This window comes from Gordonia aurantiaca, from assembly GCF_039939235.1.
Classification (GTDB): Bacteria; Actinomycetota; Actinomycetes; order Mycobacteriales; family Mycobacteriaceae; genus Gordonia.
In genome coordinates, this window is the sequence record NZ_JBDUUF010000002.1 from 402,988 (window position 1) to 518,330 (window position 115,343).

Annotated in this window: 94 protein-coding genes and 4 tRNA genes (1 of these 98 running past the window's edge); 67 read left to right on the plus strand and 31 right to left on the minus strand. The window is 68.6% G+C overall.

Annotation, left to right across the window (positions count from 1 at the left end; genetic code table 11):
• Positions 1-40: 40 nt before the first annotated feature.
• Positions 41-559, plus strand: coding sequence for a hypothetical protein (locus ABFT43_RS06835; protein ID WP_347959755.1), 519 nt, complete (start codon positions 41-43; stop codon positions 557-559).
• Between the two features lie 38 nt (positions 560-597).
• Here ABFT43_RS06835 and ABFT43_RS06840 read toward each other — a convergent pair whose 3' ends face one another.
• On the minus strand, positions 598-1,539 hold the full coding sequence (locus tag ABFT43_RS06840; RefSeq protein ID WP_347959615.1) for a hypothetical protein: 942 nt from the start codon (positions 1,537-1,539) through the stop codon (positions 598-600).
• On the opposite strand from ABFT43_RS06840, the gene lspA reads away from it, so the two are divergent.
• From lspA to ABFT43_RS06865, 5 genes are all read left to right on the plus strand, one after another.
• A complete protein-coding gene (lspA, locus tag ABFT43_RS06845) occupies positions 1,505-2,332 on the plus strand; it encodes a signal peptidase II (RefSeq protein ID WP_457590106.1) in 828 nt (275 codons plus the stop codon). The genes ABFT43_RS06840 and lspA overlap by 35 nt on opposite strands.
• Entirely contained in the window at positions 2,325-3,251 is a 927-nt protein-coding gene (locus ABFT43_RS06850) for an RluA family pseudouridine synthase (protein ID WP_347959617.1), read from the plus strand. The genes lspA and ABFT43_RS06850 overlap by 8 nt, the downstream gene beginning before the upstream one ends.
• A gap of 99 nt (positions 3,252-3,350) precedes the next feature.
• Positions 3,351-4,940: a serine/threonine-protein kinase gene (locus ABFT43_RS06855; RefSeq protein ID WP_347959618.1), complete on the plus strand. Its 1,590-nt coding sequence runs from the start codon at positions 3,351-3,353 to the stop codon at positions 4,938-4,940.
• A 147-nt stretch (positions 4,941-5,087) separates the two neighbouring features.
• On the plus strand, positions 5,088-8,639 hold the full coding sequence (gene dnaE, locus ABFT43_RS06860; protein ID WP_347959619.1) for a DNA polymerase III subunit alpha: 3,552 nt from the start codon (positions 5,088-5,090) through the stop codon (positions 8,637-8,639).
• A gap of 111 nt (positions 8,640-8,750) precedes the next feature.
• Positions 8,751-9,020 (plus strand): hypothetical protein, encoded by a 270-nt coding sequence (locus tag ABFT43_RS06865; protein ID WP_347959620.1) that lies wholly within the window; start codon positions 8,751-8,753, stop codon positions 9,018-9,020.
• Here the strand turns inward: ABFT43_RS06865 and ABFT43_RS06870 are convergent.
• Positions 8,963-9,946, minus strand: coding sequence for an SMP-30/gluconolactonase/LRE family protein (locus ABFT43_RS06870; protein WP_457590107.1), 984 nt, complete (start codon positions 9,944-9,946; stop codon positions 8,963-8,965). The two genes, ABFT43_RS06865 and ABFT43_RS06870, sit on opposite strands and share 58 nt — an antisense overlap.
• Positions 9,947-10,122: 176 nt before the next feature.
• On the opposite strand from ABFT43_RS06870, the gene ilvA reads away from it, so the two are divergent.
• Complete coding sequence (ilvA, locus tag ABFT43_RS06875) at positions 10,123-11,502, plus strand: threonine ammonia-lyase IlvA (protein WP_347959621.1); 1,380 nt, start codon at positions 10,123-10,125, stop codon at positions 11,500-11,502.
• Positions 11,503-11,542: 40 nt separating this feature from the next.
• Here ilvA and treZ read toward each other — a convergent pair whose 3' ends face one another.
• On the minus strand, positions 11,543-13,279 hold the full coding sequence (gene treZ / locus ABFT43_RS06880; protein WP_347959622.1) for a malto-oligosyltrehalose trehalohydrolase: 1,737 nt from the start codon (positions 13,277-13,279) through the stop codon (positions 11,543-11,545).
• Positions 13,280-13,635: 356 nt separating this feature from the next.
• On the opposite strand from treZ, the gene ABFT43_RS06885 reads away from it, so the two are divergent.
• The 9 genes from ABFT43_RS06885 to ABFT43_RS06925 are packed head-to-tail and all read left to right on the plus strand — an operon-like array spanning position 13,636 to position 23,041.
• Positions 13,636-14,493, plus strand: coding sequence for an MlaE family ABC transporter permease (locus ABFT43_RS06885; RefSeq protein WP_347959623.1), 858 nt, complete (start codon positions 13,636-13,638; stop codon positions 14,491-14,493).
• Between the two features lies 1 nt (position 14,494).
• Positions 14,495-15,364: an ABC transporter permease gene (locus ABFT43_RS06890; RefSeq protein ID WP_347959624.1), complete on the plus strand. Its 870-nt coding sequence runs from the start codon at positions 14,495-14,497 to the stop codon at positions 15,362-15,364.
• Positions 15,365-15,374: 10 nt separating this feature from the next.
• A complete protein-coding gene (locus tag ABFT43_RS06895) occupies positions 15,375-16,694 on the plus strand; it encodes an MlaD family protein (protein ID WP_347959625.1) in 1,320 nt (439 codons plus the stop codon).
• Positions 16,691-17,731: an MCE family protein gene (locus ABFT43_RS06900; RefSeq protein WP_347959626.1), complete on the plus strand. Its 1,041-nt coding sequence runs from the start codon at positions 16,691-16,693 to the stop codon at positions 17,729-17,731. Before ABFT43_RS06895 ends, ABFT43_RS06900 begins: the two co-directional genes overlap by 4 nt.
• The gene (locus tag ABFT43_RS06905) at positions 17,728-18,717 is read left to right on the plus strand and encodes an MCE family protein (RefSeq protein WP_347959627.1); all 990 of its coding nucleotides are present in this window, start codon (positions 17,728-17,730) and stop codon (positions 18,715-18,717) included. The genes ABFT43_RS06900 and ABFT43_RS06905 overlap by 4 nt, the downstream gene beginning before the upstream one ends.
• On the plus strand, positions 18,711-19,817 hold the full coding sequence (locus tag ABFT43_RS06910; protein ID WP_347959628.1) for an MCE family protein: 1,107 nt from the start codon (positions 18,711-18,713) through the stop codon (positions 19,815-19,817). The genes ABFT43_RS06905 and ABFT43_RS06910 overlap by 7 nt, the downstream gene beginning before the upstream one ends.
• On the plus strand, positions 19,814-20,968 hold the full coding sequence (locus tag ABFT43_RS06915; RefSeq protein WP_347959629.1) for an MlaD family protein: 1,155 nt from the start codon (positions 19,814-19,816) through the stop codon (positions 20,966-20,968). The genes ABFT43_RS06910 and ABFT43_RS06915 overlap by 4 nt, the downstream gene beginning before the upstream one ends.
• Positions 20,965-22,137, plus strand: coding sequence for an MlaD family protein (locus ABFT43_RS06920; protein WP_347959630.1), 1,173 nt, complete (start codon positions 20,965-20,967; stop codon positions 22,135-22,137). The genes ABFT43_RS06915 and ABFT43_RS06920 overlap by 4 nt, the downstream gene beginning before the upstream one ends.
• Before the next feature lie 40 nt (positions 22,138-22,177).
• The gene (locus ABFT43_RS06925) at positions 22,178-23,041 is read left to right on the plus strand and encodes a hypothetical protein (protein ID WP_347959631.1); all 864 of its coding nucleotides are present in this window, start codon (positions 22,178-22,180) and stop codon (positions 23,039-23,041) included.
• A gap of 132 nt (positions 23,042-23,173) precedes the next feature.
• On the opposite strand, the gene treY is transcribed toward ABFT43_RS06925, so the two are convergent.
• The 4 genes from treY to ABFT43_RS06945 all read right to left on the minus strand — a co-directional run bounded on the left by treY (position 23,174) and on the right by ABFT43_RS06945 (position 31,020).
• Entirely contained in the window at positions 23,174-25,489 is a 2,316-nt protein-coding gene (gene treY / locus ABFT43_RS06930; RefSeq protein WP_347959632.1) for a malto-oligosyltrehalose synthase, read from the minus strand.
• Positions 25,490-25,494: 5 nt separating this feature from the next.
• Positions 25,495-27,993, minus strand: a complete 2,499-nt coding sequence (gene glgX, locus ABFT43_RS06935; protein WP_457590108.1) for a glycogen debranching protein GlgX — start codon at positions 27,991-27,993, stop codon at positions 25,495-25,497.
• A 132-nt stretch (positions 27,994-28,125) separates the two neighbouring features.
• The gene (locus ABFT43_RS06940; RefSeq protein ID WP_347959758.1) at positions 28,126-30,303 is read right to left on the minus strand and encodes an acyltransferase family protein; all 2,178 of its coding nucleotides are present in this window, start codon (positions 30,301-30,303) and stop codon (positions 28,126-28,128) included.
• Positions 30,304-30,462: 159 nt separating this feature from the next.
• Positions 30,463-31,020, minus strand: a complete 558-nt coding sequence (locus ABFT43_RS06945) for a TetR/AcrR family transcriptional regulator (RefSeq protein ID WP_347959633.1) — start codon at positions 31,018-31,020, stop codon at positions 30,463-30,465.
• Between the two features lie 162 nt (positions 31,021-31,182).
• Here ABFT43_RS06945 and ABFT43_RS06950 point away from each other — a divergent pair, with 162 nt between their 5' ends.
• From ABFT43_RS06950 to ABFT43_RS06975, 6 genes are read left to right on the plus strand one after another with little or no spacing between them, the layout of a single operon-like run.
• Positions 31,183-32,499, plus strand: a complete 1,317-nt coding sequence (locus tag ABFT43_RS06950) for an adenosylmethionine--8-amino-7-oxononanoate transaminase (protein WP_347959634.1) — start codon at positions 31,183-31,185, stop codon at positions 32,497-32,499.
• On the plus strand, positions 32,496-33,683 hold the full coding sequence (locus ABFT43_RS06955; RefSeq protein WP_347959635.1) for an 8-amino-7-oxononanoate synthase: 1,188 nt from the start codon (positions 32,496-32,498) through the stop codon (positions 33,681-33,683). The genes ABFT43_RS06950 and ABFT43_RS06955 overlap by 4 nt, the downstream gene beginning before the upstream one ends.
• The gene (gene bioD / locus ABFT43_RS06960) at positions 33,680-34,450 is read left to right on the plus strand and encodes a dethiobiotin synthase (RefSeq protein WP_347959636.1); all 771 of its coding nucleotides are present in this window, start codon (positions 33,680-33,682) and stop codon (positions 34,448-34,450) included. Before ABFT43_RS06955 ends, bioD begins: the two co-directional genes overlap by 4 nt.
• Before the next feature lie 52 nt (positions 34,451-34,502).
• Positions 34,503-35,540: a biotin synthase BioB gene (bioB, locus tag ABFT43_RS06965; RefSeq protein WP_347959637.1), complete on the plus strand. Its 1,038-nt coding sequence runs from the start codon at positions 34,503-34,505 to the stop codon at positions 35,538-35,540.
• Between the two features lie 36 nt (positions 35,541-35,576).
• Entirely contained in the window at positions 35,577-35,816 is a 240-nt protein-coding gene (gene bsaP, locus ABFT43_RS06970; RefSeq protein WP_347959638.1) for a biotin synthase auxiliary protein BsaP, read from the plus strand.
• Positions 35,817-35,821: 5 nt separating this feature from the next.
• Positions 35,822-36,460, plus strand: a complete 639-nt coding sequence (locus ABFT43_RS06975; protein WP_347959639.1) for a DUF2567 domain-containing protein — start codon at positions 35,822-35,824, stop codon at positions 36,458-36,460.
• Here the strand turns inward: ABFT43_RS06975 and ABFT43_RS06980 are convergent.
• Positions 36,423-37,175 (minus strand): NUDIX hydrolase, encoded by a 753-nt coding sequence (locus ABFT43_RS06980; protein ID WP_347959640.1) that lies wholly within the window; start codon positions 37,173-37,175, stop codon positions 36,423-36,425. The genes ABFT43_RS06975 and ABFT43_RS06980 overlap by 38 nt on opposite strands.
• 75 nt (positions 37,176-37,250) lie before the next feature.
• Entirely contained in the window at positions 37,251-38,021 is a 771-nt protein-coding gene (gene map, locus ABFT43_RS06985) for a type I methionyl aminopeptidase (RefSeq protein WP_347959641.1), read from the minus strand.
• A 107-nt stretch (positions 38,022-38,128) separates the two neighbouring features.
• On the opposite strand from map, the gene ABFT43_RS06990 reads away from it, so the two are divergent.
• The 3 genes from ABFT43_RS06990 to nadC all read left to right on the plus strand — a co-directional run bounded on the left by ABFT43_RS06990 (position 38,129) and on the right by nadC (position 40,614).
• Positions 38,129-38,389 carry a helix-turn-helix domain-containing protein gene (locus ABFT43_RS06990; RefSeq protein ID WP_347959642.1) on the plus strand — a complete coding sequence of 87 codons (261 nt, stop codon included), beginning with the start codon at positions 38,129-38,131 and terminating at the stop codon, positions 38,387-38,389.
• Between the two features lie 237 nt (positions 38,390-38,626).
• On the plus strand, positions 38,627-39,685 hold the full coding sequence (nadA, locus tag ABFT43_RS06995) for a quinolinate synthase NadA (RefSeq protein WP_347959643.1): 1,059 nt from the start codon (positions 38,627-38,629) through the stop codon (positions 39,683-39,685).
• A 20-nt stretch (positions 39,686-39,705) separates the two neighbouring features.
• Complete coding sequence (gene nadC, locus ABFT43_RS07000) at positions 39,706-40,614, plus strand: carboxylating nicotinate-nucleotide diphosphorylase (protein ID WP_347959644.1); 909 nt, start codon at positions 39,706-39,708, stop codon at positions 40,612-40,614.
• Positions 40,615-40,914: 300 nt separating this feature from the next.
• Here nadC and ABFT43_RS07005 read toward each other — a convergent pair whose 3' ends face one another.
• Positions 40,915-41,133 (minus strand): hypothetical protein, encoded by a 219-nt coding sequence (locus tag ABFT43_RS07005; protein ID WP_347959645.1) that lies wholly within the window; start codon positions 41,131-41,133, stop codon positions 40,915-40,917.
• Between the two features lie 30 nt (positions 41,134-41,163).
• On the opposite strand from ABFT43_RS07005, the gene ABFT43_RS07010 reads away from it, so the two are divergent.
• The 5 genes from ABFT43_RS07010 (at position 41,164) to ABFT43_RS07030 (ending at position 48,768) form a co-directional block, all read left to right on the plus strand.
• Complete coding sequence (locus ABFT43_RS07010) at positions 41,164-43,113, plus strand: heavy metal translocating P-type ATPase (protein WP_347959646.1); 1,950 nt, start codon at positions 41,164-41,166, stop codon at positions 43,111-43,113.
• 513 nt (positions 43,114-43,626) lie between these two features.
• A complete protein-coding gene (locus ABFT43_RS07015; protein WP_347959647.1) occupies positions 43,627-45,120 on the plus strand; it encodes a cutinase family protein in 1,494 nt (497 codons plus the stop codon).
• Positions 45,121-45,457: 337 nt separating this feature from the next.
• Positions 45,458-46,072 carry a SipW-dependent-type signal peptide-containing protein gene (locus ABFT43_RS07020; protein ID WP_347959648.1) on the plus strand — a complete coding sequence of 205 codons (615 nt, stop codon included), beginning with the start codon at positions 45,458-45,460 and terminating at the stop codon, positions 46,070-46,072.
• Between the two features lie 161 nt (positions 46,073-46,233).
• Positions 46,234-47,028: a signal peptidase I gene (locus tag ABFT43_RS07025; protein ID WP_347959649.1), complete on the plus strand. Its 795-nt coding sequence runs from the start codon at positions 46,234-46,236 to the stop codon at positions 47,026-47,028.
• A gap of 75 nt (positions 47,029-47,103) precedes the next feature.
• Positions 47,104-48,768 carry a hypothetical protein gene (locus tag ABFT43_RS07030; RefSeq protein WP_347959650.1) on the plus strand — a complete coding sequence of 555 codons (1,665 nt, stop codon included), beginning with the start codon at positions 47,104-47,106 and terminating at the stop codon, positions 48,766-48,768.
• 299 nt (positions 48,769-49,067) lie between these two features.
• Here the strand turns inward: ABFT43_RS07030 and ABFT43_RS07035 are convergent.
• Together ABFT43_RS07035 and orn are read right to left on the minus strand one after the other, a co-directional pair.
• Positions 49,068-49,140 (minus strand) — tRNA-His (locus tag ABFT43_RS07035).
• Between the two features lie 103 nt (positions 49,141-49,243).
• Complete coding sequence (gene orn / locus ABFT43_RS07040; protein WP_347959651.1) at positions 49,244-49,843, minus strand: oligoribonuclease; 600 nt, start codon at positions 49,841-49,843, stop codon at positions 49,244-49,246.
• A gap of 80 nt (positions 49,844-49,923) precedes the next feature.
• Between orn and ABFT43_RS07045 the strand changes: the two genes are divergently transcribed.
• Positions 49,924-51,498 (plus strand): helicase HerA-like domain-containing protein, encoded by a 1,575-nt coding sequence (locus tag ABFT43_RS07045; protein WP_347959652.1) that lies wholly within the window; start codon positions 49,924-49,926, stop codon positions 51,496-51,498.
• Positions 51,499-51,729: 231 nt separating this feature from the next.
• On the opposite strand, the gene cmrA is transcribed toward ABFT43_RS07045, so the two are convergent.
• From cmrA to ABFT43_RS07060, 3 genes are all read right to left on the minus strand, one after another.
• Positions 51,730-52,536, minus strand: coding sequence for a mycolate reductase (gene cmrA / locus ABFT43_RS07050; RefSeq protein ID WP_347959653.1), 807 nt, complete (start codon positions 52,534-52,536; stop codon positions 51,730-51,732).
• A 90-nt stretch (positions 52,537-52,626) separates the two neighbouring features.
• Positions 52,627-54,690, minus strand: coding sequence for an NADPH-dependent 2,4-dienoyl-CoA reductase (locus ABFT43_RS07055; RefSeq protein WP_347959654.1), 2,064 nt, complete (start codon positions 54,688-54,690; stop codon positions 52,627-52,629).
• A 78-nt stretch (positions 54,691-54,768) separates the two neighbouring features.
• The gene (locus ABFT43_RS07060) at positions 54,769-55,317 is read right to left on the minus strand and encodes a PadR family transcriptional regulator (RefSeq protein ID WP_347959655.1); all 549 of its coding nucleotides are present in this window, start codon (positions 55,315-55,317) and stop codon (positions 54,769-54,771) included.
• 141 nt (positions 55,318-55,458) lie between these two features.
• Between ABFT43_RS07060 and ABFT43_RS07065 the strand changes: the two genes are divergently transcribed.
• Positions 55,459-56,775 carry a uracil-xanthine permease family protein gene (locus ABFT43_RS07065; protein ID WP_347959656.1) on the plus strand — a complete coding sequence of 439 codons (1,317 nt, stop codon included), beginning with the start codon at positions 55,459-55,461 and terminating at the stop codon, positions 56,773-56,775.
• A 66-nt stretch (positions 56,776-56,841) separates the two neighbouring features.
• Here the strand turns inward: ABFT43_RS07065 and ABFT43_RS07070 are convergent, their stop codons facing one another.
• Together ABFT43_RS07070 and ABFT43_RS07075 are read right to left on the minus strand one after the other, a co-directional pair.
• Entirely contained in the window at positions 56,842-58,521 is a 1,680-nt protein-coding gene (locus ABFT43_RS07070) for a hypothetical protein (RefSeq protein ID WP_347959657.1), read from the minus strand.
• The gene (locus ABFT43_RS07075) at positions 58,521-58,796 is read right to left on the minus strand and encodes a hypothetical protein (RefSeq protein WP_347959658.1); all 276 of its coding nucleotides are present in this window, start codon (positions 58,794-58,796) and stop codon (positions 58,521-58,523) included. The genes ABFT43_RS07070 and ABFT43_RS07075 overlap by 1 nt, the downstream gene beginning before the upstream one ends.
• Before the next feature lie 238 nt (positions 58,797-59,034).
• Here ABFT43_RS07075 and ABFT43_RS07080 point away from each other — a divergent pair, with 238 nt between their 5' ends.
• On the plus strand, positions 59,035-59,592 hold the full coding sequence (locus ABFT43_RS07080; RefSeq protein WP_347959659.1) for a GNAT family N-acetyltransferase: 558 nt from the start codon (positions 59,035-59,037) through the stop codon (positions 59,590-59,592).
• 56 nt (positions 59,593-59,648) lie between these two features.
• Here the strand turns inward: ABFT43_RS07080 and ABFT43_RS07085 are convergent.
• A tRNA-Arg gene (locus tag ABFT43_RS07085) sits at positions 59,649-59,722 on the minus strand.
• Between the two features lie 131 nt (positions 59,723-59,853).
• Between ABFT43_RS07085 and ABFT43_RS07090 the strand changes: the two genes are divergently transcribed.
• From ABFT43_RS07090 to ABFT43_RS07120, 7 genes are all read left to right on the plus strand, one after another.
• Entirely contained in the window at positions 59,854-61,878 is a 2,025-nt protein-coding gene (locus ABFT43_RS07090) for a bifunctional copper resistance protein CopD/cytochrome c oxidase assembly protein (protein ID WP_347959660.1), read from the plus strand.
• Between the two features lie 117 nt (positions 61,879-61,995).
• Complete coding sequence (locus tag ABFT43_RS07095) at positions 61,996-62,406, plus strand: single-stranded DNA-binding protein (protein ID WP_347959661.1); 411 nt, start codon at positions 61,996-61,998, stop codon at positions 62,404-62,406.
• 188 nt (positions 62,407-62,594) lie between these two features.
• Positions 62,595-64,268 (plus strand): energy-dependent translational throttle protein EttA, encoded by a 1,674-nt coding sequence (gene ettA / locus ABFT43_RS07100; RefSeq protein WP_347959662.1) that lies wholly within the window; start codon positions 62,595-62,597, stop codon positions 64,266-64,268.
• 39 nt (positions 64,269-64,307) lie between these two features.
• On the plus strand, positions 64,308-69,089 hold the full coding sequence (locus ABFT43_RS07105; protein ID WP_347959663.1) for an NAD-glutamate dehydrogenase: 4,782 nt from the start codon (positions 64,308-64,310) through the stop codon (positions 69,087-69,089).
• Positions 69,090-69,135: 46 nt separating this feature from the next.
• Entirely contained in the window at positions 69,136-71,397 is a 2,262-nt protein-coding gene (locus ABFT43_RS07110) for a molybdopterin-dependent oxidoreductase (RefSeq protein WP_347959664.1), read from the plus strand.
• Between the two features lie 17 nt (positions 71,398-71,414).
• A complete protein-coding gene (locus ABFT43_RS07115) occupies positions 71,415-71,882 on the plus strand; it encodes an acyl-CoA thioesterase (RefSeq protein WP_347959759.1) in 468 nt (155 codons plus the stop codon).
• Entirely contained in the window at positions 71,882-72,568 is a 687-nt protein-coding gene (locus ABFT43_RS07120) for a hypothetical protein (RefSeq protein WP_347959665.1), read from the plus strand. Before ABFT43_RS07115 ends, ABFT43_RS07120 begins: the two co-directional genes overlap by 1 nt.
• Here the strand turns inward: ABFT43_RS07120 and ABFT43_RS07125 are convergent, their stop codons facing one another.
• Together ABFT43_RS07125 and ABFT43_RS07130 are read right to left on the minus strand one after the other, a co-directional pair.
• Positions 72,569-74,665 carry a glycoside hydrolase family 13 protein gene (locus tag ABFT43_RS07125; RefSeq protein WP_347959666.1) on the minus strand — a complete coding sequence of 699 codons (2,097 nt, stop codon included), beginning with the start codon at positions 74,663-74,665 and terminating at the stop codon, positions 72,569-72,571.
• Between the two features lie 118 nt (positions 74,666-74,783).
• Complete coding sequence (locus ABFT43_RS07130) at positions 74,784-75,221, minus strand: globin (protein ID WP_347959667.1); 438 nt, start codon at positions 75,219-75,221, stop codon at positions 74,784-74,786.
• Positions 75,222-75,359: 138 nt separating this feature from the next.
• Here ABFT43_RS07130 and ABFT43_RS07135 point away from each other — a divergent pair, with 138 nt between their 5' ends.
• The 3 genes from ABFT43_RS07135 to ABFT43_RS07145 all read left to right on the plus strand — a co-directional run bounded on the left by ABFT43_RS07135 (position 75,360) and on the right by ABFT43_RS07145 (position 76,886).
• Positions 75,360-76,013, plus strand: coding sequence for an HNH endonuclease (locus ABFT43_RS07135; protein ID WP_347959668.1), 654 nt, complete (start codon positions 75,360-75,362; stop codon positions 76,011-76,013).
• A 140-nt stretch (positions 76,014-76,153) separates the two neighbouring features.
• A complete protein-coding gene (gene ctaJ / locus ABFT43_RS07140) occupies positions 76,154-76,408 on the plus strand; it encodes an aa3-type cytochrome oxidase subunit CtaJ (RefSeq protein ID WP_347959669.1) in 255 nt (84 codons plus the stop codon).
• Positions 76,395-76,886: a DUF5130 domain-containing protein gene (locus tag ABFT43_RS07145; RefSeq protein WP_347959670.1), complete on the plus strand. Its 492-nt coding sequence runs from the start codon at positions 76,395-76,397 to the stop codon at positions 76,884-76,886. The genes ctaJ and ABFT43_RS07145 overlap by 14 nt, the downstream gene beginning before the upstream one ends.
• A gap of 79 nt (positions 76,887-76,965) precedes the next feature.
• Here ABFT43_RS07145 and ABFT43_RS07150 read toward each other — a convergent pair whose 3' ends face one another.
• Complete coding sequence (locus tag ABFT43_RS07150) at positions 76,966-78,042, minus strand: fatty acid desaturase family protein (RefSeq protein WP_347959671.1); 1,077 nt, start codon at positions 78,040-78,042, stop codon at positions 76,966-76,968.
• 185 nt (positions 78,043-78,227) lie between these two features.
• Entirely contained in the window at positions 78,228-79,664 is a 1,437-nt protein-coding gene (locus ABFT43_RS07155) for a cation:dicarboxylate symporter family transporter (RefSeq protein ID WP_347959672.1), read from the minus strand.
• Between the two features lie 172 nt (positions 79,665-79,836).
• On the opposite strand from ABFT43_RS07155, the gene ABFT43_RS07160 reads away from it, so the two are divergent.
• Together ABFT43_RS07160 and ABFT43_RS07165 are read left to right on the plus strand one after the other, a co-directional pair.
• Positions 79,837-81,438 carry a sensor histidine kinase gene (locus ABFT43_RS07160; protein ID WP_347959673.1) on the plus strand — a complete coding sequence of 534 codons (1,602 nt, stop codon included), beginning with the start codon at positions 79,837-79,839 and terminating at the stop codon, positions 81,436-81,438.
• Entirely contained in the window at positions 81,435-82,115 is a 681-nt protein-coding gene (locus ABFT43_RS07165) for a response regulator (RefSeq protein WP_347959674.1), read from the plus strand. Before ABFT43_RS07160 ends, ABFT43_RS07165 begins: the two co-directional genes overlap by 4 nt.
• Positions 82,116-82,146: 31 nt before the next feature.
• On the opposite strand, the gene pepN is transcribed toward ABFT43_RS07165, so the two are convergent.
• The gene (pepN, locus tag ABFT43_RS07170; RefSeq protein ID WP_347959675.1) at positions 82,147-84,732 is read right to left on the minus strand and encodes an aminopeptidase N; all 2,586 of its coding nucleotides are present in this window, start codon (positions 84,730-84,732) and stop codon (positions 82,147-82,149) included.
• A gap of 39 nt (positions 84,733-84,771) precedes the next feature.
• The gene (locus ABFT43_RS07175) at positions 84,772-85,965 is read right to left on the minus strand and encodes a TetR/AcrR family transcriptional regulator (protein ID WP_347959676.1); all 1,194 of its coding nucleotides are present in this window, start codon (positions 85,963-85,965) and stop codon (positions 84,772-84,774) included.
• 213 nt (positions 85,966-86,178) lie between these two features.
• Between ABFT43_RS07175 and ABFT43_RS07180 the strand changes: the two genes are divergently transcribed.
• The gene (locus ABFT43_RS07180; protein ID WP_347959677.1) at positions 86,179-86,799 is read left to right on the plus strand and encodes a DsbA family oxidoreductase; all 621 of its coding nucleotides are present in this window, start codon (positions 86,179-86,181) and stop codon (positions 86,797-86,799) included.
• Between the two features lie 45 nt (positions 86,800-86,844).
• Here ABFT43_RS07180 and ABFT43_RS07185 read toward each other — a convergent pair whose 3' ends face one another.
• Entirely contained in the window at positions 86,845-87,870 is a 1,026-nt protein-coding gene (locus ABFT43_RS07185; RefSeq protein ID WP_347959678.1) for a M48 family metallopeptidase, read from the minus strand.
• 22 nt (positions 87,871-87,892) lie between these two features.
• Here ABFT43_RS07185 and ABFT43_RS07190 point away from each other — a divergent pair, with 22 nt between their 5' ends.
• The 4 genes from ABFT43_RS07190 to ABFT43_RS07205 all read left to right on the plus strand — a co-directional run bounded on the left by ABFT43_RS07190 (position 87,893) and on the right by ABFT43_RS07205 (position 90,614).
• The gene (locus ABFT43_RS07190) at positions 87,893-88,372 is read left to right on the plus strand and encodes a ribose-5-phosphate isomerase (protein ID WP_347959679.1); all 480 of its coding nucleotides are present in this window, start codon (positions 87,893-87,895) and stop codon (positions 88,370-88,372) included.
• A gap of 3 nt (positions 88,373-88,375) precedes the next feature.
• The gene (locus ABFT43_RS07195; RefSeq protein WP_347959680.1) at positions 88,376-89,179 is read left to right on the plus strand and encodes an Fpg/Nei family DNA glycosylase; all 804 of its coding nucleotides are present in this window, start codon (positions 88,376-88,378) and stop codon (positions 89,177-89,179) included.
• Between the two features lie 139 nt (positions 89,180-89,318).
• A complete protein-coding gene (locus ABFT43_RS07200) occupies positions 89,319-89,492 on the plus strand; it encodes a hypothetical protein (RefSeq protein ID WP_347959681.1) in 174 nt (57 codons plus the stop codon).
• Between the two features lie 198 nt (positions 89,493-89,690).
• A complete protein-coding gene (locus ABFT43_RS07205; protein ID WP_347959682.1) occupies positions 89,691-90,614 on the plus strand; it encodes a PE-PPE domain-containing protein in 924 nt (307 codons plus the stop codon).
• A gap of 264 nt (positions 90,615-90,878) precedes the next feature.
• On the opposite strand, the gene ABFT43_RS07210 is transcribed toward ABFT43_RS07205, so the two are convergent.
• A complete protein-coding gene (locus ABFT43_RS07210; RefSeq protein ID WP_347959683.1) occupies positions 90,879-91,619 on the minus strand; it encodes a L,D-transpeptidase in 741 nt (246 codons plus the stop codon).
• A 255-nt stretch (positions 91,620-91,874) separates the two neighbouring features.
• The gene (locus ABFT43_RS07215) at positions 91,875-92,060 is read right to left on the minus strand and encodes a hypothetical protein (protein WP_347959684.1); all 186 of its coding nucleotides are present in this window, start codon (positions 92,058-92,060) and stop codon (positions 91,875-91,877) included.
• Positions 92,061-92,256: 196 nt separating this feature from the next.
• On the opposite strand from ABFT43_RS07215, the gene ABFT43_RS07220 reads away from it, so the two are divergent.
• Complete coding sequence (locus ABFT43_RS07220) at positions 92,257-92,529, plus strand: hypothetical protein (RefSeq protein ID WP_347959685.1); 273 nt, start codon at positions 92,257-92,259, stop codon at positions 92,527-92,529.
• Between the two features lie 89 nt (positions 92,530-92,618).
• Here ABFT43_RS07220 and ABFT43_RS07225 read toward each other — a convergent pair.
• Positions 92,619-92,692 (minus strand) — tRNA-Gly (locus ABFT43_RS07225).
• 226 nt (positions 92,693-92,918) lie between these two features.
• Between ABFT43_RS07225 and ABFT43_RS07230 the strand changes: the two genes are divergently transcribed.
• The 5 genes from ABFT43_RS07230 (at position 92,919) to clpX (ending at position 97,566) form a co-directional block, all read left to right on the plus strand.
• Positions 92,919-92,992, plus strand: a tRNA-Pro gene (locus ABFT43_RS07230).
• A gap of 87 nt (positions 92,993-93,079) precedes the next feature.
• Positions 93,080-94,435, plus strand: coding sequence for a trigger factor (gene tig / locus ABFT43_RS07235; protein ID WP_347959686.1), 1,356 nt, complete (start codon positions 93,080-93,082; stop codon positions 94,433-94,435).
• Positions 94,436-94,740: 305 nt separating this feature from the next.
• Positions 94,741-95,340, plus strand: a complete 600-nt coding sequence (locus ABFT43_RS07240) for an ATP-dependent Clp protease proteolytic subunit (RefSeq protein WP_347959687.1) — start codon at positions 94,741-94,743, stop codon at positions 95,338-95,340.
• A 50-nt stretch (positions 95,341-95,390) separates the two neighbouring features.
• Entirely contained in the window at positions 95,391-96,089 is a 699-nt protein-coding gene (locus ABFT43_RS07245; RefSeq protein WP_347959688.1) for an ATP-dependent Clp protease proteolytic subunit, read from the plus strand.
• A gap of 196 nt (positions 96,090-96,285) precedes the next feature.
• Positions 96,286-97,566 (plus strand): ATP-dependent Clp protease ATP-binding subunit ClpX, encoded by a 1,281-nt coding sequence (gene clpX / locus ABFT43_RS07250; RefSeq protein WP_347959689.1) that lies wholly within the window; start codon positions 96,286-96,288, stop codon positions 97,564-97,566.
• Positions 97,567-97,629: 63 nt separating this feature from the next.
• On the opposite strand, the gene ABFT43_RS07255 is transcribed toward clpX, so the two are convergent.
• A complete protein-coding gene (locus ABFT43_RS07255; RefSeq protein ID WP_347959690.1) occupies positions 97,630-99,969 on the minus strand; it encodes an FdhF/YdeP family oxidoreductase in 2,340 nt (779 codons plus the stop codon).
• Between the two features lie 49 nt (positions 99,970-100,018).
• On the opposite strand from ABFT43_RS07255, the gene mobA reads away from it, so the two are divergent.
• The 11 genes from mobA to proB all read left to right on the plus strand — a co-directional run bounded on the left by mobA (position 100,019) and on the right by proB (position 114,304).
• Positions 100,019-100,669 (plus strand): molybdenum cofactor guanylyltransferase, encoded by a 651-nt coding sequence (gene mobA, locus ABFT43_RS07260; RefSeq protein ID WP_347959691.1) that lies wholly within the window; start codon positions 100,019-100,021, stop codon positions 100,667-100,669.
• A gap of 45 nt (positions 100,670-100,714) precedes the next feature.
• Positions 100,715-103,387 carry a valine--tRNA ligase gene (locus tag ABFT43_RS07265; protein WP_347959692.1) on the plus strand — a complete coding sequence of 891 codons (2,673 nt, stop codon included), beginning with the start codon at positions 100,715-100,717 and terminating at the stop codon, positions 103,385-103,387.
• Complete coding sequence (gene folC, locus ABFT43_RS07270) at positions 103,384-104,898, plus strand: bifunctional tetrahydrofolate synthase/dihydrofolate synthase (protein WP_347959693.1); 1,515 nt, start codon at positions 103,384-103,386, stop codon at positions 104,896-104,898. The genes ABFT43_RS07265 and folC overlap by 4 nt, the downstream gene beginning before the upstream one ends.
• Positions 104,895-105,284 (plus strand): DUF4233 domain-containing protein, encoded by a 390-nt coding sequence (locus ABFT43_RS07275; RefSeq protein ID WP_347959694.1) that lies wholly within the window; start codon positions 104,895-104,897, stop codon positions 105,282-105,284. The genes folC and ABFT43_RS07275 overlap by 4 nt, the downstream gene beginning before the upstream one ends.
• Before the next feature lie 197 nt (positions 105,285-105,481).
• Positions 105,482-105,943, plus strand: coding sequence for a hypothetical protein (locus tag ABFT43_RS07280; RefSeq protein ID WP_347959695.1), 462 nt, complete (start codon positions 105,482-105,484; stop codon positions 105,941-105,943).
• Positions 105,944-105,994: 51 nt separating this feature from the next.
• A complete protein-coding gene (gene ndk / locus ABFT43_RS07285; protein ID WP_347959696.1) occupies positions 105,995-106,411 on the plus strand; it encodes a nucleoside-diphosphate kinase in 417 nt (138 codons plus the stop codon).
• A gap of 423 nt (positions 106,412-106,834) precedes the next feature.
• On the plus strand, positions 106,835-110,689 hold the full coding sequence (locus tag ABFT43_RS07290) for a translation initiation factor IF-2 N-terminal domain-containing protein (protein ID WP_347959697.1): 3,855 nt from the start codon (positions 106,835-106,837) through the stop codon (positions 110,687-110,689).
• A 290-nt stretch (positions 110,690-110,979) separates the two neighbouring features.
• On the plus strand, positions 110,980-111,291 hold the full coding sequence (gene rplU / locus ABFT43_RS07295; RefSeq protein WP_347959698.1) for a 50S ribosomal protein L21: 312 nt from the start codon (positions 110,980-110,982) through the stop codon (positions 111,289-111,291).
• Positions 111,292-111,329: 38 nt separating this feature from the next.
• Positions 111,330-111,593 (plus strand): 50S ribosomal protein L27, encoded by a 264-nt coding sequence (gene rpmA / locus ABFT43_RS07300; protein WP_347959699.1) that lies wholly within the window; start codon positions 111,330-111,332, stop codon positions 111,591-111,593.
• Between the two features lie 99 nt (positions 111,594-111,692).
• Positions 111,693-113,159 carry a GTPase ObgE gene (gene obgE, locus ABFT43_RS07305; RefSeq protein ID WP_347959700.1) on the plus strand — a complete coding sequence of 489 codons (1,467 nt, stop codon included), beginning with the start codon at positions 111,693-111,695 and terminating at the stop codon, positions 113,157-113,159.
• Complete coding sequence (proB, locus tag ABFT43_RS07310) at positions 113,156-114,304, plus strand: glutamate 5-kinase (protein ID WP_347959701.1); 1,149 nt, start codon at positions 113,156-113,158, stop codon at positions 114,302-114,304. The genes obgE and proB overlap by 4 nt, the downstream gene beginning before the upstream one ends.
• On the opposite strand, the gene ABFT43_RS07315 is transcribed toward proB, so the two are convergent.
• Positions 114,271-115,185: a Sir2 family NAD-dependent protein deacetylase gene (locus ABFT43_RS07315; RefSeq protein WP_347959702.1), complete on the minus strand. Its 915-nt coding sequence runs from the start codon at positions 115,183-115,185 to the stop codon at positions 114,271-114,273. The two genes, proB and ABFT43_RS07315, sit on opposite strands and share 34 nt — an antisense overlap.
• Positions 115,186-115,250: 65 nt before the next feature.
• On the minus strand, positions 115,251-115,343 hold the 3' end of the coding sequence (locus ABFT43_RS07320; protein ID WP_347959703.1) for an ectoine synthase. It continues 342 nt past the right edge of the window; the window shows 93 of its 435 coding nt (coding positions 343-435); its start codon lies beyond the right edge, outside the window — the gene reads right to left on this strand; its stop codon occupies positions 115,251-115,253.

Below are 115,343 nucleotides of genomic sequence, written 5' to 3' on the forward strand. Positions count from 1 at the left end.
TCGGAAGTTTCTCGGCGCGACCATGATCGCGGCAGCATTGATGACCGGCGTCGCCGCATGCGGCGGCGGTGACGATGACGCCCCGCCCGCCCCGACCCTGACCAGCACGGCCGCCGCCAGCGCGGGCAGCGGTTCCGGCGACAACGAATCCGAGATCACCAACGGCAGCAAGCCGCCGTCGATCGCCGCGCTCAACGAACTCGTGGACACTGCCGTCGACCCGAAGATCCCGAGCAAGGACAAGGTCGACCTGGTCCAGGGCTCGGAGAAGGACCCGGCGATCTTCGACCAGCTGGTCAAGGCCCGCGCGGAGAACTCCGACGTCGAGTGGATCCTGGTCAACCCGGTCATCAGCAGCGGCCCGAAGAAGGCCCGCGTGAAGGTCCGCATCGAGACCGCGGGCAACCCGCCGACCAATGCCGAGGCCACCATCGTCTACGACGACGGCCGCTGGAAGCTGTCGAACGAGACCGTCTGCAACCTGCTCGGTCTCTACCAGGTCGAGAGCGCGATGTGCACTCCGGCGGGTGCCGGCACCTCGAAGAAGGCCGGTAGCTGATCAGCTGATCCGCACAGCGGACGAAACCGGGTTGATCGTCACTTCCAGGTGACGGTCAACCCGGTTTTCTGTACCAGGGGGCGCGCCGGGTCGGCGCCCACGAGCTCACGGGCGCCGGAGTAGGTCAGCTCGCCGCCGACGGGCAGACCGCGGGTGAGGTCGACCTCGACGGTGCCGCCGCCCTCCGAGCTGAACCGGCTGATGGTGAGGGTGTCGGTGCTGCCCGGGATCGCGAACACCGAGTTCACCGGCGTCTCCTCGGCGGTGAACTCGATCGTCAGCCGGTCGCCGTCCCAGGCCGCCAGGCGTGCGTCGATCGTCTGGGTCACCGTCGCGGCGGCCGAGATCGTGCGCTCGGTCCGCCAGCGCGCGCCGACCCCGATGGGCTCGGTGGGCAGCGTGATCGAGGTGTTCAGCGCCGTCACCATCGACTGCTCGACGGCCAGTCGTGCCTGTTCGCCGGCCTCCTCGGGCGGTGCGAGCCGCACCGCGACGGGGGCGAGTCCGGCGCCGAGGGTGAGGCCGCCCCGGGTCCCGGACATGGCCTCCAGCGGTGCGTTGAGCTGGGCGTCCGGCGAGGTCACGGTACCGAGATCGAGCTCCACCTCGGCCTGCTTGTCACACACGAAGCGGGCCGTCAGCGGCGTCTCGACCGTCTGTGCCTCGGCCGATCCGGCGGAGGATGCCTGCGAGGTCGTCACGAGCGTGACCTGTTGGGCCGACCCCAGATCCGGACGCGCGGTCGGCACCCGTCGTTCCCCGGTGCCGGCGTCGACGACCGTGACCTTCGCCGGCGCGATCGGCAGCGGTGCGGCACCGGCGTCCCGCGACGGCGATCCGGTCACACACCCGCCGGCGGCGGCCGAACTCGGCGCCGCGCCGTCGGAGTCCGATGAACACCCCGCCACCAGCAGGGATGTCGCGGCGATCACGGCGCACGACGTGATGACAGAGCGGCGGAGACGACGATGCGTGGACACGGGTAGCCAGCGTATTCCACGGGTCGTGGACAATGACCCTGTGGCTGACCAACCCCTGACCGAGTCCGAGAACGGACGTCGGTTCGCCAAGGTGACGCTCGCGGTGCTCGGTGTCGCCCTCGTCGTGATGGGTCTCGACCTGCTCACCAAGACGATCGCGGTCGCGACCCTTGACCCGCAGCGGCCCGTCGAGATCATCGGCGACGTCGTCACCCTGCGGCTTGTCCGTAACAGTGGCGCCGCGTTCTCCCTGGCCTCGGGGTACACCTGGGTGCTGTCGGTCATCGCGCTGGTCGTCGTCGTGGTCATCATCCGATACAGCAGCCGCCTGAAGTCCTGGTGGTGGGCCGTCGGCCTCGCACTGGTGCTCGGCGGCGCCGTCGGCAACCTGATCGACCGGATCTTCCGTGCCCCGAAGCCGTTCCAGGGGCACGTCGTCGACTTCATCTCGGTCGGCTGGTGGCCGGTGTTCAACGTCGCCGACTCCGCGGTCGTGTGCGGCGCGATCCTGCTGGTGGTGCTCTCGGCGCTGGGTTTCGACTACGACGGCACGCGCAGCGGGTGGGCGGCCCGCCACGACCACGACGCCGCCGGCGGTGAGACCGCGGCCGCGAAGAGCGAGAAGGATTGCGATGACGCAGAACACGAGAACCCGAAGGGCGGGGGAGTGAACGACCACGCCCCGGTGACCCACAGGACCGACCCCGACATAACCGACCCCGACAGAACCGACCCCGACGGCCCGGCTCGGGAGCGGCCGGAGAACGCCACCGGAGGTGGCGCCGATGCGTGAGTCACGTGTCGTCCCGGTCCCGGACGGCCTCGACGGCATGCGCGTCGATGCCGGCGTCTCCCGGATGCTCGGCCTGTCCCGGACCGTCGTCGCCGCGCTCGCCGAGGACGGCGACGTCCTCGTCGACGGCGTGGCGGTGGGCAAGTCGCACAAGCTCAGCGCGGGCAGTCTGCTCCACGTGACGCTGCCCGAGCCCGAGGAGCCGTTGCGTATCGAGCCGACGCCGGTGGAGAACCTCGACGTCATCTACCACGACTCCGACATCGTGGTCGTCGACAAGCCGGTCGGCGTGGCCGCGCACCCGTCGCTCGGATGGAGCGGCCCCACGGTCATCGGTGCCCTCGCGGCCGCCGGGTTCCGCATCTCGACCTCGGGCGCCCACGAACGGCAGGGCATCGTGCACCGACTGGACGTCGGCACCTCCGGCGTGATGGTGGTGGCCGCCTCCGAACGCGCCTACACGCTGCTCAAGCGGGCGTTCAAGGAACGCACCGTCGACAAGCGCTATCACGCCCTGGTCCAGGGACACCTCGATCCGCCGTCGGGCACCATCGACGCCCCGATCGGCCGTCACCGCGGCGCGGACTGGAAGTTCGCGGTCACCGCCAACGGCAAGCCGAGCGTCACCCACTACGACACCCTCGAGATGTTCGCGGCCGCGTCGCTGCTCGACGTGCACCTCGAGACCGGGCGCACCCACCAGATCCGCGTCCACTTCTCGGCGCTGCACCATCCGTGCTGCGGCGACGCCACCTACGGAGCCGACCCCGTGCTCGCGAAGAAGCTCGGACTCGAGCGGCAGTGGCTGCACGCGCGGGCACTGCGGTTCGCGCACCCGGCCGACGGCCGTACGGTCGAGTTCACCTCGTCGTATCCCGCGGACCTGCAGCACGCGCTCGACGTCCTGCGCGACACGTAGGTCCCGGCGCGCGCTCACGCCCGGCCGACCGGTGATCCCGCCACCGTCTCTGCGCAGATCACCGGCGACACGGCCGGTGAAACCGCCTAGATTGAGAGAGTGTTCGAGCCTGGAACGCTGATCGCCGGGTACCGCGTGGAACGGCTTCTCGGCAGCGGAGGCATGGGCGCGGTCTTCCTGGCGCGCCATCCCGAACTGCCCAGGTACGACGCCTTGAAGGTCCTCAAGGAGTCGGCGGGCCTGACCGACAACAACTTCCGGCGTCGCTTCCTGCGCGAGGCCGAGGTGGCGTCGACGCTCGACCACCCGAACATCGTCGCCGTGCACAACCGCGGCCGGGCGACCGTGCCGTCGTCGGCCGCGGGGCGGTCCGACGTGCTCTGGATCGCGATGCAGTACGTGCCGGGCACGGACTGTGCCCGCGAACTCCACGCGACCGGGCGGTTCACGCCGGCCCGGGTCGCGCACGTCGTCTCCCAGGTCGCGCGCGGGATCGACCACGCCAACCGGCGCGGCCTCACCCACCGCGACGTCAAACCCGGCAACATCCTGCTCGCCGAGGTCGACGAGGACACGCCATTCGACGAGCAGCGGGTCCTGCTCACCGACTTCGGGGTCGCCAAGATCTCCGACGAGACCGAGGCCCTGACCTCGGTCGGCACCGTGCTGGCGACCCTGTCCTACGCCTCGCCCGAACAGCTCATGGGGCGCACCCTCGATGGCCGCAGCGACCAGTACTCACTCGCCGCCTCGGCATTCCACCTGCTCACCGGCCGCGTGCCGTTCGACGACCGGGAGACGGGCAAGGTCATCGGCGCCCACCTCAAGCAGCCGGTGCCGAGGGTCTCCGAGATGGCCTCCGGCATCCCGGCCGCGGCGGACGCGGTGATCGCCAGGGCGATGGCCAAGACCCCCGACGAGCGATTCGCGAACTGCCGCGAGTTCGCCGACGAGCTCGCGGCCGCACTGCGCGCGGACCAACCCGCGTCGGGGAAGGCGCCCGTGGACCTCGCCAGAACCCTGCCGGGAGTCGATCGCGGTGCCGGGGTGGACGCCGAGACGATGTCCGCTCGCGGTCACGCCGCCGCACCGGGCCGACCCCGCCGCGCGGTGCCCCCGCCACCATCGCCCCCGCCGCCGCCGCCACCGCCGCCGCGGGTTCCGGGAGCCCTGCGCCCGCCCCCGCCGACCCCGCACCCTCCGACCCCGAATCCTCCGACCCCGCACCGGCCGACCCCCTCCGCACCACCGTCCCGTGCGCCGGCGGCCTGGTACGAAACCCGGCCCGCGGACATGCCGCCCCGCGCCCCCGGAGGTGGTTCCGGGCGGTCCCAGGGAACACCGGCGACACCTCCGCGGCCCGGGCCGTATCCGACGCCCCCGACGCCCGGTCCGTCTCGACCGCCGGCACCGCAGACCCCGGCACCGCAGACCCAGACACCGCAGACCCAGACACCGCAGACCCCGGCACCGCAGACCCCGGCACCGCAGACGCCGCAGACCGGCGCCGACCCGTCGGTCTGGCAGCGTCCGCCCACCAACCTGCAGCGACAGACCAACGATCACCTGCGATCCGCCGGCCCGCACGGCACGTCGGAGAGCGGATCGAACGTCCTCCCGATCGGCCTCGCGGTCGCCGGCGTCGTGCTCCTGATCGGAGTGGTCGTGGTGTTCGCGATCGCCATCTGATCGCGTGCGATCGGCATCAGGTGAGGTCGCGCACCGTCACAGGTGTCCCATTCGTCACTGTCCGGAGTGCCTCCGAGTGGGTGTCGGGGTGCGCGCCTAGAGTGGACCGGAATCCACCGCAGACGGCAACGATCAAGAAGAGGCACAGTGACGGGCTCGTTCGTACACCTGCACAACCACACCGAGTACTCGATGCTCGACGGTGCGGCCAAGGTGTCACCGCTGTTCGCCGAGGCCAAACGGCTGGGGATGACGGCGATCGGCATGACCGACCACGGAAACATGTTCGGCGCCAGCGAGTTCTACAACACCGCCGTCAAGAACGACATCAAGCCGATCATCGGCATCGAGGCCTACATCGCGCCGGGCTCGCGCTTCGACACCAAGCGCGTCCAGTGGGGTACCCGCGAGCAGAAGTCCGACGACGTGTCGGGCTCGGGCGCCTACACCCACATGACGATGGTCGCCGAGAACGCGACCGGCCTGCGGAACCTGTTCAAGCTCTCCTCGCTCGCCTCCATCGAGGGTCAGCTCGGCAAGTGGGCGCGTATGGACGCCGAACTGATCGCCGAGTACGCCGAGGGCATCATCGCGACCACCGGCTGCCCGTCGGGCGAGGTGCAGACGCGCCTACGCCTCGGTCACGACCGCGAGGCCCTCGAGGCGGCGGCCAAGTGGCAGGACATCTTCGGCAAGGAGAACTTCTACCTCGAGCTGATGGAGCACGGCCTCGAGATCGAGCGCCGAGTCCGCGACGGCCTGCTCGAGATCGGCCGCAAGCTCGGCATCAAGCCGGTCGTCACGAACGACTGCCACTATGTGGTCAAGGAGGACGCCGCCGCGCACGAGGCGCTCCTGTGTGTCCAGACCGGCAAGACGCTCTCCGACCCGACCCGTTTCAAGTTCGACGGCGACGGCTACTACCTGAAGTCGGCCGAGGAGATGCGCCTGCAGTGGGATTCGGTGGTCCCCGGCGCCTGCGACACGACCCTCGAGATCGCCGAGCGCGTCCAGTCGTACAAGGACGTCTTCACCCACCGTGACCGGATGCCGATCTTCCCGGTGCCCGAGGGGGAGACGCAGGAGTCGTTCCTGCGCAAGGAGGTCCTCCGCGGTCTGCAGGAACGCCGCTTCCCCGGCCGGGAGGTCCCGCGGGAGTACCTCGAGCGTGCGCATTACGAGCTCGACGTCATCATCCAGATGGGCTTCCCGGCGTACTTCCTCGTCGTCGGCGACCTGATCCGCCATGCCCAGGAGGTCGGCATCCGCGTCGGCCCGGGCCGTGGTTCGGCGGCCGGTTCGCTGGTCGCCTGGGCGCTGGGCATCACCAACATCGATCCGATCCCGCACGGACTGCTGTTCGAGCGATTCCTCAACCCCGAACGTGTGTCGATGCCCGACATCGACATCGACTTCGACGATCGCCGGCGTGGTGAGATGGTCCGCTACGCCACCGAACGCTGGGGCAAGGACAAGGTCGCCCAGGTCATCACGTTCGGCACCATCAAGACGAAGGCGGCCATCAAGGACTCCGCCCGCGTCCAGTTCGGCCAGCCCGGTTTCGCGATCGCCGACCGCATCACCAAGGCGCTGCCGCCGCCCATCATGGCCAAGGACATCCCGGTCTGGGGCATCACCAACCCCGAGCACGAGCGCTACGGCGAGGCCGCCGAGGTCCGCACACTCATCGAGACCGACCCGGACGTCAAGAAAATCTACGACACCGCGCTCGGTCTCGAGGGCCTGATCCGCAACGCGGGCGTGCACGCGTGTGCGGTCATCATGTCGAGCGAGCCGCTCACCGACGCCATCCCGGTGTGGAAGCGCGCGCAGGACGGCGCGATCATCACCGGCTGGGACTACCCGTCGTGTGAGGCCATCGGCCTGCTGAAGATGGACTTCCTGGGCCTGCGCAACCTCACCGTCATCGGTGACGCCCTCGAGAACATCAAGAAGAACCGCGGCATCGACCTCAACCTCGAGGAGCTGCCGCTCGACGACCCGAAGACCTACGAACTGCTGGCGCGCGGTGACACGCTCGGCGTGTTCCAGCTCGACGGCGCGGCCATGCGCGAGCTGCTGAAGATGATGCAGCCCACCGGCTTCGAGGACATCGTGGCCGTCCTCGCGCTGTACCGGCCGGGTCCGATGGGTGTGAACGCCCACACCGACTACGCCAAGCGCAAGAACGGTCTGCAGGAGATCCGGCCGATCCATCCGGAGCTGGAGGAACCGCTCAAGGAGATCCTGTCGGAGACCTACGGCCTCATCGTCTATCAAGAGCAGATCATGCAGATCGCTCAGAAGGTCGCCGGCTACTCGCTCGGACAAGCAGACCTGCTCCGTCGAGCGATGGGCAAGAAGAAGAAGGAGATCCTCGACGAGGCCTACGACGGCTTCGCCGAGGGCATGCGCAAGAATGGCTTCTCGCAAGAGGCGATCACCGCCCTGTGGGACACCGTGTTGCCCTTCGCCGGCTACGCGTTCAACAAGTCGCACGCCGCGGGCTACGGCCTGGTGTCGTTCTGGACCGCCTACCTGAAGGCCAACTACCCGGCCGAGTACATGGCGGGCCTGCTCACCTCGGTCGGCGACGACAAGGACAAGGCCGCCATCTACCTGGCCGACTGTCGCAAGCTCGGCATCACGGTGCTCCCGCCGGACGTCAACGAGTCGCAGCCGAACTTCGCCGCGGTCGGGGCGGACATCCGCTTCGGCCTCGCCGCCATCCGCAACGTCGGTTCGGGTGTGGTCGACGCGATCATCCGGGCGCGTGAGGAGAAGGGAAAGTTCACCAGCTTCTCCGATTACCTCGGCAAGATCGACGTGACCGCCTGCAACAAGAAGGTGACGGAATCGCTGATCAAGGCCGGTGCTTTCGACTCGCTCGGTCATCCGCGCAAGGGCCTGTTCCTCGTCCACGGCGAGGCCGTCGAATCGGTGCTCGGCACCAAGAAGGCCGAGGCGATCGGCCAGTTCGACCTGTTCGGTGGGGGAGGCGACGACGAGGCCGCCGACCTGGGGCTCGACGAGGTCTTCGCGGTCAAGGTGCCCGACGAGGAGTGGGACACCAAGCACAAGCTCGCGATCGAGCGGGAGATGCTGGGCCTCTATGTCTCCGGGCATCCGCTGGCGGGCGTCGAGCACGCCATCGCCGCGCACACCGACACCTCGATCAGCCAGCTGCTCGAGGGCAACATCTCCGACGGCGCCCAGATCACCATCGGCGGCATCATCTCGTCGGTGACCCGCCGCGTGAACAAGAAGGGCGAGCCGTGGGCCGCGGTCACCCTCGAGGACATGGTCGGTGGCGTGGAGGTGTACTTCTTCCCGCGCGCCTACATGGCGTACGGGATGGACATCGTGGCCGACAACATCGTGCTCATCAAGGCGCGCGTGAACATGCGCGAGGACAGCATGATGATCAGCGCCAACGATCTCGCCGTCCCCGACCTCGAGACCGCGGGTGCCACCAAGCCGGTGTCGCTGACACTGTCGGCCCGGCTGTGCACCCCAGACCGGGTGCAGGCGCTCAAGCAGGTCCTCACCCGGCACCCGGGTATGGCCGATGTGCACGTCACGCTGGTCAGCGACAAGAAGCAGACCCAGCTCAAGCTGACCGAGTCGCTGCGCGTCGCCCCGAGCTCCGCGCTGATGGGCGACCTGAAGGCGCTGCTCGGACCGAGCTGCCTCGGCTGACAGGAGAGCCGACACCAGGGTTTCGGGGACCCGAACATTTTCCTTCGCTTAGCGCTATACTCATCGACACGTCCAGTTCCACGGCGTGATCGGCGAAGGGAGGGTCCGCTGATGACCGCGATGATCGGCATCAACGCGCACCGTCCGGTTCGACCCGTGCGCAGCACGGTCGAGGTCTTCGGCGTCCGCTGGCCCGCCCACAAGGCGCACGCGGTCGTGGCCGGTGTGGTCGCCGCGCTGGTGACCCTTGTGCTCTTCTCCTCAGCGCAGGCCGCGGCCTGGGTGTCGGCGGTCGTCGTGCTCGCCGTGTGGTGGGGCGAACGCTATCTGGCGGGAAAGGCGGCCGTGGCGTCCCGGTCGAATCCGCCCGGGATCTCGTAGATCCGGCCGTCGAAGCCGGCGCGGAACAGCCTTCCCGCCGAGAAGCCCTGTGTGCCACGGCCGTAGGAGACCACGCTCGACGTCGGCAGTCCGCTCGCGAGCACGCAATAGCGTCCCGGTGAGGTGATCCGCACGATCTCGCCGGTCGCGTTGAACGGCACGATCGGCCGGTTGCGCGAATCCAGGGTCAGGCCGTCCGGGGTCGACGGAGCTCCCGCCCCGAGCAGGCTCTGCACGACCCGCGGGTCGGTCGTCGAGATGCGGCTGACCCCGGGATTCACGAAGGTCCGCGACACGTACAGCCAGGCGTCGTCGCTGCCGAGGACCGCGCCGTTGGCGCTCGGCAGCCGACCCCAGGCCGCGTTCACCGCGCCGTTCGGCGTCACCCGCCCGATGAGATTTCCGAAGTCGTTGGTGGCGTATACATTTCCGCGTGCCGAGACGTCCATCCCGTTCGCCGCGGACAGCCCGGTGACCCACGGTCGGAACGTGCGGGAGTTCACGTCGAGCCGTCCGATCGACGCATGCCGCAGCACGTCGCCGACGACGACCCAGGGATCGGCGCCGTAACCGACGAGCAGCGTGCCGTCCGGTGTCCACGCGAGCGCACCCGCGCCGCTGCCGCCGGGCACCCGGGCGATCGGGACGGCGGGCGCGCCGGGGCGTGTCAGCCGGAACACCCGCCCGCTGACCAGGTCTGTCGTGTAGAGGCGTCCCGCGGCATCGACGGTGAGTCCCTCGAGTGCCGCGCCCGGCACGACTCCGACCGGTCGTGCAGGTGCCGCGCCCGGACACGGAGCCGCGGCGGCCGGTGCCGCGCCGCCCACCGACGTGAGGCCGGCGGCGACGCCGACCGCGGCCGCGACGGCGGTGACCCGGATGAGGCGCGGACGGCGCCGGTGGGTTCTCATGGGCCGGATACGCATGGCTGCTCCCTGGAGGTGGCGGGTCGTCGGCACACCTCGCCCGGTGTGGGCGCAGGGTCCGGCGTCGTGGCTTCGTCGGGATACCCATTCGCCGGGCATCGAACACGTGTGGAGCACACCCGCTACCGCCGGGTCGACGCACCCGGGCAGAAATCGGGTGCGCGTGCAGTGAGAACATGGAATCCGTGAGTACGCACGACGCCCAGGTCCATCATCACGGTCCGACGCTGTCCGTCGACAGCATCGAGGCGGCGTCGGCCCGAATCGCCCCGGCGGTGGCGCGCACCCCGCTCGACCACTGCCCGCGACTATCGGCCTCGGGCGCGGAGATCTACCTCAAGCGCGAGGACCTGCAGGCGGTCCGCTCGTACAAGCTGCGCGGGGCCTACAACGTGATGGCCCAGCTCTCCGAGGAGGAGCTCGCCCGGGGTGTCGTGGCCGCCAGCGCGGGCAACCACGCGCAGGGCGTCGCGTTCGCGTGCAAGTCCATGAAGGTGCATGGACGCATCTACGTCCCCACCACCACGCCCAAGCAGAAGCGGGACCGAATCCGCTGGCACGGCGGCGACTACGTCGAACTCCTGGCCATCGGTGAGACCTACGACGCCGCGGCCGCCGCCGCACAGGCCGACGTCATGCGCACCGGGGCCAGCTGGATCCACGCCTTCGACGACCCGCGCACCGCGGCCGGTCAGGGCACCATCGCCCGCGAGATCGTCGAGCAGCTCGGGCGGGTGCCCGACGTGGTGGTCGCGCCCGTCGGCGGTGGTGGCTGCCTCGCCGGCATGGCCACCTACCTGCGCGGCGTGTCCGAGGAGGTCGCGATCGTCGGCGTCGAACCGACCGGTGCGGTCTCGCTGACCGCGGCGCTGGTCAACGGCGGACCGGTGACCCTCGACGAGATCGACCCGTTCGTCGACGGCGCGGCGGTCAAGCGGATCGGTGCCATCGGGCACCGCGTGATGGCCGACCTCGGCGCCGGGGTCAGCGACCATCCGATCCTGTCCTCGATCACCGACACCCCGCAGGCGGTGATCGTGCCCGACGCCCCGGTTGCCCCGAAGCCCGGTTCGGCGCACATCATGCACGTCGACGAGGGCGCGATCTGCTCGGCGATGCTCGAGCTGTACCAGAACGAGGGCATCATCGCCGAACCCGCGGGCGCCCTCGCGGTCACCGCGCTCGACAAGCTCGACCTGCCGGCCGGCGCGACCGTGGTGTGCCTGGTCTCCGGTGGCAACAACGACGTGTCGCGATACGGCGAGATCATCGAACGCTCGCTGGTCCACCGCGGCCTCAAGCACTACTTCCTCGTCGACTTCCCTCAGGAGCCCGGCGCGCTGCGTCGATTCCTCGACGAGGTGCTCGGCCCGGACGACGACATCACGCTGTTCGAGTACGTCAAGCGCAACAACCGGGAGACCGGCGCCGCGCTCGTGGGCATCGAGCTCGGCCGACCCGACGACCTCGGCGCCCTCCTCGAACGGATGGCACACTCGAGGCTGCACTGTGAGCGGCTCGAGCCCGGATCGCCGGCCTACGAGTACCTGACCTGACCGCAGACCCACGGCCCGAGTCCCGCCGGGCGGCCTCGGGCTATGTCTTCTCCACCCCGACGATCACGTTGTGCCCGGGCGAGTCGCCTTCGGGCGTCAGGGATTCCCATGACAGCCGCACATCCAGCGGGCGGGGGAGCGGCACCGGGGTCTCGCCCGGCACGACGAGCACCCACCAGTCACCGCGGCGCATCGCGAACCAGCCGGCCTCCTCGTCGAACTCGGCGCCCACCGACGCGAACGACGGATCGTGCAGGGCGGGTTCGGCTTTCCTCAGTGCGATGAGCGACCGGTAGAAGCCGAGCAGCCGGGCGTGATCGGGTCGGGCGGGTTCGGACCAGTCCAGCTTCGACCGCTCGAACGTCTCCGGGTCCTGCGGGTCGGGGACGTCGTCTCGGTCCCAGCCGTGTTCGGCGAACTCCGACCTGCGGCCCTCGGCGGTGGCCCGGCCGAGCTCCGGCTCGGGATGGGAGGTGAAGTATCGGAACGGCGTTCGCGCACCCCATTCCTCACCCATGAACAGCATCGGCGTGAACGGCGACAGCAGCACGAGTGCGGCCTTGATCGCGAGCTGTCCGCCGTCGAGGTACTCGCTGGGCCGGTCACCCACGGCGCGGTTGCCGACCTGGTCGTGGTTGCAGGTGAATGCCAGCAGCGCCGACGCCGGCACCAGATCGGTGGGGATCGGCCGGCCGTGATGGCGGCGCCGGAACGATGAGTACGTCCCGTCGTGGAAGAAGCCGCCGGTCAACACTTTCGCGAGACATCCGGGGCTGCCGAAGTCGCCGTAGTAACCCTGCCGCTCGCCGGAGACGAAGGCGTGGATCGCGTGGTGGATGTCGTCGTCCCACTGCGCGGCGAGTCCATGACCACCGTCGGCGCGGGACAGGACCAGCCGCGGATCGTTCAGGTCGCTCTCGGCGATCAGCGAGAGCGACCGCCCGAGCTCGGCCGACAACGAGTCGGTGGCGGCGGCCAGCTCCTCGAGAATGTGAACCGCCCGTTCGTCGCGCAGAGCGTGCACGGCATCGAGTCGCAGGGCGTCGACGTGGAATTCGGTGAACCAGCGCAGCGCGGTCCCGGCGATGAACGCGCGCACCTCGTCGGAGTCGGGACCGTCGAGGTTCACCGACGACCCCCACGACGTCGTGCCGGCGCTCAGATACGGCCCGAACTCCGGCAGATGGTTGCCCGAGGGGCCGAGGTGGTTGTAGACGACGTCGAGCACGACGCCGAGTCCGCGCGCATGGCAGGCGTCGACGAACCGGGCGAGTGCGGCCGGTCCGCCGTAGGACTCCTGCACCGCATACCAACCCACCCCGTCGTAACCCCAGTTGTGGGTGCCGTTGAAGGCGTTGACCGGCATGAGTTCGACGAAGTCGACCCCCAGTTCGACGAGGTGGTCGAGACGTGCGACGGCGGAGTCGAGGGTGCCGTCCGGGGTGAAGGTGCCGAGGTGGAGCTCGTAGACGATCGCGCCGCGCACGTCGCGTCCGGTCCATCGGCTGTCGGTCCACACCGACTCGTCGACGGTGAAGAGGGCGGACAGGCCGTGGACGCCTTCGGGCTGCCGCACCGACCGCGGGTCGGGTCGCACGTCCGAGCCGTCCACCGAGAACCCGTAGCGCAGGTCGGCGGGGGTCGGGTCGAATCCCTCGGGCGCGGTGTCGAGTTGCCACCACCCGCCGTCCCGCCGCGACATCGGGTGCAGGGAGGTGGGGGAGTCCGGGCCGGTGGCCAGCGCCAGGGACACGCTCTCGGCGGCCGGCGCCCACACGCGGAGCTCGCCGACCGTCCGGGGCGGGACGAATGGCTCGACCGAGGAAATCAGGGGCAGTTTCGCCCTCCGTTGGTCGACCGTCCCGGTTACAGTTCTCCCGACACGGAGTGAGTCACGATTCTGTTCGCCCACCTCTGCACGGTATGTCGAAGGCGACTTCGGTGCAGACCGGCGATAATGTGACCCCACGCACAAACATATATCGAAAGCGGGGTATATTACGGCGACGCTCATGCCCAAGGGGGGGCACGTCGAGCAGTTCCGCCGAGCGGGGTGCGTGAGATCAGGAGAGCTCACGGACGCCGTGGCCTGACGGCCGGTGAACGGGGTAAGCCGAGACGCAAGGGTAGGGATTGAGCACAGACGCAGTCACCTCAGATCGCGAGGAGGTCGGCCGGAAGAGGCCGAATGCGGTTCGCGCGTGGTACGACAAGCACATCGTCGCCTCGTTCGACACCTTCGGACGCCAGTTGGGCATGTTCGTCGAGGTGTTCCGCACCCTCTTCGCCGACATCGCCAAGCGGCGATTCCCTTTCGGCGAGTTCGTCCGTCAGTGCGCTTTCATGGCGTCGACCTCGGTCTTCCCGACGCTGCTCGTCGCCATCCCGATCGGCGTCATCGTCTCGATCCAGGTGTCGAACATCGCCGGTCAGGTCGGTGCGACGTCGTTCTCCGGCGCGGCGACCGGCCTCGGCGTCATCCGCCAGGGCGCGCCGCTGGTCACCTCGCTGCTGCTGGCCGGCGCGGTCGGCTCGGCCATCGCCGCCGACCTCGGCTCCCGCACCATCCGTGACGAGATCGACGCGATGAAGGTCATGGGCGTCAACCCCATCGAGCGCCTCATCTCGCCGCGTCTGCTCGCCACCATGGTGGTCAGCTTCCTGCTCTGCGGCTTCGTGTGCTTCGTCGGCTTCATCACCGGCTACGTCTTCAACGTGTACTTCCAGGGCGGCACGCCCGGCAGTTACACGGGCACGTTCGCGTCTTTCGCGACGACATCCGACCTGATGTTCGCGTTGGCGAAAGCCGTCATATTCGGCGCGATCGTGGCGATCGTCGCCTGCGATCGCGGTCTGTCGACGAAGGGCGGCCCCGCGGGCGTGGCCAACTCGGTGAACGCGGCGGTGGTGAACTCGGTGCTCTTGCTGTTCACCGTGAACGTCATCCTGACTCAGCTGTTCGCGATCCTCTTCCCGGCGAAGGTGGTGTGAGATGACCGCGTCACGGTATGTGCCACCTGTACTCAAGCCGGTCGAGGCCGCGGCCAAGGTCGTCTACCACGCACCGCGCAACGGCCTCGCCGCGATGGGTCACCTCATCACGTTCCTGGTCAAGTCCATCGGCGCCGTCCCGCTGGCGTTCCGCCAGTACAGCGGTGAGGTCTGGCGGCTGCTGTCGGACGTCGCCTGGGGCAACGGCGCGATCGTCGTCGGCGGCGGCACCGTTGGCGTCATGGTGATCCTCGGCATCATGGGCGGCGCCACGGTCGGCATCGAGGGCTACACCGCGCTCAACCTGCTCGGCATGTCGCCGGTGACCGGTGGCCTGTCGGCGTTCGCCACGACCCGCGAGATCGCGCCGCTACTGGCCGCGACGGCGTTCACCGCCCAATCCGGTTGTCGGTTCACCGCGCAGCTGGGTTCGATGCGCATCGCCGAGGAGATCGACGCGCTCGAGTCGATCGCGATCCGGCCGCTGCCGTACCTGGTCACCACCCGCATGTGCGCCGCGGTGCTCGCGATCATCCCGCTGTACTCGGTGTCACTGGCGGCCAATTACCTGGCGTGCGAGTTCATGTTCATGATCCAGAGTGGTCAGGGCCCGGGCACCTATCTGTACTACTTCCACTCGTTCATCCTGTCGTGGGACGTGGTGTTCTCCTTCATCAAGGTGATCGTCTTCGTCCTGCTGACCACCTTCATCCAGTGCTACTACGGATACTTCGCCGCTGGGGGGCCAGAAGGTGTGGGAATCGCCGCCGGACATGCCATTCGACTCGCGATCATCGTCATCGTGTTCGCGAACCTGATCATGACCCTCGTGTTCTGGGGCACCTCGCCCGGAATCCAGATCTCGGGATGAGGGGGAGACGGTGAACATCGCAACCGACGGGCGCAATCCCTCGATGACGCAGTATGTCCTGCGGGGCATCGCGTTCGTGATCGTGCTGCTCGTGATCTTCGTCCTGCTGTTCATGCGCTACCAGGGCGACTTCACCAAGACGGTCGCCGTGACCGCGGACCTCGTCGACGTCGGCGACGGCCTGACACCGGGCGCCGACGTCCGCTACAACGGCCTGATCGTCGGCTCGGTCGAGTCCATCTCGGTCGATGAGAACAGCCGGGAGGACGCCGCCGACGTCATCAAGCAGGTCCACATCGACATCACCCCGCAGCAGGCCAAGGGCATCCCGGCCTCGGTGACCGCGCGGACGGTGCCGTCGAACCTGTTCGGCGTCAACAGTGTCGAGCTGGTGCGGCCCGCCGATCCGGGTGAGGAGCGGCTGTCGAACGGCGACGTGATCGAGGCCGACCGGTCCTTGGAGACCATCAAACTGCAGGACGCGCAGAACGAGCTGAACCGACTGCTCGACGCGGTTCCGCCGGAGGACCTCGCCGAGGTGCTCGGCACCATCGCCGGCGCGCTCAAGGGTGGCGGTTCGGTGTTCGGGTCCTTCGTGGGCGTGCTGCGCAACTACTTCGACTCGATCAACGCCCAGTTCCCGCCGGGTGCGCCCCCGGGCTTCGACAACTTCGACCGGTCGCTGACCGGCCTGGCCGAGTCCGCGCCGGAACTGCTGGATGCGCTGGGCCGCAGCGTGATCCCCTCGGTGACGCTCGCCGAGAAACAGCGCGACCTCGCGGCGTTGCTGTCGGGCAGCCAGGGACTGCTCGATCAGACCCAACTGATGTTCGCCCGTAACGGCAACGGCGGCCAGCGTCTGGTCTCCGACCTCAACCGCATGCTGGGCGCCACCGTGCTCGAGCCGAATTCGCTGCCGCAGGCGATCATCGCGCTCAACAACCTGGCCGCCCGCGTGCTGACGGTCTTCACCGGAACCAACGGTCACGTGCAGCTGAACATCGGTGTGAGCTTCGGTGCGTATGTCCGCTACACGCGGCAGAATTGCCCGGTGTACAACGGCGGTCCGTACGGGCAGCTGCGCGGACCGGGATGTGTCGGGCCGGGCACCGGCACGGGGCCGACGATGTCGGGTCCGCTGCAGATCTACCCGTCCGACGGCATGCGCCGGAACAAGCCGGTCGGCATGGTGACGAGCGGTTCGGACAACAAGACCCTCGGAACGGTGCTGCGCCGCAAGCCGTCGGCGGCCGACACGATCATGCTCGGGCCGCTGGTCCAGTCCATCGACGCACGAAACACCACGACGGGAGAGGGAGGGGGACGATGAGCGCGGCCTCGGGTTCGATTCGCAAGCCGCTGATCGGCTTCTCGATCTTCGCCGTGCTGGCGTTGCTCGTGACATACGTGATCTTCTCGACCCTGGAACGGTCGGTGCCGGGATCGACGAACGGCTACACCGCCTTCTTCGACGACGCGTCGGGCCTCGCGACCGGTGACGACGTCCGCATGGCCGGTGTCCGCGTCGGTCGCGTCGGCAAGATCGAACTCGACGGTGACCGGGCCCGGGTCGATTTCGAGGTGCAGACCGACCAGACGGTCTACACCAACACCCGTGCCGCCATCCGCTATCAGAACCTCATCGGTCAGCGGTATCTCAACCTGACCCTCGTGGACGGCAAGGAGAGCAAGCCGCTGAGGCCCGGTTCGACACTGGAGATGCCGTCGGAGAACTCCTACGACGTCACCAAGCTGCTCGCCGGTTTCCAGCCGGTGTTCGAGACCCTCGACGCCGACCAGGTGAACGCTCTGTCGCAGGGACTGATCGACGTGTTCAACGACCCGACCAACACGGTCGCGCTGACCAACACCGTCGCCGAGGTGGGCCGCCTCGCGGAGGACACCGCCAACCGCGACGCGGTCATCGGCGCGATCATCGACAACCTCAGCGTGACCATGCGCGACCTCGCGCGGCAGGGCGACCAGTTCGGCACGGTGATGCAGTCGATGAGCAACCTGATCGAGAACCTCAACTCGAACTCGGCGGCATTCGGTCGCGCGGTCACCGACATCGGCCGCACCGCAAGCGGTTTCGCCGATGTGCTGAGCCGCAGCCGCGACAGCCTGGCGGCCGCGGCGACCAACGGGCGCATCGCCACCAACACGCTCATCGCCAACGGCGCCAAGCTCGACCGGATGGCCGTCGACGCGCCGATCTTCCTCGGTCACTTCCCGCTGGTGCTGGGCGAGGGTGCCTATCTGAACATCTACGCCTGCGACCTCGACGTCGCGATCGGTGATGTCCTGCTGCCGCCGGGGATCTTCAACAAGATCGGCGGCACGAATCACTCGGTGGTGTGCCGATGAACTGGTTCCGCAGAAGCTTCCGGAAGAACAGTCGCGTCTGGACCGGCGTGATCGGGGCGATCGTCATCGTGGCGCTGCTGCTCGGCATCACCGCGATCGCCGAGGCGCACCTCGGCAAGCAGACGCTCACCGCCGACTTCGCACAGGCCGGGGGCATCCGCCCCGGCGACATGGTGCGCGTGGCCGGCATCGACGTCGGCGAGGTCACCGGCACCGAACTGGCCGGTGACCACGTGAAGGTGACGATGAAGGTCGACTCCGACATCAAGGTGAAGACCGACGGTTCGGCGGAGATCAAGATGTCGACGCTGCTGGGTCAGCGCTATGTCGATGTGTCCCTGGGCCGTTCGGACGAGGAGATCAAGGACGGGTACATCGAGAACACCGAGGTGCCCTACGACCTCAACCAGACCATCCAGGAGGGTGCGCCGATCCTGACCGGCATCGACGACAAGACCCTCGCGGAGAGTCTCGACGAACTCAACTCGCAGATGTCCGGCGTCCCGGCGATCACCAAGCCGACCTTCGACGCGCTGACCCAGATGTCGGAGGTCATCACCAGCCGCAAGGACCAGCTGAACCAGCTGATCAAGGACACCGAGACGATCACGAACATCGTCAACGACCACCAGGCGCAGCTGGCGGTGATCGTCGGCCAGGGCCGTGAACTGACCCAGAAGATCGTCGCCCGTGAGGAACTGGTGACCCGGCTGCTCGACGGCATCGCCGAGCTGACCGAGCAGGCCAGCGCGGTGGCCGGTGAGAACGCCAACCAGTTCGCGCCGATCATGGCCAACCTCAACACGATCACGCAGGGCCTGGAGAAGAACCGCAACAACCTGCGCAAGCTGCTGGAGATCCTGCCGGTGACAGCACGTCTCACCAACAACGTCATCGGTGACGGCCCCTACGCGAACGGTTATCTGCCGTGGGGCATCTTCCCGGACAACTGGCTGTGCCTGGCGAAGGTGGTGGACGGATGCTGAGCATGACCAGACTGCGTCGGTCGACGCTGCTCGTGTGCATCTCGCTACTCGGCGTCATCGGGTTGTCGGGATGCTCGATGATCCCCGGCAGCTGGAAGGCCGCCTTCGGTCAGGCGATCGAGGTGACCGCCTACTTCGACAACGTCGCCGGTCTGTACGTCACCAACGACGTCGCGGTGCTGGGCATGCCGGTCGGGCAGGTGACCGCCGTCGAGCCGCAAGGCGATCGGGTCAAGGTCACCATGACCATCGACTCCGACGTCCCGGTGCCGGCCGACGCGACCGCGGCGATCGTCAACACCTCGATCGTCACCACCCGCCACGTCGAGCTGAGCCCGGTCTACCAGGGCGGCCCGCGCCTCGAGGACGGCTCGATCATCAACGAGACCAAGGCCCCGGTCTCGGTGGGCGAACTGTTCGACGCCATCGACGGTCTCGTCGTCGCACTCAAGGGCCCGAAGGACGGTCCGGCGCCGCTGGCCGACATGATCGACATCACCTCGGGGATCGCCGACGGAAACGGCGAGGAGATCCGCGCCGCCCTGCGACAGCTGGGCGAGGCGTCGGAAGTGGTGTCCGGCAACAGCGATGCGCTCGTCGACGTCATCGAGACCATCGAAGGACTCACCACCACGCTGGTGAAGAACTACCCCAAGATGACGGCGTTCTCGAAGTCGGTCAACGAGGTGTCGGAACTGCTGGGACAGCAGTCGCCGGGTCTGGTCGCCACGCTGCGCAACCTGAACCAGACGCTGCAGAACACCTCGGAGTTCTTGCGTGACAACACCAACACGATCTCGGTGTCGTTCGACCGTCTCGCGGCGCTGACCGCCAACCTCAGCGACTACTCGCGGCAGGTCGTCGAGACCATCGACGTCGCACCGCTGCTGTTCCAGAACCTGAGCAACTCGATCTCCGCCGAACAAGGGGCGTGGCGTGCACAGGTGCTGCTGGACAAGTCGCTGGTCGACAACGAGCTGCTCGCCAAGTTCTGTGAGGCGATCAACCTGCAGAAGGACGGCTGCCGCACGGGCAAGCTGAAGGACTTCGGTCCCGACCTCGGCATCTACTCGGCCATGTGGGAGCTGACGAAGAAATGAGAGCGGCGACAAGGCAAGCCCTGCGCACCGGTGACCGGACGACGCTCCGGCGGTCCCGTATGCGCCGCGGAAGTGTGCTCGCGCTGCTGCTGAGCGTCCTGATGGGACTGACCGGCTGCGGCATGCTGCCGAGCCTGACGGTGGAGCAGATCCCGCTGCCCGCACCGGGTGGCATCGGTGAATCCATCGAGATCACCGCGAATTTCGACAACGCGCTCAACCTGCCGAGTCGCGCCAAGGTGAAGCTCAACGGCATGGACATCGGACAGGTCAACTCGATCGAGGCCAAGGACTACAAGGCGATCGTGAAGATGGCCGTCAGCAAGGACGCGCGGCTGCCGGTCGGCACGGGAGCCGAACTGCGCCAGGCGACCCCGCTCGGCGACGTGTTCGTCGCGCTGCTGCCGCCGCCCAATGCGCCCAACGGCTACATGCGCAACGGTGACACGCTGTCCGGCCCGACGTCCGCGGCCGCGACGGTCGAGGATCTGCTCATCAGCATGTCCGGTGTGGTCGACAGCGGTTCGCTGAACTCGCTGACGATCATCCTCACCGAGCTGAGCAAGGCCGTTGCCACCAACCCGTCGGATCTCAGCGGCGCGATCGTCGGCCTGACCACCGGTATCCGCAAGCTCAACCAGAACGCGGGCCGGGTGGACCGGTCGCTGGAGAACACGCGCATCCTCACCGGAGAGCTGGCCGAGGGGCGCGCCCAGATCATGGCGTCGATCAACAAGCTGGGTCCGGCGCTGAATTCGCTCAACTCGCAGATCGATTCGATCCTGACCACCCTCGACAAGACCCAGACGGTCACCAAGGCGACCAACGACTTCCTCAACACCGACCAGGACGATCTGGTCGAGATGCTCGAGCACCTGTCGACGGTCCTGGCCGGCCTGCGTCAGGCGGCGGGGCCGCTCGGATCGTTGGCCGACAACCTGCACCTGCTGGTGCCCAAGTGGGTCAAGTCGACCCCCGGCAGTGCGGCCGCGGTCTCGGCCAAGGTGTACTGGCTCAACCCGGGTGTCGGATTCGACTCGGCCAGCAGGCTTCCCGAGGCCTCCGACATCGACTCGGGGTCGGCGGCCCTGCAGCAGACGATAGCCCGGTTGATCGCCCGGCTCACCGGAACCAAGGGGTGCTGCGGATGAGCGGCGTGGTCGGTTTCCTGCGCAAGCACTCGGTGCTGTTCGGCAACATCGCGCTCGTCGTGGTGATGTTCGTCGGCCTTGCCTACCTGTCGATGGGGGCGCTGAGCTGGCGGCCGCTGGAGAGCAAGTACTCGGTGACCATCGACTTCCCGATCTCCGGCGGCCTGCAGGACACCTCGGGTGTCACGTTGCGCGGAGCCAAGATCGGCGACGTCGAGTCGCTGCAGGTGCAACCTGAGTCGGTGACCGTGAAGGTCTCCATCGACTCGCGGTACAAGATCAACCGTAATTCCAAGGTCGCGGCACTGGGGTTGTCCGCGGCGGGCGAGCAGTACGTCGACTTCCAGCCGACCACCAACGACGGGCCGTACCTGAAAGACGGCGATCGCATCGGTCCGGCGCAGACCGAGGTCACCACGCCGTTCCCGGATCTGCTCGAGTCCTCGCTGGAACTGATCCAGGAGATCGACGCCGAGCAGCTGCGGTCGGCCGTCGACAACCTGCGGATCGCGCTGAACACCGACGACGGCAACAACGACCTCAAGGTCCTGTTCGACTCGGGCGGAACGATCTTCGCCAAGCTCTACACCGCGCTGCCGGAGACCACGCGCCTGATCAAGAACGCCGGCACGATCTTCGAGACGACCTCGCAGATCCAGCCCGACTTCGGCGACACCGTCTCGTCGCTGAGTGACCTGATCAACGCCGCGGCCGCCGCGGACAAGGAACTGCGCACGCTCCTCGACCGCGGACCGTCGCAGATGACGAGCCTCGCCGGATCGATCAACCAACTCACCGATCCGGTGACCAACGTGATGAAGCAGTTCCTCGACATCGCCGAGCAGGGCGCACTGCGCGCCCCGGCGCTGGCGGTGCTGCTGCCGTCGATCCGCGACGCCAGCATCAAGAGCCTCGCCATGTTCCACGACGGCGCGTGGTGGGTCTTCGGTTCGGTGTACCCGCGCTCGGCCTGCAACTACCCGGTCACGCCGCGCCGGCCGACCCAGATCCTCGAATTGGCGGTCCCGGTCAATCTGTACTGTGTGACCGAGGATCCCAACCAGCAGATCCGCGGCTCGGCCAACGCACCACGACCGCCGGGCGACGACACCGCCGGACCGCCGCCGGGCTACGACCCGAACGCGCGCACGGTGCCGCTCGACAAATGACGACTCGACACCCGACGAAGACAAGTTGCGTGACCTGTAGATGACAGACCATGAAAACGACCGAGAGAACGCCGATCTCGAGACCCCGGACGTGACCACCGACAGCACCGTCGACGAGATCGACACCGCGCAGGCCGATCCCGGCAAGACGGGGAAGGTGAGCACGGGGAAGGTGCGCACCGAGAAGGTGAGCACCGAGAAGGCCGCCACGCCGCGGGGCAAGGGCGCGCGACGTGCCGCCTCGGGTGCCGCCGCGTCGTCGGAGACGACGGCCGAGACGCCGTCGGGCAGGTCCGGCAAGGAGTTCTCGCTGACCATCACCACGCGGGGCATCCTGCGCACCCTCGGTGCGCTCCTGGTGATCGCGCTGATCGTCGTCGTGGGCTTCCTCGGCTGGCGCACCTACACGTTGCAGCGGGAGGCCGACGCCTTCGCCGACGCCAAGACGGCCTCGGCCGATTTCGTCGCCAAATTGGTGACGACGCTCAACGCCGACAACGCAGGCAAGTCCAAGGAGCTGCTCGGCCCGCTGTCGACGGGGGAGTTGCGCGAGCGCCTCGAGCAGGAGCGTGACGACACCGAGCAGAACGTCGAGGCCCTCAAGATCGAGGTGACGTCGAAGATCAACGTCGTCGCGGTCGAGACCGTTTCCACCGACACCGCCAAGACCGTGGTCATGGCCGAGGTCACCGGCCGCAGCGTCAAGCTGCCGACCGGCGGCACCAGCCTGATGGTGTTCCGCCTCGACCTCGCCGAGGAAGACGGCAAGTGGCTGGTGTCCAAGGTCGACGGTCCGCCCGGGGCCCCGAGCGGCCAGATCGATCCGTCCCAGTCGCTGCCGGGCACCGGGGGCGGCGCGCCGCAGGAGGGTCAGCCGGCACCGGCGCCGCAGCCGGGCGGATAGTCGCTCCGAGGGGGTTCGATCGCACGTGCTCCCACGGGGAGCGGGTGCTCCCCGTGGTCGACCTGCTCACACGCGAAGGAGACGATCCCGCGCGTGGTGAATCTGCCGCGCGGGATGAGGTTCGCGTGATCCTCAGGCCCGCACCAGGATCGCGACCGGATGCGCCGTGCGTGCGGTGTGCAGGTCGACAGTGCCCTCGTACATGTCCCCGGTCCGCTCGTCGCGCCAGCGCACCCCGTCGGGCAGCTCGACGATCGTCGACGACGCGGATCCGGCGTCGAGGCTGTGGGTGAACCGCGCGGTGATCACCACGACCTCCGCGGACCCGGCGGTGCCGCGCGCGAACGCGAGCGCGTGGTCGTGGCCGGCGCCCTCGACCGGGAGGCCGACGTAGGTGCCGCGTTCTCCGAAGGCATCCGGGTGCTCGGCGCGCACGCGCAGCGCGGTCCGGACCAGTTCGGCCTTCGGGTGATCCATCGGCCGGCCGAAGTCGACGGGCCGCCGGTTGTCGGGGTCGACGAGCGAGTCCTCCCACCACTCGGTGCCCTGGTAGATGTCGGGGACACCGGGACCGAGGATCGCGATCGCCTTGCGCGCCAGGGCTTCCTGACGCCACGCGGGCGTGACGCGGCGCACGAGCTCGGTGATCGCGGACGCAATCGACGTGGTCGTGACCTCGTCGATCCAGCGTTCGACCGAGACCTCGAACTCCTCGTCGATCTCGGTCCACGAGGTGTGGAGGCCGGCCTCGCGGCACGCCTTGCGCGCGTACTCGATGAGGCGGGTGCGCAGCTCCTCGGTCACGTTCCCGTCGACCGGCCACACCCCGAAGATGTTCTGCAGCAGGAAGTATGCGGTCAGCCCGTCGGGGATCTCGGTGTTCAGCCACACCTTCTCGACGAGCAGTGACCAGCGCTCGGGCACCTGCGACAGCAGCGCGATGCGTGCGCGGACGTCCTCGCCGCGCTTGGTGTCGTGGGTCGACGTCGCGGTCATGGCCAGCGGCCACAACCTCGCCCGCTGTTCGTTGTGTTCGTGGAACCAGGCCAGGGCGATCGCGGGATTGGCGGGATCACCACCCACCTCCTGCGCGGAGACGAGGCGCGCGGTCCGGTAGAACAGGCTGTCCTCGACGCTCTTCGCGGTGACGGCGCCGCAGGTCTGCGCCAGCCGCGAGGCCGCGGCGCCGGGGGTGGCGGTCGCCCGGACGATGGTGTCGAGCGCCCGGGTGAGGGCGGGCTTCTCCGCGGCGACCCGCACCGCGGCTGCCTCCAGCCGGGGCCGCAGCGACGGATAGTCGGCCCGGTACACGCCGAGTCGGGCGATCAGCTCCGCACACGCCTCGCCCACCGCGTCGGCGTCGGCGGCGGGATCGGAATGGGTGATGGCCCGGACCAGCCGGCGTAGTTCGCTGGGGAAGGACTCGCGCAGGACCTCCGGCTTCCGGCGGCGTTCGACGTTCTCGACCCAGATCGAGTCGCCGGTCTCGCCGGTGAGGTGCTCGTGCAGTTCGGTGAGCTGTACGACGCCGGACGGTGCGACGAACACCCCGTCGATGACTCGCATCTGGTCGTAGCCGGTGGTGCCCTCGACCGGCAGCGTCGGCTCGAGCGGTTCGTCGGGGGCCAGGATCTTCTCGATGTAGATCACCCGCTCGTCGCCCATGTCGGCGCGCAACCGGCGCAGATACTGCTGCGGATCCCACAGTCCGTCCGGATGATCCACGCGCACACCGTCGATCAGGTCCTCGGCGACGAGCTTGCGCAGCCAGTCGTGCGTGGCCTCGTAGACCACCGGGTCCTCCTGGCGGAGGGCGGCGAGTTCGTTGACGGTGAAGAACCGGCGGTACCCGATCAGTCCGCTGTTCCACGGCACCAGCTTGTAGTACTGGCGCGCATGGACCTCCATCGGCGTGCCGTCCCCGGTCCCGGGGGCGATGGGGAAGGCGTGGTCGTGGTAGCGCAGGTTGCCGCGGTCGTCGATGGTGAGCGGGCCGAGGTCACCGTCGGCCGCGACGACCGGCAGTGCGATCTTGCCGCCGGCGCCGTTGTCCTCGGAGAAGTCGACGTCGAAGAACGACGCGTACCGCGAATGCGGGCCGTGACGCAACAGATCCGCGAACCACGGGTTGGCGAGCGCATCGGCGATGCCGGTGTGGTTGGGCACGATGTCGATGATCAGCCCGAGTCCGCGGTCGCGTGCGGCATTGCGCAACTCGCGCAGCCCCTCGAGGCCGCCGAGGGTCTCCGACACCGACGGCGGCGGCAGCCAGTCGTACCCGTGTGTCGATCCCGTCGCCGCGGTGCCGATGGGGGACAGGTAGACGTGGCTGACCCCCAGCTCGACGAGGTGGTCGAGGGTCGCGACCACGTCGGCGAAGGTGAAGTCGGCGTTCCCCTGGAGGCGGTACGTGGCACGCGGGTTCGGCCGCATCGTCTCGGTCCCCATGGGCGCTACGCGGTCTTCCGCAGTACCAGCACCGAACGGCCGCCGACGCCGACCGTCTGGCCGGCGGTGGCGGTCAGGTCGGTGTCCCCGGTCGGATGCATGGTGTCGAGTTCACCGACCCATTCCAGTCCGTAGGTCTCGGGCGGCAGGGTGAAGTCGATCGGTTCGTAGTGGGCGTTGAAGCAGATGAAGAACGAGTCGTCGACCACCCGCTCGCCGCGCTCGTCCTTCTCGCCCAGACCGTGGCCGTTGAGGAACACCGCCAGGCTCTTGCCGAAACCGCTGTCCCAGTCGGCGGTGGTCATCTCGACACCGGCCGGGGTGAGCCACGCGATGTCGAGCGCCTGCGTGCCCCACCGGATCGGCTTGCCCGCGAAGAAGCGCCGGCGCCGGAACACCGGGTGCGCGGTGCGCAGCGCGATCGCCTTGCGGGTGAACTCCAGGAGGTCGGCGTTCTCCTCCGCGAGTGACCAGTCCATCCAGGACAGTTCGTTGTCCTGGCAGTAGACGTTGTTGTTGCCCTGCTGGGTTCGCCCGATCTCGTCGCCGTGCAGCAGCATCGGCGTGCCCTGCGAGAGGAACAGCGTGGCCAGGATGTTGCGCTGCTGGCGCGCCCGCAGCCCGTTGATCTCCGGGTCGTCGGTCGGTCCCTCGACACCGCAGTTCCACGACCGGTTGTGGCTCTCGCCGTCGCGGTTGTCCTCGCCGTTGGCCTCGTTGTGTTTCTCGTTGTACGACACCAGGTCCCGCAGCGTGAAGCCGTCGTGTGCGGTGACGAAGTTGATGCTCGCCAGCGGACGGCGGCCGGTCGCCTCGTACAGGTCCGACGAGCCGGTGAGCCGGGACGCGAACTCGCCGAGCGTCGACGGCTCTCCCCTCCAGTAGTCGCGGACGGTGTCGCGGTACTTGCCGTTCCATTCCGTCCACAGGGGAGGGAAGTTGCCGACCTGGTAGCCGCCCTCGCCGACGTCCCACGGTTCGGCGATGAGCTTGACCTGGCTGACCACCGGATCCTGTTGCACCAGATCGAAGAACGCCGACAGCCGGTCCACGTCGTGCAACTCGCGCGCCAGGGTGGAGGCGAGGTCGAAGCGGAATCCGTCGACATGCATCTCCAGGATCCAGTAGCGCAGCGAGTCCATGATCAGCTGAAGCGTGTGCGGATGCCGCCCGTTGAGGCTGTTGCCGGTGCCGGTGTAGTCCATGTACATCGCCGGATCGCCGTCGACGAGCCGGTAGTACGCGGCGTTGTCGATCCCGCGGAAGCACACGGTCGGCCCGAGGTGATTGCCCTCGGCGGTGTGGTTGTAGACCACGTCGAGGATGACCTCGATGCCGGCGTTGTGGAACTCGCGGACCATCGCCTTGAATTCGGTCACCGCGCTGGCCGGCTGATCGGGGTTCGACGAGTACTCGATGTGCGGGGCGAAGAACCCGAAGGTGTTGTAGCCCCAGTAATTTCGCAGTCCCTGGTCCCGGAGCACGAAGTCCTGCATGAACTGGTGCACCGGCATCAGCTCGATCGTGGTGACGCCCAGCGACCTGAGGTGATCGATGACGACCGGATGGCACAGTCCGGCGTAGGTGCCCCGGAGATGTTCGGGCACACCGGGATGTGTCATGGTCATGCCCTTGACGTGGGCCTCGTAGATCACCGTCTTGTGGTACGGGAGGTTCGGCGACCGGTCGCTCTGCCAGTCGAAATACGGGTTGATGACCACCGACACCATGGTGTGCCCGAGCGAGTCGAGACCCGGGAGCTCGTTCGACGGCTCGTCGGGCCCGTCCTCCGGGGCGACCTCGATGTCGTCCTCCGAGACGGTCTGCATCGCGTTGTCTTCGGCGGAATCCCCGGACTCCGAGGGAGTTTCGGCGCCGGCACCCTCGTCGACGGACCCGGGGGCAGCGGTGGCGCGAGGCCCGGTGCCGGCACCGTCGGCGGCCCCGGTTTCCGCGCCGGCGTCGTCGTCGCCGGCCTCGTCGCCGGTCTCGTCGGCGCCGGCGTCGTCCTCCGGCCGGGGCAGGGGATAGGAGAACAGCGATGCGTCGCCGTCGAAGTCGCCGTAGAAGGCCTTGCCGTACGGGTCGAGCAGCAACTTGCTCGGGTCGCAGCGCAGACCGCGCGACGGGTCGTACGGACCGTGCACGCGGTAACCGTAGAACTGGCCGGGCCCGACATTGGGGAGGTAGCAGTGCCAGCAATAGCCGTCGACCTCTTCGAGTCGGATGCGGCGCTCCTTGCCGTCCCGGTCGATCAGGCACAGCTCGACCGCCTCGGCGACCTCGGAGAACAACGAGAAGTTGGTTCCGGCACCGTCATAGGTCGCGCCGAGCGGATACGGGGTGCCGGGCCACACCGGGATCGGCGCGGGCTCGGGTTCCACCAGGGCATCGGTGGAGATCGGGTCCTCCGGCATCGGGACCGGCGGTGCCGATGATTCGCCCGGGCCGGTGCCCCTGGTGCTGGGGCCCTGTTGCTCGCCCGTGGTTGGCGGTACGGTCATGCCCACCTTCCTAACGACATCATGTATCGACACTAGACGGGTTGGGGCAGACGGTCATCTCGGAGCGGGATTCGTCCGAGACCGACGCGGCGTTACGTCGGCAAGGATTGTGCGCGTTGGTGAATTGCCAGGTCAGGGCGCATCCGGGCCGGCCCACGGGATCGCAGCGGCCATCTGTCGTCCCAGCTCGTCGGTGAGGCTGCGGACGAACGTCGCACTTAGGTGGTGCGGGTCCTTGTAGACGGTGATGTTGCCGACGATCGCCGGGCAGAAGTCGTCGGTGCAGATGCCCCGCGACATGTCGAGGGCGTGGAAGTCCGGCCGGGTCGCGGCCAGTTCCAGGGCCGGGTCCGTGGGCGCCAGCACCGCCGCGCGCCGCGAGCCGCAACTCTCCGCATCACCGCCGTCGGCCAGGCAGATCGGGGTGTCGATGGTGCCCTTGGCGTTTTTCGGCCATGGGGTGTCGCGGATGCCGAACACCGGGATGCCGGCGTCGAGGAAGCGGTCGAAGATCGGGACGTAGTCCGGCGGAACCCAGTCGCCCGGCTGGTAGTCGCGCGGGCGGGTCGAGTTGGTGAACACCGCGTCGGGCTTCTCCGAGACGATCCGGTCGATGACGCGCTGACCCCAGTCGTAGCACTCGGGGTAGGGGACCCCGCGCTGCTTCGGGATGCGGTTGGTCGACAGCGGACAACCCATCTTCAGGTAGGTCTTGACCTTGAACCCGTTGCGCTTGCCGAGGGTGTCGAGCGCCGAGATCCACATCTCCGCATGCGAGCCGCCGGCCAACGCGAGGGTGCGCGTGGCGTTCGGGTCGCCGTAGACGCCGACGTGGATCTCGTTGTCGGTGAAGTCGCTCATGAAGCCGTCGGTCGACGTCTCCGGGTAGTCCTGGATCACCTCGAGCGCCGACGGCTGCGGGTCGACTGCGGGCACCGGCCATCCGTCGAGCAGCGCCCGTGCACCCGGATAGAGCCGCGGGTCCAGGTTCTTGGTGTCGACGACGATGTTGTCGACGTGGCGCTCCCACAGCTTGATCCCGACACCGGCCACGATCGTGCCGACGAGCAGGACCGACGTCAGCACCGACGTGTACGACAGCCAGCGCGCGCGGCCCGTGCGGTCACCTTGGGCCAGCGACGACCTGGTGCCCTCCCGCAGCGGGTCCTCGATGTAGTGCTTGGTCAGCCAGGCCAGCGCGATCGAGACCGCGAGGATGCCGACGCCCTCGATGAAGTTCGCGTGGTTCTTGTCGCGCCAGGACAGGTAGAAGATCAGCAGCGGCCAGTGCCACAGGTACAGGGCGTAGGCGATGGTGCCCAACCACACCGGCCAGGTGGAGGCCAGCATCCGGTTGGCCAGCGGCATCGCGTCCGGCGCGGCGTGCGCCCCGTGGGCAGGTTTCTGCAGCGCGGTCGCGCCCGCCCAGATGATCACCAGCGTCGCGCCGACCGGGAACAGCGCCATCGGGCCCGGGTACTCGTTGACGCCGTCGATCCACCAGCCGCAACTGACGATCAGCCCCAGGGCCCCGACCGTGGCGAGGTTGCGCACCCAGTTGGGCACCCTGAGGGACGGCAGCCAGATCGCGAGCAGCCCGCCGACGAGCGGCTCCCACAGCCGCGAGATCGTCGAGTAGTAGTTGTACGGCTGGTTGATCGCCATGCCGCGGTGCGCCCACCAGAACGACCCGAGGGCGACGACGAGGACCGCCGCGAAGACCAGGACCTTGATCACGCGCGGATCGGCGAACGGGCGGACGGCCTTCGCGAGCATCTTCAGAAGACCCGCGAAGAGCAGCGCGACGACCAGCGTCAAAACGAAGAACTGGCCCTGCATCGACATCGACCAGATGTGCTGCAGGGGGCTGTTCGCCGAGCTCGCGGCCAGGTAGTCCTGGGAGTTCTCGGCGAGGAACCAGTTCTGGTAGTACAGCGCGCTGGCCACGATCTCGTGGCCGATGTTGGCCCAGCGGGTGTCGGGCAGGATCAGCACCGTCAGCACCGTCACGGCGAGCAGCACGGTGATCAGCGCCGGCAGGAGGCGTCGGAGCAGTCGCTTGAGCCGCGGCCACGGGTTGAGGGTGTCGCGGAAGGTGACGTGCGGCTTCTGGGCGTAGATCGCATGCCGCAGGAGCGACCCGACGAAGAAGTAGCCCGACAGGGTCAGGAAGACGTCCACGCCGCCGGAGACCCTGCCGAACCACACGTGGAAGCAGGCCACGAGGGTGATGGCGATGCCGCGCAGACCGTCGAGGTCGGTGCGGTAGGCAGGCGTCGTCGGCGTCGAGGGGGCCGACTCCGGCGCCACAACTCGGGTCGTCGATGCCACGCGGAAGTCTTTCGGTCGGGGAACGGTCTCGGCGGGTAGCAATGTACCCGCAGAATCTGTGAATTCCCGATTCGGCGGGGCCCGACACCCGGGTGGGATCGCTCACCGCGCGGCGCCCTGCGGGCGATCTGCCGGAGTCTACTTGCGGCGCCGGGTGCGCGCCCCGTCGAGGATGATCTCGAGGCCGTCGGCGAACTCGCCGTCGAAGTCGCGGCCCGACGGCCCGATCACCCCGAGGCGCTCCATCTGGGCCCGGGTCTGCTCCTCGATGGTCAGGCCGATGACGAGCTGACAGATCGCGGTGCTCACCGCCTCGGCGTCGCGGAGGGAGAGTCCGCCCGCGTGGGCGGCCGCGGCGACGTCGGCGGCGATCGCCTTGGTGGACAGTCCGCTGGCCCAGCTCGACGACACCACCTCGGCGCTGTCCGGCACGTCGAGCAGCGCGGCGCGCATCCCGGTGGCCAGCAGGTTCAGCCGCTCGTCCCACGGCAGGTCGGCCGGCGGGATGGTCACCGCGCCCAGGATGTCGTCGGCGAGCGCGGCGAGCAGCGTCTGCTTGTTGGGAAAGTGCCAGTACAGGGCATTGGGGCTGACGCCGAGTTCGGACGCGAGCCGGCGCATCGACAGATCGGCCAGGCTGTGCTCGCGCAGGATGGCGCGGGCGGCGCGAAGGACGTCGGTGCGGCTGTTGCTCACCGGGGTCAGCGTAGTGACCGCCCGTTTCCTCCCTGCTGCGGCGGGGTCGACCGTGTCGCCTGTACACCGTCCAGGTGTTCCCTGTACGGTGTCCAGGACACCTGGACGGTGTCCAGGTGATGCCGTCCACACGCGCAGGGGGAGAGTGAGGAGACGTTCGTCGTGGACCACACGGAGATCAGCCGTGTCGACGCCGACCACATCTGGCACCCGTACGGCGCACTGCCCGCCGCGACCCGCCCGCTCGTCGTGACCTCCGCGTCGGGGGTCCGTCTCGAACTCGCCGACGGCCGGACGGTGGTCGACGGCATGAGCTCGTGGTGGGCGGCGATCCACGGGTACCGGCACCCACGGCTCGACGCCGCGGCCGCCGTCCAGCTCGGCCGGATGTCGCACGTGATGTTCGGCGGCCTGACCCACGAACCGGCCGCCCGGCTCGCGCGACTGCTCGTCGAGCTCACGCCGGAACCCCTGCAGAAGGTCTTCTTCTGCGACTCCGGCTCGGTCTCGGTGGAGGTCGCGGTCAAGATGGCGCTTCAGTATTGGCGCAGCCGCGGGCAGGAGCAGCGCACCCGGCTGCTGACCTGGCGCGGCGGATACCACGGCGACACCTTCACCCCGATGAGCGTCTGCGACCCCGACGGCGGCATGCACTCGATGTGGACCGGGGTGCTCGCCGAACAGGTCTTCGTCGATGCCCCGCCCGCCGACTTCGACGCCGGGTACGTGGCGTTGCTCGACGCCGCGGTCGCCGAGCATCGTGACGAGCTCGCCGCCGTCATCGTCGAGCCGGTGGTCCAGGGTGCCGGGGGCATGCGCTTCCACGACGCCGCATACCTGTCTGCGCTCCGCGACATCTGCGACCGTCACGACGTGCTGCTGATCTTCGACGAGATCGCCACCGGATTCGGCCGCACCGGAACGCTTTTCGCCGCAGACTCCGCACGGGTCGCACCCGACGTCATGTGCGTCGGCAAGGCCCTCACCGGCGGATACCTGACGCTCGCCGCGACGCTGTGCACAACGCGCGTCGCCGAGGTCATCAGTGCCGGGGAGGCCGGCGGCCTGGCACACGGACCGACCTTCATGGCCAATCCGCTGGCCTGCGCGGTCGCCGTCGCCGCCATCGAACTGCTCCTTGAGACGCCGTGGGCGTCGCGGGTCGCGGAGATAGAGGGGCGCCTCGCGCACGGCCTCGCGCCACTGCGGGACCTCGACGGCGTCGTGGACGTGCGGGTGAAGGGTGCGATCGGCGTCGTCGAACTCGACCGCCCGGTCGACATGTCGGCCGCCACCGGGGCCGCCGTCGACGCGGGCGCGTGGCTGCGTCCCTTCCGCAATCTCGTCTACACGATGCCGCCGTTCATCAGCACCCCCGAGGACGTGGACGTCATCGTCGGCGGCATCCACGCCGCGGTCCGGGCGACCCTAGGCGAGACGGCCACCACCGCAACCGAACTCGTGGGAGCACGATCATGACCCTCGCATCGGATCAACCGTCCCCCGCCGACACCGGTGCCGGCGGGGGAGAGGTGGGGCTCGCCTGGCTGGCCGGGGCGGCCCGTGATCGCGCCGACGCAGGACTCCATCGTGACCCGCACGTGCGGTGCGAGGGCGTCGAGGAGATCAACCTCGGGTCCAACGACTACCTCGGCCTGTCCACGCATCCCGACGTCATCGCGGGAGCGCGAGCCGCTGCCGGCGCCTGGGGTGGCGGCTCGACCGCCTCACGCCTGGTCGTCGGGACCACGCAGGCGCACATCGACCTCGAGAACGAACTCGCCGACTTCCTCGGATTCGATGCGGCGCTGGTCTTCTCGTCGGGGTTCCTGGCGAACGTCGGCGCGGTGACCGCGCTGGCCGGCCGCGGTGACCTCATCGTGAGCGACACCGGCAGCCACGCGTCGCTCATCGACGGATGCCGCCTGTCACGGGCGCGGGTGGTGGTCGTCGACCGCGGGGATCACGACGCCGTGCGCGCCGCGCTCGCCGGGCGCACCGAGCAGCGCGCGCTCGTCGTCACCGACTCGGTCTACAGCATCGACGGCGAGCCCGCACCGGTCGCCGACCTCTACGCCGCAGCCCGCGCCCACGGCGCGGCGCTGCTGGTCGACGAGGCGCACGCCGTCGGTGTCCGTGGTCCCGGCGGTCGCGGAATCGTTGCGGAACAGGGACTCTCCGGCGCCCCCGATCTCGTCGTCACCTCGGTGCTGTCCAAATCGCTCGGCGCCCAGGGCGGCGTCGTGTTGGGCACCGGCCTGCTGCGGTCGCACCTCATCGACTGCGCCCGCGCCTTCATCTTCGACACCGGCCTCAACCCGGCGGCGGTCGGCGCCGCCCGCGCCGCCCTCGGCATCCTGCGCGCCGACCCCGGCATGCCGGACAGGTTGCGCGCCAACGCCCGTCACCTGGCCCGGCGTCTGGGCGCGGAGGAACCGGCGGCCGCGGTCATCTCGATCGTCGTCGGCGACCCGCAGCGCGCCGTCGCTGCCGCGGCGGCCTGCCGTGAACGAGGCGTGCTCGTCGGCTGCTTCCGGCCACCGTCGGTGCCGGCGGGGACGTCCCGGCTGCGCATCACCGTGCGCGCCGACCTCGACACCGACACGCTCGATCACGTCGCCGAGGTGGTCGACGCCGCGCTGCGCGAGGTCGGGGCCCGATGAGCACACGCACCCGCGGCCGTGTGCTGGCCGTCACCGGCACGTCGACCGACGTCGGCAAGACCGTCGCGACCGCGGCGCTGGCCGCTGCGGCGATTCCCGCCGTCGCCGTCTGCAAACCCGTCCAGACCGGCGTCGCCCCCGGTGAACCCGGCGACCTCGCCGAGGTCGCGCGCCTCGCGGGCGCGGTCACCACTGCCGAGTGCTTCCGCTATCCCGATCCCCTCGCGCCCGACACCGCGGCCCGCCGGGCCGGGATGCCCTACGCCGAGCCGTCGGTGATCGTCCGCGAGATCGACCGACTCGCAACCACGCACGATCTGACCCTCGTCGAGGGCGCGGGAGGCGTGCTGGTGCGGCTCGGGGAGTCGGCGACCCTGCTCGACGTGGGGGCGTCGGTGTTGTCCCCCGGCACCGCCGACGGCGTCCTCGTCGTCGTGAACCCCGGACTCGGAGCGCTCAACCATGCGGAGCTGACCGTCGACGCCATCCGTGCCCGCGGCCTGCGGCCGGCCGGCCTCGTCATCGGGTCGTGGCCGACCGAGCCCGACCTCGCGATGCGCTGTAACCGAGACGACCTCCCGCGGGTGACCGGGGTGCCGGTCGTCGGCGTGCTCCCCGCCGGGGCAGCGACCCCCGGCCCCGCCGAGTTCCGCCGCCTCGCACCCACCTGGTTCGACCCAGAGTGGCTCGACGGTCTCCGCCCGGCAGCCGTCCGCCCCGAACCGGCCGCCCCCGCAGATCTGTCCGAACAGCTCATCCGGACCTGAAATCTCTACCGCACCGGCACTTTCGCCGGATCACCAGCAAGGAGTTCGACCAGTGACCCAGGCAACCGCAGACGCCGCCCGCGACACCCGGGCATCCGACGACATCCTCGCGACCGCCCGCGAGCAGGTGCTCGAACGCGGTGAGGCGCTCACCGAGGACCAGGTGCTCACCGTCCTGCGCCTGCCCGACGAGCGGCTGACCGAGCTGCTCCAGCTCGCCCACGACGTGCGTATGCGCTGGTGCGGCCCCGAGGTCGAGGTCGAGGGCATCATCTCGCTGAAGACCGGCGGCTGCCCCGAGGACTGCCACTTCTGTTCGCAGTCGGGCCTTTTCGCCTCGCCGGTGCGCAGCGCGTGGATCGACATCCCGTCGCTGGTCGAGGCCGCCAAGCAGACCGCGAAGACCGGCGCGACCGAGTTCTGCATCGTCGCCGCCGTCCGCGGTCCCGACGAGCGGCTGCTGAGCCAGGTCGCCGCCGGCATCGAGGCCATTCGCAACGAGGTGGACATCCAGATCGCCTGCAGCCTCGGCATGCTCACCCAGGAACAGGTCGACCAGCTGCGCGACATGGGCGTGCACCGCTACAACCACAACCTCGAGACCGCGCGCAGCCACTTCCCGAATGTCGTCACCACCCACACCTGGGAGGAACGCTGGGACACCCTGCGCATGGTCCGCGAGGCCGGCATGGAGGTGTGCTGCGGCGGCATCCTCGGCATGGGCGAAACCCTCGAGCAGCGCGCCGAGTTCGCCGCCGAACTCGCCGAACTCGAACCCGACGAGGTGCCGCTGAACTTCCTCAACCCGCGCCCGGGCACCCCGTTCGGCGACCTCGAGGTGCTGCCTGCCACCGAAGCGCTCAAGGCCGTTGCCGCGTTCCGGCTCGCCCTGCCGCGCACCATCCTCCGGTTCGCCGGCGGTCGCGAGATCACCCTCGGCGACCTCGGCGCCAAGCAGGGCATCCTCGGCGGCATCAACGCCGTCATCGTCGGCAACTACCTGACGACGCTGGGCCGTCCGGCCGAGGACGACCTCGACCTGCTGAACGACCTGTCGATGCCGATCAAGTCGTTGAACGACACGATCTGACGCCCACCCGTCCGACGATCGGTAGCGTGTTCTCTCATGATCGACACCGTCCCGGGCCCGCTCGCCGAACCGTGTAGGTACGGCGTCTACACGGGTCTCGAACTCCAACTGCAGTCGCCCGACGCGATCCCGCCCGCCGCGCGTCTGGGTCTCGAACCGCCGCGTTTCTGCGGACAATGCGGGCGGCGGATGGTGGTGCAGGTCCGTCCCGACGGCTGGAGCGCGCGGTGCTCCCGTCACGGGACGGTCGACTCCTCCGAACTGGGCCGCCGGTGACCGCGATGGTCCCCGCCACGCCGCCGGGCCCGGTGACGCCGAGTCGCGTCGAGCGACCGGCCTCGTTGCTGATCGCGGTGACCGTCGCGGTGGTGCTGCTCGGTGCCGTCGCGGGGATGCTCTGGGCGGTGCTGACCCCGCCGACGAGCGGTGTGGTCGTCCCGGGTCTCACACCGGACCTGGTGACCACCGACTTCGACAGCGTCGGAGTCTTCGCGCTGGCCATGTTCGGCTACGGCGCGCTGGCAGCACTCGTCGTGTGGATCGCGGTGCGCGCCTGGCGCGGAGTGATCGGGTTCCTGGTCCCGGTGCTCGGCACGGCGATCGGGTCGGTCGTCGCGGTGGAGACCGGGATGTGGCTGGCGGGTATGCGATTCGACGACGACGTGTCGGCGCTGCCGGTGTCCGCGACCTACGAGGTGGCGCCCGAACTGTGGCTCGAAGGCGGGACCCGCGCCGGGTACAGCTTTCCGTGGGCGCTGCTCATCTGCGCGCCGTTCGCGTTCGCAATCGTCTATCTGGTGTGCGTGTTGTCCGCGCGCACAGCCGATCTCGGCGTCGGAGACCTCCTCGACGAGGCGCCGGCGACACCGCCGGACCCTGACCTCACATCGGTGGACGCAGCGTCGCGAACTCATCCGTGACGCGCAGCTCGTCGTCGGCGAAGGCGTAGAGCGCGGGCGGCCGTCCCCCGGCACGGCCGGTCTTGCCGACGGTGCCGGTCGACACCACGACGGCGCGCCGGCTCAGGATGCGCAGCAGGTTGGTGGTGTCCACCGGGTAGCCGAGCGCCGCGCAGTAGATCTCGGACAGCTCCGACATCGGAAAACGCTTCGGCGCCAGAGCGAATGCGATGTTGGTGTAGGAGAGCTTGGCCGCGAGCCGGTGGCGGGCGGTGTCGATGATCTGCGCATGGTCGAAGACCACCTCGGGCAGGCTGTCGACCGCGAACCAGCCGGCGTCCTCGGGTAACGACGCCGACGCGTCGGACGGGACGAGCCCCATGTAGGTCGACGCGATCGTGCGGATGCCGGGCACACGATCGGGATCGGAGAACACCGACAGCTGCTCGAGATGCGCGATGTCACGCACGTCCATCGTCTCGGCGACGAGTCGGCGCGCACTCGTCGACAGGGTCTCGTCGTGGCCGACGTCCCCACCCGGGAGCGACCAGCGGCCGGGGGAGACCTCCGACAGCAGCACGCTCAGTTCCGCACGGCCGTCGTGTGCCGGCGACCTGCCGCCGGCGTCGCCCGCGGAGCCGGCGATGCGGACCCGGAAGACGACGGTCAGGACCTCGACCCGCAGGCCGGAACGGGGCTCGTCGGTGGAGGAGGCGTCGGTCCCGGCGGCTGGCATGCGGTGATTGTAGGGTCCGGACGCGGTCGCGTGACGCAGGAACTCCCCGGCGACGACCGTGTCAGGCCGGCGACGTCACGCCGGACGTGCGGTGAGCACGCGGGCGTCGCCCTCCGTGACGGCGATGGTGTGCTCGCTGTGCGCGCCGCGCGAACCGTCGAAGGACCGGATCGTCCAGCCGTCGGCATCGAACTTGATCCGTTCCTCACCGAGGGTGAACCAGGGCTCGAGCGCGAGCGTGAGGCCCGGTCGGAGTTTCATGCCGCGGCCGGGTTTGCCGATGTTCGCGATGTGCGGGTCCTCGTGCATGGTGCGTCCGAGGCCGTGTCCGCCGAACTCCGTGTTGACCCGATAGCCATAGGATTTGGCCACCGCACCGATCGCGGCGGAGATGTCACCGAGGTGCCCGCCCGGGCGCGCCGCGTCGATGGCCGCCTGAAGCGCCTCCTCGGTCGCGGTGACCAGGCGCTGATCCTCGGGACGGGGAGTGCCGACGATGACGCTGCGGGCGGCGTCGGCGACCCAGCCGTCGATCGAGACGGCGATGTCCATCGACAGCAGGTCCCCGTCGGCCAGGACGTAGTCGTGGGGGAGTCCGTGCAGCACCGCGTCGTTCACCGACAGGCAGATCACGTTGCGGAAAGGGCCGTTGCCGAACGAGGGGGCGTAGTCCCAGTAGCAGGACTCGGCTCCGCGCTCGGCGATCATGTCGCGGGCGCGTTGTTCGAGGTCGAGCAGGTTGACGCCGACGTCGGCGCGTGCGGCGAGGTCGGCGAGGAGCTCGCCGATGAACGCCCCGGTCGTCGCCATCGCCTCGACCTCGGACGGTGTCTTCGGTTCGACCATGTCGTCGGGTTCCCTTCGGTGTCCGGATTGATCTTCGGTATGGAAATCCTGGTATAGAAATACCGAAGGTGTCGGTATAGATATACCGCATCGGCTAGGCTTCGACCATGGTCCGCAACCCCCTGACTCCCGAACAGATCGCCGCCGGTCGTCGTCTGGGTGCCCGGTTGCGCGAACTCCGCGGCGATCGTCCGCTCGCCGAGGTCGCCCTGCGGGCCGGCATCTCGCCGGAGACCCTCCGCAAGATCGAGACCGGCCGCATGCCCACTCCGGCGTTCGCGACGATCGTGGCGCTGGCGCGGTCGCTGGGGGCGTCCCTCGACGAGCTCGCGGTGGTGCTCGACGGCGAGGTCACCCGCGCCGGATGACGCCGCTCCCGCCCGTTCGGGCGGCGCGGTCGTGGATCTCCGATCGGCATCTCGGCGCTGATGCGTGACATGGTGCTCAGGTCCTGCGCGGGGCGGTGGGAATAGGTCCGGTGTGGCGAATGTTACGATGCATAGCGTTTTCGACCATGAGTCGAAAACCTGCCTCGGACACACGGCCCGTGCTCCGGGGAACCGACGACCCGGCGGACACCACGCCGGGGAGCCAGAGGAGTGGCTATGAGCATCACCAGTGACCGTCCGGCGGCCGTGACCGCGACCGGGCTCCTCGATGCCGAGTGGCACGACGCACCCGGCGGTTACGCCGGTGTCGAGCCGACCCCGGAGTGGGCGGACGAGGTGCGTCGCCTCGCGCGCGCCCGCAACGCGACGCTGCTGGCGCACAACTATCAGCTTCCGGCCATCCAGGATGTCGCCGACCACGTGGGTGATTCGCTCGCGCTCTCACGCATCGCCGCCGAGGTCGACTCCGACGAGATCATCTTCTGCGGCGTCCACTTCATGGCCGAGACCGCCAAGATCCTCAGCCCGGACAAGCGCGTCCTGATCCCGGACGAGCGGGCCGGCTGCTCGCTCGCCGACTCGATCACCGCGGACGAACTGCGCGCCTGGAAGGCCGAGTTCCCCGATGCGATCGTCGTCTCCTACGTGAACACCACCGCCGAGGTGAAGGGACTCACCGACATCTGCTGCACGTCGTCGAACGCCGTCGACGTGGTCGCGTCGATCGATCCCGACCGTGACGTGTTGTTCCTCCCGGACCAGTTCCTCGGCGCACACGTCAAGCGCGAGACCGGTCGCGACAACATCCACATCTGGGCGGGCGAGTGCCACGTGCACGCCGGCATCAACGGCGACGAGCTCGCCGAGCAGGCCTCCTCGCACCCGGACGCCGACCTGTTCATCCACCCCGAATGCGGTTGCGCCACTTCGGCTCTCTACCTGGCAGGCGAGGGTGCAGTGCCCGAGGACCGGGTGAAGATCCTGTCGACCGGCGGCATGCTCGACGCCGCGCGCGAGACCGGCGCCAAACAGGTCCTGGTGGCGACCGAGATCGGCATGCTGCACCAGCTGCGCAAGGCCGCGCCGGGTGTCGACTTCCGGGCGGTCAACGACCGCGCGTCGTGCCCCTACATGAAGATGATCACCCCGGCCGCGCTGCTGCGTTGCCTGCGTGAGGGTCGCGACGAGGTGTTCGTCGACGCCGACGTCGCCGAGAAGGCGCGCAAGAGCGTCGAGCGCATGATCGCGATCGGCAACCCGGGCTCGGGCGAGTGACCCTCGGGAAAGCAGGCACCGTGAGCGACGGATTCGTCGGACAGGAGGCGGCCGGCGGGGCGCTCGAACTCGTCGTCGACGACGAGATCCGGGGGCTCATCCGGACCGCGCTCGACGAGGACCTGCGATACGGGCCCGACGTCACGACGGCCGCAACCGTTCCCGCCGGCGCCGTCGTCGACGCTGCGATCGTCAGCCGCGCGCATGGTGTCATCGCCGGTGTGCCGGTGGTGATCGCGGTGTTCGAGGAGGTCATCGGCGCCGGTGAGTTCGAGGTGTCCGAGGCGGTCGCCGACGGCACCGTCGTCGAACCGGGTGATGTGGTCCTGCGGGTTCACGCCCCGACCGCCGCGCTGCTGACCGCCGAGCGCACCGCACTCAATCTGATCTGTCATCTGTCGGGTATCGCGACGGCGACGCGCGCGTGGGTCGACGCGGTGGCCGGATACCCGGCGAGGATCCGCGATTCCCGCAAGACCCTTCCGGGCCTGCGGGTGCTGCAGAAGTACGCGGTCCGCGCAGGTGGGGGAGTCAACCATCGGATGGGTCTCGGCGACGCCGCGTTGATCAAGGACAACCACGTGGTCGCCGCCGGTTCGGCCGCGGCCGCGTTGCAGGCGGTCCGCGAGGCGGCTCCGGGCCTGCCCGTCGAGGTCGAGGTCGACTCGTTGGCCCAGCTCGACGAGGTGCTGCCGCTCGAACCGCAGCTCGTGCTGCTCGACAACTTCGCGCCGTGGGAGACCCAGGTCGCGGTTCAGCGCCGCAACGCGAAGTCGCCGGAGACCAAGCTCGAGAGCTCCGGTGGCCTGAGTCTGCAGGTGGCCGAGGACTATGCCCGTACCGGCGTCGACTACCTCGCCGTCGGCGCGCTGACCCACTCGGTCACGGTGCTCGACCTGGGACTGGACATCCCGGCGCCCGACGCCTGATCCGTACCGTACGAACGAGAGCCGCCCGCGACGCATCGTCGCGGGCGGCTTTGTCGTAGAACCCGGGCCGGCACAGAACCCGGGCCGGCACAGGACCCGGGCCGGCACAGGACCCGGGCCGGCGCAGAATCGCGCCTTCGCCGCAGAGTCGCGAGCTGGAGCGCGCGACTCTGCGGGGCCACCTGCGATTCCTCGGTTTCAGACCCTTCCGTGTATACCCCCATGGGGTATACACTCAGGCTCATGAGTGCTGCACCGACCCCCGGATCCGGGGCGAACCCGCACCGGACACACACGCATTCAGGTCACCGTCACCATGGTGGCGAGCACGGCGAAAACCGTGTGGCACAAACTGATTCCGGGAACGAATTCCGAGCCGCGCGTAGCAGGGGCGAGACGCACACCGCTCCCACCGAACACGCAGCCCATACCGATGCCGCGACCCATACCGAGCGTGGGGTCCATGCCGGCCACTCGGGCCACGCCGGACACGGCGACCACACGGGCCACGCCGGTCACGTCGCGCAGTTCCGGCGGCTCTTCTGGATCATGCTGGTCGTGGCGATCCCCACGGTCGCGTTCAGCGGTATGTTCGCGCACCTCGTCGGCTACGACCTCCCGCACGACGGGTGGATCACCTGGATCTCGCCGATCCTCGGTACGGTCCTCTACTTCTGGGGCGGCAGGCCCTTCCTCACCGGTGCCATCGGCGAGATCCGCTCGCGCGCACCGGGGATGATGCTGCTGATCGCGCTGGCGATCACGGTGGCCTTCGTCGCGTCCTGGGGTGCCACGCTGGACCTGCTGCCCGGTGACCTCGACTTCTGGTGGGAGCTGGCGCTGCTGGTCGTGATCATGCTCCTCGGCCACTGGATCGAGATGCGTGCACTCGCCATGACGACGTCGGCGCTCGACTCCATTGCCGCGCTGCTGCCCGACACCGCGGAGAAGGTCCTCGACGACGGTGCCACGGTCACCGTGACACCGGACCGGCTCGGCGTGGGCGACGTGGTCCTGGTCCGGCCCGGGGCATCGGTGCCCGCGGACGGTGAGATCATCTCCGGTGCAGCAGATTTCGACGAGTCGATGATCACCGGCGAGTCGCGTCCGGTGGCACGCGGGACCGGGGACAAGGTGGTTGCCGGGACCGTCGCCACCGACTCCGGCGTGCGCGTGCGGGTCCGTGCGGTCGGAGACGACACGGCCCTCGCCGGCATCGCGCGATTGGTCGCACAGGCGCAGGAATCGTCGTCGCGGGCCCAGCGTCTCGCCGACCGCGCGGCCGGATGGCTCTTCTGGTTCGCGCTCGGCTCGGCCGTCGTCACCGCGATCGTGTGGTCGACGATCGGGATGCCCGACGAGGCGGTCATCCGCGTGATCACCGTCCTCGTCATCGCGTGCCCGCATGCGCTCGGCCTGGCGATCCCACTCGTCGTGTCCATCGCGACCGAACGCGCGGCGCGTGGGGGAGTGCTGATCTCCGACCGCATGGCGCTCGAGTCGATGAGGTCGGTCGGCGCCGTCCTCTTCGACAAGACCGGCACCCTCACCCGCGGTAACCCGGTGCTGCACGCCGTCGAACCGACTGCCGGACGTACCGCCGACGAGGTCCTGGTGCTCGCGGCGTCGGCCGAATCCGACAGCGAGCACCCGCTCGCCGCCGCCGTCGTGGACGCCGCGCGGGGCCGTGCCCTACAGCTGTCACCCGTCGAGGACTTCACCTCGTCGCCGGCGACGGGCGTCTCTGCGACCGTCGACGGGGTCTCGGTCTCGGTCGGCGGGCCCCGGCTGCTCGCGGAACACGGCCTCGGGGAACTCCCGATCGCCGAGGACTGGCGCGCCGCCGGCGCGATCATCCTGCACGTGCTGGCAGACGACCAGGTCATCGGCGCGCTCGCGCTCAGCGACGAGATCCGTCCGGAGTCTCGGGAAGCGGTGGACGGGCTTCTGCAACTCGGCATCGAGCCGGTCATGGTCACCGGGGATGCCCCGGTGGTCGCCGACTCGGTGGCGCGGGAACTCGGCATCGAGCGGGTGTTCGCCGGCGTCCGCCCCGAGGACAAGGAACTCCGCGTCGCCGAACTGCAGGGCGAGGGCAAGCGGGTCGCGATGGTCGGTGACGGCGTCAACGACGCGCCCGCGCTGGCCCGCGCGGACGTGGGTCTCGCGATCGGCGCCGGGACCGACGTCGCCATATCCTCCGCCGGTGTCGTTCTCGCATCGTCGGATCCGCGGGCGGTGCTAAAGGTGATCGAGCTGTCGAAGGCGGCCTACCGGAAGATGGTGCAGAACCTCTGGTGGGCGGCCGGCTACAACCTCCTCGCCGTCCCGCTCGCCGCCGGGGTTCTCGCTCCGATCGGGTTCGTGCTCCCGATGGGCGTCGGAGCCGTGTTGATGTCGGTGTCGACGATCGTGGTGGCACTCAACGCACAGCTGCTGCGCCGCCTGGACCTGTCCGTCGAATCGGACGAATCGGAACGTCGCAAGCCGGTCGCCTGACCAGAACCACCGTTCGCGAAGGCCCGGAGCTGCTGCTCACGCGGTGGTTCCGGGCCTTCGTCGTCTCGCATAACGGTGCGTTACCGCGGCTTCGACATCGAGAACGGATGGGTTGATGTCGTGATTTCACTCACAGACGGTCAGGCGTCCAAGATGGGCAATCCTCGATTGCCATTGAAAAGCGTTGAGCTGCAATGTGTTTGGGTTTCGTATATGACATAGGAATTTCGGGCTGCCAAATCCTTTTATGAGAATTCGCAAAATCGTGTAACGCGGAGCAAGAATTCATATCTACTCGTCGGTAACTATGTCGAGGGAAAGGGGGGTGAATAGTCCGATCGCCTTCTCGCATGCCCGACCCCCCATCAACTATGCGAAAAATTGAGACACCCGCGACTCATGATTTATACGACCCCCACTCGAACTGCACGACACAACAACGACGCATGCACCGCTCGGCTGCGCCGGCGGCACCCCCGACGATTCCGGCTAACGGCCCGCGGTTTGACCGGAATGACCGTCGCCGCGAGCGTCGCGGCGACAGGCTTCATTGCGATCGGCGCCGGCGAGGCAACTGCCGATCCGACGATTTCCACCTTCAATCTCTTCATTCCCGGCACCTGGGAGACCGACGCCGAGGCGGACCCCACGCGGCCCACCGGGGCCCTTGCGGCCGTGGCCCGGGAGATCGAGCGCGAGCACGGCGACTCGGCCACGATCTTCTTCCTCCCGTACATGGCGCGGGCGTTCGACAACGGCCGCACCTACGCCGACAGCAAGGCGACCGCGATCGCGAACGCCTCGAAGGTGCTCGCCGATCGCGCCGAGGCCGATCCGGACCTGCGGTTCACGATCACCGGGTACAGCCAGGGCGCCGACGCCGCCGGTGACCTTGCCGCGGCGATCGGCAACGGCAAGGGCCCGATTCCACCCGATCGGGTCGTCGCCGTCGGCCTGCTCGCCGACCCCGGTAACGGGACCGAGGGGCAGAAGATCATCGGGCCGTCGGCCCGGGGGATCGGCATCGCCGATCCGCGCCCAGAGGGGATGGGCGAGCTGTCCGGTCGCGTTACCAGCATCTGTCACCCCGCGGATCTGTACTGCTCGATCGACAAGAGGCGTCATCCGGTGCTCGGGAAGATCGGCACCGTCTTGAGCGAGGGTGCCGAGGGGGTCGCCGACGCCGTCGAGAACGCCATAGATGTCATCGGCACCATCGCGAGGATCGACTATGCCTCGCTGGGAGCTGACATCACGCGATTGCCCCGGCTCATCGGGGTGGGCGACCTCAAGGCCGCACATCAGGTGGCCGGCGCGGTCAACGAGCAGCTGCATCCGTTCGTCAAGCTCGCCAATAAGGTCGACTACGGCAGGGTCGCCAAGGTTCTCGACCTGATCCCCGACGAGACCGGGTTGGCCAAGGTTGGTGCCGCGATGTGCCGCGTGCTGGACCGGATCGATCTCGAGCGGGCCGCGGACCTGGTGGGCCGGATCCAGGAGCTGACCTGGTCTGCCGCGGGAGCCGTCGGCACCCGGCTGGGTGCGGCATCGATGCCGGACGTCGAAGTCGATGTCGCCGACGTGGTGCAGATCGGCAGGGAACTGGTCTCGCTGACCGTCGACGTCGTCGAGGTCTCCGACGAGGGCGACGCGTCGCACACCGGCGTGCTGTCCGACCTCATCTCGCCGCGGTTCAAGGAGCTGGCCAAGGAGCTCGCGAAGATCGTCGCCGGGCAGGCGGTCACCGACCCCGCCGCGATCATCCGCGACGCCGTCACGGCCAAGGAGTTCTACTCCGGCAACGCCCACACCGACTACGCGCGGTTCGTCGTCGACAAGGTCGGTCGTACAGCGATCGCCTGGCTGGGGGACTGGCTCGCCGACAGCATCGACGAGGCTGCCGCCGTGCCGGACCCGACATCGGGTTCGGAGGCGGGGGACGACTCGGCATCGGAGTCCGAATCCTGTTCGTCAGACCACGCCGAAGAATGTGCCAATGACGATTGACAAAATAGCAACGACTGATGACATGAATGGTGATCCCAACATCCTCGATGTCAACGATCGTTGTCTTGAATATCAACAGTCATTGTCATTTAGCAATGCTTATTGACATAAATTCTGAGACATTTGTGACGTGGTCGGATGACCAGATTCAAATTGGGTCAGATCTGATCGTGTAATTGGGAACGGGCGTGTCCAGAAATTGTGATCAAACGACCAGGTAGGGGTGAGTCACTTCACACAAATAGCCTTGAAAATCCGATAACAAAAATCGACAATCAATCTAAATTACTGGTGAGTAGCAATGAGCTACGCCTCCTGAGAAAACGATGGACGGAAGATGACGAACCACACGACCCCCACCAACACCCCGCTGACCGACGAAGAACGTGCCCGTAAGGGTCGGAAGCGCAAGGCCATCCTTGCGTCCGGAGCGGTTCTCGGCGTCGGCGCCGTGGTCACCCTTGCTGCATGGAACGACACGGTGTTCAGCAACGGCACGTTCGGTATCGGCGACATCGCCTGGAACGTTCAGGGCAGCCACGACGGAACCGACTGGGCGGAGTACGACACCAGCCCGGGCCGCGACATCGTCTTCGTCGTCGACGGCGGTGGTTCTCCCACGGCGCTCCTGCCGGGGCAGACCGCCAAGGGTGACTTCTACCTGAAGGAGACCAAGGGCAAACTGGACGCCCAGATCACGATCGAGCCGAAGGCGACCGCCGCCAGCGCGCTGGCAAGCACGCTCCTGGTGACCATCAAGTCCGAGGGCGCGACCCTTGTTCCCAGCCAGCCCCTGAGCGGGACGGCCGGAACCACGTTCACGCTCCCCAAGGGCACCCAGAAGAAGCTCGAGTTCGAGGTCACCCTGCCTGCGACGGCGAGCCAGTCGCTCGACTCGAACATCAACGTCAACAAGATCTGGGAGATGAAGGCCCAGAGCGTCGGCGCCTAGTACGTGCCCCGGTCCGGCGGTGATGACACCCATCCCACCCCCTCCTCGCCGCCGGATCGGGGTCTGTTCGCGTCCTGCGCTTCCGACCCGACATGCCCGGTCCCGACCCCCCACATGCCCCCAGCCCGAATCCTCAGCACTCACACACAGAGAGACGCCACATGACCACGACCGCGAAGCCGGGTAGCGACCGGGCACTCGACATCCGGGATTCGTGGAATGTGACCGCGCCGCTCGATGTGACGCTTCGGGGACCCCGGCCGCGACGGACATCGACCCCGCGGATGTTCGTTCAGCCGTCGGATGCCCCCACCGAGCCCATCCCCGTGGTCTCGAATCGCTTGGTCTCGACCCCGGTTGCCTCGACCCCGGTTGCCTCGGAGTCGATTTCGGATGACGCCGACCGACTCGAGCCGCTCGCGACGCCCCTGACCACGTCAAAGCGCTCGTGGTCCGAGCTGCTCGGAGACTGGGTGCTGAACATCCTCGCGGTGTTCGGGGTCCTGTGCGTCGTCCTGACCGTGATGGCGTTCGTCGGCAACTACTCGATCATCTTGTTCAAGACGGGATCGATGGACCCGACCATCCCGCAGGGCTCCGCGGCCATCGTTCACGAGATACCCGCCACCCAGGTGAAGGTCGGCGACATCATCACAGTCGATCGCGGACCCGGCGAGAAGCCCATCACTCACCGCGCCATCTCGGTGAAGCCCACCGGCGGTGGCCGAGTGGAGATCGAGATGCAGGGTGACGCCAACCCGAACCCCGACCCCGAACCCTATCGGGTGTCGACGGTGAAGAAGGTGGTCTGGCATGTGCCTGGCATCGCAAAGCAGATCGTCTGGCTCTCGCATCCTTACGTACTCGCCGGCATCACTCTCGGCGCCGCGCTCCTCGTGCTCTGGGCCTTCTGGCCGAAGTCCCCGGCCGGTCGACGTGAACGAATCGACGTCTGATCCGGGCTTGGGCTCTGTGATCCTCTGCACCGCAACGCACTTGTGCTTGCAACCCCTACACATCGGCGTAGCCTCATGAACCTCAGCAAACGCAGTAAGATCCTGATCACCGTCGTCGGCTTCGTGGCCATCCTCGGCGTGCTCGCCCAGGCCACCGGCGTGCTCGCCGCCTGGAACGACAAGGTCTTCGGCGGCGCCACGTTCGGCAAGGCGCCCGCGACCGACGGGTATGCGCGGTCCGCCACGGCCAAGGTCTACACGAACCGTGTGCTCACGTCGGACTCATTCGAGGCCACGATCGCGACCCATACGTTCGCCAGTCCTGGTTCGTCGTTCGTCCCCGGCGTCGACGGTTGGACCACCAAGTCGAAGTCCGGACTCTTCGCCTCGGGCGTGGTGAGGGGGACAGGACGCTCGGCGGCAAGCTATACGCGAAACGCGGGGAACACCTCGGCGAGCGCGGTGAGTCTGGCAAAGGACCTCGAGATCATTCCCCGCTCCACCGCGTTCGACCCATCGGATCGGCTGTCCCTCATGGATACAACCGGTGAGTACCGTGCGGCGGTCACCTGCGAGACGGACGACTACGGCAGGACCGTGAACGCGCGAGCCGAGGCTCCATCGGGGTCTCCGATCGAGATCGGAATCGGTTCCAACCACTACTACTCCGTGCCGGGGAGAAATCAGCAGGTCGTCATCAACGACGACGCAGTCGGTTTGCACGTATCGGGAACGCTGACCAGCGTCGTGAGGGAAGAGCCGACATACGCTCTCTCCACGCTGGTCCTCGACATCGACATCCAGTCCGCCCTGTGGCCCTACACGACTCTCTGGACCGTGACCATGCAGTTCGTCCGGGCTGAGTGCGGCATCGGCAAGGCGCTGCCCGCGGTTGACTCCGATACCACGCTCACAGCTGCGCGGATGGCGATGGCTCGCCTCGCGCCCACCTCGGAGAGCACACCCTCCGAGTCCGCCGAGAGCTCTGCTTCGGAAAGCTCTGCGTCGTCGGGTTCCAGCGCGGACAGCTCTGCGGAGAAGGGTTCCGGCAAGTCCGAGAACTCCTCGTCGGCAAGCTCTTCGGACTCCGAAGTGGCTCCTGCCGCGAAGGTCGGACCGACGACCCCCACCGACGTGGATGTGGGCGCAGCCTTTCCGGTCACCGGGACCGACGGCACCGACCTCGGGTCGGCGACGATCCAGAAGGTCGAGTCCACCGCGGAGTCGGCGACCGGGCCGGCGACCGTCGCCGTGAAGATGTCGGTCACGACCTCCGACGCAACGGGCGCGTCGAGGCTCTCGACGGTCGACCGGAAGGACTTCCTTCCGATCGTCGGTGGAGCGGAGCAGGATCCCGGCACGGCATCGGACACCCCGACGCCGCGACTGCCCGACACGCTCGAACCCGGGCAGACCTACTCCGGATGGGTGACGTTCACCGCCCCGAGCGCGGCCGGTAAGGCGATGTGGAAACCCGCGGGCACAGCGGGATTCACCTTCGTGCTGCCGGACCCGCAGTTGCCGGCGACCTCGACGACCACACCCGCGCCGACCGTGACGGCGCCGGAGACGAGGGAACCCGACGCCGCGCCCGCGCCCGCGGAGGAGAAGCCGGCGGCGGACGCCGAGGTGAGCGAGGCTCCCGAGCCGGAGCCGACCGTGGAGAACAAGTCGCGGCCGAAGGCGGATTCCTCGTCGGCGGATTCTTCGTTGGCGGATTCCTCGTCGGGCGACGGGTAGAGCGGTACGCAGCCGATCCCGTTGCGTCGGTACCCGTGAACCGGCGCAACGGGATTCTGCTCATGAGGGTTCGACCCCGGCCTGCAGCGTCTTCGGCACGACCGGGGCCGGTGCCTGGGCGGCGAGGCCCGGGCCTTGCGGCGACAGAAGCCCACGACCGGTCGCTGGGCCCGAGCTGCTTGCCGTCGCCGACACACGCGGGGCGGGGCGCTCCAGAGGGCACCATTGACGAGTTCGGAAACCGACAAGGCCGGAAACCAGAAGTGGGAGGCCGCTCGCGCGACCTCCCACTTCTTCGGGGTGGATGACGGGACTCGAACCCGCGACAGCCAGGATCACAACCTGGTGCTCTACCAACTGAACTACATCCACCATCGGCGTCTTCGACCCGGGCTTTCGCTCCTGGCCTCAGAGCCATGAACACTCTAGCGGGTAGATGGCCCGGAATACCAATCGATATCCTGACCTGCGGTTTTCAGGCGGGCCCGAGATCCTCGACGATCTTGGCGAGCGCATCGGTGTCGGGGCCGGGGGCGGGCACGAACGCTGCGGCGCGGTAGTAGCGCAGCTCGCGGATCGACTCGCGGATGTCGGCGAGCGCGCGGTGGGCGAGGCCCTTCTCGGGCTGGCCGAAGTAGATGCGCGGGTACCAGCGTCGGCACAGCTCCTTGATCGAGCTGACGTCGACCATCCGGTAGTGGAGGTAGGCGTCGAGCTCGGGCATGTCGCGCGCGATGAAACCGCGGTCGGTGGCGATCGAATTGCCGGCCAGCGGCACCGCGCCCGGCGTGGTCACGTGTTTACGCACGTAGTCGAGCACCATTTTCTCGGCCTCGGCAAGGGTGACCGTCGACTTGCGGACCTCTTCGGTGAGTCCGGAGTCGGCGTGCATCTTCTTGACCACATCCGGCATCGACTCGAGGGCCTCGTCGTCGGCATGGATGACCACGTCCACGCCGTCACCCAGGATGTTGAGGTCACCGTCGGTGACCAGCGCCGCGATCTCGATCAATTTGTCCGATTCGAGGCGGAGTCCGGTCATCTCGCAATCGATCCACACCAGTTTGTCCTGCACCCGACAACCTTAGCCAACGTGCGCGACATGGCCGCCGCGGACGCAGAACTCTCCGGGCCTCCGCGGGATATCGTGTCCTCGTGACCGAAGCCCTCAGCCCTGCCCAGACCATCGCCGCCGGCTACGCCTTCACCTCGACCTCGCTCGAACTCGGGTCGGTCTCGGTGGACGGCCAGGTCGATCCCACGGCCGCTGTGCGCATTCCGCTGGCGATGATGAACCGGCACGGCCTCGTGGCTGGTGCCACCGGCACCGGCAAGACGAAGACGCTGCAGCTGCTCGCCGAGCAGCTCTCGGCGAACGGCGTTCCCGTCGTGATGGCCGACATCAAGGGCGACCTCTCGGGGTTGAGCCGGCCGGGCGCCGGTAACGACAAGATCGTCGAACGGGCGCAGCAGACCGGCGACGACTGGCAGCCCGCGTCGTACCCGGTGGAGTTCGTCTCGCTCGGCTCGACGGGCATCGGCGTGCCGATCCGCGCGACCATCACGTCGTTCGGCCCGATCCTCCTGTCCAAGGTGCTCGGCCTCAACGACACGCAGGAATCGACGCTCGGACTCATCTTCCACTGGGCCGACAAGAAGGGCCTGCCGCTGTTGGACCTGAAGGATCTGCGGTCGGTCATCGCGTTCCTCACCAGCGACGAGGGCAAGGATGAGCTGAAGAACATCGGCGGCGTCTCCCGCCAGACCGCCGGCGTCATCCTGCGTGCGCTGACCAACCTCGAGGCCGACGGCGGTGACACCTTCTTCGGCGAACCGGAGATCGAGCCCGCCGACCTCATCAGGGCGGCCCCGGACGGCCGCGGCGTCATCACGCTGTTCGAGCTGGGTGCGCAGTCGGCGCGCCCCGTGCTGTTCTCCACGTTCCTGATGTGGATCCTCGCCGACCTGTTCCAGTACCTGCCCGAGGTCGGCGACCTCGACAAGCCCAAGCTGGTCTTCATCTTCGACGAGTCACATCTGCTGTTCGACGACGCGTCCAAGGCGTTCGTCGACCAGGTCGAGCAGACGGTGAAACTGATCCGCTCGAAGGGCGTGGGCGTGTTCTTCTGCTCGCAGCTGCCCACCGACATCCCCAACGAGGTGCTCTCGCAGCTCGGCGCCCGCATCCAGCATGCGTTGCGCGCATTCACTCCCGACGACCAGAAGGCGCTGAAGAAGACGGTCAAGACCTACCCGGTCTCGGAGGTCTACAAGCTCGAGCAGGCGCTGACGTCGCTCGGTACCGGTGAGGCCGTCGTGACGGTGCTGTCGGAGAAGGGCGCCCCGACCCCGGTCGCGTGGACGGTCATCCGGCCGCCGCGGTCGTCGATGGAGGCGATCGGCGACCAGGCGATCACCGCGGCCGCCAAGGCGAGCCCGCTGTACGCGAAGTACGGTCAGTCCATCGACCGCGAGTCGGCCTACGAGAAGCTCGCCGCGAACACGCTGTCGCCGGGGGAGGCGCCTGACGCGCCCATTCCGGCACCGCTTCCCGCGCCGGCGCCCGCGCCGGCCCCCAAGGCGCCGAAGCCGGCGCCAGCGGAGCCCGGCATCCTCACCGAGGTGCTGACGAGCAAGCCGGTGCAGAGCTTCCTCCGCTCGGCGGCCAGCGCCGCAGGACGTGAGTTCAGCCGTGCGATCTTCGGGACGGGGCGGCGTCGACGCCGGTGACGTGCAGACCCTCTCGGTTGCGGCCGTCGCTGCCCGGAGTGTAGGGCGACATCGACCCGACACGACGGATCGCCCTTCGAACGCCAGCCGGCACAACAGAATCGAGGTCGCCCGCGACCACACTCCGGCACGGCGACCTCGACCGATGACGCCGACACGGATCGATGTCGCGGGCGACATCGATCCCGGCGCAGTCCCACTTCGTTCCCGCCGGGAGCGGGGGACATCGACCTATTCGGCGCTGAATTTCTTGTAGAAGCTGCCGACGATCGGCGCGACGATGGCGCGTGGCGAGTAACCGCCGGCCACCGACATCGCCTTCGACAGGGTGCCGGGTACGACGCGCATCTTGTTGTGCTCCAACGCATCCAGGCTCATCTCGGCGACCTTGGCCGAGTTGTGCCACAGGAAGTCGGGGACGACCTTGTCCACGATCGACGCCTCTTCCGGCGACGGGGTGTGGGTGCGCACGGGTCCGGGCGCGAGCAGCGTGACGTGCACGCCCTGCTCGGCGACCTCGCCGCGCAGGGATTCGCTGAAGGTGTTCACGAACGCCTTCGATGCCGCATAGGTGGCATTGTTGGGAATCGGCATGTTGCCCGCGGCCGAACCGACCATCAGGATGCCGCCCGAACCGCGCTTGACCATCTGCGGCAGCACCGCGAGGGTCAGGTCGTGAACGGCGTTGACGTTCAGCAGGACCTGGGCGCGTTCGTAGTCGGGATCGAGCTCGGCGACCGGGCCGAAGGTCGCGATGCCCGCGTTGTTGCAGAGGATCGAGATCTCGCGTCCGGCGAACTCGGCGGCGAGGACCTCGACCTTCGTCGGGTCCGAGAGGTCCACGGCGCGTACCTCGACGGCGACGGCATGGGCGCTCCGCAGTTCGCCGGCGAGCTCCTCGAGGAGCTCACCGCGGCGCGCGACGAGGATGACCGAGTGGCCCCGCGAGGCCAGCACACGGGCGAGCTCGCGGCCGATGCCGGAGGAGGCCCCGGTGACGACGGCGCGGGCGGATTCTGAAGGCGGCGGTACCGGCATGGTCGCAATCGTAGCCGCCGCTGCGTCCCGTCCCGTCGACGAGCCGGGACGCAGCGGCGTCACCCTGTGAGAGGGGTCTGATGTGGGCGGTCAGCCGATCCCGGCGGCCACCTCGGTGCCCTGCCGGATGGCGCGCTTGGCGTCGAGTTCGCCCGCGTGGTCGGCACCTCCGATGACATGTGTGGTGACCCCGGCGAGGGTCAGCGGATCGACGAGGTCGCGCACCGACTCCTGGCCGGCGCAGATCACCACGTTGTCGACCTCGAGGAGCCGGGTCTCCTTCACGTTTCCCTCGTCGTCGCGGAAGCTCAGGTGCAGACCCTGGTCGTCGATCTTTTCGTAGGTCGCGCCGCTGATCTGCTCGACGCCCTTCATCTTGATGGTGGCGCGGTGCACCCAGCCGGTGGTCTTGCCGAGCGACTTGCCCTGCTTACCGGGCTTGCGCTGCACCATGTAGACCTGGCGGGCCGGCGGCAGTGGCCGGGGCTTGGTGACGTAGCCGGGCTTCTCCGGATCGTCGGTCACGCCCCATTCCTGTTCCCATTCCTTGAGATTCAGCGTCGGCGACTCGTCGGTGACGAGGAACTCGCTGACGTCGAAGCCGATGCCGCCCGCGCCGATCACGGCGACGCGCTTGCCGATCTCACGGTGCCCGAGCACGGCGTCGGCGTAGGACATGACCATCGGGTGGTCGACGCCGGGGAAGTCCGGGATACGGGGCACCACACCCGTCGCGACGATCACATCGTCGAACTTCTCCGCGATGAGGGTGTCGGCGTCGACGCGCGTGTTGAGGCGCAGGTCGATGCCGAGGACCTCGATCTTGCGAGAGTAGTAGCGGATCGTCTCCTTGAACTCCTCCTTGCCCGGGATGCGGGAGGCGATGGAGAACTGTCCGCCGATCGAGTCGCCGCCTTCGAACAGGGTGACCTTGTGGCCGCGTTCGGCGGCCGAGACCGCGGCCGACAGGCCGGCAGGACCGGCGCCGACGACGGCGATGCGCTTGGCCTTGCGGGTCGGGCTGAGGACCAGGGTGGTTTCGCGGCCGGCGCGCGGATTGACCAGACACGACACCTTCTTGCCGACGAACGCGTGATCGAGGCAGGCCTGGTTGCAGCCGATGCAGGTGTTGATCTCGTCGGAGCGACCCTCACGGGCCTTGTTCGCAAGGTGCGGATCTGCGAGGAAGGGACGGGCCATCTGGATGGCGTCGACGCGGCCGTTGGCGAGGATCTCCTCGGCGAACTCCGGCGTGTTGATCCGGTTGGCCGCGATCAGCGGGATCGACACCTCGTCGCGCAGGCGCTCGGTGAACTTCACGAACGCGCCGCGGGGGACCGAGGTGACGATCGTCGGGACCTGCGCCTCGTGCCAGCCGATGTCGGTGTTGATCGCGTCGACACCGAATTCCTCTGCCTTGCGGGCCATCAGTGCGATCTCGTCCCAGGTCTGGCCCTTGCGGATCAGGTCGGCGACCGACTGGCGCAGGATGACCGGGAAGTCGCGCGGCACCTGTCGGCGGATCTCCTTGATGACCTCGACGAGGAAACGCTGCCGGTTCTCGGTGTTGCCGCCCCACTTGTCGGTGCGGTCATTGGTGTGAGGGCACAGGAACTGGTTGATCAGGTAGCCCTCGCCGCCCATGATCTCGATGGCGTCGTAGCCGGCCTTGCGGGCGAGCTTGGCCGAGTGCCCGAATGACTTGATGACGTGCCAGATGATCGGCTCGGTCATGCGCAGGTGCTTGAACGGATGGATGGGCGAGGGGTCCTTGCCCGGCGCGACCTTGAACGGCGTGTACCCGTAGCGGCCGGCGTGGATGAGCTGCATCGCGATCTTGCCGCCCTCGTCGTGCACGGCCTTGGTGACCCGCCGATGGCGCTTCCAGTCCAGCGCGTTGGTCATCTTGCCGCCGGCGACGGCGAGCAGGCCGGTGCGGCTGGTGCCGAAACCGCCGGTGATGATCAGTCCCGCACCGCCTTTCGCACGTTCGGCGAAGTACGCAGCGAGCTTGTCGGTGTCCCACAGGCGGTCTTCGAGGCCGGTGTGCATCGAGCCCATGATCAGACGGTTCTCGATGGTCATCCCGCCGATCTGCAGCGGCGTGAACAGGTGCGGGTAGTACGGGTTTGGTTGTGCCGTGTGGGCTGACATGGCGCGACCTTTCATCTGGTTGTCGTCGGAACGCTTGGTGAAACAGTCATCGAGGGGAAGTCAGGGATGGAATGGTGTTCAGCCACCGGCGAGTTCGCGCTCGAGGGCCGGGATGACCTCGTCGCACCATTCGACGTAGCTCTGCTCCTGGCGGATGCCGCCGCGCAACACCAGGTACTGGTGCAGCCTGCGGCCGGTGAGTGTCTCGGGCTCGGGGTAGTAGTCGGCCTGGAAACCCTCGTACAACCTCAGCTGTGCGAGGTGGGCGTCGCGGTGGGCCTTCAGTTCACCGATGATCGCGGCGAGGTCGCCGAACTCTGCGGCGCGCAGTTTGACGCCGATGTCGCTGCGCAGGGGCTGGATGGGGGTGGGACTCATCGCCCACTCGGCCAGGGCTTCTCGACCGGCGTCGGAGATCGTGTAGACCTTCTTGTCCGGCCGGCCGTCCTGGCTGATCGACTCGACGCTGACGAGTCCGTCGTCGAGGAGCTTCTTCAGCGTGCGATAGATCTGCTGGTGGGTGGCCGACCAGAAGTAGCCGATCGACCGGTCGAACTGCTGGCCGATCTCGTAACCCGTCCCCGGCCGCTCCGCCAGCGAGACCAGGATCGCGTGTTCGAGCGCCATGTGAGCACGCTAACACTGCAACGATGCGCTCTGCAACAAGGTGCATATGAGTCTTGTTGCATATGCACCTCGTGAGGTGGATGGGACGGAAGTGGGAGGTATGCGCGGCGCCACATCGGCCGGTGCCGCAGACTGTTGCGCATGACCGAACCGGAGAAGGGGACGCGGGGCCTGCTGTCCTGGACGCTCACCACCAATTCCGTCGTCGCGCCCGAGGAACGCCTGACCTGGCCGCGCACGGCGAGCATCGGACTGCAACACGTGATCGCGATGTTCGGCGCCACCTTCCTGGTGCCGGTGCTGACCGGGTTTCCGCCGTCGACGACGCTGTTCTTCTCCGGCATCGGCACGCTGCTGTTCCTGCTGATCACCCGCAACCGGCTGCCGAGCTATCTGGGATCGAGTTTCGCGATCATCGCGCCGGTGACCGCGGCGGTCGCCTCCGACGGTGCGTCGTCGGCGCTGGGTGGCCTGGTCGCGGTGGGTGCGTTGCTGGTGATCGTCGGCCTGGTCTGTCACTTCGCCGGGGTGAGGTGGATCGAGGTGCTGATGCCGCCGGTGGTGACCGGCACGATCGTCGCGCTGATCGGCCTCAACCTCGCGCCGGCCGCGAAGAACAACTTCGTGGCCGAGCCGGTGCTGGCGACCGTCGTGCTGGTGCTGCTGATCGCTTCGGCGGTGCTGTTCCGCGGTCTGCTGGGACGTCTTGCGATCTTCCTCAGCGTCGCCGTCGGCTATCTGCTCGCGTTGCTCCTCGACTGGATCGACTCCGACAACGACTACATCGACACCACCGGCATCGGTGACGCCGCGTGGATCGGTCTGCCCGACTTCCAGACGCCGACGTTCGAGCTCGGGGTGTTGCCGCTGTTCCTGCCCGTCGTGCTCGTGCTCGTCGTGGAGAACATCGGCCATGTGAAGTCGGTGGCGATGATGACGGGCAAGGACTATGACGACGTGATGGGCCGTGCCATTGCCGCCGACGGCCTCGCGACGATGCTCGCCGGCAGCGGAGGTGGCTCGGCGACGACCACATACGCAGAGAACATCGGCGTGATGTCGGCGACCAAGGTCTACTCGACCGCCGCCTACTGGGTGGCCGCCGCGACCGCCATCCTCCTGGGCCTCTCGCCGAAGGTCGGCGCGGTGATCGCCGCGGTTCCGCCGGGGGTGCTCGGTGGCGTCACCACCGCGCTCTACGGCCTCGTCGGTATCATCGGCGTGCAGATCTGGGTTGCCAACAAGGTCGACTTCTCCAAGCCGATCAACCAGTTCACCGCCGCCATCCCGCTCATCATCGGCATCGCCGACTTCACCTGGCAGGTCGGTGATCTCGTGTTCGCCGGCATCTCGCTCGGCTCGGTCGCGGCGTTGGTGATCTACCACTCGATGCGGGGGATCGGCGGGTGGCGCGGCACGGTGGTGGTCGACGCCGCCGAGGGCGCCGGCAAGCACTGAGGGTGTCGGCAAGCACTGAGGGTGTCGGCGACCGCTGAGGGTGTCGGCGAGCGCTGAGGGCGCCGGTCACCACGGCAACCTGAGCGGGATGTCCGGAATCGGTCCCGGTACGTCGATGTCGCCGTCCAGCGGGTCCAGCAGACGGTTCCACCACGGCAGTAGACCCGGCACCGGAGGACCGGGTGTGTCGGGTCTGCGCTCCACGTACCGGTCGGGTTCGGCTCCGGTGATGACCTTGACCATGTTCTGGAAGGCCGTGGAGTCCGGGTCGTTCCAGTAGGCGCCGTGCGTCCGGTATCCGCCGACCCGGGGCTGCCCGTCGATCTCGACGGCGCCGGTGTCCAGGCGCGTCACGCCGGGTGCGGTGTCTGGGTCGGCGCCATGCGGATTGCCGGGCAGCGACTGCACGAGGTGGATCGGGTCGCCCGGGAAGGTGAGCGAATACCGTTCGACGCCCGATGCTCGTGGCAGGTCGAGCGCGCCGGTGCCCGCCGACGACGCGTAGATGACGCGATCGGGGGTGAGTCCGAGTTGCTCGGCGGTGCCGACGACCGACCCGCCGTACGAGTGGCCGACGAACGTGGACTTGGCCGTGGGTGCGTGCCGGGCGAGTTCGGCGTCGAGTTCGTGCCCGAAGATCGCGAGGCGCCCGCCCATCTCGATGGCGGGACCGGGACTGGTGGCCGCCCTCAGGTCTCGAGGCAGCTCCCCGTCGAGGTAGAGGAATACCGGCCCGTTGGTCTGGTTCGCGAGTTCGGTTGCCGCGCGCCGGTTGTCGCCGTTGGCCGAGTCGAGGTCGGTGCCGGTGCCCGGCACGTACACCGCGACGTTTCGGGTGTTGGGCCGGAGTCGTCCGATCATCTCGACCGCGCGGCCGCGCGGTGTGTTCACAAAGCTGATGAACTGCCGCTCGGCGAGGCCGTCGTCGCCGGCGTGCGGATAGGGGTTCGACGGGTCGGGTGTCGGGGTGAGCATGTCCCGCAGCGTCTGTGCACGTCGGCCGAGGCCACGACCTGCCTGGACCTCGTCGGCGAGCGCGTTGCGGATGTTGATCTCGTTGGCGACGACGCGCCACTCGAACGGGATTCCCGGAAGATTGCCCATCACATGGGGATTCGCCTGGATCAGACGGCGTACGTCTCGCCGGCTCATCTTCTCGACGACGCCGCGGCGCCGGTCCGGGGCGAGGGACTCCAGCATGCGCACGGCGGCGTCGGCATCCATCGACGATCCGCCGGGCAATGTCACGTCGGGTGCGCCGTCGATCATCGACGCCAGGTCCGACGCGTAGCCGTCGAGTCGGGCGCCGTGCATCTCGTCGAGTTCGTCGATGGTGTCGAGTCCCGCGGCGATGGTGTAGGTGAGTTCGGCGGCCGACGAGGAGCGCGCGGGATCGGGGTGGGTGACCGTGCCGTTCTCGGCGACCCGGAATCCTTCGCCGTTCGCTGCCTCGACGAGACGTAGCACACGATCGCGGGCGTATGCGAGACCGGTTCCGGCATCCAGGGCTTCGTCGGCGATCATCTGCAGCACGTTGCGGACCTCGTCGGCGTGGTCGTGTTCCTGGTCGAGTCGACGACGCGCGGCGTCGTGGGTGCGACCGTGCCAGGAGGTCATCGAGTCGAGCGCCGACACGGCACGGCCGATGCCGGTGTCCAGTGCTTCGGCGGCGGTCGACGCGCATGTGCCCGACTCGGTGAACGACTCCGGATTCCACTGGCGCAGTTGACTGATGGTCGGACGCATCAACGCTCCCGCAGTGCGTCGAGCTCCGATGCCGCCCTGTCATCGGAGTCCTCCGCGGTGGCTTCGAAAGCCGTCAGCGCGGTGCCCATGGCGGTCAGTCGGGTGCCGATGGAATCGAGCGCGTGTCGTGCGGGTTCCGCGGTTGCGGTCAGCGCGCCGGCCACGCGGCTCGCCGGGCCGGATGCGCGGGCGAGGGGTTCGACGTCGGTCGCGTGGATGGCGAGAGCTGCGGCGCGCCACGATTGCACGACCGCGTCGACGTCGTCGCGGTTCACTCCGAAAATGCTCTTGCCCAAAGGGGGTTCGCCGCCGAGGAGATGATCCAGGGACAGGCGCTGGGATAGGGGGAGAGGGGGTGTCATGATCCTCCAGGTGTTGCCGGCCACCGAGCGGTGGCGCGCAATTTGGACGCGCCGAACGCGCTTGCGGTTCCGTCCGCTCGGAAAAGGCGTCGCCTCGCACGCGGCGGTGCGAGTAGGTTCGGGCCCGGCGTCGACGTGAAGGAGGGCGACCATGTCGCAGTCGCAGTCGCAGTCGCAGTCGCAGTCGCGGTCGGAGTCGCAGTGGCGCGCGCGGCCGGAACGTCCCGACGACATCGCCCGGGTGCGCGAGATCGTCCTCGATGCCTTCGATACCGCGGAGGAGGCGGAGCTGGTCGACGCGTTGCGTGCCGATCCGGCTTGGATCGACGGGCTGTCGATGGTCGCCGTCCCCGCCGACGACACCGCCGTCGACCGGCCGGTCGGGTTCGCATTGTCGACGCGGTGCCACATCGACGACGTGCCCGCGTTGTGCCTCGCGCCGTGTGCGGTGCTCGGCACCCATCAGCGGACGGGAGCAGGTTCGGTGGCGATCACCGCGGTCCTCGACGCCGCGCGGGCGATGGGGGAGAGCACCGTCGTGGTACTCGGGCACGCCGCCTACTATCCGCGATTCGGTTTCGAGCGCGCCGTCGACCACGGTGTGCGACTGAGCATCGAGGTGCCGGCGGAGTCGTTGATGGTGCTCGGCCTGGACAGCAGCCCGATCCCGTCCGGACTGGTCCGGTATGCGGCGCCATTCGGGATCTGAGATCGGATCGCGGCCCGTGGGGAGGGGTCCCGGCGTCGCCGCGCCATACGCCGAAGCGCCCCCGGCAGGACTCGAACCTGCGACCTAGGGATTAGAAGGCCCTTGCTCTATCCAGCTGAGCTACGGAGGCTGGCCGACGCGCCGTGGCGTCGAGCACAAGGAGTCTACGACATCACTCCGTCGCTTCCGCGGATGTGCGGCACACCACGACCACCACAGGTCGGAGGCGGTGCCGCGACCGGTCAGACCTACAGTTGAGGAATGAGCCGCACGTCGACGTCCGCCTCCGTGGAGCAGCAACGCGACGCGATGGAGGAACCCCGCGGCGTCGTCACCGCGATCCTGTGGGCATGCGGATGGCTGGCCGCAGTGGTGGCCGTCGCCGTCACCGCGATCTCGGCCGCCACGGCGCTGAGGCTGACCGGTGTCCCCGACCCCGGTCCGCTGACCACCTACGGTCTGCCCACGCTGACCGCGATCGGTGAGTTCGCCGCCGCGATCGCACTCGGGTCCGCCGTCTTCGCGGCGTTCTTCGTCCCGCCCCAGGCCGATCACGTGCTCGACGTGGGCGGCTACCGCGCGATCCGGATCGCCTCGACGGCGTCGCTGGCCTGGTCGGTGTGCGCGCTGCTGCTGATGCCGTTGTCGGCGTCGGAGGTGAGCGGCTCGTCGTTGTCGGAGGCGATCGCACCCAAGAACCTGATGACCGCCTACGGGCAGGTCGCCGAGGTCCGCTCCTGGTTCTGGACGGCGGTGTTCGCGCTCGTCGCGGCGATCGTCGCGAGGATGATCCTCAAGTGGGGGTTCACCACCATCGTCATCGCGCTGGTGATCCTGAGCCTCATGCCGACCGCATTGTCGGGCCACTCGTCGGCGGGCGGCAATCACGACCTCGCGACCAACAGCCTCATCCTGCACATCGTCGGCGCCACGCTGTGGCTCGGCGGTCTCGCCGCGGTGCTCGTCTACGCACTCTCCTCCGGCCGGTGGCGTGCCCTGGCCGTTCGACGGTTCTCCCGGGTTGCGTTCTGGTGCATCCTCGTGGTCGGTCTCAGCGGCGTCATCAACGCATTCATCCGTGTGCCGATCGGGGATCTGTTCACCGACACCTACGGCCGTCTCGTGGTCGCCAAGATCGCCGCGTTGGTCGTTCTCGGCGCGCTCGGCGCGTGGCATCGTCGCGTGACGATCGCGCAGCTCGAGTCCACGGAGCGGCCTTCGCTGTTCGTCCGGTTCGTCGTGGTCGAGCTGGCCGTGTTCGCCGCCACCTTCGGGCTGGCGGTCGGCCTGAGCCGCACCCCGCCGCCCCCGGTCGACACCGCCGAGATCTCGCCGGCCCAGAACGCCATCGGATACGATCTCGCCGGCCCTCCGACCTTCGTCCGGTTCCTCACCGACTGGCGCTTCGACCTCATCTTCGGCACCGCCGCGATCGTCCTGGCGGTGGTCTACCTGCGCGGCGTGATCCGTCTGAAGCGGCGCGGCGACGACTGGCCTGTCGGCCGCACGTTCGCGTTCCTGCTCGGCTGCCTGCTGCTCCTGCTGGCGACCTCGTCGGGTCTCGGCCGCTACGCGCCGGCGATGTTCAGCGTGCACATGATCTCGCACATGCTGATGTCGATGATGATCCCGGTGCTGCTGATCCTCGGCGGCCCCGTGACCCTCGCGCTGCGCGCGCTGCCGCCGGCCGGGCGCGGGAATCCGCCGGGGCCGCGTGAGTGGATCCAGACCGCGGTGCACTCGGGCTACTCGAAGTTCGTCACCCATCCGCTGTTCGCGTCGGTCATGTTCGTCGGCAGCTTCTACATCCTCTACCTCGGTGGGGTGTACGAGAAGGTCGTCGAGTACCACGCGGCGCACCTGCTGATGAACTTCCACTTCCTGCTCAGCGGATACCTGTTCTACTGGCTCGTCATCGGCATCGACCCGGCGCCGCGCCAGGTGACGCCGCCGGCGAAGCTCGGAATCGTGTTGGGCTCGTTGCCGTTCCACGCGTTCTTCGGCGTGGCCCTGATGATGACCTCGGCCGTCATCGCCGAGACCTATTTCCGCGGTCTGCAGCTGCCCTGGTCCTACGACCTGTTCGCCGACCAGCGCGTGGGTGGCGGAATCGCCTGGGCCGCAGGCGAGATCCCACTCGTCGTGATCATGCTCGCGTTGCTGGTCCAGTGGCAGCGCAGCGACACCCGCCAGGCACGGCGCTACGACCGCAACGCCGACCGGGACCACGACGCCGAGCTGGAGAGCTACAACGACATGCTCAAGGAGCTGAACAAGCGCGGCTGAGCTGTGCATTGCGCCGCATCGTTCTCCACAGAGTCTCCTCGTGGCCGTTTCCGACGCCCTCGGGGCGTGATGCTGGAGCGGCCACACCACGAAGTGGCCGACCAGGAGGAGACGAGAATGTACGAGACCTACACCACCGTCATCGGGACCGTCGTGTCCGATCCGCGCCGGCGTGAGACCACCACCGGGGAAGAGGTGATCTCGTTTCGCGTGGCGGCCAACACGCGACGATTCGACCGGCGGGTCGGGGACTGGGTCGACGGGCCGTCGCTGTACCTGACCGTCAGCTGCCGGCGGCGGTTGCTGGCCGGGGTGGGGCTCGCCGTCGCGAAGGGTCGCCCGGTCATCGCGCACGGTCAGATCAAGACCAACGAGTACCCGGCCGCCGACGGGTCGCGCCGCTCCGACCTCGAGATGACCGCCGTCGCCGTCGGCCTCGACCTGAGCCGCTGCATCGTCACCTACCGGGGAACACCGACCCCCGCTCGCGACGTTGAACCCCGCAAACCGGAGCAGCCCGCCGCCTGAGCGGCGTCGCGCCCGCGGCGCGGACCGGCCGGAGGACCGTGCATCTCGGTCCGGGGACTAGAGTGGTCGGGAACGAGTCGGATGGATGCACCCGTGGGTGCACGCCGTGCGCACGGCGAACGCCGTGTCGCGCCGGGTCCGGCGACATGCTCATGACCGTCATCAACGCAGGTACATAGGGGTTACGCGTGGGAGAATTCATCTACACCATGAAAAACGTGCGCAAGGCGCACGGCGACAAGGTGATCCTGGACAACGTCACCATGTCCTTCTTCCCGGGCGCCAAGATCGGCGTCGTGGGCCCCAACGGCGCCGGCAAGTCGTCGATCCTCAAGATCATGGCCGGTCTCGACCAGCCGTCGAACGGTGAGGCGTTCCTCGACCCCGAGGCCACCGTCGGCATCCTCCTGCAGGAACCGCCCCTCAACGAGGAGAAGACGGTCAAGGAGAACGTCGAGGAGGGCATGGGCGAGATCAAGGTGAAGCTCGACCGCTTCAATGAGATCGCCGAGAAGCTCGCCACCGACTACTCCGACGAGCTCATGGAGGAGATGGGCAAGCTCCAGGAGGACCTGGACAACGCCGACGCCTGGGATCTGGACTCGCAGCTCGAGCAGGCGATGGACGCGCTGCGTTGCCCGCCCGGCGACTCCCCGGTCACCCACCTCTCCGGCGGTGAGCGCCGCCGCGTCGCGCTGTGCAAGCTGCTGCTGAGCAAGCCGGACCTGCTGCTGCTCGACGAGCCGACCAACCACCTCGACGCCGAGTCGGTGTTGTGGCTGGAGCAGTTCCTCGCCGGTTACCCGGGCGCCGTCCTGGCCGTCACCCACGACCGGTACTTCCTCGACCACGTCGCCGAGTGGATCTGTGAGGTCGACCGCGGCAAGCTGCACCCGTACCAGGGCAATTACTCCACGTACCTGGAGAAGAAGGCCGAACGCCTCGAGGTCCAGGGCAAGAAGGACCAGAAGCTGCAGAAGCGCCTCAAGGAGGAGCTCGCCTGGGTCCGCTCGGGTGCCAAGGCCCGCCAGACCAAGAACAAGGCGCGTCTCGCCCGCTACGAGGAGATGGCCGCCGAGGCGGAGAAGACGCGCAAGCTCGACTTCGAGGAGATCCAGATCCCGACGCCGCCGCGCCTGGGCAACGTCGTCGTCGAGGTCGAGCACCTCGACAAGGGTTTCGACGGCCGCGTCCTGATCAAGGACTTGTCCTTCACGCTGCCGCGCAACGGCATCGTCGGCGTCATCGGCCCCAACGGCGTCGGCAAGACCACGCTGTTCAAGACCATCGTCGGCCTGGAGGAGCCCGACTCGGGCACCGTCAAGATCGGTGAGACGGTCAAGCTCAGCTACGTCGACCAGAACCGCGCCAACATCGATCCCAACAAGACGGTGTGGGAGGTCGTGTCCGACGGTCTCGACTACATCGAGGTCGGCCAGAACGAGATGCCGTCGCGCGCCTACGTCAGCGCCTTCGGCTTCAAGGGCCCGGACCAGCAGAAGCCTGCCGGGGTGCTCTCCGGCGGTGAACGCAACCGACTCAACCTGGCGCTCACCCTCAAGGAGGGCGGCAACCTGATCCTGCTCGACGAGCCGACCAACGACCTCGACGTCGAGACCCTCGGCTCGTTGGAGAACGCACTCGAGAAGTTCCCCGGCTGTGCCGTTGTGATCAGCCACGACCGCTGGTTCCTCGACCGCACCTGTACCCACATCCTGGCGTGGGAGGGCAACGTCGAAGAGGGCAAGTGGTTCTGGTTCGAGGGCAACTTCGAGGCCTACGAGGCCAACAAGGTCGAGCGCCTCGGCCCGGACGCCGCCCGTCCGCACCGGGTGACCCACCGCAAACTCACGCGCGATTAATCCCATCCCCGTCCGGCACGGGTGACTAGCATCGGCGATGTGACGTCACTCGTGCCGGACGCGGTGAACCACTACTTCAGGTCCCGGGCCGAAGGCTCGGCGGCCGAGAGCGTTGCCGGGCAGGTGGTGCGTCACCTCGAGACCGCGGGACGCAGACGTCCCGGACAGATCATCGTGGAGGTCACCGCCGGCGAGTCCGACGCCGTCGAGATCGTCGTGGTCAACGACGACATGCCGATGATGGTCGAGGCGGTCCTGGCGACCGTCGAAGCCCACGATCTCGCGGTCGAGCGGATGGATCATCCCGTGATACCGGTCCGCCGCGACGCGGAGGGGCGCCTCGAGACCGTCGACGACGTCGACGACGCCATCTGGGAATCCTGGATCTTCGTGGGCGCCCGCACGGGACTGCCCGGGGTCGACCCGGACCAGCTGCGCGCCGACCTCAACGAGGTGGTCGCCCGGGTTGCCGACGTGGACCGGGACGCCGAGCGCATGAAGACCCGGATGACCGAGGCCGCCGCCGAGATGTCCGTGGCGCCGGTGCGCGAGTCGACCGCGATCCGCAACACCGACCGCTACGAGTACGCCAAGCTGCTCGAATGGTTCGCCGGAAATCACTTCCACCTCCTCGGATACTGCCGCGTCGGTCCCGACGGGGAGTCGGAGACCGACGAACGTCTGGGCGTCTGGCGAGCCGACGGCATCAGCCGCGACTTTCCGCCGGTCACCGCGCCGCCACTGCTGCCGCGGGCCAGCAGGGTGTTCGTGGTCACCGGAATCCAGCGCTCCGATTTCCCTGTGCTGCTGCAGATCCCGACGTTCGACAGCCACGGCAACTACGACGGCGAACATCGCTTTCTGGGCACCCTGACCTCCGCCGGACTGCACCAGACCGTCCTCGACGTCCCGGTCCTGCGGACCAGGGTGCACGACGTGCTCGGCCGGGCAGGGGTCGACGAGAGCTCCTACGCCGGGCAGTCGATGATCGAACTCCTGCAGACCTATCCGCTGGTCGAGATGTTCGCCACCTCCACCGACGAGCTGTACCGGCGGATCAGCGAGATGCTCGACGCGGTATCGACCCGGTCGTTGCGACTGTTCCTGCGCACCACCGTCGACAATCGCACGGCGGTCGCGTTGATCTACCTGCCGCGGGACCGCTACAACACCCAGTCCCGCCTCGCGCTGCAGAAAGCGCTGCTCGAGGAACTGAACGGCACCGCGGTGGAGTTCACGGCGCGGGTCAGCGAGACACCCCTTGCGCTGCTGCAGGTCCTGGTGTGCGTCGACCCGGCCACCGTCGAACAGCTCGGTTCCCTCGACACCGGTTCGCCGACACATGCGCGGTTGCAGGCGGCGCTCACCTCCGCGATCCGCAGCTGGGACGAGCGGGTACGCGAGATCGTCACCACCGCCGCCGACCTGCCCGAGATCGACGGCGGACCGGATCTCATCCTGCGGCAGCTGTCCTCGCTGTCGGCCGACTACAAGGAGCTCCGCGAACCCCGGCAGGCCGTCGAGGACCTGACCCGGGTCTTCGCCCTCGAACCCGGTGACATCGAGGTGGCGCTCACCGCGGTCGACGAGGCGGCCGGCGACACCACAGACGGCCCTCCCGGTGACACCGGACAGATCGACGCCGCGGAGCCGTCGCGGTGGTGCTTCATCCTCTACCTGTGCGGCGAGGCGGCGACCCTCACCGACGTGCTGCCGGTGCTGCACAGCCTCGGTCTCGAGGTCCTCGACGAACACCCCTACGACATCCGGCGTGCCGACGGCACACCGTGCTGGGCGTACGAGTTCGGGGTGCAGCTCGCCGAGGGGATGTCGGTCGATCTCGACCACGCCGGCGACCTCTCCGAACGGTTCACGGACGCGTTCCGGCAGATCTGGCTGGGCGCGGCCGAGGTCGATGCCTACAACGAACTGATCATCCGGTGCGGCCTGGACTGGCGGTCGGCGGCGATGCTACGCGCGTACGGCCGATACCTCCGGCAGTGCGGATTCGCCTACAGCACAAGCCATGTCGCGAGCGTTCTGGGGCAACACCGGTCGATCACCCGCGGCTTGGTGGACCTGTTCGTCGCCTCCTTCGACCCGGAATCGGCGGATCCGCGACGACGCGAACGGATCCGGGAGCAGCTGCACGCCGACATCGGCACCGTGCTCAACCTGGACGCCGACCGCGTCGTGTCCGCGTTCGCCGCGGTCGTCGAGGCGACCTCCCGCACGAACTACTTCGTCGTCGACGAGGCGAGCGGGCAGGGTCGGCCCGTCATGTCGTTCAAGCTGCGCCCCCGCGAGATCCCGCAGACCCCGGAACCCCGTCCGTTGCACGAGATCTTCGTCTACTCGCCGCGCGTCGAGGGTGTGCACCTGCGGTTCGGCGCCGTCGCCCGTGGCGGCCTGCGCTGGTCGGATCGCAAGGAGGACTTCCGCACCGAGATCCTCGGACTGGTCAAGGCGCAAGCGGTCAAGAACGCGGTCATCGTGCCGCTCGGGGCCAAGGGCGGATTCGTCGTCAAGCGCCCACCGGCCCCGACCGGGGACCAGGCCCGCGACCGGGACGCCCAGCGGGCCGAGGGCATCGCCTGCTACCGGCAGTTCATCGCCGGCCTGCTCGACATCACCGACAACATCGACCGCGCGACCGGCCAGGTCATCCCGGCCCGCGACGTGGTGCGACGCGACGGTGACGACACGTACCTGGTGGTCGCCGCAGACAAGGGCACGGCGTCCTTCTCGGACATCGCCAACGAGGTCGCGTTGTCCTATGGCTTCTGGCTCGGCGACGCCTTCGCGTCCGGCGGTTCGGCCGGCTACGACCACAAGGCGATGGGCATCACCGCACGCGGCGCGTGGGAATCGGTGAAGCGCCACTTCCGCGAGATGGGCATCGACACACAATCCCAGGACTTCACCGTCGTCGGCATCGGCGACATGAGCGGCGACGTCTTCGGCAACGGCATGCTGCGCAGCGAACACATCCGGCTCGTCGCCGCCTTCGACCATCGCCACATCTTCGTCGACCCCGACCCGGACGCGGCCCGCTCCTACGTCGAACGCCGACGCCTGTTCGAGCTGCCGCGCTCGTCCTGGGCCGACTACGACCCCGACCTCATCAGCGCCGGCGGCGGGGTGTGGTCCCGGGATCGCAAGTCGATCCCGATCAGCCCCGAGATGGCCGCGGCTCTCGGCATCGAGGGCGGGGTGACGGAGATGTCGCCGCCGGAACTGATCCGGGCGATCCTGCTCGCCCCGGTGGACCTGTTGTGGAACGGCGGCATCGGCACGTATGTGAAGGCGTCGACCGAGTCGAACGCGAGCGTCGGCGACAAGTCGAACGATGCGATCCGCGTCGATGGAAACCAGTTGCGCGCCAAGGTGATCGGGGAGGGTGGCAACCTCGGCGTCACCGAACGCGGTCGTATCGAATTCGATCTGGCCGGCGGGCGCATCAACACCGACGCCCTCGACAACTCGGCCGGTGTCGACTGTTCCGACCACGAGGTCAACATCAAGATCGTGCTCGATTCGGCGGTCTCGACCGGGGATCTCGCACCCGAGGATCGTGACCCGCTGCTGGAGTCGATGACCGACGACGTCGCGGATCTCGTTCTCGCGGACAACATCTCACAGAACTCCGAACTCGGTTTCTGCCGCGCCTTCGAACTCGCGCGGGTCGAGGTGCACGCCAGCATGCTGCAGTTCCTCTCCCGCGAGCGCGGCGTGGATCTGCGACTCGAGGCGCTGCCGGAACCGCGCGAACTGCGCAAGCGCGTCGCCGGGGAACTGCATCGCGGGCTGACCTCACCCGAGTTCGCGACCCTGATGGCACATGTGAAGCTGCAGGCGAAGTCCGATCTGCTCGAGACCGACCTCCCGGACAACGACGTGTTCGCGCCGCGTGTCGCCCGCTATTTCCCGGAGGCGTTGCGAGAACGGTTCGCAGACCACATCGCCGGCCATCGCCTGCGCCGCCAGATCGTGGCGACCGGCCTGGTCAACGAGGTCGTCGACCGCGCCGGGATCACCCATCTGTTCCGGCTGCGCGAGGGGAGCGGGTGCACCACCGAGGAAGGGGTGCGCGCCTACGTCGTCGCCAGCGAGATCTTCGACACCACAGAGCTTTTGGAACGCATCCGACATGCGCCGGCGCCGGTCGGGGCGATCGACGAGATGATGCTCTATGCTAGGCGCCTGCTGTTCCGCGCGTCGAGGTGGTTGCTCGCGTTCCGTCCGCAGCCGCTCGCGCTGGCGGCCGAGATCACGCGCTACGCCGAACGGGTGCGGCGCCTCTCGACGATCGCGGAGGACTGGTACGGGGAGAGCTCGCTCCGCGACATCGCCGACCGCGCCAACGTCTACATCGACAAGGGCGTGCCGCAGGATCTCGCGCACGACGTCGCCGGCAGCCTGCACCGCTTCTGCCTGCTCGACATCATCGACGCCGCCGACATCGCCGAACGCGACCTCGAGGAGGTCGGCGAGCTGTACTTCGCGGTGATGGAGCACTTCGGCCTCGAGGACCTGCTCACCGCGGTGTCCAACCTCGAGTACGGCGACCGCTGGCACGCGCTGGCCCGCCTGGCCCTGCGCGACGACATGCACGGCGCACTGCGGTCGCTGACCCTCAAGATCCTCGAGGTCAGCGAACCCGACGAGCCGACCGCCGACAAGATCGCCGAATGGGAGTCGTCGCAGTCCAGCCGGCTCAGTCGCGTGCGCAGCATGCTGGAGGAGATCGAGGAGACCGGCACCCTCGACCTCGCGACGCTCTCCGTGGCCGCCCGCCAGTTGCGCAGCGTGATCCGCTGACCCATTTCGGCCCTGACCGCCGCCCGGTCGTCCTAGCCTGAGGGGCATGACCCGGCGCGCCGCTCTCAGGATCTGTCCGTTGTGCGAGGCGACCTGCGGGTTGAGCCTCGTCGTCGACCGCCGCCCGGACGGTTCGGGCGAGCAGGTGACCGGTGCCCGCGGGGACAGCGAGGACGTGTTCAGCCACGGCTACCTCTGCCCCAAGGGAGCCACCTTTCCACAGCTCGACAACGATCCCGACCGACTCGATACGCCACTGGTCAAACGCGATGGACGGTTCGTCGAGGCCGGCTGGGACGAGGCGTTGCACCTCGCGGTGGAACGGTTGCGCGCGGTCATCGACGCCCACGGCGGGTCGTCGGTGGGCTTCTACATCGGCAACCCGAACGCCCACACGATCGCGGGCGCCATGTACACGCCGGTGCTGGCCAAGGCGATCGGCACCTGCAGCGTGTTCAGCGCCAGCACTCTCGACCAGATGCCCAAGCAGGTCGCGAGCGGCTACCTGTACGGGCGCGCGGGCACCTTCGCAGTGCCCGACATCGACCGCACCGATCACCTCGTCGTCATCGGGGCCAACCCCGTCGTGTCCAACGGAAGTGTCACCACCGTCGCCGATTTCCCGGGAAGGCTCAACGCATTACGCCACCGCGGCGGCCGTCTCACGGTGATCGACCCGGTGCGCACGCGCACCGCCCGGCTCGCCGACACGCACATCGCGCCGCGACCCGGCACCGACGCCGCACTGCTCGCGGGCGTCGTGTCCTGCCTGTTCGACGAGGACCTCGTCGCCGAGGACCTGGGCGGGATCGCCGAACTCGTCCTCGGCGTCGAGGAACTGCGAAGGGAGATCGCCGATCTCACGCCGGAGAAGGTCGCGGCGTACTGCGATGTGCCCGCTGCCGACATCCGGCGGTTGGCCCGTGACATCGCGGCGTCGCCCACCGCGGCGGTCTATGGACGACTGGGCACCAGCACGGTCGAGTTCGGCACCCTGGGCAGCTGGCTGATCGACGCGGTCAACATCCTCACCGGCAACCTGGACAGTCCCGGCGGGGTGATGTTCCCGACCGCGCCGACGGCTCCGGCACCCCGACCGGCCCGGCCGGGCAGGGGTTTTCGCACCGGGCGATGGCGCAGCCGGGTGTCCGGCCACCCGGAGGTGGCGGGCGAGTTGCCGGCGGTGGCGATGGCCGAGGAGTTCGAGACCCCGGGCGAGGGCCAACTGCGGGCACTGGTCACCGTCGCGGGCAATCCGGTGCTCTCCGCCCCGGACGGCGCACGTCTGGCGAAGGCCCTCGACGACGTCGCGGAGTTCGTCGTCAGCATCGACCCGTATCTCAACGAGACCACCAGACACGCGGACGTCATCCTGCCGCCGCCGCGGCCGTCACAGAGCCCGCACTTCGACGCGATCCTCGACAACCTCGCGGTGCGCGCCACCGTCCGGTACTCGCCCCCGGTGCTGCCGCGCGAGAACGGCCGGCCCGACGAGATCGAGATCATCGAGCGCCTGGTGCTGGGCCTGTCGGGGATGGGGGTCGACGCCGATCCGGGACTGGTGGACGAGCAGATCATCGCCGCGACCCTCGCCAAGGAGGTGCGTGACCCGCATTCGCCGGTCGCGGGGCGCGACGTCGACACGCTCGTCGCGATGCTGCCGGACGCACCCGGCCATCTGCGGCGACTGGACATGATGCTGCGGCTCGGTGCCTACGGCGACGCGTTCGGCGCCCGTGACGGCCTCACGTTCGCCGACGTCCTCGCCGCCCCGCACGGCATCGACCTCGGGCCCATGCGTCCACGGTTGCCCGGCATCCTGCGGACCGAGTCCGGCAAGGTCGAGCTGGCGCCTGGCCCGCTCGTCGGCGACCTCGCCCGCCTGCGGGCCGCACTGGACGCCGGCGCGACGCAGGCCGAAGCGGGGACGCTGCTGCTCGTCGGGCGGCGCCATCTGCGATCGAACAACTCGTGGATGCACAACCTGCCGGGACTTCTCGGCGGCACCAACAGGTGCACCCTGCAGATCCATCCCGACGACGCCGCGCGACTCGGTGTCGACGGCATGGCGGTGGTCCGCGGACCGGCGGGCACGCTCACGGTGCCGGTGGAGATCACCGACGACGTCCGGCCCGGGGTGGTGTCGTTGCCGCACGGCTGGGGGCACGACGACTCCGCGACGCGCCTGCACGTCGCCGCCACCGACCCGGGCGTCAACGTGAACGCGCTCAACGACGGCAGCCGCCTCGACCCGCTGTCCGGGACCGCGGTGCTCAACGGGCTGCGCGTGGAGGTCGCACCCGCCTGATGCGTAGGGTTGTCATCGTGCTCAACGAGGATTCCGGAATCGCCACCGCCGACGGATACGTGGTCGAGGTCCCGGTGCGCTGGTCGGACATGGACGTCTATCAGCACATCAACCACGCACGCATGGTCACGCTGCTCGAAGAGGCGCGGATCCCGTGGCTGTTCGTCGACGGACGGCCGACGGCGCCGCTGCGTGAGGGGTGTCTGGTCGCCGACCTGCACGTGAAGTACCAGGCCCAGCTGCGGCACTCCGAAGGCCCGCTCCGGGTCACCATGTACGTCCAGCGGTTGCGCGCCGTCGACTTCACGGTCGGCTACGAGGTGCGTCCGGCCGGGGTCGCGCAGTCGTCGAGGCCTGCGGTCGTCGCCAGCACCCAACTGGTGGCCTTCGACGTGGAGAACCAGCGCATCGCCCGACTCACCCCGGAGCAGAAGGAGTACCTCGCCGGGTTCCGCAGGGACGACGCGACCGGCGCGGCGCACTGATGGAGCGGTTTGTCGAGATCGCAGCATCCGACCGGGGCAACGCCTCGGCGTTCCTCGCTCACGCCCTGCGCCTGGAAGATGCGGCTGTGGTCCGCGTCGTCACCCGCCCGGACGGGCTGCTGGCGCTGTGGACGCACACCGGCTTCGAGGTGCTCGCCACTCGCGCGGTGACCGGCCGCGTCGCGCCGAACGATCTCGTCTGCGACGCGACTCATCTGCGCAGCGCGCTCAACGCGGCCGAGCCGGGAGCGCCCGTCGACCCGGGCTTCTCCCTCGACTCCGCCTGGCGCGGAGCGCTTCCCGCGGCCGTCGGCTACCGGCACGTCGACGACGTGCCGGCCCGCAGCGTCGTCGAACTCGCCCGGGAGGGTGCCCGCGTCGCCCGGCAGGAGGGGAGTGCGCACGGTCCCGCCACCGGACTCCTCGACCAGGACGTCCTCGCGGTGGCCTCTGACGACGGCGCGTTGCGGGCCGGCATCACCATGCGGTCGGTCTTCGCGCTCACCGGCATGGGTTTCATCCGCGACCGCGACGGCAGGGCGGTCACCGAGACGTCGTCGACCGATCTCGTCGACGAGACAGAGCCGGTGCGAATCCGCCTGTCCGCGGCGTGGATTCGCATCGACGCGCGCTACGGATCGATCTACCAGCGGCGCCACCGCGACCTGTCGGTCACGGTGCTCTAGTCACACCAGCCAGGCCGCCGAATCCGGCGCCAGCATCCCGTCGACGAGCGGCGAGGAGATCAGCAGCAGTTCGCCCGGCGGCAGCGGCACCGGATCCTCACCGGCGTTCAGCGCGCACACCAGGTGGCCCTCGTCGCGCCGGAATGCGAGGCATCCTTCCGGCGCGCCGTACCACTCGACCGCGTCGCCGGCGAATTCCGGCCGCTGCACCCGCAATTCGATCGCGGCGCGGTACAGCGAGAGCATCGAGCCCACATCCTCGAGTTGTGCCTCGACCGTCAGCGACCGCCAGGACTCGGGGATGGGCAGCCACGTCCGCTGCGACGAGCTGAACCCGAACGGCGGCTCGGTGCCCTCCCAGGGGAGCGGAATCCGGCAGCCGTCACGGCCGCGCTCGGTGTGACCCGACCGCTCCCAGACCGGATCCTGCAGCACCTCGTCGGGCAGGTCGTCGACGTTGGGCAGGCCGAGCTCGGCGCCGTTGTAGATGAACACGGAACCGGGCAGCGCCATCTCGACGACGATCATCGCCCGCGCCCGGCGGGTGCCGCGCACGAGATCGAGCTCGCCGGTCTCCGGATCGACGGGCGCGTACCGCGTGACCTCTCGTGTCACATCGTGATTCGAGAGCGTCCAGGTCGGGGTGCCGGCCACCGACAGCACCGCGTCGAGCGAGTTCTCGATCGCCTCGCGGATCGCGCCGGCCTCGAACGGCGCCTTGGCCAGACGGAAGTTGAAGCCCAGGTGCAGTTCGTCGGGACGCAGGTACTCGGCGAACCGCTCGTTGTCGTTGACCCAGATCTCGCCGACGTTCGCCGCGCCCGGGTACTCGTCGAGGACCGAGCGGATCTTGCGGTGGATGTCGTGCACCGCATAGTTGTTGAACCGCGGATCGTCGTCGTCGTTGCTGAGCAGCGACGCCCTGGACAGGTCCATGTCCGGCAGGTCGGCGGGCTTGGCCATGCCGTGGGCGACGTCGATGCGGAAACCGTCCACCCCGCGGTCGAGCCAGAACCGCAGCGTCCTCTCGAGATCCGCCCAGACGTCGGGGTGCTCCCAGTTCAGGTCCGGCTGCTCGGCGGCGAAGATGTGCAGGTACCACTGGCCGGGGGAGCCGTCGGGTTCGGTCACCCGGGTCCATGCCGGACCGCCGAAGATGCTGTGCCAGTTGTTGGGCGGCTCGTCGCCGTTGTCGCCGCGGCCGTCGCGGAAGATGTAGCGTTCGCGCTCCGGGCTTCCCGGACCTGCCGCGAGTGCCGCCCGGAACCACTCGTGCTGGTCGCTCGTGTGGTTGGGGACGAGGTCCATCGTGACGCGGATGTCGCGGTCGTGGGCCTCGGCGATGAGGATGTCGAAGGTCTCCAGATCGCCGAAGAGCGGGTCGATGTCGCGTGGATTGGAGACGTCGTAGCCGTGATCGGCCATCGGCGAGCGCATGATCGGGCTCAGCCAGATGGCGTCGATGCCGAGGAGTTCGAGATAGCCGAGACGCTGGATGACGCCGGTGAGGTCGCCCACGCCGTCGCCGTCGGAGTCGGCGAACGACCGCGGGTAGATCTGGTAGAACACCGCGGACTTCCACCAGGTGTCGTCGCGCGGGTCGAGTTGGTACGCGATGCGGGGGCCGGGCGCTACCTCGGTCCCGCTTGTGTCGTCGGCGTTTTCGGACGGCGCCCCGGCCGCTGCGTCGGCCGCTGCGTCGGCCTCTGTGTCGAGATCCGGTTCGGCGGCCGTCACGCCGGGATCGAGGGTCTCGTCGAGATCGGCCTCGATGGCCTCGTCATCGAGGGTGTCATCGAGGGTGTCGGCTTCGGCTGCCTCACCGGCGATCTCGGGGGTCTTTCCCGACTGCTCGGTCACGGCGTCCCCGACTTCCGAGACGTCCGTTCCCTGTTCGGCGACCGCACGATCGCCTTCGGCCGAAACGTCTTCGGCCTCCGACGGTTCTGCCGCCTCGAGGTTCGTGTCCTCGTCGATGTCCGAGACGTGCTCAGAGACCGGCGTGTCGGGAACGTCGGTGTGTGCGCCGTCGGGCTGACCCCCGTCAGAAGGCTCGGCGGGGACAACATCTCGTGTCTCATCGCTCACCGTGGTCATTCTGCCCTAACGGTGTTCGGGTGCGGACACACAGGTCATCGGCGCGTCGTCGGCGTGTCGACACCAGGAGGCGCGGAAAACCTGCCCGATTTGCGAATTCCGTGGGCGGTGAGCGGCGTCAGATGGGGGAGTTCATCATCGACTGCGCGGCCATCTCCATGTAGTCGATGAGCGCCTGACGGTGCGGCGGGTCGAGGGTCTCGTCGTCGATCGAGGCGATCGCGGTGTGCATGCAGCGAAGCCACGCGTCGCGTTCGATCGGTCCGATGCGGAACGGATGATGCCGCATCCGCAGGCGCGGGTGACCGCGCTCCTCGGAATAGGTCCGGGGTCCGCCCCAGTACTGCTCGAGGAACATCCGCAGCCGGCGCTCGGCCGGGCCGAGATCCTCCTCCGGGTACAGCGGTCGCAGCACCTCGTCCTTGGCCACCTCGGCATAGAACACCTCGGTGAGGCGTCGGAAGGTCTCCGCCCCGCCGACCTCCTCGTAGAAGCTGCGGGTCGGTTGGGTCTGGGTGTCGCGGGGGCTGTTGCCGGGTCCAGTCACAGCCGCCATTGTCCTCACCCGATGGGCGGCCCTCAACGTGGCCTTCGCCGGGTGTGGCGGCGGTGTCGCATTTCTGCTGCACGAAATCGGAGTCCGTGGTGAACTGTGCAGGTCAACCTGTTCACGGCAGGCATGTCGGGAGGTCGGATGACACACCGATCACACGAGAAGACACATCCTGTGACCTCGCTTCGCAGGGAGGGGCCGCGCAGGGAGGGGCCGCTCAGGGAGGGGCTGCACGGGGAGGACGAGTCCTCGCCGGAGGCCGAACGCACCTCACATCCGTGGACACGCCGCCGGGTCCTGCTCCTCAACGCCACCTATGAGCCGCTAAGTGCGGTCAGCATCCGCCGCGCGGTGGTGCTGATGCTGCGGGGTCGCGCAGACATGGTCCACGCCGACGAGTCCGGCGTCGCGTTGCACTCGGCGGCGCGGGCCGTTCCGGTGCCCACCGTCATCCGGTTGCGCCAGTACGTCCGGGTTCCGTACCGCGGGGCCGTGCCGTTGACCCGCGCCGCGCTGATGCACCGCGACCGCTTCCGCTGCGGCTATTGCGGCAGGCCCGCCACCACCATCGACCACGTCGTCCCGCGCAGCCGCGGCGGCGCGCACACCTGGGAGAACTGCGTTGCCAGCTGCGCATCGTGCAATCACCGCAAGGCCGACCGCCTGCTCAGCGAACTGGGGTGGACGCTGCGGACCCGGCCGACGGCGCCCAAGGGGCGCCACTGGAGCCTGCTGGCCGCGGTCAAGGACATCGACCCGGCCTGGATGCAGTACATCGACGCGGGGGCCGCGTGAGGCCCGGCAAACGGGGTACCGCACGATCTACGACGTGCTGTAGGGGTCGGTGCACCGGGCGTGGTGTTGTGGGCTAGATTGATCAACGATGACCTGCGCCGACAACCGGGCGGGTCCGGCGCGACCATCGAAAGGGTGACATGGACATCGACAGCCTGATCGTCCCCATCGGAGTGCCAGTCACGATCGTGACGGTGCTCTTCGTCGTGCTCTGCATCGTCTCGATGGTGTTCTCCGGCGGGGTCAAGTACCCGGAGGTCAAGGAGTACACCCTCGACCAGCGGTGGGAGCGCGAACCGCTTCTCTTCAGTGCCACCGACATCGAGCCGATGGCACTTCCGCGACATGTGGAACCCGGCGATCTGGATGGGAGCTCGGCAAGTGGCAAGTGGTGAGGTTTCGCAGAAGACTGCAGAGGTCGCGGCCCGGTCGGCCGCCGAGCTGCCCGAGGGCACGGTGATCACCAACAGCGGTCGCATCTCCGCGGCCCGCTTCCCGGGTGACGCCCCGACCACGCCGCCGTTCAGCAAGAAGGAGCTCATCGCTCTCGACGACACGCTGAAGGCCGCCAGCGAGAAGGCGCTCGTGCGCTTCTCGGTCTACATCGGCGACCTGGCCGGTGACGATCTCGAGGCGAGCGCCCGTGCGATCCTCGCGAAGGCGCCGGAACCGGCGTACGGCACCCTGATCGCCGTCTCGCCGAACACGCGCGACATCGTCATCGTCTCCGGCAAGGAGGTGTCGGGCCGCGTCAACGATCGCGTCGCCGCGCTGGGCGTGACCGCAGCGGTCAGCGCCTTCCGTCAGGGCAACCTGATCGACGGCCTGATCGCCGCGCTGCGCGTGATGGCCACCGCCGCCGCAGCGAACTGAGGCCGGTCCACAGAGTCTCGAAAAGGGGCCGCCCACCATCGGTGGGCGGCCCCTTTCGTGTGCCGCGGGGTGCGCGGGTCTAGCGGTACATCTGCACCAGCGGACAGGTGAACGGGTCACGCTCGCCGAGGCCGACCTGGTTCAGATAGCGGATGACGATGCCGTAGGAGCCCAGCAACGAGGTCTCGGTGTAGGCGACGCCGTGGCGGGCGCAGTGCGCGCGCACCAGCGGCTGCACCTTCGCAAGGTTCGGGCGCGGCATGCTCGGGAAGAGGTGGTGCTCGATCTGGTAGTTGAGCCCGCCCATCATGAAGTCGGTGACCCGTCCGCCGCGGATGTTGCGGGACATCAGCACCTGGCGGCGCAGGAAGTCGACGCGCATCGACTTCGGGACGAGCGGCATGCCCTTGTGGTTCGGCGCGAACGAGCCGCCGAGCAGCAGCCCGAACACGCCCAATTGCACGGCGATGAACACCACGGCCTGCGCCGGGGACATCACCAGGAACGGGATGACGAACCCGGCCGCCAGCCGGGCCACGATCAAGGACAGCTCGAGCGCACGGTGAGGCACCGGGGTACGGGACGTCAGGCCCTGGATGCTCGCGACGTGGAGTGCGGCGCCCTCGAGCGTCAGCAGCGGGATGAAGAACCAGCCCTGTCGGCGGGTGAACCAGCCGTACAGACCCGATCGTTGCGCCGCGTTCTCCGGGGTGAACGCGATGGGGCCGTCGGCGATGTCGGGATCGACGTCGATCTGGTTCGGGCCCTTGTGGTGACGGTTGTGCTTGTTGCGCCACCAGTGCAGCGAGAGCCCCGCGCCCGCGGCGGCGACGAGGCGTGCCGTCCACTCGTTGGCGCCGGCGGAGGTGAACATCTGCCGATGTGCCCCGTCGTGCCCGAGGAATCCGAACTGGGTGCTGATCACGGCGAGCGCGGCGCCGAACACCAGTTGCCACCAACTCGCGCCGACGACGATCACCGACGCCCACACGCCGACGAAGGCGAGGACGGTCAGCGCGATGCGCGCGATGTAGAAGCCGCGGCGGCGGTCGAGGAGACCGGACGACCGGACCTCGGCGGCCAGCTCGGTGTACGAGCTCGTGAACTTCTGGGTGGTCGTCGCACGGGGCGCGTGCGTCAGCTCTGCAAGGGTCAAGGGGGCGTACCTCTGGCCTTCTGGTCGGTGCCTGGTACGCCGGGGAATCGGCCGTTTCGTCAGACCGGGCGCGTCACGAGAGACATGAGCCGGGACTGCGATGCATCAAGGGGCGGTACCCACTATGCCAGAGATCCGCCGCCACCGGGCCGCGAGCCGATCTGCGCGGCGCCCCGGCCGGCCCGTCAACGGCCGGCAGGCACCTTCTCGGGCGTCGCGTCCGGAGTGCCCGAGCCCGTCGGACGGTGCTCGCCGTCGACCATGTTGGCCTCGTCGAACGGGTCGCGGCCCGACAGCACGGCGTCGATCTGCTGCTTGTCCATGGTCTTGGTCCACGAGCCGACAAGCAGGGTCGCGACGGCGTTGCCGGAGAAGTTCGTGACGGCGCGCGCCTCGGACATGAACCGGTCGATGCCCACGATGACGCCGACGCCGTCGAGCATCTCGGGGCGGTGCGCCTGCAGGCCGGCGGCGAGGGTGGCCAGTCCGGCGCCGCTGACCCCGGCCGCACCCTTCGACGCGATGATCATGAAGACCAGCAGGCCGATCTGCTCGCCGATGGAGAGCGGATCGCCCATCGCGTCGGCGATGAAGATCGAGGCCATCGTCAGGTAGATCGCGGTGCCGTCGAGGTTGAACGAATAACCGGTCGGGACGACCACGCCGACGGTGGTCTTCTCCACCCCGAGGTGCTCCATCTTGGCGATGAGGCGGGGGAGCGCCGACTCCGACGACGAGGTCGCGAAGATCAGCAGGTACTCGCGGGCGAGATAGCGGACCAGGCGGAAGATCGACACGCCGGCGAACGCCCGCAGCATCACACCGAGGACGCCGAAGACGAAGACCAGACAGGTCAGGTAGAAGGCGAGCATCAGGGTGACCAGCTGACCCACCGCGGCCCAGCCGGTCTGGCCGACGACGTTGGCGATCGCGCCGAACGCGCCGATCGGCGCGATCCACAGCACCATGGTCAGGATCTTGAAGACCAGCTTCTGGAAGTACCCGACCGCGACCAGGATCGGCTCACCGGTGCGACCCAGCGCCTGGATCGCGAAGCCCACCAGCAGCGCCACGAACAGAGCCTGCAGCACGCTGCCGTCGGTCAGCGCCGAGACCAGCGACGTGGGGATGATGCCCTGGATGAACTCGATGGTGCCGCCGGCCTCGTGGGCCTTGTCGGCGAGCTTCGCGCCTTCCCCTGACGTGGCCGAGATGTTGAGTCCCTCACCGGGATTGATGACGTTACCGACGACCAGCCCGATCGCCAGGGCGACGGTGGACATGATGAGGAAGTAGACGAAGGCGAGACCGCCGACCTTGCCGACCGTCGCTGCCTTGCGGACCGAACCGATCCCGAGCACGATCGTGCAGAAGATGATCGGGGCGATCATCATCTTGATCAGCCCGACGAATGTGGTGCCGAGCCAGCCGATGTCCTTCCCGAAGCCCGGCGCGACGAGACCCACGACGACACCGGCGATCACCGCGACGATGACGGCGATGTAGAGCCAGTGCGTGCGGTCGCGCCTGGGCCTCGGGGCGCCGGTCCGGTCTGCCGAGCCGTCATGCTGCGGCTCGAGCGCGTCGGCCGGGAGGTCACCGGCCTTCGGGTCGAAGTTCATCGGCTGCTTCACTCCTCGTCTGCCCGGACACCGATGTCCGGGCGTCGTCGGTGACTAGGATTGTGGACCGGCTCGGTGACGACGGTCACGGTTCTGTTCATTTCGTTCACCGACACCGGGGAATAGCCCGAGACGGGGCACTTCGAAACACGACGAAGCGGGGGCCGAGGGCATGCGGTGGTATCCGCGGACGCTTGCCGGTCAGGTGGCGGCGCTGGCGCTGGTCGTCGTCGCCATCGTCGTCCTGGCGGGCAGTGCCCTCGCCGCGATCGACGCCCGCGTCGACGGCGACCACGCCGCGCGCGCCGAGGTCACCGGGATCGCGGTCGCCCTCGCCGAGGCGCCGTCGACTGCGGAGGCGCTCACCTCACCCGATCCGAGCGCACTCCTCCAACCCGTCACCGAACGCATCCGCCTCGACACCGGCCTCGCCTTCATCACCGTCCTGGCCCCCGACCGGACGCGGTACACCCACACCGACCCGGCGCGCATCGGGGAGCCCTATCTCGGCACCATCGATGCGGCGCTGCACGGCGAGATTATGACCGAGACCCACACCGGGACGCTCGGCCCGTCGATCCGGACGATCGCGCCGGTCCGCGGTCCCGACGGCCGCGTCATCGGCATGGTCGCCGCCGGCATCACCCAGGAGACGCTCAGCTCGGCCTGGCGCGGCGAGCTGCCCCGCATCGTTCTCGTCGGCGCGGCGGCCCTGCTCGCCGCAGCGATCGGCGTGTGGTGGATCCGGCGTCGGTTGCTGCGACAGACCGGCGGGCTCGCCCCCGACGAGCTGCGCCTCATGTACGACCACCACGACGCGGTGCTGCACTCTGTCCGGGAGGGGCTGATCGTCGTCGAGGACGGCCGGCCGGCGCTCGTCAACGACGAGGCGAAACGTCTGCTGGACATCGACACCGACACTCCCGCAACAGATCTGCCGCATTTCCTCACCGGCGGGCCGGTGGCCGACGAACTGTACGCGGAGGGCGACCGCGTGCTGCTGGTCTCGCGGTCGGCGGTGCGTGACCGGCGCGGCTCGACGGTCGTCACCGTGCGCGACCGGACCGAACTGGCCGAGACCATGGGCGAACTCGACTCGATGACCCGCTTCGCCGAGGCCCTGCGCTCCCAGGCGCACGAGGCCGCGAACCGGCTGCACACCCTGGTGGCGTTGGTCGAGATGGGGCGGGGCGAGGATGCGGTGCGGCTCGCCACCACGGAACTCGAACTGTCCCAACACCTCATCGACCGGATGACGCAGGCGGTCGCCGAACCCGCACTGGTGGCGCTGCTCCTCGGCAAGAGCGCGCAGGCGTCCGAGCGTGGAATAGCGTTCTCGCTCACCGAGGACTCGAAGGTCGGCGATCAGGCCATACAGATCCTGACCCCCGGTGAGATGGTCACGGTCGTGGGTAATCTCGTCGACAACGCCATGGACGCCTGTGATCCGGCGGATCCCTGGGTCGAGGTGAGCGTGGTCGGGGACGAGAAGACTCTCGAGATCGTCGTCGCCGACAGCGGGCCGGGCATGGACCCGGAACTGTTCGCCCGGGCGACCACCCGCGGCTATTCCACCAAGACCGGCGGCGACGAGGCCGGTCGCGGCCTGGGGCTGGCGCTGGTCTCGCAGGTGGTCGCGCGCCATAACGGGACACTCACCGCGGAGAACACCTACGGCTCGGTGGTGACGGTGCGCCTGCGGTCCGGGGCCGAATCGAACGGGGCCGAATCGAACGGGGCCGAGCCGAGCGGGGAACGAGGAGCGGAGCGGTGATCCGCGTGCTGATCGTCGAAGACGAGCCGGTCATCGCCGAGGCCCACCGTGAATACCTCGGCCGCATGGGCGGATTCGAGGTCGTCGACGCCGTCGGCACCGCTCAGGAGGCGTTGCGCGCCGCCCGGAGCGGGCGGGTCGACCTGGTGCTGCTCGACCTCGGTCTGCCCGACGCCCGCGGGATCGACCTCGCGGGTGCGTTGTCCGGGGTGCGTCCTGCACCGGACGTCATCGCGATCACCGCCCAGCGGGACCTGCAGAGCGTGCGTGACGCCATGTCCCGGGGCGTCCTGCTCTACCTGCTGAAGCCGTTCACGTACGCGGCGTTCCGGGAGAAGATCGAGCAGTACCTGCGCTACCGGGAGGCGCTCACCGCCGGCACCGACGCGGTCAGCCAGCGCGATGTCGACCGCGCGCTCGCCGAACTGCGCGCCGGCGAATCCCGCCGGACGACGAAGAAGGGGGCGGCCGCCGACACCGAGGACGCGGTGGCCCGGGCGGTCCGCGACAGCGTGGACGGACTCAGCGCGTCGGAGGTCGCGCGTGCCGTCGGCACGTCCCGGGTCACGGCCTGGCGGTACCTGGAGCGACTGGCCGACGACGGCGTCGTCGAACGCGCCACCCGGTACGGAACGGCGGGTCGGCCACAGGTGCGGTACCGGTGGCGACGTCGCTGACGACCCACCGGTACCGACCGAGAGTGAAAACCTAACCGCGCGCGTCGAATTCGCGTGCCCGCAGCGAGCGCGCCACGCCGTCGCGTCCCTCGGAGATCAGGCGCTTGAGGGCCGGCGGGTGGTCGGCTGCGAGGAACTCGTCGGCGAGGTCGAGGGCACGCTGCGACATCGCCCAGCTCGGGTAGAGCCCGACGACGACGGTCTGTGCGACCTCGCTCGAACGGCGTGCCCACACCTGCGGGACGGCCTCGAAGTACTTCGCCACATACGGTTCGAGCAGCTCGTCCTGGCCGGGTCGGGCGAAGCCCTCGATCATCGTGCGGGTGAAGATGTTCGACAGCGAGTCGTCCTCCACGGCCTGACGCCATGCCTCCGCCTTGGCCTCGGGCAGCGGGCGTGCGGTCCGCGCGGCGGCCGCCTGCCGCGCGCCGGTGGCGGTCTTGTCGCGCTCGGCCTCGGCGTCGATGACCGGGGTCGACGACGGGTCCGGGTCGATCGCACCGGCGGTGGCCAGCGCGCGCACCAGCTTCCAGCGCAGGTCGGTGTCGACGGACAGTCCGTCGAGGCCGACGTCGGCGGGATCGGAACCGGACAGCAGCGCCCGCGCGACGTCGACCTGGTCGTCGTTGAGGCGACCGGCCAGCCAGGTGTTCACGAACGCGAGCTGATGGTCGGAACCGGCCTCGGCACCGCGCGCCAACTCCAGCAGACGCGAGCTGAATCCGGGGCGCCCGACCCTCGCGGCCCACTCCGGATCGGCATACGACTCGATCGCCGTGGTCGCCTGTAGCAGGACGCGCTGCACGACGCCGATCTCGGTCTCCGCGGCGATGCCGCGCTGCACGAGCTCGACGAAGTCGCGGGCCCGCATCTCGGCCTGGCGGGTCATCTCCCAGGCCGCCGACCACACGAGAGTGCGTGGCATGGAATCGGTGATGTCGGCGATGCGGGCGGTCGCGGTGGCCAGCGACTGCGGGTCGAGGCGGATCGACGCATAGGTGAGGTCGCCGTCGTTGAGCAGGACCAGATCACCGCGGTTGACCCCGACGAGGTCGGCGACGTCGGTGCGCTCGCCCTCGACGTCGAGTTCGACGCTGTGGGTCTGCTCGATGCGGCCGGAACCGTTGTCGGCGTAGATGCCGACCCGCAGCCGGTGCACACGGGTCTCGCCGGCACCCGGCGCGGCGCCGTCCTGGACGATGGTGAAGCGGGTGAACGCGCCGGACTCGTCGACCTCGAAGTCGGGGCGCATCACGTTGATCCCGGTGGTGCGCAGCCACTGGTCGCCCCAGTCCGACAGGTCGCGTCCCGACGAGCGCTCCAGTGCGCCGAGCAGATCCGAGAACGTCGCGTTGCCGAATTCGTGCAACTTGAAGTAGTCACGCAGACCGGCGAGGAAGTCCTCGAGGCCGACATAGGCGACGAGCTGCTTGAGCACCGACGCGCCCTTGGCGTAGGTGATGCCGTCGAAGTTGACCTCCACCGCGGCGATGTCGGGGATGTCGGCGGCCACCGGGTGGGTCGAGGGCAGTTGGTCCTGCCGATAGGCCCATGACTTCTCGACGTTGGCGAAGGTCGTCCACGCGTTGGTGTACTCGGTGGCCTCCGACTGGCAGAGCACCGACGCGAACGTGGCGAAGGACTCGTTGAGCCACAGGTCATCCCACCACTGCATGGTGACCAGGTCGCCGAACCACATGTGCGCCATCTCGTGCAGCACGGTCTCGGCGCGACGCTCGTAGAGGTACTTGGTGACGCGCGAACGGAAGACGTAGTCCTCCAGGAAGGTCACCGCGCCGGCGTTCTCCATCGCGCCCGCGTTGAACTCCGGCACGAACAGCTGGTCGTACTTGCCGAAGGCGTAGGGGATGCCGAAGTTCTTGTGGTAGAACGCGAATCCCTGCTTGGTCTCGGTGAACAGGCGCTCGGCGTCCATGAACTCGGCCAGTGACGCGCGGCAGTAGATGCCCAGCGGGATGTCGCCGTGCTCGTCGGAGTAGACGTCGGTCCACTCGGCGTACGGGCCGGCGATCAGCGCGACGAGGTAGGTGGACATCGGTGCCGTCTCATGGAACCGGTGGATGCCGGGTTCGGCGGCGACGTTCTCCACGTGTGCCGCGTTCGAGATGACCTTCCAGTCCTCGGGCGCCTTCACCGTCAGGGTGTAGGTGGCCTTCAGGTCGGGCTGATCGAAGCACGCGAACATCCGCTTGGCGTCGGCGGTCTCGAACTGCGAGTACAGGTACACCGCGTCGTCGGTCGGGTCGACGAAACGGTGAAGGCCCTCACCGGTGTTCGAGTAGGCACAGTCGGCGACCACGGTGAGCGTGTTCTCCACGGCCAACCCGGGCAGCTTGATGCCCACCGACTCGTCGAAGTCGGAGACGTCGAGCTCGACGCCGTTGAGGGTCGCCGAGTGCAGTTTCGGGGCGACGAGATCGATGAAGGTCTCGGCCCCCTCGGTCGCGGTGAACGTGACCGTCGTGACCGAGCGGAACGTCTCGGTGCCGGGAGCGCCGTTCCCGTCGGTGAGGTCGAGCTCGATCTGGTAGTTCGACACGTCGATGGTTGCGGCGCGTTCGCGGGCCTGGTCTCTGGTGAGGTTCGGAGCAGTCACGCAGGCCAGCTTATCGGCGACTCGCGAACGCGGCCCGTCTCAAGGACGGCCCACCACGTCGGCGGGCAACAGGATGGCGTTGGCGAGGGCGGTCAGATCGGCCCCGATCAGCGGACGCGCCCGCAGGTCGGGCGCGCTGACGATGTCTCCGATGACCCCGATGAACAGGTTGGCCAGGGTGTCCGCCTCGTCGTGGGTCAGCGACGCGACCCGCGCGCGCAGGGCCGCGATCCACTCGGCGAGGTGCTCGCGGCTGCTCGCCGTGAGTTCGGCGCGGGCCTCTTCGGGCAGATACACGCTGTCACGGGTGTAGATCGGCACGATCCGGCCGTGGACGCTCAGCATCTGGCCGATGAACGTGGCGACGAGAGTGTCGAGCTCCTCACCCGGCGCGCACCTAGCCAGTGCTCTCGTTGCGTCGTACAGCATGCCCTCGGTGCCGCGGACCAGGATCGCGTGCAGTACCTCGGTCTTGCCGGGCACCAGCTGGTAGAAGGTGGCGACCGAGACGTCGGCGGCGTGGGCGATGTCGTCGATGCGCACATCGTGGAAACCGCGCTGCGCGAACAGATCCGCGGCGGCGTCGAGAATGCGCTCACGACGGCCGGCGGGACTCCATGTCCGCGTCCGGGACGCGGCGGCGGCCCCGGGTGCCGCGTCGTCGCGGGGGAGGGCGCAGTCGATGACCGACCGCACGACCGCCCGCTGGACCTGCATCAGCCGGTTCGGGGTCATCCGTCCGCGCGTGCCGTTGGTGTTCGAGTACAGCGACAGCACGGTGAAACCGAGGAGTCGTGCGTCATCGGAGGAGAGGTCCGGCCGCAACGCCGCGATCTTGCCCGCGATGTAGTCGCCGTAACCGGTGAAGATGCCGCGCATCTCCTCGAACTGCTTGCGGTGCAGGTGGCGTTGCTCGCGGCGCCACAGGATCGACACGTGGTGGTTGGCCGTCAGGTCGCCGAGCCCGTCGAGGAACAGACGCAGCGCCTCCTCCGGTGTGCGCCCGCGCATCTCGGCCTCCCGGTGGAGGCGGGCGACGAGATCGATCTGTGCGCGCAGTGCCTGGACCAGGATCTCGTGCTTGTCCGTGAAATGGCGGTACACGGCAGGACCGGTCAGTCCCACCGCCGCCCCGATCTGTTCGATGCTCACGTTCCGATAGCCGGACTCGGTGAACAATTCGGTTGCGGCGCGGATGATCTGCTCGGCTCGTTGACTCCTCGTTGCGGGCATGGCACCCTCCCGGCGCGTCGTGGTACGAGACTCGGCACAATCTTCGTGCTCGACGTTAACCGGAATTCTGCCCTGTGTTCGACGCACGGCCGAAGTGGCCCACGAAATGACGACATCCGTCCCGAATCGTGCACCCGGGGGAACAGACCGGGGCGCCGGCGTGTTGTGCCGCACATGCGGCCGCGAGGCCGCACCGACGACGAGAGGACGACGATGTCAGATCAGACCCAGGCAAGAGACCGTGTCGACTTCTGGTTCGATCCGCTGTGTCCGTGGTGCTGGATCACGTCCCGATGGATTCTGGAGGCCGAGAAGGTCCGTCCCATCGACGTGAACTTCCACATCATGAGCCTCGCGGTGCTCAACGAGGGCAAGGACGTCCCGGAGGAGTACCGAGAGGCGCTCGCCGGCGCGTGGCGCCCGGTCCGCGTCATCGCGGCCGCCGCGGCACAGAAAGGTGACGAGATCCTCGCGCCGCTCTACACCGCGATGGGTACCCGCATCCACAACCAGGGGATCAAGGACTTCGACGAGGTCATCGCCGGCGCACTCGGCGAGGTCGGTCTCGATCCGGAGCTCGCGAAGGCCGCCGACGCCGAGGAATTCGACGAGGCGATCCGCAAGAGCCACCACGAGGGCATGGACAAGGTCGGCGATGACGTCGGCACCCCGACCATCCACGTCAACGGCGTCGCGTTCTTCGGTCCGGTCCTGTCCCGCATCCCGCGCGGCGAGGACGCCGGCAAGGTGTGGGACGGCGCGCTCGCACTCGCGTCGTACCCGCACTTCTACGAACTGAAGCGCACCCGCACCGAGGGACCGCAGTTCGACTGACCCCGTCCGACCGGACCCGGAAGCCCATCGGACCCGAGGCCTCGCTCAGAACCTGGGCGGGGCCTCGAGTCCGTTCGGCAGGGAACCGGGCGTCACCGCTGCCGGATGCGGCGGCGGGGGAATCTCCACCACGTTGCCGCTGCCGACGCCGCGCACGATCCGGCGCGGTCGGAGCCACAACGCCCCGGCCCGCGTACGGTCCCGCAGCGCCGCCGCGCGCCACGTCAGCACCGGATGTGTGGACAGCAGATTCACCAGGTGGACGAAGAGCCCGCGTTCGTGGGTGGCGCGATCGGCGAACTGGTCGAAATCGACGGCGGACAGCATGTACTTGCCCGCCGCCAGCACCCCGATGGCGCCCGGGGCGCCCGCCGGGCGGGCGTAGTAGCCGTAGTTGTCGGCCGTGTACTCCTGCGCCCGCGACAGCGCGCTCCCCAGAACGGGGATGTTCATCCCGATCACGGTCGCGAGCTGGCGCCAATACGAGGTGTGACCGGCGGCGATGTGACCGACCTCGTGCCCGATGATGAACTCCAGGGCCGCGGGATCGCGTGCTGCCCCGCCGACCTCGAACAGGTCGGAGTAGACCACCACGTACCTGCGGAAGCCGTGGCCGTTGGCGAACGCGTTGATCTGCCCGTTGCCGAGGATGACGTAGGCGTCGGGCACGTACTCCAGGCCGAAGCGCGCGGCGGCCTCGACGACCATCCGATAGCCCTCGGGGAACTGGGTCGGTGTCATCTGCACTCCGTTCACCCGCGGCTGCGCGTAGGTGACGCCGCGGATCAGGAAGAGCAGCAACGGGAATGCCAGCGCTCCGAGCAGGTACTGGTTAACCATGCCGAGCGCGACGAGGGCGATGATCGCCGCATAGCCCACCAACGTGACGAAGATGAGCAACACCAGCGTGGGGATCTCCCACGGATGCAGCTGTGGCCGTGCCGCATAGCGCGCCGCCTGCAGCCACCGGCGGGTCGGGTCCGGCGGAGGCGAGGGGAGTGGATCGGCGACGCCGGGGACGTTCGGGATCGGGTTCGTCTCGGCTCGGGGGATGGGCGCAGGCGTGTCCACGTCCCCAATCTATAGTCGAGCCATGCGTGTCTACCTCGGTGCCGACCATGCCGGATTCGAACTCAAGAACCAGATCGCCGACCACCTGAGGGCGAACGGCCACGAGGTGGTGGACTGCGGCGCCCACGTGTACGACGCCCTCGACGACTACCCGGCGTTCTGCATCGACGCCGCGACGAAGACCGTCGCCGATCCCGGCAGCCTCGGCATCGTGCTCGGCGGCAGTGGCAACGGCGAGCAGATCGCGGCCAACAAGGTCCCCGGCGCCCGGTGCGCGCTGGCCTGGAGCGTCGAGACCGCGAAACTCGCCCGCCAGCACAACAACGCACAGCTCATCGGCATCGGCGGCCGCATGCACTCCACCGAGGAGGCGCTCGCGATCGTCGACGCGTTCATCTCCACCCCGTGGTCGGAGGAGGAGCGCCACCAGCGTCGCATCGACATCCTCGCCGAGTACGAACGCACCGGCGTGGCGCCTGAGGTCCCGCAGCCGCCGGCCTGATCGGTGCCCGAGGGCCACACGCTGCACCGGCTCGCACGTCGGCAGCAGCGACTCTTCGGCGGGCAACGCGTCCGGGTGAGCAGTCCCCAGGGGCGGTTCGCCGACGGTGCGTCCCTCGTCGACGGGATGACCTTCCACGCCGCGGAGGCATGGGGTAAACACCTCGTCCACCGGTACCGCGACGGTGACGCCGAACGCATGGTGCATGTCCACCTCGGTCTGTACGGCGCGTTCACCGAGCTCACCGCCCCATTCGGCGAGCCGGTCGGGGCGGTGCGGATGCGGATCGCCACCGACGAGGTGGCCACCGACCTGCGCGGCCCGACCGCGTGCGAGCTGTACGAGCCCGGTGACCTCGAGGCCCTGATCGCGCGGCTCGGACCGGACCCGCTGCGCCGCGACGCCGACCCCGACCGCGCCTGGGCCGCGATCTCCCGCTCGGCGCGTCCCATCGGTGCGCTGCTGATGGACCAGAAGGTGGTCGCCGGGGTCGGCAACGTCTACCGCGCAGAGATCCTGTTCCGCGCCGGCATCGACCCCATGCGTCCGGGCCGCAAGCTCGACCGCGCCGAGTTCGACGCACTCTGGGACGACCTGGTCGCGCTGATGAAGATCGGCGTCCGCCGCGGACGTATCCACGTGGTACGCCCCGAGGACGACCGCGGCGCTCCCTCGTACGCGCCGAACCGTCCACGCACCTACGTCTATCGGCGTGCCGGAGAGAGGTGCCGCATCTGTGGCACGCCGGTGATGATGACCGAACTCGAGGCCCGCAAACTCTACTGGTGCCCCTCCTGTCAGGCCTGAACTCCAAGATCGGACTCACCGCCCGAGGTGTGTGGACAGGCAGCCTCGGCAGGCTCTGTCGCAGTCGGTGCATCCAGCACTCTCGGGAGGACACGGGACTGGAAGCGGGGGGCGTGACGATCGGCCAGGATTCTCGAATGTGCACGACTGTCCGGAGATCGACATCCTGCTGTCGCTCGACCGGCTGGTCCACGACATCAGGCTCGGCGACGGGTCGTTCGTGGTCGAGGCGCCGGCGAGCATCTACATCCCGGCCGGACTGGTGCACAGTGCGAACGTGATCGAGGGCGAACGTGATCGAGGGCGAACGTGATCGAGGGCGAACGTGATCGAGGGCGAACGTGATCTAGGGCGAACGTGATCTAGGGCAGCGGCTTCTTCATCGCGATCACCGCGACCGAGGGGTACTTCGCGAAACCTCCGCCGGACGGCGGTCTCGCCGACGGGGGGACGCCGATCTCAGCGAACCCACAGCGTGGGCACGGGTGATCTCTCAACCCGGCAGTGGATCATGGACGGGGTGAGCCGACCTCAGAACGAATCGCCCACGGTCACCGTGTTCGTCGTCGGCGGAACCGGGGAGTCCCACCTCGGCGACCGCCGCACCGAGGTGACGGGTCTGCTCGCCGGGGTCGCCGGCGAACTCGACGATCGCTTCATCTGCCGTTGGGTGGGCTACCCGGCGAGCTATGGTCCCGCGCCCAGGCCCGGTGGGATGAGCTTCGCCGACAGCGTCGCAAGCGGCGCCGCACGACTCGTCGGATTGCTCGGCGACGCACCGGGACCCGTTGCGCTGGTGGGGTATTCGCAGGGAGCCGTGGTGATCCGCTCCGCCCTCGCGCAGCTCGCCGAGCGTGACCATCCCGTCGTCGGCCGAATTCTCGGTGTCGGCTTCGTCGCCGATCCGCATCAGCCGCCCGGGGTGATCCCGGGGTGCGACGGCTGGGGTGTCGCCGGTCCCGGCGAGCCGTTGCCGCCCGGCGTGCCCGCGACCTGGGTCGGGGTCCCGGACGACATGATCTGCAACGCGCGCGAGGACTCGCTGGTCCGCGACATCGCCGACCTCACCCGCACGATGACCTTCCGCGCGGTCGGTCGCTGGTTGCGAGCGACGTGGGAAACAATGCGCCGTAATGCATTCCAGAACGCGGAACGGACCTCGGTGCGGCCCGCACAGTGGCGCCGCGACCTGCGCCGGCTGGCCGCGGCCTGGTGGGAGGTCCGCTGCTACCTGCCCGCGATGCCGGGGGTCGCGGGATGGCGGTGGACCAACGCACCCGGCGGTCGTCACACGTCGTACCTGTCCGAGCCCTACCGCCGCGACTCCGCCACCGACCCGGCGTCGACCGGGTGCCAGGTGATCGCCCGGTGGCTGCAGGTGCAGGTGACCTTCGCGGGTATCGGCCCCGGGCGGACCCACTTCCCGGCTGCCTGATCCGCGCTCGAGTGGTGAAGCCACGTGTTCGAGGGGAGAGGTGCGTCGACATGTCGACGTGGTGGTCATCGGGTCGCCGACCGGCGTCGAACAAGATACGGGAGATCGCCCGCGTGCGGGAGACCGGCCACCGACTGCCGGCTCGACACCGATGCCCTCGACACGGATGCGCTTGTCGCCGCCCGCCCCGACATGCCTCACGGACAGACCGAGGGCCGGCCACCTGCGCGGTGACCGGCCCTCGGTCTGTTGTTCGTGTGGCGACTAGTCGCCGGTGTACTGCCCGCCGATGGTGTTGCGCACCACGATCGGGGTACCGCTCGGGATGTTGTCGTACACCCACTTGCCGTTCTCGGTCGAGACGTTGATGCAGCCGTGGCTCACGTTGCTGTTGCCCTGCTGGGCGACCGACCACGGTGCCGCGTGGATGAAGATGCCGTCCCACGACATGCGGGTCGCGTACTCGACGTAGGTGCGGTAACCCTCCGGGGAGTCGACCGGGACGCCGTACGTGGACGAGTCCATGTACATGTCGCGGTACTTCTCCTTGGTGTGGTACACGCCATTCGGGGTCGGGTGCTTGTCCGAGCCCATCGAGATCGGCATCTTCTTCACGATCTCGCCGTTCTTCCACCAGGTGATGGTGTGGGTCTTGTCGTCGGCGAGAGCGATGTAGCCGGTCTTGGTCTTCACGTTCGGCATCGCCGGGTCGGCCGGCTTCTCCGGGGTGGTGCTCGTCGGCGGCTCCGGCGTTGTCTTCTCGGGAGTCGACGGAGCAGGAGGAGTCGGCAGGCCCGGGATCTCCGGGATCTCGACGGGCGGGAGGCCCGGGATCACCGTGACCGGGGCGGCGTTCGCAACGCCGGGGAGGGCGAGAGCCATGGTCAGGACGCCCACGACGACGCCGGCGAGGCGTCGGGTCGAGCGTCGACCTGCAGCCCGCGAGGAGTGAACTTTTCTGGTCAGCACAGGACGTACCTTCGGTTCGATGAATATCTCGCGCATCACCCTGAAGCGCGACCCCATCGTTACACAACCGTTGCCTGGCGGCCAAGGATTCCGGCGCTCACCGACCCGGCAGGATCGCGAACGGCGGGTGCGCGGTGGCAAAAACCTCAGGTGAGCGCGCCGCCCGAAAGTGCTGTGGTGGTCGTCACATGGGGTGGGCGGACTCGGGTCATCATCCCGATGGCGTACATCTTCGCCCTCGGGCTGCGGCGGTTCAACAGGATCGATTGACCCAGTCCGGGCGGGTCCGGCCTAGACCGGTTGCGGGTGTTCGGTGCGGAGATGGCGTGCCGGTTCGGGGCACGCCTCGTCACGGCACACGAGCATGACGTCGATGCGGGGCACCCCGGCCTCGGATTCGACGACATCGCGGCGGATGTAGAGCGGTGCGCCGCAGGACTGGCACTTTCGCTGGGTCTTGCTGTGTGTAGAGGACATGCCCCCAGACTACGCCGGATGTGGGTGCCGTCACAGGGTTGTTGCAGCTCGAAAACGCAGGTCGCAGGCGGTCGGAAGAAGGCGCACAGTAGAAGATGCGCCGGACTCCGAGTGGTGGGGCACGCGCGCGAGGGGTCGGGGGTCGCCTCCCGGGGTCGGCGGCATCCACAACCGGCTACGGATCGGACAAGAGGCGATGAACAGGATCGCAGCAACAGCGACGTTGACCCTGGCGATTCTCATGGGCGGGGCCGGGATCGCCACTGCGGAGAAACCGTGCATGATGCCGATCGGGGACGGGCAATGGGCCCCGTGTCCGCCGCCGGTCATCTCGACCGGACCCGGGGACGACGGCCCGGACAACTCCTCCCCGCCGCCGTCGGCGCCGAGGATCTACTACATCTACGAGACCCCGTACGGGTATCCGTTCTGGGGTGATCCGTACGAGGACGGCTGGTTCCCGTACTGAGGCCCCTGCGTGGAATCCGGGGCGGCTCAGCGGGGGCGGCTGCGGAAACGGTGAGAGGCGAGGGCCTGTGCAGACCCTCGCCTCTCGTGTGGAGCGGGTGACGGGAATCGAACCCGCGTAGCTAGTTTGGAAGACTAGGGCTCTACCATTGAGCTACACCCGCGTGCTCACGACCGGCGGGAATCCCGCACGGCGCTTGCGTTGAGAAACCATACATAAAGTCGCGCCGGATTTCTAAATCGGGGTGGGTGTTTCGGGGGTGTGTCGGGGTGCCCCTCCTGACCGCCGGGGCACCCGTGCGTCACGTCGCGACCGGGGCCACGTACTATCTTCTGTTGGCCCTGATGCGCGGGTCGGCCACCACCGGCCTCACCGCGACCTGAGGACCGCGGGATGTGGCGCAGCTTGGTAGCGCATCCGCTTTGGGAGCGGAGGGTCGCAGGTTCAAATCCTGTCATCCCGACTCGTCGGTTGTGACCGTCGCGGGTCACGGGAACGCATCCCCGACCGAACCGAACTTTTTTCATCACCGCAGATATAAGGAGCAGGCGTGAAGAGCACTGTCGAGCAACTCACCCCGACGCGAGTGAAGCTCAACGTCGAGGTCCCGTTCGAGGAGCTGTCGGCAGACTTCGACCGGGCCTACCGGTCGTTGGCCCAGCAGATCCGGATCCCCGGGTTCCGGCCGGGCAAGGCGCCCGCCAAGCTGATCGAGGCGCGCGTCGGTCGTGACGCGATCCTGGCGCAGGTCGTCAACGACGCCCTTCCCGCCAAGTACTCCGAGGCCGTCGCCGAGACCGAGACCAAGGCAATCGGCCAGCCGGAGATCGACCTCTCCGAGCTGAAGTACGGCGAGGCCATCAGCTTCACCGCCGAGGTCGACGTCCGTCCGGAGATCGAGCTGCCGGACTACTCGACCCTGGCGGTCACCGTCGACGCCATCGAGATCGACGAGTCCGAGGTCGACACCCAGCTGGAGAACCTGCGTGCCCGTTTCGGCACCCTCAAGGGCGTCGAGCGCGGCATCGAGAACGGCGACTTCGTGTCGATCGACCTCGAGGCCACCGTCGACGGCAAGCCGGTCGAGGAGGCAAGCACCGAGGGCCTGTCGCACGAGGTCGGCTCCGGTCAGCTCGTGGACGGCCTCGACGAGGCGCTCATCGGCCTGAGGGCCGGCGAGAGCAAGGAGTTCACCACCAAGCTCGTCGCCGGTGAGCACGCAGGCGAGGAGGCCGTGGTCAAGGTGACCGTGCAGTCGGTCAAGGAGCGCGAGCTGCCCGAGGTCGACGACGAGTTCGCCCAGATGGCCAGCGAGTTCGACACTGTCGAGGAGCTGCGCAACAGCCTCCGCGAGCGTGTCGAGCAGTCCAAGAAGCTCGAGCAGGCCAACAAGATCCGCGACGCCGTCCTCGACGAGTTGCTCGCGAAGGTCGAGATCCCGCTTCCGGAGAAGGTCGTCGAGGAGGAGATCGAGGGGCAGCAGCACCAGATCATCCACGCGCTCGGCCACGACGACGAGCAGGTTGCCAAGTTCCTCGAGGCGCAGGGCAAGACCCGCGAGGAGTGGGACGCCGAGACCCGCGAGGAGGCCGAGAAGTCGGTCCGCCAGCAGCTGCTCCTCGACGCCATCGCCGACCAGCAGGACACGCAGGTCAGCCAGGAAGAGCTGACCCAGCAGATCATCTTCACCGCGCAGCGGTACGGCATGCCGCCGCAGGAGTTCATCCAGCAGCTGACCCAGGCGAACCAGGTCGGCGCGGTCTACGCCGACGTCCGTCGCGGCAAGTCGCTTGCCTCGATCGTCGGCCAGGTGACCGTCACCGACAGCGCCGGCAACGCCGTCGACACCTCCGAGTTCTTCGGTGGCAACGACGACGAGGACGAGGCCGCCGAGTCCGAGGACTGAGGCCAGCGGGCCGTTGATCCGGCCCGCGAGAACACCGATACGATCGCCGGCTCCCGTCGCCACGGGGCCGGCGATCGGCGTCGATACCCGCGGTGACACGCCCGATACAGCGCACTGGATCAGATCTTCACCGACGTGATCCGTTCTGCTCTCAGCGAATCCACGTGTCCTCGGCGGTGGCGACGGGCGTCGATTGACTAGTGTCGGGGAGGACGTCATCAGACAGATCGGAACATGCGTGACGCCCGTCTGGCCCGCCGGCCGGGAGCGCGCAGGTCATGACAACAAGGCAAAGGTAGGAACCCGTGAGTGAGCCGACCATCCACACACCCTCGATGAGTTCGGGTGTGGCTGGGTTGAACCTGACCGACTCGGTGTTCGAGCGTCTGCTGCGCGAACGCATCATCTTCCTGGGCACCCAGGTCGACGACGAGATCGCGAACCGGCTGTGCGCCCAGATCCTGTTGCTCGCCGCCGAGGACCCGACCAAGGACATCCACCTCTACATCAACTCGCCCGGTGGCTCGGTCACCGCGGGCATGGCGATCTTCGACACCATGCAGCTCGCCGAGTGCGATGTCGCGACCTACGCGATGGGTATGGCGGCGTCGATGGGGCAGTTCCTCCTCGCCGCCGGCACCAAGGGCAAGCGCCACGCCCTGCCGCACGCGCGCATCATGATGCACCAGCCGTCCGCCGGCATCGGTGGTACCGCGGCCGACATCGCCATCCAGGCCGAGCAGTTCGCGCTCACCAAGAAGGAGATGAACCGGCTCAACGCCGAGTTCAGCGGTCAGCCGCTCGAGAAGATCGAGGCCGACGCCGATCGCGACAAGTGGTTCACCGCGCAGGAGGCCCTCGAGTACGGCTTCGTCGACAAGGTGATCACCCGCCCGGGGCAGTGACCCGGTAGATCAGCCCTCTTTCGAGCCACCCTCAATCATTGGAGCAACAGATGACCAACTCCTTCTCGCTCGACGGACTGCCCGCCGAGGTCGCCGCCGGTGTCCCCGCGTCGGCGTTGGCGCTCAAGAACATCGAGGCGCGCTACATCCTGCCGCAGTTCATCGAGCACACCCCGAACGGCCAGCGGCAGTACGACCCGTACGCCAAGCTGTTCGAGGAACGCATCGTCTTCGTCGGCACGCCGATCGACCAGGTGGTGGCCAACGACGTCATGGCCCAGCTGCTCGTCCTCGAGTCGCAGGACCCCGATCGCGACATCACCATGTACATCAACTCGCCCGGCGGCAGCGTGCCCGACATGCTCGCCATCTACGACACGATGCAGTACGTCCACTGCGACATCGTGACCGTCTGCCTGGGTGAGGCCGCGTCGGCCGCCGCGATCCTGCTCGCCGGCGGCACCCCGGGCAAGCGCGCCGCGCTGCCCAACGCGACCGTGCTGATCCACCAGCCGCGCACCGGTGGCGCCTACCAGGGTCAGGTCTCCGACCTGGAGATCCAGGCCGCCGAGATCGAGCGCATCCGCGATCGCCTCGACGAGATCCTGTCGAAGCACACGGGTCAGCCCAAGGAGAAGATCCGCAAGGACACCGACCGCGACAACATCCTGACCGCCGACGCGGCCAAGGAGTACGGCATCGTCGACGAGGTCTTTGCGTACCGCAAGAAGTCGATGAAGAACTCCTGACCCGTATCGAGCGGGTTCGGTCGCGAGAAATCTTGTCGCGACATTTGGCCTTATCGGTCGAAGTTCGAGCGGCACGCGGGTACCGTCGGGTTACCGGGCACATGGAATGTCGAGTGAATCGACCCGTGCCCGTCTGCGTGCGACGCGACGGACCAGACACATCAGTCCGGCAACGAGGAAGTAGGTACAACGCGAGATGGCACGAATCGGAGATGGCGGCGACCTGCTGAAGTGCTCTTTCTGCGGCAAGAGCCAGAAGCAGGTGAAGAAGCTCATCGCCGGGCCAGGCGTGTACATCTGCGATGAGTGCATCGACCTCTGCAACGAGATCATCGAGGAGGAACTCGCCGAGAACGGCGACGTCAAACTCGACGAGCTCCCGAAGCCCGCGGAGATCCGCGACTTCCTGGAGAAGTATGTCATCGGGCAGGACAAGGCCAAGCGCACTCTCGCGGTGGCGGTCTACAACCACTACAAGCGCATCCAGGCGGGGGAGAAGAAGGACTCCCGAACGGGTGAGAGCGTGGAGCTGGCCAAGTCGAACATCCTGATGCTCGGCCCGACCGGTTGCGGCAAGACCTACCTCGCGCAGACGCTCGCCAAGATGTTGAACGTGCCGTTCGCGATCGCCGACGCCACCGCGTTGACCGAGGCCGGTTATGTGGGCGAGGACGTCGAGAACATCCTGCTGAAGCTGATCCAGGCCGCCGACTACGACGTCAAGCGTGCCGAGACCGGCATCATCTACATCGACGAGGTCGACAAGATCGCCCGCAAGAGCGAGAACCCGTCGATCACCCGCGACGTGTCGGGTGAGGGTGTGCAGCAGGCCCTGCTCAAGATCCTCGAGGGCACGCAGGCATCGGTGCCGCCGCAGGGTGGTCGCAAGCATCCGCATCAGGAGTTCATCCAGATCGACACCACGAACGTGCTGTTCATCGTGGCGGGCGCGTTCGCGGGTCTGGAGAAGATCGTCTCCGAGCGCATCGGCAAGCGCGGCCTGGGTTTCGGCAACGAGGTCAAGGGCAAGGACGACATCGACACCACCGATCAGTTCGCCGACGTCATGCCGGAGGACCTGATCAAGTTCGGTCTGATCCCCGAGTTCATCGGCCGTCTCCCGGTCGTCGCCTCGGTGACCAACCTGGACAAGAAGTCCCTGGTGGCGATCCTGTCGGAGCCGAAGAACGCGCTGGTCAAGCAGTACACCCGCCTGTTCGAGATGGACGGTGTGGAACTCGAGTTCACCCAGGATGCACTGGAAGCGGTCGCCGATCAGGCGATCCACCGGGGCACGGGTGCCCGTGGTCTGCGCGCCATCATGGAAGAGGTCCTGCTCCCGGTGATGTACGACATCCCCAGCCGCGACGATGTCGCCAAGGTCGTGGTGACCGGGGAAACGGTGCGCGACAACGTGCTGCCGACCATCGTCCCGCGCAAGCCCTCGAGCGACGAGCGACGCGACAAGAGCGCCTGAGAAGACCTCCGCAAGAGAAGTGAGATCCCCGTCCGGGTCGCCCCGGGCGGGGATCTCAGCTTTCTACGAGACCGGCTCGAGCCGGATCACGACCGCCTTGGACACCGGGGTGTTGGATTCCTTGGCCACCGAGTCGAGCGGGACCAGCGGATTGGTCTCCGGGTAATAGGCGGCGGCGTTCCCGCGCGGGGTGTCGTAGGCGACGATCTCGAAGTCGCGCACCCGGCGCTCCTCGAGGCCGTCGGGGCCGTCGAACTCGGAGACGATGTCGACGTGCTGGCCGTCGCGCAGGCCGAGCGCCGCGATGTCGGCCGGGTTGACCATCACGACGTGCCGGTTGCCGGAGATCCCGCGGTAACGGTCGTCGTGCCCGTAGATCGTGGTGTTGTACTGGTCGTGGCTGCGTAACGTCTGCAGGATGAGCCGGCCGTCGGGGATCGGCACCCACTCGAGCGGGTACAGCCCGAAATGCGCCTTCCCGTCCGGGGTGTCGAACGAGCGACGGTCGCGCGGCGGGTGGGGGAGCACGAAACCGTCGCTGCGCCGGACCCGGATGTTGAAGTCCTCGAACCCGGGGATCACGTGCTCGATGTGATCGCGGATGGTGTCGTAGTCGTTCTCGAGCGCCGTCCACGGCACCGGATGATCGGGACCGAACACACGCGCGGCCAGTTCGCAGACGATGGCGATCTCGCTGCGCAGCTCATCGGAGACCGGCGGCAGCGAGCCCCGCGACAGGTGCACCGCAGACATCGAGTCCTCCACCGAAACCCGTTGCGGCACACCGTCTACGACATCGCGGTCGGTGCGGCCGAGGGTCGGCAGGATCAGCGCATGGCGTCCGGTCACCAGATGTGACTCGTTGAGCTTGGTCGAGACGTGCACCGTCAGCGCGCAGTTGCGCAGCGCGGCGGCGGTCGCCTCGGTGTCGGGGGTGGCCGACACGAAGTTGCCGCCCATCGCCATGAACACGCGGACCCTGCCCGCGGCCATCGCCTTGATCGCGGCGACCGTGTCGTAACCGTGCTTGCGGGGGCTGGTGATCCCGAACTCCGCGTCGAGGGCGGCGAGGAAGGATTCCGGCATCTTCTCGTAGATGCCCATCGTGCGGTCGCCTTGGACGTTGGAATGCCCTCGGACGGGGCACAATCCGGCGCCCGGCTTGCCGATCATGCCGCGCAGCAGCAGTACGTTGGTGCCCTCGGCGATCGTCGCGACGGCATGGCGATGCTGCGTGAGTCCCATCGCCCAGCACAGCACGATGCGCTGCGAGGTCCGCACCTTCTCGGCGAGATCCTCGATCTGCCTCCGCTCGAGCCCGGTGATTCCGGCGACCTGGTCGAGGTCGACGTCGTCGAGCATCGCGAGGTACTCGTCCACGCCGACACAGGATTCGTCGAGGAACTCGCGGTCGAACACGGTGCCCGGCGCGGCGCGCTCGGCGTCGCGCAGGAGGCGGGCGACCCCGCGGAACAGCGCCATGTCCGAGCCGAGCCGGACCTGCAGGAAGTCATCGGCCAGGGGCGTCCCGGCACCGAGGATTCCGCTGATCTTCTGCGGGTCCCTGAACCGCATCAGGCCGGCCTCGGGCAGTGGGTTGATGGCCACGATGCGTGCGCCGTTGTGTTTGGCCTTCTCCAGCGTGGCAAGCATCCGTGGGTGGTTGGTGCCCGGGTTCTGGCCGGCGATGAGGATCAGGTCGGCGGCCTCGATGTCGCCGACGGTGACCGATCCCTTGCCGATGCCGATCGAGGTGCCGAGCGCGGCGCCCGACGACTCGTGGCACATGTTGGAGCAGTCGGGCAGGTTGTTGGTACCGAGACTGCGGGCGAAGAGCTGGTAGACGAACGCGGCCTCGTTGCTGGTGCGGCCCGAGGTGTAGAACACCGCCTCGTCGGGGGAGCCCATGGCGGCGAGTTCGTCGGCGACGATTCCGTAGGCCTCGTCCCAGCCGACCGGGCGGTAGTGCGTGTCGCCCGGCGCGAGGTACATCGGGTGGGCGAGGCGACCCTGCTGGGACAGCCAGTACCCGCTGCGGGTCGCGAGATCCTCGACGGAGTGCCGTGCGAAGAACTCCGGGGTGACCGCGCGCCGGGTGGCCTCCTCGGCGACGGCCTTGGCCCCGTTCTCGCAGAACTCCGCGTGCTTGCGGTGGCCCGGGGTCTCGGGCCACGCGCATCCCGGGCAGTCGAAGCCGTTGCGCTGGTTGAGGTGGAACAGTGTCCGCGCGGTCCGCACCGGCCCCATCTGCTCCATCCCTCGCTTGAGGGCCACCGCGACTGCCGGCACCCCGGCGGCCCATGTCTTGGGATGCTTGCGGTGGACCTCGGTCGGCTCGGTGATGTCCGGGCCGGTGGCCGTCTGCTCGGTGATCCGGGGGTCACCCTGGGGGGAAGGGCTCATGATGTCCATCTTGCCCCGCAGTGACGACGTTTCGCGCAGACTGGGGGTTGTGACTCAAGACACGGGGAGTGCAGGGGCTGTAGGACTCGCGGGGATCGTCCTGGCCGGCGGCCGTTCGCGCCGCATGGGCAGTGACAAGGCCGCGCTCGACTGGGAGGGCGAGCCGATGCTCGCCCGGGTGGTCCGGATGGTGCAGCAGCGCTGCGACCCGGTGCTGGTGGTGGCGGGTGAGAGGTCCGCCGCCTATCAGGGCATCGACGACATCCGCAACCGCGCCGCGCCGGGCATCGACCGGGACCGGGTGCGCTGGGTGACCGACGAGCAGGAGGGCATCGGTCCGCTCGGCGGGCTGATCGCGGGTCTGCGCGCGGCCGCGGCTGCCGGGGCCGGGCTCGCCTTCGTGTGCGCGACGGACATGCCCCTCATCGCACCCGGACTGATCGACGAGCTGCTGCGCGGGATGACCGACTCCACCCAGGTGGTGATCGCGCGCGACGCCCAGCGTGATCACCCGATGGCCGGGATCTACCGCACCGACGCCGCGCCGGTGATCGCCGATCTCGTCACCGGCGGGGAACGCCGGATGCTGGGCGCGATCGAGGCCCTGCACACCCATCGAGTGGGGGTGTCCGACCCCGACTGGCTCGTCAACGTCAACGCCCCGGAGGACGTGCACCGGCTGCGGGCCGTCGCCAAGTAGGCGGGACGGGACCGGCGGCGAGGTCACACCCGGCGAAAACATAGAATGGCGCCCGTGACATCACTCGACCCGACATCCGCGCTGCCCGAGAACGACCTGCCGAAATCTTGGGACCCGGCCGAGCACGAGGCCGCCCTGTACCAGGGCTGGGTAGACGCCGGCTACTTCACCGCCGACGCGACGAGTGACAAGCCCCCGTTCTCGATCGTGATCCCGCCGCCCAATGTCAACGGGTCGTTGCACATGGGTCACGCCTACGAGCACGTCCTCATGGACGCGCTGTGCCGCCGCCGTCGTATGCAGGGCTACGAGGTGCTGTGGCTGCCGGGTATGGACCACGCGGCCATCGCGATGCAGACCATGGTCGAGCGCAAGCTCGCCGCCGAGGGCAAGACCCGCGACGACCTGGGCCGGGAGGCCTTCATCGAGCGGGTGTGGGCCGAGAAGGAGGAGATCGGCGGCAACATCGGCGAGCAGATGCGCCGCCTCGGCGACGGCGTCGACTGGTCGCGCGAGCGGTTCACGATGGACGAGGGTCTGTCGCGGGCCGTGCACACCGTCTTCAAGAAGATGTTCGACGACGGGCTGATCTACCAGGCCGAGCGTCTGGTCAACTGGTCGCCGGTCCTCAAGACCGCGGTCAGCGACATCGAGGTCAGCTACGCCGACGTCGAGGGCGAGCTGGTCAGCTTCCGCTACGGCTCGCTGAACGACGACGAGCCGCACATCGTCGTGGCCACCACCCGTCTGGAGACGATGCTCGGCGACACCGCGATCGCCGTGCACCCCGACGACGAGCGCTACAAGCACCTCGTCGGCACCGAGCTGCCGCACCCGTTTCTGGACCGCCGGATCCCGGTCATCGCCGACGACTACGTCGATCCCGAGTTCGGCAGCGGCGCGGTCAAGATCACCCCGGCGCACGATCCCAACGACTTCGCGATCGGTCAGCGGCACAACCTGCCGATGCCGACCATCATGGACGAGTCGGCCCGGATCGCCGGCACCGGAACGCAGTTCGACGGCATGGATCGCTTCGAGGCGCGCGTCAAGGTGCGCGAGGCGCTCGCCGAGCAGGGGCGCATCGTCAAGGAGGTGCGTCCGTACCTGCACAGCGTCGGCCACTCCGAGCGCACCGGTGAGCCGATCGAGCCGCGGCTGTCGATGCAGTGGTGGGTCAGAGTGTCCGAGCTGGCCAAGGCAGCCGGCGACGCGGTCCGCGACGGCTCGACGGTCATCCACCCGAAGTCGATGGAGCCGCGCTGGTTCGCGTGGGTCGACGACATGCACGACTGGTGCATCTCGCGCCAGCTGTGGTGGGGCCACCGCATCCCGATCTGGTATGGCCCCGACGGTGACGTCATCTGCGTCGGCCCGGACGAGCAGGCGCCGGAGGGCTACGTCCAGGAGACCGACGTCCTCGACACCTGGTTCTCCTCGGGCCTGTGGCCGTTCTCCACCATGGGCTGGCCCGATCAGACCGCGGATCTCGAGAAGTTCTACCCCACTTCGGTTCTCGTCACCGGTTACGACATCCTGTTCTTCTGGGTGGCCCGGATGATGATGTTCGGCACCTACGTCGGCAAGGAGCTGGGGCCGAACAAGAAGATCCCGTTCCACAACCTGTTCCTGCACGGCCTCGTCCGCGACGAGCACGGCCGCAAGATGTCGAAGTCGAAGGGCAACGGCATCGACCCGCTCGACTGGGTCGAGCGCTACGGCGCCGACGCCCTGCGGTTCACGCTGGCGCGCGGCGCGAACCCGGGCGCCGACATCTCGGTGGGCGAGGACCACGCTCAGTCGTCGCGCAACTTCGCGACCAAGCTGTACAACGCGACCAAGTTCGCCCTGATGAACGGTGCCAAGGTCGGCGAGCTGCCGGACACGGCGGAGCTCACCGACGCCGACCGTTGGATCCTGGGCCGCCTCGACGAGGTGCTCGCCGAGGTCGACGCCGGTTTCGAGGCGTTCGAGTTCTCGAAGGCGTGCGAGGCGCTCTACCACTTCGCGTGGGACGAGGTCTGCGACTGGTACCTGGAACTGGCCAAGGTCCAGTTCGCCGAGAACGACGAAAAGCGTTCGGAGAACACGCGAATCGTGCTCGGCGCGGTGCTCGAGCCGCTGTTGCGCGCGCTGAGCCCGGTGATGCCGTTCGTCACCGAGGTGCTGTGGAAGGCGCTCACCGGCGGTGAGTCGCTGGTCATCGCGCAGTGGCCGGCACCGTCGGGCCGGGACTGGTCGGCCGACTCGGCCGCCCGGATCGCCGACCTGCAGAAGCTGATCACCGAGGTGCGCCGGTTCCGCAGCGACCAGGGCCTGCGCCCGGGCCAGCGGGTCGCCGCGCAGTTCGAGGGCCTGGGGGAGTCGGGCATCGAACCGCTGCTGCCGTATGTGCAGTCGCTCGCGCGTCTCGACGCCGCGGGTCCCGATTTCGGGGCCACCGCGACCATCGAGGTGCGCCTGTCGGTCGGCACGGTCACCGTCGCCATCGACACCTCGGGCACGGTCGACGTCGAGGCCGAGCGCAAGCGCCTCACCAAGGACCTGGCGGCCGCGGAGAAGGAACTCGCGACCACCTCGGGCAAGCTGAGCAACGAGCAGTTCCTGGCCAAGGCGCCCGACCATGTCGTGAACAAGATCCGCGAGCGCCAGCGGATCGCCACCGAGGAGGTCGAGCGGCTGAAGGCCAAGCTGGCGAGTCTGGCCGGGCGAGCGTGAGCGACGAGAACGGTTTTCCCGAAGAGGATCCCGCAGTCGTCGGGGACGATCCGCTCGGGCTCGAGTCGCTGCTCGACGACGAGGAGCCGGCGCCCGCGCCCGAACCCCTGCGCGCGGGTGACAGCGCCGAGGATCTCGCCGAACTCGCCGAGGTCGAGGCCGAGCTCGACACCCGGTGGCCCGAGACGAAGATCGAGCCCTCGCTGACGCGGATCTCCGCCTTGATGGACCTGCTGGGGTCGCCACAGCGGGCCTACCCGTCGATCCACATCGCAGGCACCAACGGGAAGACGTCGGTGACCCGCATGATCGATGCGCTGCTGCTCGCGCTGCACCGGCGCACCGGACGCATCACGAGCCCACACCTGCAGCGCGTGACCGAGCGGATCTCGGTGGACGGCAAGCCGATTCCGGCGCGCACGTACATCGACACCTACCGCGAGCTCGAGCCGTACATCACGATGGTCGACGACAGCTCGACCGCATCGGGTGGACCGCGGATGAGCAAGTTCGAGGTGCTCACCGCGATGGCGTACGCCGTCTTCGCCGAGGCCCCGGTCGACGTAGCGGTCGTCGAGACCGGCATGGGCGGACGCTGGGATGCGACGAACGTCATCGATGGCACGGTGTCGGTGATCACCCCGATCGCCATGGACCATGCGGACTATCTGGGTGATTCGCTGACCGAGATCGCCGGGGAGAAGGCGGGGATCATCAAGCCCGGCGAGCCCGACCCGCTCGCGCCGGTCGATCCGGTCACCATCATCGCCGAGCAGTCGCCGGAGGTGATGGAGGTGCTGCTGCGGGCTGCCGTGGAGGCGGAGACCGTTGTGGCACGGCAGGGTTCGGAGTTCACAGTGCTCGACTCGGTGCTGGCCGTGGGCGGTCAGATGCTGACCATCCAGGGGCTCGGCGGCGTGTACGACGAGGTGTTCCTCCCGCTGCACGGGGCGCATCAGGCGGCCAACGCCGCGGTGGCGCTCGCCGCGGTCGAGGCGTTCTTCGGCGCAGGTCCCGACCGGCAGCTCGACGTCGAGGCGATCCGGGCCGGGTTCGCGTCCGTGGCGAGCCCGGGCCGCCTCGAGCGCCTGCGCAGCGCGCCGACGGTGTTCGCCGACGCCGCGCACAACCCGCACGGCGCCGCGGCCCTCGCCCGCGCGCTCGCCGAGGAGTTCGACTTCCGCCGGCTCGTGGGCGTCGTCGGCGTGCTCGGCAACAAGGACGCGCGCGGACTGCTCGAGGCACTCGAGCCGGTCCTCGACATGGTCGTCGTCACCGACAACGGTTCACCGCGCGCGCTCGACCCGCAGACCCTCGCCGAGTACGCGCACGAGGTGTTCGGCGAGGACCGTGTCGTGGTCAAGCCCTTCCTGCCGGACGCCGTCGAGGAGGCGATCGCCCTGGCCGAGGAGGCCGACGGCGAGCGCATCTCCGGCGCCGGGGTCGTCATCACCGGGTCCGTCGTCACCGCCGGGGCCGCACGCACACTCTTCAACAAGGAACCCTCATGACCCGCTACACCCCGCCCGCCAACGACCCGTGGAAGGGCCTGCGTGGCGTGATGGCCGGGACGATGGTCCTCGAGGTCATCGTCGTGCTGCTGGCGTTCCCGATAGTGTGGCGGCTCGGCGGCGGCCTGACCTGGGTGTCGGGCGGTTACCTCGCGCTGCTGATGATCGCGATGATCCTCGCGTGCGGTCTCCAGGGTCGTCCGTGGGCGCTGAATCTCGACCTCGCGTTACAGGCCGCGGTGATCGTCGGCGGGCTCTTCCACTGGTCGATCGCGGTGGTCGGCGTGGTCTTCGCGTCGGTGTGGCTCTACATCCGGCACGTGAAGCTCGACGTCGAGAAGCGCATCGAACAGGGACTGCTCCCAGGGCAGGAGCCCATCGAGTGACGCCGGCCGGTGCGCCGTCGGACGATCGGCGGTTCACCAGCTGCAAAACCTGTGTCCAGACCGTTACCGTCGAAGGGCAGCGCGTCGGCGGGGTTGCTGCGAGAATGGCGCAAGCCGTGGGGGAGCGGAGTGGTTCCCGCCTGGCTTCCTTCTCAATCGCGACCGCGATCGTGACGACACCCGACGTGAGGACGTACGTGCAGTTCCTGTTTTCCCGCACCCCCGCCCGCTCTGATCGCCCCCGCGCCTTTGCCGGCCTCGCCCTCGTCGGCGCCGCGACGGCACTCGCTCTCGGCGCTCCCGCTGTTGCCTCGGCCGATCCAGCTCCCGAGCAGGCCCCCGAGGCGATCGCGGCGTTCCGGGTGCCCGAGGCCGACGCCCCCGTGCCCGTCGGCGACGGCGAGTTCAGCTGGCTGGCGACCCACGCGATCACCAAGGACATCGCGGGGATGAAGGCCCCGGAGGCGATCGCCACCCTGCCGGTCCCGGCTCGCTACAAGCCCGCGAACCTGGCCCTGGCCCAGCAGTTCGACCTCGCGCTCGCCGGTGCGCTCGACTCGCCGGGCGGATGCCTGCAGGTGGTCGTCGACCCGCGGTCCAAGTCGGGCAGCCTGTTCAACTACGGCTTCTTCCCGGTCGCGGGCGAATACTGCTCCTGACGTCCACTCCTGCCCATCGGCGCCCTGGGGACGGTCGATATGGTGTCTGTCGTGACTGAACGCACTCTCGTACTCATCAAGCCCGACGGCGTCAAGCGCAATCTCGTCGGCGACATCATCAGCCGGATCGAGCGCAAGGGTCTGTCCCTCGTCGCCCTCGAACTCAAGACCGCGAGCGACGAGGTGGCCCGCGGCCACTACGCCGAACACGAGGGCAAGCCCTTCTACCCGTCGCTGCTGGAATTCATCACCTCCGGCCCCTTGGTCGCGATGGTGCTCGAGGGGCATCGCGCGGTGGCGGCATTCCGCCAGATCGCCGGCGGCACCGATCCGGTGGAGAAGGCCGTGCCCGGTACCATCCGCGGCGATTACGCACTGGAGACCCAGTACAACATCGTCCACGGTTCCGATTCGCCGGAATCGGCCGAGCGCGAGATCGCCCTCTGGTTCCCCGGACTGGCCGGCTGATTCTCTCGTCTCTTCTCCGACGCGCGCGTGCGTAACGCGCATACTTTGCGGCCATCCGGCCGCCGTGTGGGATACTTGCACAGTTATCGCCGACACACTTTGTCGACGGTGGCCGGATGACGCGCCTTGGTTCGGCGCCTCGCGGTGCGGCCAGCTGCACCGTGATGCTCAAACCACAGCTGACCCCGCCGAGGTTTGGCTGCTGCCAGCAGCCGAGACTCAGGTATTGCCCTGTGCCCGGTGGCGTGGAAGGCGCCCGGGATGCGGTCATCGACACAGCAAGAGCGTTCTCTGCTGACCGGAGATGAAGGTCCAGCACGACTACGCGTAGACCACACAACACCGGCCGTGGCGGCCGGGACACAGAGCAGACCCTCGCGTGGCCGCGTCAGCCCGACGCGCCCGGGGGTTCGAGGAGACTGAGTGACCGACAACGGGTCACCGGCTGACGCGAACGCAGCGTCGGAACCGGTGGAGGAATTTCCCAGCAAACTTCGTGTGCACGCATTGGCCCGCTTCCTGGGCCTGACGAGCCGGCAGGTGTTGGCCCACCTGGCCAATCTCGGGGTGCAGACGCGTAGCCCACAATCGAGCGTCGACCGCGAGTTGGCGCAGGCCGTCGCCGAGCGGGTCCGGGCGAACATCCCCGCCGAGGAGGCGGGCCCGGCTCCCGAGGCCGCTCCTGCCGAGGCACCTGCGGAAGCAGGGACCGCGCAGGAGAGCCCTGCAGCGGAGCCCGAAGCGGAGCCCGCCGGGCAGGAGGGCCCCGCGGAAGAGCCCGCGGCAGTGGAAGCCACTGCCGAGGAAGTCAACCAGCCCGAGGCCGGCAAGCCCGAGGCCGGCAAGCCCGAGACTGCGGAGGCCGAGTCGGCGGAGGCGTCTGCGGACGAACCGGAGACCCCCGCGCCCGGCGAGGAGACCCTGAGCCTGTTCTCCGCGGCGTCGACCCAGTATCACGAGCCGATCCCGGCAGTGCCCGCACCGGCGGAGGTCGCGCCGCTGTTCCTGCCGCCGCAGCCGCCGCAGGCGGGCGACACGGACGCCCGCACCGAACCGGATCGTGGCGAGTCCGAGGACAGACCCCAGCGAGGCGCCAAGCCCCAGCGCGACGCCAGGTCCCAGCGCGACGACAAGACCGGGCGCGACGACAAGACCGGGCGCGACGACAAGACCGGGCGCGAGGACGAGATCCGGCGCGTCAAGCCGGAGACCGCGGACGCGGAGACCGGCGCCGACCCGGATTCCGCCAACTCGGATGCCATCAACGCGGATGCCATCTACGCGGATGCCGCCAACGCGGATGCCGCCGACTCGGATGCCGACGAGCCGGGTTCGGGCTCGAATCGCAGCCGTCGCCGTCGCCGTGGACGTCGAGGCCGCGGTCGCGGTCGCGGGGACCAGGGCAGCGACGCCGAGAACAACGGCGACGCCGAGAACAACACCGATGCCGACGGCACGTCGGATTCGGACGAGGACGGCGACTCGGTCGGGACCGCCGACGAGTCGTCGCACGAGTCCGGCGCCGAGGGCTCGGAGAGCGCCGACACCGAGGCCCCGCCGACGGGGCGTCGACGTCGTCGTACCCGCCGTTCGGGTGCCGCGGTCGCGGACGCCGAGGGCGAGTCCGCCGAGACCCCCGCAGAGAATGCAGGCGAGAAGTCGGGCGGGGACACGTCGGACCGGAGCGACAAGAGCAGGTCGGACAAGAGCAAGTCGGACAGGAATGATCCGGACAGGAATGATCCGGACAAGAATGATCCGGACAAGGGCCGGTCGGCAGGGGACGAGACCGCCGACGGCGACGCCTCGGACTCGTCGGATGAGTCCGGCTCGGATTCCGACGGCTCGGACGGTGACCCGAACGAGGTGTCGTCCACGCGCCGTCGTCGGCGTCGTCGCCGTCGCAAGGGCGTCTCCGAACCCGACGAGCTGTCGCCGGACGATCCGCCGAACACCGTCATCCACGAGCGTGAACCCCGCAGCAAGCGGGCCCGCGACGAGGTCCAGGGCATTTCCGGGTCGACCCGACTGGAGGCCAAGCGCCAGCGTCGCCGCGACGGACGGGACGCCGGCCGTCGTCGCCCGCCGATCCTGACCGAGTCGGAGTTCCTCGCGCGCCGCGAGGCCGTCGACCGCGTCATGGTGGTGCGCGAGCGCAGTGCCAACAACCGCATCGTCGACGCCCACGACCACCAGCCGGTGGAGGACTACACGCAGGTCGCGGTCCTCGAGGACGGTGTCCTCGTCGAACACTTCGTCACCACCGCCAACTCGGCGTCGATGGTCGGCAACATCTACCTCGGCCGCGTCCAGAACGTGCTGCCCGGCATGGAGGCCGCGTTCGTCGACATCGGCCGCGGCCGCAACGGTGTGCTGTACGCCGGTGAGGTGAACTGGGACGCCGCCGGACTCGACGGTGGCTCCCGCAAGATCGAGCAGGCGCTCAAGCCCGGCGACAACGTGCTGGTCCAGGTGAGCAAGGACCCGGTCGGGCACAAGGGTGCCCGCCTGACCACCCAGATCTCGCTGGCCGGCCGCTACCTGGTGTACGTGCCCGGCGGTTCGTCGACCGGTATCAGCCGCAAGCTGCCCGACGTCGAGCGCAAGCGGCTCAAGCAGATCCTGGCGAAGCTGGTCCCCGAGGACGCCGGGGTGATCATCCGCACCGCGTCGGAGGGCGTCAGCGCCGAGGAGCTCGGCGCCGACATCGCGCGTCTCGAGGCGCAGTGGAAGTCGATCGAGGCGGCAGTCGAGGAGGCCAAGAAGAGCGGGTCGACCGCACCCAAGGCCCTCTACGAGGAGCCCGACCTGCTGGTGCGCGTCGTGCGCGACCTATTCAACGAGGACTTCAAGAAGCTCGTCGTCGAGGGCGACAAGGCGTGGAACCTGGTCGAGGGCTACATCAGCTCGGTGGCCCCCGACCTCATGGAGCGGGTGGAGAAGTTCACCAAGCCCCACGCCGACGCTCCGGACTCGTTCGCCGTGCACCGCATCGACGAGCAGCTCGCCAAGGCTCTCGACCGCAAGGTGTGGCTGCCGTCGGGCGGCACGCTGATCATCGAGCACACCGAGGCGATGACCGTCATCGACGTCAACACCGGCAAGTTCACCGGTTCGGGCGGCAACCTCGAGGAGACGGTCACCCGCAACAACCTGGAGGCGGCCGAGGAGATCGTGCGGCAGATGCGTCTGCGCGACATCGGCGGCATGATCATCGTCGACTTCATCGACATGGTGCTCGAGTCCAACCGCGACCTCGTGCTGCGTCGCCTCACCGAGGCGCTGGCCCGTGACCGGACACGTCACCAGGTGTCGGAGGTGACCTCGCTCGGCCTGGTCCAGATGACCCGCAAGCGTCTGGGCACCGGTCTGCTCGAGGCGTTCTCCACCACGTGCACCGCGTGCGGTGGTCGAGGCCTGATCGTGCACCAGAACCCGGTCGAGGTCCGGCCCGACGACTCGGCCCGCGCCGAGGGCGGGTCCAAGCGGTCGCGCCGCGGCAAGAAGAAGACCGAGCCGGCGGCACCGGAGGCGAAGCCCGCGACGCTGCCGCCGCACAAGCCGGCCGCCGAGCATCCGCTGTTCCGCGCCATGGCCGCACACCACCACGACGAGGATCACGACGGCGAGCACCTCGAGGAGGTGCAGGCCGACCACGCCCGGGCCGACGAGACCCAGGTCGAGGAGGGCTCGGCAGCAGACACCAAGGCAGAGATCCGGGCAGCGGAGAGCAACGCGGCAGACGCCACGGCGGGGGAGACCCGGGCCGGGGAACGCGAGGCGGGGCCGAAGTCCACGTCGGGCGCTGCCGAGGCCGATGGAGCCGGGTCCGGCGATGCCGAGGGCCGAGAGACCGATCGCGAGAAGTCGGCCGACGAGGCCGACGATGCCCGGGCGCCGGCCGCCGAGGCCGGGGGAGCCGATACGGCTGCCGACACGGATGCGCCCGATGAGCCCGCCGCCGACGGTTCGCCGGTGGACGAGCAGGAGCCGTCGTCGCAGGGTGCACCCGAGTCCGCCGCAGAGACGTCCGGGGCGGGCGAGAAGGTTCCCGCGACCACCCGCCGTCGGCGCCGCGCGGTGCGCCGTCCCGTGCAGACCACCACCGCTCCGGAGAACGTGGTGATGACCGCGTCCGACTCCGCGCCGGCCCCGGAGCCGACGACGACCTTCGGGCCGATCTCGACGGACTCGGCCGAACCGGCTGTGGCGGTCCGGCGTCGTCCTCGGCGGCGAACGGCCGGGCGGCCTGCGGGGCCGCCTCCGGCGGACGCCTGATAAGTCCTGGGTGAGGGACGGCGGGGCGAGTTTGACCCGGCCACCGCCGTTCCCGTAACCTTGGAAAGTCGCCTCCCGCGGAGGGTCTGCGCTGGTGTGTGTCGAGTACGGATTCGGCATACTGCCTCGGTGCGAATCCCGTCGGCAGGCCCTCTGGTGTGATCTGCAGCCACTCCCGGTCAACCGACTGGGTGGATTGCGGCCCGCGCCGGCATGCACTACACGAACGCCTTCGAAAGCGCCCGGCGCTGGCGAAGGGCCCGACCAGACGAGTAAGAGGAATAACTTCGATGGCAACGTACGCGATCGTCAAGACCGGCGGTAAGCAGTACAAGGTCGCTGAGGGCGACATTGTGAAGGTCGAGAAGATCGACGGAGAGCCCGGCACCACGGTGAACCTGCCGGTCGCGTTGGTCGTCGACGGCTCGAACCTGACCACCGACGCCGCCGAGTTGGCCAAGATCTCGGTCACCGGCGAGGTCGTCGAGCACGTCAAGGGCCCGAAAATCCGCATCCACAAGTTCAAGAACAAGACCGGCTACCACAAGCGCCAGGGCCACCGTCAGAAGCTGACGGTCCTGAAGGTCACCGGCATCAAGTAGTTCGATCAGCTTCGCGAAGACCTCAGGAGGACTGACAGATGGCACATAAGAAGGGCGCATCCAGCTCGCGCAACGGTCGCGATTCCAACGCCAAGCGACTCGGCGTCAAGCGTTTCGGCGGCCAGCAGGTGAGCGCCGGCGAGATCCTGGTCCGTCAGCGCGGCACCAAGTTCCACCCCGGCGTGAACGTCGGTCGCGGCGGCGACGACACCCTGTTCGCTCTCGCCGCGGGCTCGGTGGAGTTCGGCACCAAGCGTGGCCGCAAGACGGTCAACATCGTCCCGGAAACCGCTCAGGTCTGACCCGAGCACACCGGCACGACAAAGCCTTCACACAGGGCGGGCAGGGTCATTGCGTACCCGGCCCGCCCTGTCTTTTTTGAACGGAAGTAAGGAAATTCGATGTCACGGTTCGTCGACCGCGTGACCATTCACGTCGCGGCGGGCAACGGTGGCCACGGCTGCGCCTCGGTACACCGGGAGAAGTTCAAGCCCCTCGGCGGGCCGGACGGCGGCAACGGCGGCAACGGCGGCTCGGTGAGGCTCGTCGTGGACCCGCAGGTGCACACCCTGCTCGACTTCCACTTCCGTCCCCACGCCAAGGCGAGCAACGGCAAGCCCGGCGCCGGCGACAACCGCGACGGCGCCAAGGGCGAGGACTTGATCCTCAAGGTGCCCGACGGCACCGTCGTCCTCGACGACAAGGGGAACGTCCTCGCCGACCTCGTCGGCGAGGGAACCACCTTCGAGGCCGCCCAGGGTGGCCGCGGCGGCCTCGGTAACGCGGCACTCGCCTCCAAGGCGCGCAAGGCACCCGGCTTCGCGCTCCTCGGTGAGGAGGGGGAGCAGCGGTCGCTGGTCCTCGAGTTGAAGTCCGTCGCCGACGTCGGCCTGGTCGGCTTCCCGTCCGCGGGCAAGTCCTCGCTGGTCTCGGTGCTGTCGGCGGCCAAGCCGAAGATCGCCGACTACCCGTTCACCACGCTGGTCCCGAACCTCGGCGTCGTGCAGACCGCCGGCGACGTGTTCACCATCGCCGACGTCCCCGGCCTGATCCCCGGTGCCTCCAGCGGCCGAGGTCTGGGGCTGGAGTTCCTGCGGCACCTCGAGCGGTGCGCAGTGCTAGCGCACGTCGTCGACTGCGCGACCCTGGAACCCGGACGCGATCCCGTCTCCGACATCGACGCGCTGGAGGCCGAACTCGCCGCGTACAAGCCGGCGCTCGACGCCGACCACGGCCTCGGCGATCTCGCGTCGCGCCCGCGCGTGGTGATCCTCAACAAGATCGACGTCCCCGACGCCGCGGAACTCGCCGATCTCGTGGAACCCGAACTGGCCGAACGCGGTTGGCCGATGTTCCGCATCTCGGCGGTCGCCCACGAGGGTCTGCGGGAACTGACCTTCGCGCTGGCGAAGATGGTCCGGGAATACCGGGAATCGCAGCCCGCCCCCGAACCCCGCCGCCAGATCATCCGGCCCAAGGCGGTCGACGACGCGGGCTTCACGATCGTGCCGGACCCCGAGATCGAGGGCGGCTTCATCGTCCGCGGCGCGCGGCCCGAACGGTGGATCCGGCAGACCCAGTTCGACAACGACGAGGCCGTGGGCTACCTCGCCGACCGCCTCAACCGCCTCGGCGTCGAGGACGAGCTGGTCCGGCTGGGAGCCCAGCCGGGTGCGCCGGTCACCATCGGCGACGTCACCTTCGACTGGGAGCCGACCACGCCGGTGGGTGACGAGGTGCCGCTGACCGGACGTGGCACCGACATCCGCCTCGAGCGGAACGAACGAGTCGGCGCAGCAGAACGCAAGCAGGCCCGCCGCCTGCGTCGCGGTCTGCCGATCGAGGACGGAGAGCAGGACCTGTCGTGACCGCGGAATCGAGCATCGAGGTTCCCAGCAGCGTCCGGGAGCAGATCGCGCACGCCCGCAGCGTCGTGGTGAAGATCGGCTCGTCGGCGCTGACCGATCTGGACGAGGGGCTCGACCGCGACCGGCTCGACGCGCTCGCCGATGCCCTCGAGGCGCGGATGCGTGCGGGTTCCGACGTGGTCGTGGTGTCCTCCGGCGCGGTCGGCGCCGGGCTCGCCCCGCTCGGGCTGAAGAAACGACCCAAGGACCTCGCGACCAAGCAGGCCGCGGCCAGCGTCGGTCAGCTCGCCCTGGCGCACGCGTGGGGCACCTCGTTCGCACGCTACGGACGCACCGTCGGCCAGGTCCTCCTGACCGCCGACGACATCAACAACCGCCGTCATCACGCCAATGCCCAGCGGACCCTCGACCGGTTGCGCTCCCTCGGCGCGGTCGCCGTGGTCAACGAGAACGACACCGTGGCCACCAACGAGATCCGATTCGGGGACAACGACCGGCTGGCCGCGCTCGTCGCGCATCTGTGCGGCGCGGACGCGCTGATCCTGCTCTCCGACGTCGACGGCCTGTACGACGGCGACCCGCGCAAGGTCGGCGTCGACGGGCGTCGGGCCCGGTTCATCCCCGAGGTGAACGGACCCGAGGACCTCGACGGCGTCATCGCCGGATCGGGCGGCGCACTCGGTACCGGCGGCATGGCGTCGAAGCTGGCCGCCGCACGTCTGTCGGCGGACGCCGGCGTGCCGGTGTTGCTCGCCGCGGCGTCGTCTGCGGCGCAGGCGCTGGCCGACGCGTCGGTGGGAACAGTGTTCGCCGCCCGTCCCGAGCGGCTGTCGTCGCGCCGCTTCTGGGTGCGCCACGCCGCCGACGCCAGTGGACAGATCATCCTCGACGACGGTGCGGTGGCGGCCGTGTCCCGCAGGCGCCGTTCACTTCTCGCCGCCGGCGTGGTGGGCGTCGAAGGGCGCTTCTTCGAAGGTGACGTCGTCGAACTCGTCGACCAGCACGGACGCGTCGTGGCCCGCGGTGTGGCGTCGTACGACTTCGACGACGTGACGTCGATGCTCGGCCGCCATACCGACGAACTGCCGCCGGACCTGCAGCGGCCGGTGGTTCACGCCGACGATCTGGTCGTCATCTCCGGCTGAGCCGCGAACTCGGCGAGTTCGGGCAGCACCACGCCGGCCCGGTGGTCGATCTTGAGCGTCGCGAGTTCGTCGGCGCGGGTCGGCCCGCGGTTCACGATGACGATCGGCTTGCCCTCGCGGTGGGCGCGGCGTGCGAACCGCAGGCCCGACATGACCGTCAGCGAGGACCCGACCACCAGCAGCACATCGGCTTCGTCGACCGCTGAGAATGCTTGGTCCACAATGGGTTTGGCGACGGTTTCGCCGAAGTACACGATGTCCGGCTTGAGGATTCCCCCGCAGTGCGGGCAGTCGATCATCACGAACTCGGAGGTGTCGGTGAGCGAGGCGTCGGCGTCCGGCTCCACCTCGATCGCCCCACGACCGGCGACGCGCTCGGCGAAGCCGGGGTTGAGTTCCTCGAGCCGCTCGGCGAGCCGGTGCCGGGAGATGCGCCAGTCGCAGCCGAGGCAGCGGACCCGGCCATAGCAGCCGTGGAGTTCGAGCACCTTCCGCGTTCCGGCCTTGGTGTGCAGCATGTCCACGTTCTGGGTGATCACCGTCGACACCAGGCCCGCGCGCTGCATGTCGGTCAGCGCCAGATGGGCCTGGTTGGGGCGTGCGGCGTCCATGTGGCGCCAGCCGAGGTGGTTGCGCGCCCAGTAGTGGCGGCGGAACTCCGCCGACGACAGGAACATCTCCAGGGTCATCGGGGTGCGCGGCGGCGACCCCGGGCTGCGGTAGTCGGGGATGCCCGACTCGGTGGAGATGCCGGCACCGGTCAGGACGGCGACGCGGCCGCCGCCGAGCAGGTCCGCGGCCCGCGCGATCCGATCGTCGACGTCCCTGTCGAGCGGGGTGGGCTCGACCGGGATGTCGCCGAGCTGAAGACGAGTGCGCACCCTGCCCAGGATAGGCAGGGTGCGCAGAAGGGGAGAGCTCGCGTGCGAGCACGCCGGGAGCGGGGTCAGGAGACCGTCGCGTCCTCGGAGTGCTTGCCGGTCGGCTGCGGCACGGTGACGAGCGGGTACACGCCGTTCTCGTCGTGCACCTCGGTGCC

What these genes read in the sequence shown, in the direction of transcription:
- ABFT43_RS07065 (WP_347959656.1), top strand. Translation starts at nt 55,459, where the DNA reads ATGACCGAACCGGAGAAGGGGACGCGGGGCCTGCTGTCCTGGACGCTC.
- ABFT43_RS06835 (WP_347959755.1), top strand. Translation starts at nt 41, where the DNA reads ATGACCGGCGTCGCCGCATGCGGCGGCGGTGACGATGACGCCCCGCCC.
- ABFT43_RS07135 (WP_347959668.1), top strand. Translation starts at nt 75,360, where the DNA reads ATGACACACCGATCACACGAGAAGACACATCCTGTGACCTCGCTTCGC.
- bioD (WP_347959636.1), top strand. Translation starts at nt 33,680, where the DNA reads ATGAGCACACGCACCCGCGGCCGTGTGCTGGCCGTCACCGGCACGTCG.
- ABFT43_RS07110 (WP_347959664.1), top strand. Translation starts at nt 69,136, where the DNA reads ATGACCCGGCGCGCCGCTCTCAGGATCTGTCCGTTGTGCGAGGCGACC.
- ABFT43_RS07070 (WP_347959657.1), bottom strand. Translation starts at nt 58,521, where the DNA reads ATGCGTCCGACCATCAGTCAACTGCGCCAGTGGAATCCGGAGTCGTTC.
- ABFT43_RS07090 (WP_347959660.1), top strand. Translation starts at nt 59,854, where the DNA reads ATGAGCCGCACGTCGACGTCCGCCTCCGTGGAGCAGCAACGCGACGCG.
- ABFT43_RS07010 (WP_347959646.1), top strand. Translation starts at nt 41,164, where the DNA reads ATGCTGGTCGTGGCGATCCCCACGGTCGCGTTCAGCGGTATGTTCGCG.
- ABFT43_RS06900 (WP_347959626.1), top strand. Translation starts at nt 16,691, where the DNA reads ATGAGCGCGGCCTCGGGTTCGATTCGCAAGCCGCTGATCGGCTTCTCG.
- ABFT43_RS07125 (WP_347959666.1), bottom strand. Translation starts at nt 74,665, where the DNA reads ATGACCACGGTGAGCGATGAGACACGAGATGTTGTCCCCGCCGAGCCT.
- ABFT43_RS07130 (WP_347959667.1), bottom strand. Translation starts at nt 75,221, where the DNA reads ATGGCGGCTGTGACTGGACCCGGCAACAGCCCCCGCGACACCCAGACC.
- ABFT43_RS06975 (WP_347959639.1), top strand. Translation starts at nt 35,822, where the DNA reads ATGGTCCCCGCCACGCCGCCGGGCCCGGTGACGCCGAGTCGCGTCGAG.
- ABFT43_RS07095 (WP_347959661.1), top strand. Translation starts at nt 61,996, where the DNA reads ATGTACGAGACCTACACCACCGTCATCGGGACCGTCGTGTCCGATCCG.
- ABFT43_RS06890 (WP_347959624.1), top strand. Translation starts at nt 14,495, where the DNA reads ATGACCGCGTCACGGTATGTGCCACCTGTACTCAAGCCGGTCGAGGCC.
- ABFT43_RS07275 (WP_347959694.1), top strand. Translation starts at nt 104,895, where the DNA reads ATGACCCGCTACACCCCGCCCGCCAACGACCCGTGGAAGGGCCTGCGT.
- ABFT43_RS07255 (WP_347959690.1), bottom strand. Translation starts at nt 99,969, where the DNA reads ATGAGCCCTTCCCCCCAGGGTGACCCCCGGATCACCGAGCAGACGGCC.
- nadA (WP_347959643.1), top strand. Translation starts at nt 38,627, where the DNA reads ATGAGCATCACCAGTGACCGTCCGGCGGCCGTGACCGCGACCGGGCTC.
- ABFT43_RS06955 (WP_347959635.1), top strand. Translation starts at nt 32,496, where the DNA reads ATGACCCTCGCATCGGATCAACCGTCCCCCGCCGACACCGGTGCCGGC.
- ABFT43_RS06865 (WP_347959620.1), top strand. Translation starts at nt 8,751, where the DNA reads ATGACCGCGATGATCGGCATCAACGCGCACCGTCCGGTTCGACCCGTG.
- treY (WP_347959632.1), bottom strand. Translation starts at nt 25,489, where the DNA reads ATGGGGACCGAGACGATGCGGCCGAACCCGCGTGCCACGTACCGCCTC.
- cmrA (WP_347959653.1), bottom strand. Translation starts at nt 52,536, where the DNA reads ATGCCGGTACCGCCGCCTTCAGAATCCGCCCGCGCCGTCGTCACCGGG.
- ABFT43_RS07205 (WP_347959682.1), top strand. Translation starts at nt 89,691, where the DNA reads ATGGACGGGGTGAGCCGACCTCAGAACGAATCGCCCACGGTCACCGTG.
- ctaJ (WP_347959669.1), top strand. Translation starts at nt 76,154, where the DNA reads ATGGACATCGACAGCCTGATCGTCCCCATCGGAGTGCCAGTCACGATC.
- ABFT43_RS07060 (WP_347959655.1), bottom strand. Translation starts at nt 55,317, where the DNA reads ATGGCGCTCGAACACGCGATCCTGGTCTCGCTGGCGGAGCGGCCGGGG.
- ilvA (WP_347959621.1), top strand. Translation starts at nt 10,123, where the DNA reads ATGGAATCCGTGAGTACGCACGACGCCCAGGTCCATCATCACGGTCCG.
- ABFT43_RS06980 (WP_347959640.1), bottom strand. Translation starts at nt 37,175, where the DNA reads ATGCCAGCCGCCGGGACCGACGCCTCCTCCACCGACGAGCCCCGTTCC.
- ABFT43_RS06850 (WP_347959617.1), top strand. Translation starts at nt 2,325, where the DNA reads ATGCGTGAGTCACGTGTCGTCCCGGTCCCGGACGGCCTCGACGGCATG.
- obgE (WP_347959700.1), top strand. Translation starts at nt 111,693, where the DNA reads ATGTCACGGTTCGTCGACCGCGTGACCATTCACGTCGCGGCGGGCAAC.
- rpmA (WP_347959699.1), top strand. Translation starts at nt 111,330, where the DNA reads ATGGCACATAAGAAGGGCGCATCCAGCTCGCGCAACGGTCGCGATTCC.
- ABFT43_RS07180 (WP_347959677.1), top strand. Translation starts at nt 86,179, where the DNA reads ATGTCAGATCAGACCCAGGCAAGAGACCGTGTCGACTTCTGGTTCGAT.
- ABFT43_RS07020 (WP_347959648.1), top strand. Translation starts at nt 45,458, where the DNA reads ATGACGAACCACACGACCCCCACCAACACCCCGCTGACCGACGAAGAA.
- map (WP_347959641.1), bottom strand. Translation starts at nt 38,021, where the DNA reads ATGGTCGAACCGAAGACACCGTCCGAGGTCGAGGCGATGGCGACGACC.
- ABFT43_RS06990 (WP_347959642.1), top strand. Translation starts at nt 38,129, where the DNA reads ATGGTCCGCAACCCCCTGACTCCCGAACAGATCGCCGCCGGTCGTCGT.
- ABFT43_RS07030 (WP_347959650.1), top strand. Translation starts at nt 47,104, where the DNA reads ATGAACCTCAGCAAACGCAGTAAGATCCTGATCACCGTCGTCGGCTTC.
- ABFT43_RS07080 (WP_347959659.1), top strand. Translation starts at nt 59,035, where the DNA reads ATGTCGCAGTCGCAGTCGCAGTCGCAGTCGCAGTCGCGGTCGGAGTCG.
- ABFT43_RS07190 (WP_347959679.1), top strand. Translation starts at nt 87,893, where the DNA reads ATGCGTGTCTACCTCGGTGCCGACCATGCCGGATTCGAACTCAAGAAC.
- ABFT43_RS06915 (WP_347959629.1), top strand. Translation starts at nt 19,814, where the DNA reads ATGAGAGCGGCGACAAGGCAAGCCCTGCGCACCGGTGACCGGACGACG.
- ABFT43_RS07215 (WP_347959684.1), bottom strand. Translation starts at nt 92,060, where the DNA reads ATGTCCTCTACACACAGCAAGACCCAGCGAAAGTGCCAGTCCTGCGGC.
- ABFT43_RS07155 (WP_347959672.1), bottom strand. Translation starts at nt 79,664, where the DNA reads ATGAACTTCGACCCGAAGGCCGGTGACCTCCCGGCCGACGCGCTCGAG.
- ABFT43_RS06870 (WP_457590107.1), bottom strand. Translation starts at nt 9,946, where the DNA reads ATGCGTATCCGGCCCATGAGAACCCACCGGCGCCGTCCGCGCCTCATC.
- ABFT43_RS07015 (WP_347959647.1), top strand. Translation starts at nt 43,627, where the DNA reads ATGACCGTCGCCGCGAGCGTCGCGGCGACAGGCTTCATTGCGATCGGC.
- ABFT43_RS07055 (WP_347959654.1), bottom strand. Translation starts at nt 54,690, where the DNA reads ATGTCAGCCCACACGGCACAACCAAACCCGTACTACCCGCACCTGTTC.
- ABFT43_RS07025 (WP_347959649.1), top strand. Translation starts at nt 46,234, where the DNA reads ATGACCACGACCGCGAAGCCGGGTAGCGACCGGGCACTCGACATCCGG.
- lspA (WP_457590106.1), top strand. Translation starts at nt 1,505, where the DNA reads ATGACAGAGCGGCGGAGACGACGATGCGTGGACACGGGTAGCCAGCGT.
- ABFT43_RS06925 (WP_347959631.1), top strand. Translation starts at nt 22,178, where the DNA reads ATGACAGACCATGAAAACGACCGAGAGAACGCCGATCTCGAGACCCCG.
- ABFT43_RS07210 (WP_347959683.1), bottom strand. Translation starts at nt 91,619, where the DNA reads ATGCGCGAGATATTCATCGAACCGAAGGTACGTCCTGTGCTGACCAGA.
- ABFT43_RS07265 (WP_347959692.1), top strand. Translation starts at nt 100,715, where the DNA reads ATGGCGCCCGTGACATCACTCGACCCGACATCCGCGCTGCCCGAGAAC.
- ABFT43_RS06905 (WP_347959627.1), top strand. Translation starts at nt 17,728, where the DNA reads ATGAACTGGTTCCGCAGAAGCTTCCGGAAGAACAGTCGCGTCTGGACC.
- ABFT43_RS07220 (WP_347959685.1), top strand. Translation starts at nt 92,257, where the DNA reads ATGAACAGGATCGCAGCAACAGCGACGTTGACCCTGGCGATTCTCATG.
- bsaP (WP_347959638.1), top strand. Translation starts at nt 35,577, where the DNA reads ATGATCGACACCGTCCCGGGCCCGCTCGCCGAACCGTGTAGGTACGGC.
- ABFT43_RS07245 (WP_347959688.1), top strand. Translation starts at nt 95,391, where the DNA reads ATGACCAACTCCTTCTCGCTCGACGGACTGCCCGCCGAGGTCGCCGCC.
- ABFT43_RS06920 (WP_347959630.1), top strand. Translation starts at nt 20,965, where the DNA reads ATGAGCGGCGTGGTCGGTTTCCTGCGCAAGCACTCGGTGCTGTTCGGC.
- ABFT43_RS07160 (WP_347959673.1), top strand. Translation starts at nt 79,837, where the DNA reads ATGCGGTGGTATCCGCGGACGCTTGCCGGTCAGGTGGCGGCGCTGGCG.
- ABFT43_RS07120 (WP_347959665.1), top strand. Translation starts at nt 71,882, where the DNA reads ATGGAGCGGTTTGTCGAGATCGCAGCATCCGACCGGGGCAACGCCTCG.
- ABFT43_RS06910 (WP_347959628.1), top strand. Translation starts at nt 18,711, where the DNA reads ATGCTGAGCATGACCAGACTGCGTCGGTCGACGCTGCTCGTGTGCATC.
- rplU (WP_347959698.1), top strand. Translation starts at nt 110,980, where the DNA reads ATGGCAACGTACGCGATCGTCAAGACCGGCGGTAAGCAGTACAAGGTC.
- clpX (WP_347959689.1), top strand. Translation starts at nt 96,286, where the DNA reads ATGGCACGAATCGGAGATGGCGGCGACCTGCTGAAGTGCTCTTTCTGC.
- glgX (WP_457590108.1), bottom strand. Translation starts at nt 27,993, where the DNA reads ATGACCGTACCGCCAACCACGGGCGAGCAACAGGGCCCCAGCACCAGG.
- ABFT43_RS07175 (WP_347959676.1), bottom strand. Translation starts at nt 85,965, where the DNA reads ATGCCCGCAACGAGGAGTCAACGAGCCGAGCAGATCATCCGCGCCGCA.